Source organism: Pseudomonas sp. BGA-UO-ETr-WB11, from assembly GCF_059567785.1.
On sequence record NZ_JCAQOS010000002.1, the window covers coordinates 1 to 115,343 of the forward strand.

Below are 115,343 nucleotides of genomic sequence, written 5' to 3' on the forward strand. Positions count from 1 at the left end.
CTTCTTTTCAGCTTCTCGTCAGCGGGAGGCGAATTCTACAGCGTTTCAAACCGCTGTCAACATCCTTCTCAACCGCTTCCGATCTACTCGATCGAAGCACCAACAAGATCAAAACACCACCTTGTCAGCCCGGCGCATTCTACACAGCTTTCGCTGCTTTGCAACCCCTCTTTTTAAGCTAACTCTTTGTTTTCAAAAGAGTTTTCCGAGAGATCTGCGCCGGAAGAGGTGCGAATTATAGACACTTAATGGGAGCAGTCAAGGGGTATTTCGTTCCACTAACCACCTTCACGGATTAACAAGCAAAACCGGCGCATTAGGCGCCGGTTTTGCTAAGCGATAAAGCCGTTACAACTCGGGCTCAGAACGACTCACCCTTCGCCGCCTTCTCTACTAGTAGGGCGGGCGGATCAAAGCGTTCACCATACTGCTCAGCCAGATACTGCGCACGCGCGATAAAGTCCGGCAACCCATACTGATTGATGAACTGCAGCGCGCCACCAGTCCATGCCGCAAAGCCAATCCCAAAGATCGACCCGATGTTGGCGTCGGCGGTGGATAGCAATACACCCTCTTCAAGACAGCGCACGGTTTCGATGGCCTGGATAAACAGAATGCGATCGCGCACGTCCTCCTGGGAGATGTGCCCATCTGCTTTCTCGAAGCGCGCCTTCAGTTCAGGCCACAGATGCTTCTTACCGCCAACGGGGTAATCGTAGAAACCGCCGTTAGCGGCCTTGCCTGGACGCTTGTATTCGTTGAGCATCATGTCGATCACGGCAAACGCTGGATGCGCCGGAATCTCTTTGCCCTCAGCCTTGAGGTCTTTAACCGTCTGCTGGCGGATATGGTTCATCAGACTCATCGACACTTCATCAGAGATCGCCAACGGGCCCACCGGCATGCCGGCTTTGCGCGCTTCATTCTCGATCATTGCAGCACTAACACCCTCGCCCAGCATCGCAATGCCTTCATTGGTGAACGTGCCAAAGACCCGTGAAGTAAAGAAGCCACGACTGTCATTGACCACAATCGGGGTTTTCTTGATCTGCATGACGTAGTCAAAGCCGCGAGCCAGGGTCTCATCGCTGGTCAGCTCGCCCTTGATGATTTCCACCAACGGCATCTTGTCGACCGGGCTGAAGAAATGCAGACCGATAAACTTGTCCTGTTTCTGTACAGCGGTGGCCAACCCGGTAATCGGCAAGGTTGAGGTGTTGGAAGCAATCACCGCATCACTCAGTGCGCAGCGCTCGGCTGCCGCCGTGACATTGGCTTTTAGATCACGGTCTTCAAATACCGCCTCAATGATCAGATCGCAGCCAGTGAAATCCGCTTCCTTATCGGTTGCCGTGATACGGGCGAGAATCCCATCGCGTTTTTCTACACTCATGTGGCCACGGGAGACTTTCTTGTCCAGCAGCTTGCTCGAATAGGCCTTGCCCTTCTCGGCAGCGTCTATGGACACATCCTTGAGCACCACGTCGATACCGGCCACTGCCGATACATAGGCAATGCCCGCACCCATCATCCCGGCACCCAGCACGCCAACCTTTTTCGTGACGTAAGGCGCGTAACCTTTTGGCCGTGAACCACCAGCGTTGATTTCATTGAGCTGGAACCAGAAGGTTCCGATCATGTTCTTCGCCACCTGGCCGGTGGTGAGCTCGGTGAAATAGCGCGCCTCGATCAATTGCGCGGTATCGAAGTCAACCTGGGCGCCCTCTACCGCCGCACACATGATTTTCTCCGGCGCGGGGAAGCAGCCCTTGGTCTTGTCACGCAGTACCGATGGAGCGATCGCCAGCATTTGCGCCACGGCAGGAGTGGACGGTGTACCACCGGGAATCTTGTAACCCTTCACATCCCACGGCTGCACGGCTGCAGGGTTAGCGGCAATCCAGGCGCGCGCCTTGGCCAGCATGTCATCACGATCAGAAGCGATGTCCTGAATCAGACCGGCCTTCAACGCCTCCTGCGGGCGCACCTTCTTGCCTTCCAGCAGGTAGGGCAAAGATTTTTCCAGGCCCAGGATGCGCACCATCCGCACCACGCCACCGCCGCCTGGCAGCAAGCCCAGGGTTACTTCCGGCAAGCCGATTTGCACGCTACTGCTGTCCAGCGCAATGCGGTGGTGGCAGGCCAGAGCTATTTCCCAGCCGCCGCCTAGCGCCGCACCATTAATAGCAGCCACTACCGGCTTGCCGAGGCATTCCAGGCGGCGCAATTGGCCTTTGATGTTAAGAATCATCTGGTAGAACTGGGCTGCATCGGCCTTGGTGACCTTGATCAGCTCATTCAGATCGCCACCGGCGAAGAACGTCTTCTTCGCCGATGTAAGGATTACACCGACGATCGAGTCTTTCTCGGCTTCCAGGCGATCAACAATGTTGCCCATGGCCGCGCGGTATTCAGCGTTCATGGTATTGGCGCTTTGGCCAGGCATGTCCATGGTCAGAACGACGATATTGTCCTGGCCCTTTTCGTAACGGATGGCGTCAGTCATCTTCGAGCTCCGGCCTTAAACGCGTTCAATAATGGTTGCAATGCCCATACCGCCGCCCACACACAGGGTAGCGAGGCCGTAACGCAGATTGCGCTTCTCCAACTCATCCAACAGGGTGCCGAGAATCGCGCAACCGGTTGCACCGAGCGGGTGGCCCATGGCGATGGAGCCGCCGTTGACGTTGACCTTGTCTTCGGACACGCCCATGTCCTTCATGAACTTCATTACCACCGAGGCAAACGCCTCGTTGACCTCGAACAGGTCGATGTCATTGACGTTCAGCCCGGCCTTGGCCAGAGCCTTGCGCGTAGCCGGCGCCGGGCCGGTGAGCATGATGGTGGGATCGGTGCTGGTGACTGCCGTGGCGACGATCCGCCCACGGGCCTTCAACCCAAGTTCTTTGCCCTTGGCTTCGGAGCCAATCAGCATCAGCGCTGCCCCGTCGACGATGCCCGAGCTGTTGCCTGGGGTGTGGATATGCTCGATGCGCTCCACATGGGAGTACTTGCGCAGGGCCGAGGCATCGAAGCCCATCTGCCCCATCATCTCGAAGCTAGGCTTGAGCTTACCCAAGCCCTCCAAGGTGGAGTCGGCACGAATGAACTCGTCATGATCGAGAATCAGAATGCCGTTCTGATCGGTCACCGGCACCAGCGATTTGTTGAACGAGCCATCGGCCCGTGCACGCGCGGCTTTCTGCTGCGAACGCAGGGCGAACGCATCAACATCAGTCCGGGAAAAGCCTTCCAGCGTGGCAATCAGGTCGGCACCGATGCCCTGCGGAACGAAATGGGTGTGCATGTTGGTCGCGGGGTCCATGGCCCAAGCGCCACCGTCAGAGCCCATCGGAATGCGCGACATCGACTCGACGCCACCCGCTACGACCAGGTCTTCAAAACCAGAGCGCACTTTCATCGCCGCCAGGTTGACGGCTTCCAGGCCTGAGGCGCAGAAGCGGTTGAGTTGCACGCCCGACACCTGCTCATCCCAATCCGCCACCAACGCGGCTGTTTTGGCGATGTCGGCACCCTGATCACCCACCGGCGTCACGCAACCAAGGACGATATCGTCAACCTGGCTGGTATCCAGCTCATTGCGGGCCTCAAGGGCTTTGAGCAGGCCGGCCACCAGATCAACTGGCTTGACGCTGTACAGCGCGCCGTCCTTTTTGCCTTTACCGCGGGGCGTGCGCACCGCATCGAAAATGAATGCTTCGGTCATGGCGTCCTCTGGCCTCCTTATATAGGAGGGATAGGTAGCGGTGTGGAAGTCCGCTGCCCAGCAGCGGCTACCAACAATTGTTGTTAGGCCGCTCTACCATAGCCGCAACGCGCGCAGGCTCAATGACCGAAATGCTCAGGCCCATTGACCACTCAGCTCAGACCAACGGTAGGACTGCGTGTAACGCTGGAACAATGCCCCATACAGGTGTCTGGCCTGTGGCTTACAGCCCAGACGAAGGGTTGCGTGAATAACCGCCAACTCCTAGACCGTACGCTCTTGCTGCCAAAGCTTCTAAGGCGAGTGTGGCCCGCGCCCTAGAGTTTGTAAGGCAAGGCGCCATCGCCGGGCAATGCCGGGATGGTTTTTGAGTTAACGCCAAGCTGTTACCCCTGAGTGCGATCAAGGCAACGCGCACATGGCGAGTAACGGCAACAAGAATAAAAGGCAGCACACCATGCATATCCACGCGAAAGTCCGCCAAGCGGGCATGATCCTGTTTGCCACCGCCGTGGTTCTGATCCTGCCCAACCTCAGTCGCCTGATTAGTTAGAGTGCAAGCCGCCCGTTGCTGTTACGCCGTCAGCAACGGGCGCAGAGGCGTATCAGGTAAACGCCAGATTCAACCAATGCCGGTAAAAACCCTCAGCCACCTGATTCAGCTGGGCGATGCGCTGCGGCAGGTTTTCCCGCATAAAGGCAATGCTCTGCTGGCTGGGTTGACTGGCATCCAGCAGATAACCCGCCTCGGTTAGCCACAGATCAACCAGCTCAGCGGTCATTTCCGGATGGGACTGCAACGCCAGCACCTTGTCTCCCCAAGTAAACGCCTGGTTCTGGCACCAGCCATTACTCAGCAAGTGCTGCGCTCCGGGCGGCAGATCAAAGGTATCACCGTGCCATTGAAACAACTCAAACTCGCCAGGCACGTGGCGCAGCCAAGGGCTGTTAGCCGCTTGCACTGTGTGCTGAAGACGCTGCCAGCCAACCTCTTGAAAGGCCATGGTGCGCACCTCGGCACCGAGCGCCCTGGCCAATAGCTGACCGCCCAGACAGTGACCGATCATGGGAATGTCACGCTGCAGAAAATGCTGGATGGCTGCTACTTCCGTCGTCAGCCAGGGCAGCGGATCGTTCACGCTCATGGCGCCGCCCATGATTGCCACGGCCTTGGGCCGGTCGAGGTCGACGCCTGCCAGCTCGCCACGGTCAACCCGCAGCACCTGGTAATCAAGCTGCTGAGCACGCAGAACCTGGGCCAGATGGCCAGGGGTGCAGTGATCGGTGTGAGTCAGTATCAGAATATCGCTCATGGTGCCCTCCGCCGCGCAGTGTGCGACAAAGGTCAAGGCAAGGTCGAGAGAGGAACGGGATGTTGTACCGTCAGCTGCCATTGCGGTCAGCTGACGGGATTACGCGACATGCAACCTTAAAGACTACAAACGGGCATGCTCCTGGATCACGCCCCACCCCTCAAGTCGCCCGCCAAGCGGTACCACCAGGGTTTCCAGACCCTGCTCAAAATCATCAATGCCGGCATGGCTGGCGTACATCACCTTGCTCACTTGCAAGTGCCAGACGCCTTCGCAACGCTGATTGATCTGGGTATTCAGCGACTCACCGCGAAAGCTTTGCGCCACCAGTCGGGCCCGTTCCTCATCAGGAAAAATGGCGTAAAACTCAATGGCATGGATACGAGCGAAATCGAAACCGCCCTCCTTCATACGCTGTAGCAGACTGCTGCTGTTGGATTCCGAAGCGCTCATGGACATAGATTGGTACCCCTCATTGAGTAGACATCAATCACCGTGTTGCTCTGCGAGAGTAGCCCTATCGTTAGGGTCTGTCGCCGTTTCATTCGTGGCCGCGCCGGGGCAGGCCCGGCCCTTCGGGTTGCGCGAGAAAGGGGCCCCGCTGCTGTTGCAGGACTTGGTAAGGGAATAACCATTACCGGCGTCCTGCGCCTAACCGGGAGCCCTTTCTCGCGGCAACGCAGCTCATAATGAAACGACAACAGACCCTAAGGCCACGCTGAACATTTAGTCCAGCGCCGGCCACTTGTCACTTTTCGCGGCTTAACCAACCCATGATGGCCCGCGTCATCCAGGCCGGCGACAGCTGGGCCGACCAGTACATCAACTTGAACAGCCCGCTGATCGGCCGATGCACCGCGGCCCCCTGTGACTGCTGCCAAACAGCGTCAGCGATCTGCTCAGCCTGCAAATTGACGCCTAGATGGCGCAGGGCCGGCGGCTCAAAAGCCTGACTGCTGACCATTGGCGTGCGCACAAAGGGCGGCATTAAATCGCCGACGCGAATGCCATGGCGACGCCATTCCAGATCCAAGGCTTCGGTCAGACCGCGTACGGCAAACTTCGACGCCGAGTAGCTGGCCATGTGCGGCGTGCCATACAAGCCCGAGGCCGAGCCCATGTTGATCACCTGGGCGTTGGCGGTAGCCTTGAGGTAGGGGAACGCCGCATGGGTCATTTGCAGCAAACCCAGCACATTGATTTGCAGGATGCGCGCGTGCTCGGCCAACTCGATACTCTCGAAATGGCCGAAGCGCAGTACTCCGGCGCAGTTAAACAACAGCCGCAACTGCCCCGCATGTTCGCCGGCAAAATCCTTGAGTGCCGCCTGCACCGCAGCCGCATCGGCCACATCCAACTCGGCATGCCAGACTCCGCCAAGCTCCTCAGCCAGGCTGGCCAATGCGGCGTGATTGATATCGAGCAAACCTACTTTCCAGCCACGTGCATGAAACAAGCGCGCCGTGGCGGCACCGATGCCCGAGGCCGCGCCGGTGATCAGAATATTGTCCATCTAACCCTCCTGCGCCCGCAAAAAACCGGCGACCCGCGCCATGGCAAAGTCGGCCGCCTTGAGTATCCCGGCATAGGCCTGAAATACATGCCAAAGCCCCGGATACACCTCCAACTGCACCGCCACACCGGCGGCCTTGGCGTGCTCGGCAAAGCGCAGGCTGTCGTTGAGCAGCAACTCATCGGTGCCGACCTGAATCAGCACCGGCGGCAACCCGCGCACATCAGCAAACAGCGGTGACAAGCCAGGCGCTTTGGGGTCCTGGCCTGCCGGGCAGTACAGCGCCAGGGCCTGCTTGATCCAGGCCGGATTGAGCACAGGATCGCGCCCTGCCGGCTCATGCACATGCTCAAAGGTGAAATCCGTCACCGGGGAAAAACACACCAGCGCCGCCGGCAAAGGCAGCCCCAGTTCACGTATGCGCAGCGCCGTGACCAGGGTCAGATTGCCGCCGGCGGAATCACCGCCAATAACAATCTGCTCACTCCGGTAGCCCATGGCCAACAGCTCACGATAGGCCGCCACGGCATCCTCCAGGGCGGCCGGATAGGGATGCTCCGGCGCCAGGCGATAATCCAGGGCACAGACTGCTCGCTGACTGCAGGTGGCCAGAATGCCGCTGATGCCGCGATGGGTCGCCGCCGAGCCGATCAGGTAGGCGCCACCGTGCAAGTACAACAGCACCCGTCCGCCATCCTGCGCCGGGCGCTGCCATTCACAGGGCCGGCCGCCAAGGTGCCCATGGGTCAAGCTCAACCCGTGGGGCGCCCGTGTGGTGGCCGTGAGCATGCGCAACAACCCGCGCTGCAGTGCAATCGGCGTGGGTGGTCGCACCAGGCTGCAAAACAGCAGACGCAAACCGCCGCGCAGCAGGCCGCGCAACAGCGGCTGGCTGAGTGCTGGCGGAGTAAATTCAACGGCTGCAGTCATAGTCAGCAAGCTCCAGGTGACGGGTTTGTTGGCGGTAAGTAAAGGTGAACCCCGGCCAGTTGTTGGTGTTCTTGCCGGCCGCATTCTTGTACCAACTGGTGCAACCCTGCTCCCAGATCGAATGGCGGATCACCTGCTGCAGGTGCTGGTTGAAGCGTTGTTGCACCTGAGGCTTCACATCCATATAGCGCAGGCCTTGCTGCTGCAACGCGTCCAAGCAATTGAGCACGTAAGCAAACTGGCTTTCCAGCATGTACAGGATCGAGTTGTGGCCCAGGTTGGTGTTCGGCCCGTAGAGCAGGAACAGATTGGGAAAGCCATTAACACTGATGCCCTTATACGCTTCGGCGCCGTCGCGCCAGGCTTGGTTCAGCTCCACACCATCCAGACCTTTGATCTGCATCGGCGCAAGAAAATCGGTGGCCGCAAACCCGGTGCCGTAGATCAACGCATCCACTGGATGCTCACGACCATCGGCCGTCACCACACCATGGGGGGTGATGAACTGAATGGCCTGATTGACGATCTCAACATTGCCCTGTGCCAAGGCCGGGAAGTAGTTATTGGAGATCAGAATACGTTTGCAGCCCAGCGGATAGTCCGGCTGCAACTGGCGCTGCCGCTCAGGGTCGACGATGGCAGCGGCCAGATGGCGCTGAAAGCTGAACTGAAACAGCTTCATCAGCACCGGAAAGTGGATAAACGCCAGAGCGCGGACTTCGTGCTGCACATACTTGAGGCCGCGATCGATTTGCTGCAGCCACGGCCAGCGACGCAATAGGGCCAGCTCCCAGCGCTTATAGGCCCGGTCCGGTTTGCTGATCACATAGGCGGCGCTGCGCTGGAACAGGGTCAAGTGCTGCACCTTGGGCACAATCTCCGGCACAAACTGGATCGCACTGGCGCCGGTGCCGATCACCGCCACCCGCTTGCCGGCCAGGTCATAGGCGTGATTCCAGCGCGCCGAGTGGAAGGCTTCGCCGGCAAAGCTCTCCAAGCCAGGAATGCGCGGATAGGCAGGCTGATTCAACTGACCACAAGCGCTGACCAGCGCCTGCGCCTGGTAGTGCTCACCATCCTTGCCGATCACCCGCCACAGGCCGCTGGCCTGCTCGAACTCGGCACTCGCCACCTCCGTGTTGCAGCGGATTTTGCCGGCCAACTGGTGCTTGTCCACACAGTGCTGGATATACGCCACGATCTCCGCTTGCGGGGCGAACTTGCGACTCCAGTCGGTCTTCGGCTCGAACGAATACGAATACAAGTGCGACGGCACATCACAGGCTGCACCCGGATAGTGATTGTCGCGCCAGGTGCCGCCCACCGAGGCCGCTTTTTCCAGCACGAGAAAATCGTCGATACCACGCTTTTGCAGCTGGATAGCAAGGCCGACACCGGCAAAACCGGCACCGATAATCAGCACGCGCAGCGGCGCCGCAGCTGGGGAATTAGTTGTCATTGTTCGTCCCGTAGGTTTTAGGCTGTGCGTTCATACTACGTGGCCGCACGACGATGCGTTATGGCATAGTCGGCCACTAATTGTGAATTGCGGCCAACATGTCGAACACTTTAACCCCCCCGCCCGCTGGTCACTGGCCGGCACGGCGCAGCATCATCAGTGCTCAGTTACAGACCCAGTTCGGCATGGATCAGGGCCTGTCGATTGAGCAGTGCCTGGCCGGCAGCGGCCTGACCCTGAGCCAATTGGGCGATCCCGCCAGTGAAATTGACGCCAGCCAGGAGCTGATTCTGATTGGCAATCTGGTGGCAGCCCTTGGCCATATCCCCGACCTCGGCCTACTGGCGGGCCAGCGCTATCACCTCAGCACCTACGGCATCTGGGGCTTTGCCCTGCTCAGTTGCCCGACCCTGCGCAGCGCCGCCAACATGGGCTTGCGCTACCTCGACCTGACCTACGCGTTCTGTCGCATGCACCTGGAAGATCACGGCGAAGACATGCACCTGCGGCTGGACGACCAAGACCTGCCGCCGGCACTGCGCGACTTTATCCTGCTGCGCGATACCGCCGGCATGCTCAAGATCCAGCGTGACCTGCTCGGTCAGCCTCTACCGTTCAAGCGCGTTGAGTTGCGTATGCCCGCCCCCGCCGATGTCGCCCGCTATACCGAGCATTACGGTGTCGAGCCGCTGTTCGGCCAGGCGCAAAATCGTTTCGTGCTGGCCCAGCAACTCCTCGACCTGCCCTTGCCCGGCGCCAACCCCCAGGTGGCGCACGACTGCGAAATGCAGTGCCATGCCCTGCTTACCCGTCGGCGTGAACGCTCAGGCCTGGCCGGACAAATTCGTACGCGTTTGCTCGGCCGTCCCGGCCGTCTGCCGGACATGAATGAGATTGCCGCGCAGCTGCACACCAGTACCCGCAGCCTGCGCCGGCGCCTGAGCGAGGAAGGCACCAGCTTTCGCCAACTGCTGGAAGAGGTACGTCAGACCCTGGCGGAAGAATTGCTCGCCACCGGTGGCCTGACCCTGGAAGAGATTGCCGAGCGCCTGGGCTATGGCGAAGTGTCGAACTTCACCCACGCCTTCAAACGCTGGAAAGGCCTCGCGCCGCGCCAGTACCGACGCCGGCATGCGACATCCTGAACATTCAGCCGGGTGTGCATCTGTGCTAGCGTGCCAACCTAACTAGGAACAACCCTATCTAGCAAAGGAGCAGCACCCATGGCCATCAGCAAAGAGCAACTGATCAGCGACCTCGCCGAAGCCGTCGACGCACCCAAGGCGCAAGTGCGCGCCCTGCTGGAGCACCTCAGCGAAATCGTCAGCGACGCCCTGGAAAACAGCGATGAAATCACCTTGCCTGGCATCGGCAAGCTGAAAGTAACAGCGCGCCCAGCACGCAGCGGCCGCAACCCACAGACCGGCAAAGCGATCGAAATCGCCGCTAAGAACGTGGTCAAGTTCGTTCCGGCCAAAGCCCTGACCGACGCGCTCAACTAAGTTCTCAGCGCTCGTATTTACGCCTTGCGCCAACGGCTCAGGGCGTAACGCCCAGGGCCTGCAACTGCTCGACAAACCCCGCTTCATCCAGCACTCGCAAGCCAAGCTCACTGGCCTTGGCCAACTTCGAGCCAGCGCCCGGCCCGGCCACCACGCAATGGGTTTTGGCCGACACCGAACCCGCCACCTTGGCGCCCAATGCCTCCAACTTGGCCTTGGCCTGATCACGGCTCATCAGCTCCAGCGTACCGGTCAACACCCAGGTCTGGCCGGCCAGCGGCAGCCCGGCGACGACGCGTTTCTCACTTTCCCAGTGCATGCCGAACTCGCGCAACTGCGCTTCGATTTTCAGCGCCCGCTCGCGGTGTTCAGCCACGCTGAAAAACTCGCGTACGGCATTGGCCGGCTTCTCACTCAGGGTCTGGCGCAGGTCCAGCCAATCGGCTTCGAGGAGTTTGGGCAACGACTCGCCAAACTTGCTGGCCAGGGTTTTTGCGCCGGTAGGACCGAGGGACGGTATGTGCAGTTTGTCGAGCAAGCCGGCCAAGGTGGTGCAGGCGGCAAACTCGGCACCCAACTCGCCCTGCCCCTGAATATCCAGCACCTGACCCAGTTGCTCGATCACGTTCTGGTTGTGCGCGTCACTGAAGAACTCATGAATCTCATGGGCCACTTCCAGCCCTACGTCCGGCAGGTAGGTCAGCACTTCGGGCAACGCGCGCTTGATCCGCTCCAACGAGGCCAGCGAGCGCGCCAACACCTTGGCCGTTTCCTCGCCAACATCGGGAATCCCGAGGGCATAAATAAACCGCGCCAACTCGGGCTTCCTGCTGTTCTCGATGGCGGCCAGCAGGTTATTGCTCGACAGCTCGGCAAAACCCTCCAAGCCTACCAACTGGTCGAACTGCAAGCGGTAGAGGTCGGCTGGCGACTGCACCAGGCCGAGGTCCACCAGTTGCTCGACACTCTTCTCGCCGAGCCCGTCGATGTCCATGGCGCGGCGCGAAACGAAGTGAATGATCGCCTGCTTCAGCTGTGCCTGGCAGGCCAGACGGCCAACGCAACGGTAGATGGAACCCGCGCTGAAGGACTCCTTACCCTTGCTGCGCTTGACCAGCTGGGTGCGCTCAACATGGGAGCCGCACACCGGACAGCTCGCGGGGATTTCTACCGCTCGCGCATCCAGCGGACGTCGCTCCAGCACTACCTGCACCACCTGCGGAATCACGTCGCCGGCGCGGCGGATGATCACCGTGTCGCCGATCATCAGGCCCAAACGTGCCACTTCATCCATGTTGTGCAAGGTGGCATTGGCGACCATCACGCCGGCCACCTTTACCGGCTTCAAGCGCGCCACCGGCGTCACCGCCCCCGTGCGCCCGACCTGAAACTCCACATCCAGCAGCTCGGTCAGCTCTTCCATGGCCGGGAATTTATGGGCGATGGCCCAACGCGGCTCGCGCGCACGAAACCCCAGCTCGCGCTGCCAGGCCAGGTTATTGACCTTGAACACCACGCCATCGATTTCATAAGGCAAGGCTTCGCGCTTGGCACCGATGCGCTGGTAATAGGCCTGACAAGCATCGATGCCGCGGGCCAGATACAACTCAGGGCTAATCGGCACACCCCAGGTCTGCAGCGCCTGGAGAATGCCCAATTGAGTGTCCGGCAACTCGCCCTCAACCTGGCCGATGCCGTAACAGCAGAAGGCCAAGGGACGGCTGGCGGTGATTTTCGAATCAAGCTGACGCAGGCTGCCGGCGGCGGCGTTGCGCGGGTTGGCAAAGGGCTTGGCACCGCTCTCCAGCTGGCGCTGGTTGAGGGCATCGAAACCGGCCTTGGCCATAAACACCTCGCCGCGCACCTCCAGCACCGCGGGCCAGCCACTGCCCTGCAACTTGAGCGGAATGTTGCGCACCGTGCGCACATTGGCGCTGATGTCCTCACCCGTGCTGCCATCACCACGGGTGGCGCCGCGCACCAGTTGCCCCTCGACATACAGCAGGCTCACGGCCAAGCCGTCGAGCTTGGGTTCGCAGACGTACTCGACCTCGGCGCCACCGCCAAACAGATCGCCAGGCGGCAGGTCGTCGGCCAGGCCCTCACGCACGCGGCGGTCGAAATCCAGCATATCGGCTTCGGCGAAGGCGTTGCCGAGGCTGAGCATCGGCACCTCGTGGCGCACTTCGGTAAAGCCGGCACGCGGCGCCCCACCAACCCGCTGAGTCGGCGAATCGACGGTAATCAAGTCCGGATGTGCCGCTTCCAAGGCCTGTAATTCACGAAACAGGCGGTCGTATTCGGCGTCAGGAATACTCGGCTGATCAAGCACGTAATAACGCTGATTGTGCCCGTCCAGTTCGGTGCGCAAATCAAGGATGCGCTGGGCGGCGTGGGAGGTGTCTGTGCTCATGCTTACGGCTCTCAAAAACGCAAAGAGCAGCCGAGGCTGCTCTTTTTAATAATCACGGATTCAGCTCAGGCGCGACTCAGCGCTTGGGCATCATGTGCTTGCGCTCGAACTCGACGATGCGCTGACGGTAATGCTCGATGGTCTGCGCGGTCATGACGCTGCGCTGGTCATCTTTCAGCTCGCCGTTCAGCTCGTGGGCCAGCTTGCGCACCGCAGCCAACATCACATCGAAGGCCTGCTTAGGATGCCGCGGGCCCGGCATACCGAGGAAGAAACTCACCGCACGGGTACTGAACAGGTCGATATCGTCCAGATCGAAGGTGCCAGGCTTAACGCCATTGGCCATGGAGAACAGCACTTCGCCATTGCCGGCCATGCTTTCGTGGCGGTGGAAAATGTCCATTTCGCCAAAACGCAGGCCGCTTTCCAGAATGTTCTGCAGTAGCGCCGGGCCGTTGAAACCGCCTTCGTCGCGAGAGATGACGTTGATCACCAGCACTTCTTCAACAGGCGGCAGGTCTTGTGCATCTTCCTGAGCCTGAACTTTGCGCTTCTTGTCGCCTTCGTCCACAGGGGTCAACAGGGTTGGCACCGGCTCATCCAGTTTCAGGTCACCTTGGCTCGGCTCACCGGAACGGCGGCGATTGAGCTCGCGGGCACTCATGGCCGGCAAGTCTTCTTCATCCACGCGCGGCTCGTTCTGGCGATCAATCACCCGCGCCGGGCCAAGCAATTCAGGGTCGCCACCGACGTCGTCATCCATGCCGGAGAAACTGCGATCCAGCTTGAATTTCAGCTTGCCCTTGCCACCGCGCATACGGCGCCAGCCATCAAAAAGAATACCGGCGATAACAATGATGCCGATGACGATCAGCCACTCGCGCAGACCGATTTCCATGTAATTCCGTGACCCCGACTAAAAAAGTGATGAAAGCAGGCCTTCCAAGCCCTGCTGCAATAATCTCAACGTGGCGCCAAGCCCATGTTCTGGCTGGCGTTTTCCCACGCGTAACAAAAAGTTGGCATTAAGCTAGCACGACAAAAGATAACTTTACACCGTCTGTCGCTTCAGGCTTCAACCATTGCCAGTGCCTGCTCCACATCCACGGCCACCAGACGCGAGCAACCGGGCTCGTGCATGGTCACACCCATCAGCTGATCGGCCATTTCCATGGCGATCTTGTTGTGGGTGATATAGATGAACTGCACGGTCGCCGACATCTCTTTGACCAACCGCGCATAGCGGCCGACGTTGGCGTCGTCGAGCGGCGCATCCACCTCATCAAGCATGCAAAAGGGTGCCGGATTGAGCTGGAAGATGGCAAATACCAGCGCCAGCGCCGTCAGGGCTTTCTCCCCGCCGGACAATAGGTGAATGGTACTGTTTTTCTTGCCGGGCGGCCGCGCCATGATGCTCACACCGGTGTCGAGCAGGTCTTCGCCGGTCAGCTCCAGGTAAGCATTGCCGCCGCCAAAGACTTTTGGGAACAGGGCCTGCAGGCCGCCGTTGATCTGATCGAAGGTTTCCTTGAAGCGGTTACGGGTTTCCTTGTCGATCTTGCGGATCACGTTTTCCAGAGTATCCAGCGCCTCCACCAGATCGGCATTCTGCGCATCCAGGTAGCGCTTGCGCTCGGACTGCTGCTGGTACTCGTCGATGGCAGCCAGGTTGATCGGCCCTAGCCGCTGAATCCGTGCGGCCAGCCGCTCAAGTTCATCACTCCAGGCGCTTTCGCTCGCCTCACTGGGCAAGGTTGCCAGCACGCCGTGCAGCTCGTAGCCGTCTTCCAGCAGCTGATCGAGCAAAGCCTTGCGCCGCACACTCAGGGCCTGCCATTCGAGGCGTTGCTGCTCCAGCTGACCACGCAGCAACTGCCCCTGCTGTTCGGCCTGGGTGCGGCGCTTTTCCGCGTCGCGCAATTGCCGGTCAGCATCTTCCAGGCCCAGGCGCGCCAACTTCAGCTCGTCTTCCACGGCCATGCGCTTATCGAGCAACTCTTCCAGCTTCATGCGCAGCTCTTCCAGCGGCGCCTCGCCCTCTTCAAGGTTGAGATTGAGCTGCTCGCGCTTCTCGTGCAGACGCTCGGCCTGCAGCTGCAAACGCTCCAGAGCCTGACGCGTAGAGTCGTGCTGGGCCTTCAGCGAGCCCAGACGCACGGCCAGTTGATGGGCGTGATCCTTGTGCTGGCGGGCCTCCTGACGCATGCGGTCAAGGCGTTCGCGCAAGCCATCGCGCGCTGCCAGCAGGCGTTCGCGTTGTTCGGTGTCGACGGCCATGGCGTCCAGCGCGTCCTGCAGGTGCAGGCGTGACTCGCCCAGTTGCTCCTGCTCCAGCTCGCGCTGATCAGTCAATTCGTGCAGCTCATGATCCAGGCGCTGACGGCGCAGGGTCAGCTGCTCGGCCTTGGCCTGGCCGGCGGACAGCTGGGCCTTCAACTCGCCCTGCTGGCGGGCCTCGTCCTGCAGTAAACGGCGCTGCTGCTCGCGGGCTTGCTCTTGCACGCGCTGAGCCTCGCGCAGTTGTTGCAACTGTTCATCCAGGTCGGCCAGGCGCGCGCTCAATTCTTCGCGCTCAGCGTGCAGACGCTCCAGCTCCTGGGCACGAGCCAACACGCCGCTCTCGGCAGCCTCGGCGCGGCGTACCCGCAAAAAGTGCCGACCGACCCAGTAGCCATCAGGGCTGATCAGGCTTGCGCCAGGCGCCAACTGATGGCGTTGCTGCAGCGCAGCTTCAAGCGATGGCACCGGTTTGACCTGGGCCAGCCACGGAGCCAGATCGACGCTCGCTTCGACCTTGTCCAGCAGGCTGCCAGGTACGCGCACGCCACCACGGGTCGGCAGCGCCAGGCGCAGGTCTCCCTGGCTGAAGCCCTGCAGATCCAAACTATTGAGCTGTTGTTCGTCGTCCAGTAAGACGGCCTGCAAGTCGGCACCCAGCACGGTTTCCACCGCCAACTCCCAACCCGCCTCAACGCGCAAACCGGCGGCCAACGGCGGACGCTCATTCAATTGCTGTGCCGCCAGCCACTCGGCCGTGCCCTTGCCCGGATTGAGGGCTGCCTGCTGCAACGCCTCAAGCGCAGCCAGGCGCCCCTGCAAGCGTTGCAGTTCGCCCTGGGCCTGCTGCTGGGCCTGACCGGCTTGCAGCAGTTGCCCGCGCAATTGCTCCAGGCCGTCTACCTGTAGCTGTTCGGCAGCCTGCAATTCCTCCAGGCTCAGCTCGCTGAGGGCCAGTTGCTCGGCCAGGGCCAGGATCGCCGCATCCTGTGGGTCAGCCGCCAGTTGCTGACGTTCCTCGGCCAGCCGGCGCTGACGCTCGGCCAGGCGTTCCAGGCTCTGCTCCAGTTGCTGAATCCGCGACTGCTGCACCTCGGCTTGCCGACGTGGCTCGGCGGAGTGCTGGGTAAAACCGTCCCATTGCTCCTGCCAGCCGTGCATGCCGCTCTCCGCCTCTTCCAGCGCAGCGGCGGCTTCCTCGGCGGCAGCAGTGGTCAGTTCTTGCTCAGGCTCAAGCTGGGCCAGTTCTTCCCCCAGGGTCGCCAGCAAGGTGCTGTCGTGGCCCAGGTGTGATTCGGTTTCCTGGCGCGCGCGCTCGGCATCGCGCAGGTCATCCTGTAACTGGCGCAGGCGCTGCTGGCCATGCTGGATGCTTTGTTCGACGCGGGCAATGTCACCACCCACTGAATAAAACCGTCCTTGCACCAGGTTGAAACGCTCCGACAGCTCGTGATGGCCGTCACGCAGACGCTCGATGCTGGCATCGGCATTGCGCTGCTCGGCCACCAGCGCCTCGAAGGACACTTCCTGGTTGCCGATGACCGCTTCACGCTGACCAACCTGTTCATTCAGGCTCTGCCATTTCAACGCCGCCAGTTGGGCTTTCAACTGCCGCTCTTCGGCCTTGTATTCCTGGTACTTCTCGGCGGACTGGGCCTGACGGTGCAGACGCTCCAGCTGACGCTCCAGCTCTTCGCGCAGGTCGGTCAGACGCGCCAGGTTTTCATGGGTACGGCGAATGCGATTCTCGGTCTCGCGACGGCGCTCCTTGTACTTGGAGATGCCAGCAGCTTCCTCGATAAAGTTGCGCAGGTCTTCCGGCTTGGCCTCGATCAGCTTGGAGATCATCCCCTGCTCAATGATCGAGTAGCTGCGCGGGCCCAGGCCGGTGCCGAGGAAGATGTCGGTAATGTCGCGCCGGCGGCACTTCACACCGTTGAGGAAATAGGTGTTCTGACTGTCGCGGGTGACCCGGCGGCGGATGGAGATTTCCGCGTAGCTGGCGTATTCGCCCAGCAACGTACCGTCGCTGTTATCGAACACCAGTTCAATGGACGCCTGACTGACCGGCTTGCGGCTGGTGGAACCGTTGAAGATGACATCGGTCATCGACTCGCCGCGCAGGTTCTTCGCCGAGCTTTCGCCCATCACCCAGCGCACAGCGTCGATGATGTTGGACTTGCCGCAGCCGTTAGGGCCGACCACCGCGGCCATATTGCTGGGGAAGTTGACCGTGGTCGGATCGACGAACGACTTGAACCCGGCCAGCTTGATGCACTTCAGACGCATGCTGGGCTAGCGCTCGGCCAGGGCGGCAAGCACCAGTGCGCGATTGTGCTCGCCATAGGCATTCAGCACGGCGCTGGCTGCCGCTTCGTCGCGGGCGATGATGGCCTGCAACAGGTTGGCGAAAGTGCTGATGAACTGATTCATCTCGCCTTTGCGCCGCTCCAAGGCCAGATGATAGGTGCGACTGATGGCCGGCAGCAGGTTTTCCAGGGTTTCCTGCAGGTACAGGTTGTTGGCAAATGGAAAAGCCGCGCGCATCACATCGAAACTGCTCTCGACGAAACCGTCGATATCTTCGCGCTGCATGCAGGCAAGCATCTGGCGCTGGATGTCGATAAAGCCCTGCAGCTCACTTTCGCGCCGCCAATTGCGGGCCACCGCATGGGCCAACATGATGTACAGGTAGATGACCAGTTCGTAGAGGTTGCTCACGTGCTGGGCAGTCAGCTCGGACACCTGGGCGCCCCGGCGCGGCAAGATGACGATCAGATGGCGGCGCTCAAGAATCAACAAGGCCTCGCGCACCGAGCCACGACTGACATTCAGCGCCTGGGTGACCTTGATTTCCTGAATGCGCTCGCCCTCCTTGAGCTCCCGGCGAATGATGCGCTTGGCCAGGTGCTGGGCAATCTGTTCGGCGAGGCTGTCCGGGGCCTTGAACGTCATGTTTTTCCTTGAGAAATCGTTAAAACGCGCAGGCCGCGAGTGTAACACAGGGGATTGGCCCAACCGACAGGCAGGGGCGGGCTTCACCGTGCAAAAGATGGGTAGGCAGCCCGCCCTAGCATCGCGAATATTGTCGGACAATCCAACAATAAAAGCCATGGAGTCCGCCATGTTCGCCAATCGCTCATCCGACTGGATGCTATCGCTCAAACAAATCGGCTACTGGTTCTGGCTATTGCCAGTCGCCCTGGTGCCCCTCAGCTATCACCTGGCCCAAGGCAGCGCCTATGCCGATGCCTGGGCGTTTCTGCTGCCCATCGTGACCTTTGGCATCATTCCCGTGCTGGATGCCCTGCTCGGCCGCGACCCGGCCAACCCGGAAGAAAGCCAGCAAGTGCCGCAACTTGAAGGGCAACTCTACTATCGCGTACTGACCCTGGCCTGCCTGCCGGTGCTACTCGGCCTGCTCGGCTGGGGCGGCTGGGTTCTGGCCAACAACACGCTCTGGAGCTGGGTTGGCCAAGTGGGTTGGACCCTGTCGGTGGGCGTGGCAATGGGCGCCATCGGCATTACCGTGGCCCACGAACTGGTCCACAAAGACCCAGCCATCGAGCAGGCCGCTGGCGGCATCCTGCTGGCGGCCGTGTGCTACGGCGGCTTCAAGGTCGAGCATGTACGCGGTCACCACGTGCACGTTTCAACCCCCGAATGTGCTTCGTCGTCGCGCTTTGGTCAGAGCCTTTATAGTTTTCTGCCGCACGCTTACAAGCACAACTTCCTCAATGCCTGGAAGCTTGAAGCCGAACGCCTCAAGCGCAAGGGCCTGCCGGCCTTCTCACTGCACAACGAACTGATCTGGTGGTACGCCCTGAGCGGGTTATTTCTCGCAGGGTTCAGCCTGGCCTTTGGCTGGCTTGGCGCGATCTACTTCCTCGCCCAGAGCTTCGTGGCCGTAACCCTGCTGGAGATCGTCAACTACCTGGAGCATTACGGCCTGCACCGGCGCAAACTGGACAACGGCCGCTACGAGCGCACCACCCCGAGTCACTCGTGGAACAGCAATTTCCTACTGACCAACCTGTTTCTCTTCCACCTGCAGCGCCATTCCGACCACCACGCCTACGCCAAACGCCGCTATCAGGTGCTGCGCCACCATGAGAGCAGCCCGCAACTGCCCAATGGCTATGCCGGCATGATCGTCCTGGCGTTGTTCCCACCGCTCTGGCGCGCCGTGATGGACCCGCGGGTACGCGCTTACTATGCCGGCGAAGAGCATCAACTGAGCCAGAGCCAACTGGCACCTTGAGCCCCACCCAGCCCCTCCACGCGAGGGGCTGGATATTTGCCGCTGGCAAGTGCTTGCAGCGCGCACTGGCAACACCCAAGCTAAGGGTCCACCAGCCACGCATTGGCGAGGATCAGCTTTGGATTGGCAAACCCTGCTTAACCGCGAACGACTCGGCAAACCGGTGCACAGCGCCGAGGAACTAGGCCGCAGTCCCTTCCACAAAGACCATGATCGCATCATCTTCTCTGGCGCTTTCCGCCGTCTGGGGCGCAAGACCCAGGTGCATCCGGTGTCCAGCAACGACCACATCCACACGCGCCTGACCCACTCGTTGGAAGTCAGCTGTGTGGGCCGCTCCTTAGGGATGCGCGTGGGTGAAGTGCTGCGTGACGACCTGCCCGCCTGGTGCGATCCGGCCGACCTGGGGATGATCGTACAATCGGCCTGCCTGGCCCATGACATCGGTAACCCGCCGTTCGGCCACTCCGGCGAAGACGCTATCCGCCACTGGTTCCAGCAAGCGGCTGGGCGCGGCTGGCTGGACGCCATGAGCGACGCCGAACGCGGTGACTTTCTCAGTTTCGAGGGCAACGCTCAGGGTTTTCGCGTACTCACCCAGCTGGAATACCACCAGTTCGACGGCGGTACCCGGCTGACCTACGCGACCCTCGGCACCTACCTGAAATACCCCTGGACCGCCCACCACGCCGAAGCCTTGGGCTACAAAAAGCACAAGTTCGGCTGCTACCAGAGCGAGCTGCCGCTGCTCGAACAGATCGCCCGCAAACTCGGTCTGCCACAGCTCGAAGACCAGCGCTGGGGCCGTCATCCGTTGGTGTACCTGATGGAGGCCGCCGATGACATCTGCTATGGCCTTATTGACCTCGAAGATGGCCTGGAAATGGACCTGCTGGAATACAGCGAGGTCGAAGCTCTGCTACTCGACCTGGTGGGTGATGACCTGCCAGAAACCTACCGGCAACTGGGGCCCAACGACTCGCGCCGGCGCAAACTGGCGATTCTGCGTGGCAAGGCCATCGAGCACCTGACCAATGCCGCCGCTGCCGCATTTGTCGGCCAGCAGCAGGCCTTGCTGGCCGGCGCCCTGGAGGGCGACTTGGTGGAGCACATGCACGGCCCCGCCAAGCGCTGTGTGTTGCAGGCCAAGGCATTGGCGCGGGCAAAGATATTCCAGGACAAGCGCAAGACCCTGCACGAGATCGGCGCCTACACCACCCTGGAAATTCTACTCAATGCCTTCTGTGGTGCGGCTCTGGAGCAACATGGCGGACGCACGCCCTCGTTCAAGAACCGGCGCATCCTCGACCTGCTCGGCAACAACGCACCCGATCCGCACTGGCCGCTGTACACCTCATTCCTGCGCATGATCGATTTCATCGCCGGCATGACCGACAGCTACGCCACCGAAATGGCCCGCGAGATGACAGGCCGCTCCAGTCCGGTCTAGGCGGCCGCCGGACTTAACACTGCCCTGCTGTGGCCCAGGCCAACGGACGTCAAGCCCGTCTAACTGAGCCACAGCATGACCGGCAGGTAGACCCAGAAGCATCTATGCTCAAGGCATCCAAGCCTAAACTGGAAGCCTTGCGCGATGAGCAAACGCCACCCCAATGCCATCCGCCGTTTTCCCCTGCACGTCCATATCAGCGCGTTGTTCACGCTGCTGTTACTGGGCACTGGCATCGCCATGGGCGTGTTCAATTACCGCCAGACCAGCCACATCATCCTCTCCAGCAGCGAACAACTGTTTTCCCGTATCCGCCAGGAAGTGCAGCTCGACCTGGACCACACCTACATCCCGATCCGCCACGCCCTCAATCTGCTGGCCCTGGACCCGAAAACACGCCTTATCGACGCTGAGGCCCGGCAGCAAGTGCTGCCTGCGTTTGCCCAGGCCCTGAACGACAACCCCAAGCTGGCCTCGCTGTACCTGGGCTACCCGGATGGCGACTTTATGATGGTGCGGCCGCTGCGCAGCGCTGCCCAACGCCAGCGATTCGACGCCCCGAACGAGGCCGCCTTCCAGCTCTGGTCGATTGATCGCAGTGCCAGCGGCACCAGCTCCAGCTACCAGTTCTTCGATGCGCAACTCAACCTGCTGCGGCGCATCCAGCGTCCCGACGAGCCGTTCGATCCACGCCAACGCCCCTGGTATACCAACGCCCGTAGCCTGCAAGCACAAATCACCACGGCGCCTTACGCATTCTTCTCCACCGACGAAGTCGGCACCACCCTGGCTCGCCAGATCGGCAATGACGTAGTGCTGGCGGCCGACCTGACCCTGGCCAATCTTTGCGCCACCCTGGCCAAACACAAGATCACCGCCAACAGCGAAGTCGTGCTGCTGGACCCCTCGGGCAACGCCATTGCCTACCCTGACTGCCCGCCGCTGGTCGTGGGTAGCCAACTGGTCAAAGCTGTCGACCTCAGCGCCCCACTGGCCGCCCTATTGGCACCTGGCGCCAACACAGCACAGGGGCGCTTGCGCTTTAACCAGCGCGATTGGATCGTCTCGCGCACCCACCTCAATGAAGGGGGGCCCGAAGGCTTGGAGTTGACCATTTTGGTGCCGGAGGACGAACTGCTGGCCGACGCCTACCGAATCCGCTGGCAGGGTGCGCTGATCACCCTGACCACCTTGTTGCTGTGTATTCCTGCCGGCTGGCTGGCCTCGCGCAGCGTGGTCAAACCTCTGCGCGCCCTGATGCTGGATGCCGAAGCCATACAGCGTTTTGACTTCAAGTACCCGGCCAGTGGCCGCTCGCCCTTGCTGGAGGTCGACCGCCTGGCCATGGCCATGAACAGGATGAAAACGACCATCGCCAGCTTCCTCGAAATCGCCGCCAGTTTGTCGGCGGAGAAACGCTTCGATAGCTTGCTGCAACGTGTGCTCGATGAAACCGTGAGCATCGGCAAGGCCACGGGAGGTTTGCTATACCTGCGCGACCCGGATGACGGCCAACTGATCCCGCAAGCCCTGATCCTCAATGGCGTGCAGCAGAGCTTGCAGGAGCAACGCATCGAGGCCTTTGCCCGCAACGCCAGCCACCTGCCGGACTGGCTGGCCGGCCCCGCCAGTGGTGATGCAACCGTGCTGACTTCCCTGGGCTATGACCAGGCCGGCCCGCTGCAACGCATCTTCCTGCACCTCGACAGCCCACGCCTGCATTTGGTCAGCTGCGGCCTGCACAACCGCCAGGGCGCGACCCTCGGGGTATTGGTGTTACTGCATCACGACGAAGAGGCCGGCGAGGACGACCCGGACATGCTGCAACCCGCGCGCGTGGCCTTTGTTGAGGCGGTCTCTGGAGTGGCGGCCCTGTGCATCGACAGCCAGCGCTTGCTGGAACAGCAAAAGAAACTGCTGGAGGCCTTTATCCAGCTGCTGGCCGGCGCCATCGACGCCAAGAGCCCGTACACCGGCGGCCACTGCCAGCGCGTGCCGGAGCTGACCCTGATGCTCGCCCGCGCCGCTGCCGACAGTGAAGAGCCGGCCTTTGCGGCCTATCAACCCAGCGAAGAGCAATGGGAGGAACTGCAGATCGCCGCCTGGCTGCACGACTGCGGCAAGATCACCACCCCCGAGTACGTGGTCGACAAGGCCACCAAATTGGAAACCCTTTACGACCGCATCCATGAAATCCGCATGCGCTTTGAAGTGCTCAAGCGTGACGTCTGGATCAACTACTGGCAGGCCCTCCATGCCGGGGCCGATGCGCACCAGCAGACGCAACAACGGGAGCAGTTGCTGCAGGCACTGGATGAAGAGTTCGCCTTTGTCGCCCGCTGCAACCTGGGCGGTGAAGCCATGGCCAGCGCCGACCAGGAACGCCTGCAACAGATTGCCGCGCGCACCTGGAGCCGCACCCTCGACGACCGTATCGGCGTGTCCTGGGAAGAAAGCCAACGGCAAAGCCGCACGCCGGCGCAGCCACTACCCTGTGCCGAGCCGCTGCTGACGGATCGGCCGGAGCACCTGATTGAGCGCCCCGCGAGCGAACACATGGCGGCCGACAATCCGTGGGGTTTCAAACTCGACGTACCAACCCACAAGTTCAACCGCGGCGAACTGCACAACCTAAGCATCGGCCGCGGCACCCTGACCGCGGAGGATCGTTACATCATCAACAACCACATCGTGCAAACCATCCGCATGCTCGACCGCCTGCCCTTCCCGCCGCACCTGCAGAACGTTGCCGAGATCGCCGGCGGTCACCATGAAAAAATGGACGGCAGCGGCTACCCGAAACGCCTGACGCGCGAAGAGATGAGCCTGCCGGCGAGGATGATGGCGATTGCCGATATTTTTGAAGCACTGACCGCGGTCGACCGCCCCTACAAGAAAGGCAAAACCCTCTCCGAGGCACTCGGCATCATGATCGGCATGTGCAACGGCGCCCACGTCGACAGTCAGCTGTTTGCCTTGTTTGTGCGCAGCGGGATCTACCGCGACTACGGTCAGCGTTTTCTAAAGCCAGAGCAAATTGATGAAGTGGACGAGCAAGGCCTGCTGGCCAAACTCAACGGTGCTTAAACGCCTTGGCGCTCAGGCAACGGCTGTAACGGGGAAGATGACGCGGGGGAGTGACAGGAAATGTGACGCAACTGCCGAGCAGGCCAAAGCCCGCCCGGCAGCTTGGAGTCAGGCCGGATTGATCGGGTTTTCCGGGTACCAGACATCCATCAGCGGGCTGAGGGTGAACTCGGCCAGTTCGCTGCGGCTCTTCAACCAGGCTTCAACGCTGGCGCGCTGCTCTTCGCTGATCGAACCACGCTTGTCCAGGCAGATGAAACCGTAGTCATCACCACCGACATAGCCCAGGCCATTGGCGTTCACGGCATCAGCCACAAAAGCTTCGAGGAAGGCATCAACAGCGGCGTCATCCAGATCCGCCTTGAAGTTCAGGGTCAGTTCGCAGCCCAACTCCTGGAATTCGGCAACGCAGAGTTTTTTACGCAGACGACGGGAACGGTTAGTAGCCATGCAACAATCCTCACAATTCTTCGATTCTAAAAACTAGCCGCGGCACTTTAGCAGCTTAGCCACGCCCCTGCCCGACTGTCTGCGCCGCACGACCGACCAAGGGCGCCTTGGCGACGCAGTTCGGGCATAATGCCCCGCACTTCCCGAACTGCAGTGGGAACATTTCCAACATGTCATCTCTTCTTGTTTCGAGTCCTCTAGTGAAAACACTTCGCCGCCTGGCCCTGGCCACCCTGCTGCTGCCTGTCACCCTGCCGGCCAGCGCCGGGCCGACCAACACCGTGCTGCCAGCCAAAGTCCAGCAAGCCCTTAAAAACAGCAAGATCGAGAGCAGCGCTTTGTCCCTGGTGATGCTGCCGATGAGCGGCACGGACATCCCCACCATCTTCAACGCCGATGTATCGGTTAACCCGGCCTCCACCATGAAGCTGGTGACCACCTATGCAGCCCTCGAACTGTTGGGCCCGACCCACCAGTGGAAAACCGAGTTCTACACCGACGGCCCGCTGCGTAACGGCGTGCTGCAGGGCAACCTGTACCTCAAGGGCGGCGGCGACCCCAAGCTGAACATGGAAAAACTCTGGCTGCTGATGCGCGACCTGCGCGCCAACGGCGTCAAACAAATTACCGGCGACCTGGTACTAGACCGCAGCCACTTCGTGCAGCCGCAGCTGGCGGCCTTCAATGACGACGGCAAGGATGACAGCAAGCCGTTTCTGGTCGGCCCGGATGCCCTGCTGGTCAACCTCAAGTCGGTGCGCATGATTGCCCGCAACGAAGGCGGCAAGGTCAGCATCGCAGCTGAACCACCGATTGCCACTATTCATATCGACAACCGGGTCAAAGCCCTGCCGGCCGCCAAATGCCCAGGCTGGCCGGATGTGCGCTACAGCCCGATGAAACAGGCCGACGGCAGCATCAACCTGGTGGTCAGCGGCAAACTCAACGACGGCTGCAGTGGCCAAACCTACCTGGCTGTGCTGGATCACGCCGCTTACGCTGCCGGCTCGGTGCGCGCCATCTGGCAAGAGCTGGGGGGCAGCATCCAGGGTGGCGACCGCATCGACAACGTGCCGAAGCAGGCGCGCCTGCTGGCCCGCGCGTTCTCGCCGGATCTGGTGGAAGTCATTCGCGACATCAACAAGTACAGCAACAACACCATGGCCCAGCAGTTGTTCCTCAGTATTGGGGCGCAATTTCGCACCGCCGCAGACCGCGACGATGCTCAGGCGGCTTATCGGGTGATTCGCCAGTGGCTGACGCGCAAAGGCATTAATGCCGGACCGCTGGTGATCGAGAACGGCTCGGGGCTGTCGCGCCAGGAACGCACCAGCGCCCGGCAGATGGCTGCGCTGCTGCAAGCCGCCTGGCAGGGGCCGTATGCGGCAGAGTTCATGTCCTCGCTGCCCCTGGTGGGCATGGACGGCACCATGCGTAAACGCCTGCGCCGCACGGCACTGGCTGGCGAAGGCCACATCAAGACCGGTACCCTCAACACCGTGCGAGCGATCTCCGGCTATAGCCGCGATGCCAAGGGCAATACCTGGGTGGTGGTGGCCATCCTCAACCACCCACGGCCGTGGGGTGCCTCGTCGATTCTCGATCAGGTGCTGTTGAGCCTGTACCAGCAAAAACGCTAATCGCCGCGACAGAGTTAACCTGGGCTGGCCCGCAACAACACGCGTCAGCCCCGCGGAACGGCAGCCTGCACGCGGTCACGGCCGGCTTTCTTGGCCGCGTACACGGCATCATCAACCCGCCGCAGCAAGCTGTCGCCGCTCTCGCCCGGCTCCCAGCCTGCCACCCCGAAACTGGCGGTCACCGTACCAACACCGTCTACCGGCTCGCTGCGCAGGGCCTGCCAGAGGGCCGTGGCCACGGCCATGGCCTGCACCTGATCGGTGTCTGGGCAGAGCACAATGAATTCTTCGCCACCCAACCGACAGAGCACATCAATGCGCCGCAAGCGCTGACTGAGGCGCTGGCAAAACAATGTCAGCACCTGATCACCGGCCGCATGACCAAAACGGTCGTTGACCTGTTTGAAATGGTCGATATCGAGCATCACCAAAGCTAGCGCACCGTTACGTCGTTGCACTCGGGCAATTTCGCCCTCCAGCCGCTCCTGGAAATAACGCCGATTAAAGGCGCCGGTCAGCGCATCGGTAATCGACAGCGCTCGCAGCTCCTCTTCCACCAGTTTTAAACCGGTGATATCCGAGCTGTAGCCATGCCAAAGCACCCCGCCATTGCCGAGCCGCTCAGGTGTCGACTCACTGCGCACCCAGCGCATGCCCTGGCGCGGCAAGAGCACGCGATAATCGTCGCGCCACACTTTGAGCAAGGTCGCCGAACGCTGAATGGATGCTTTTACCCGCTCAAGATCGTCAGGGTGCAGGCGTTTGAAGAACGCCTCGGCATCGCCGCGCAAGGTCTCGGCGTCCAGCTCGTAGACATCGCCGACACCGACGCTGAGGTAGGGAAAGCACGAGTGACCGTCCGGGCTCTGCAAAAACTGGAACAAGGCGCCGGGGATATGCCGAGTCAATTTATCCAGCAAGCGGTCGCGGGCTTGCAAGGCTTCCCGGGTTTTCTTGCTTTCGCTGATATCGATGGCAATACCGAGGTAGCCGATGGCCTGCTCAGCATCGTCATACACGCCCGTAACGATCAGGTTGACGCTGATATGGCTGCCATCGCGGCGCACATAGGTCCACTCCCCCTCACTGTGGCGCCCCTTGCTGGTGCTCTCCTGAACAAAGGTGTCAAAGCCGCGCACGGGATGCCCCAGGGTTTTACTCAACTCGGCGGCGCGCTCTTCCAGCTCTTGAGGTAGATGGAGAATTTCCGGGGTGTACTTGCCAACCACCTGATCAGCCGTATAGCCCAACATCCGTTCGGCGCCGGCATTAAAAGTCAGGATCAGGCCGTTGAGATTGGTGGCAATGATCGAAACCTGGGTAGCGGCATCCAGCAGGCCGCGCAACTGACCATTAACCCGCGCCAACTCAAGCTCATTGGCCTTGCGCTCGGCAATGTCTGTATGGGTGCCCAACACGCGCTTAGGGGTGCCGTCGGCTCGCCACTCCATGACCTTGCCGCGCGCCAAAATCCACTGCCAGCCACCGGCTTTGCCGAGCATGCGGAACTCGCAACGAAACATCGGCAAGAGTCCGAGAAAATGCTGCTGCAGTACCTGCATACAACCGCCAAGATCATCCGGATGAACGCGCGACCGCCACTCTTCAAGCTCATTACCGATGTCTTCATCGGCATAGCCGAGCATGTGCTTCCAGGCCGGCGAGTAGTACACCTTGTCCGTCTCGACATCCCAGTCCCAGACCGCATCACCGGTGCTTTCCAGGGCAAAGCTCCAGCGCTGCTCGCTGAACTGCAACTCGCGCTCGCGCTCGCGCAACTCATGAGTGCGCTGACGCACCAGGGTCTGCGCTCGCTGGCGCTGACTGACAATGCTGTAGAGCAACAGCGCCAACATCCCACTGATAAGCACACCCGCCGCCAGAATCACCAGCAGCGCGGAAGAACGATTGGCCTGCACAAACGCGGGCGTAGGTCGAATAGTGAGCTGGTAGTGACGCTCGCCGAGGGTCAACTCACGGACATACAGCAAGTCTGAGTGCTTGGCTGCCCGCGCCTCAGAGCGGTACAGCAGCGCTGGCTGGTCGCCAACCATCTCATGCAGTTCAACGGCCAGGTTTGCCAGAGGATCACTTTTGCCGGCAGGCTCCATCAGCTCGCGCAAGCTCAGCGAAACCATCACATAGCCGCGCAGGTCAGCACAGGCCGGCTGCGCGGGCTGCAACGGGCACACCGCGGCCACCAGCAACAGGCCGCTGCGGTAGGCACTGTCAGGACCAATCAACTGCATCACGGCGGAGGCCACTGGCGTGCCCGTTTCAAAGGCACGCAACAACACCTGCTGTCGATCTGGATGGGACGCCATATCCAGCCCGAATGGCGAATTCACCAGACGGCTTGACTCGATGTACAGCAGCGGGAAATAACGGGGGCGGGAACTTGCCGCAATCAACTTGGCGTGTTCGTCCAGCTGACTGATACGAAAGCGGGTGGCCGTCTCGACGCTGGTCCGCGCCTCGAATGCCTGCCGCTGGGAATCCTCAACCTTGGGCATCCAGGCAACCGCCAAGGCATCCTGGAGTAACGGCTTGGCGTAGGTCGCGAACTCGCTTCGGGTAACCACTTCGCTCAGACTGAAAAAGCGCCGAACACCGTCGAGGTCCTTGCTGCGCTCATCAATTTGCACTTGCAGCAAGGTACCGTGAGCACTGGCAGCCCAACTGAAACGCTGTTGCAGTTGGCGCTCAAAAACCGTCTGCGCCGCGCTGGCAACCACCAGCGTCAGGGCGATGGCGCAGATGGCAGTGAACAACGTACTTAACCAAACAGCGGCCTTGTCACTGACATAGCGTGAGTAGTGCTGCCGAATGGTTGCCACTGAAAACATACGAGGAGCTCTAGTTAGGGCGCCTGCGGACGCCCCCGGAGGTTACAACTTTAACGACTATGCTGGCCCGGTGCCAGTTTGGGCCGTCAGGCGCCAAGCGCGGTGGATCTTGGTATTACGGGCAAAATCGGGATCGAGGGTTTTATCGCTGATCTCCTCCACGCCGTAGCGCGCCGCCAGTCCTTCATCGAGGATGAACTTGCGGAAGTTGTTGGAGAAATACAGCACCCCGCCCGCTGCCAGGCGCGTCATGGCCAGATCGAGCAGTTGCACATGGTCACGCTGAATGTCGAACACCCCTTCCATGCGCTTGGAGTTGGAGAACGTCGGCGGGTCGATAAAGATCAGGTCGTACTCGCCGCGATCGGCCTCCAGCCAGGCCATCACATCGCCCTGCTCCAGACGGTTCTTGTCCGAGTAGCCATTCAGGGACAGGTTGCGTCGCGCCCAGTCCAGGTAAGTTTTCGACAGGTCGACGCTGGTAGTGGTGCGCGCCCCGCCCTTGGCGGCATGCACAGTGGCCGTAGCGGTGTAGCAAAACAGGTTAAGGAAACGCTTGCCCGCTGCCTCGCGCTGGATGCGCAGGCGCAGCGGTCGGTGATCGAGGAACAGGCCGGTGTCGAGGTAGTCGGTGAGGTTGACCAGCAGCTTGACGCCGCCCTCATTGACCTCCATGAACTGCCCTTGTGCCGCCTGGCGACCGTATTGCTTGGTGCCGCTCTGGCGCTCACGACGCTTGACCACCACCTTGCTCTTGTCGATGCCCAGGGCTTGCGGGATCGCCGCCAGCGCATCAAACAGTCGCGACTGGGCTTTCTCCGGGTCAATCGAGCGTGGCGCGGCGTATTCCTGCACATGCACCCAATCGCCATACAAGTCGATGGCCACGGCGTACTCAGGCATATCGGCGTCGTACAGGCGGTAGCATTCCACCCCTTCGCGGCGCGCCCACTTGCCCAGCTGTTTGAGGTTCTTTTGCAGGCGATTGGCGAACATCTGCCCACCCTCGCTCAGGCGTGCCTGCTCCTGCACCACCGGCTCCGCGCGTTCCTCGCCACTGGCGATCTGCTCGCGCTCGACCTGGCGCTGCTCCGGGGTACGGCGCTCGCCAGTGACAAACTGCTCAGGTAATACCTTGATCAGCAACAGCTTGCACGGCAGGGCGCCGTTCCAGAAGGCGTATTGTTTGTGGCTGCGAATGCCCATGCGCTTGCCCAGGTCCGGGGCGCCGGTGAACACCGCTGCTTCCCAGTTCATGCAGGCCTGACGCAGGCGCTCGCCGAGATTCTGGTAGAGGTACAGCAAACTCGCCTCGTCGCCCAAACGCTCACCGTAGGGCGGGTTACAGATCACCAGACCTGTCTGATTCTGATCCGGGCGCGGCTCGAAGGTGGCCAGTTCGCCCTGGTAGATCTTGATCCAGTTCGACAACCCGGCACGCTCGACGTTGTTACGTCCTGGCTGAATCAGACGCGGATCGGCCTCATAGCCACGAATCCACAGCGGCGGCTTGGCCAGGCCTGCAGCCGCACGTTCCTCGGCCTCGGCATGCAGGCGCTGCCAGAGGGCCGGCACGTGGCCGAGCCAGGCAGAGAAACCCCAGCGCTCGCGCTTGAGGTTAGGCGCGATATCGGCGGCGATCATCGCCGCTTCCACCAGGAAGGTGCCGACCCCACACATCGGGTCAGCCAGCGCCCCACCAGCGGCGGCAATCCGTGGCCAGCCAGCGCGAATCAACACCGCGGCGGCGAGGTTTTCCTTCAGCGGCGCGGCGCCCTGCTGCAGGCGATAGCCGCGCTGGTGCAGGCTGTGGCCGGACAGGTCCAGCGACAACACGGCTTCACCACGGTCCAGACGCAGGTGCACGCGCATGTCCGGGTTGAGTTTGTCCACCGACGGCCGATCGCCATTGGCGGCGCGTAGTTTGTCGACGATCGCATCCTTGACCTTCAGCGCGCCGAAGTGGGTGTTGTCGATACCCGAACCCTGACCGCTGAACTCCACCGCCAGGCTGCCAGTTGGCAACAGGTGATCGTGCCAATCAACATTCAGCACGCCGTGATACAGGTCTTCGGCGTCCTTCATCGGGAAGCGCGCCAGCACCAGCAATACGCGGTTGGCCAAACGCGACCACAGGCACAGGCGGTAAGCCGTCTGCAAATCGGCAACGCCACGGATCGCCGAGGTTTGCTCGCGCATTTCCTCCAGCCCGAGCCCGGTGGCCTCTTCTGCAAGCAGCCCTTCCAGCCCTTTGGGGCAAGTGAGAAAAAGTTCGTAACGATCCGACATGTGGGGTTCCAGTGCCTTAGGCAATTCAATCGCGTACGCACGCCGTACGCCCAACAAAATAGTGAAGAAAAGTCGCCACGCGACCCTTCATCGGAATAAGTCCGCCCTAGCGGAGAGCCAACTGCATGCTGGCAGTTTAACCCTTCTGAGCGGCTACGCCCCGCCCTGCAAGGGACCTGCCCTTGCTTAACGACCGGCGAACATTGACCTTATGGTCTCAATCACAAAAACATTACCTGCTTATGACAAAACGGTCATTCACAGGCCATGACGCATTGGTTAGAAATCAACCCAGTTGGCTCCGCAACGGGGCTGGCAGTAAACCCGCGACGCCGGCAGCGGGCTACACCGACAGAAGCATTTCTGTCTGACCCCGGCTAGGGGCCAAAGGGACATTACAGTCAACCAATGAGGGCAGCACCCTATGAGAAGACTTAAGCGTGATCCAATGGAAAAAGCTTTTTTGCGTGGTTATCAATACGGCGTTCATGGCAAATCTCGAGAACTCTGTCCATTCACTGCCCCACTGGTTCGCCAAGCCTGGCTTAACGGCTGGCGAGAGGGTCGCGGCGACAACTGGGCCGGCATGACCGGTACCGCCGGCATCCATCGACTCAACGAACTGCACGCGGTCGGTTAATTCATCCACCGACTTCATTCCGCCAGCACGCCCCGTTCGGGCGTAGCTCACGAAGGGCTCCTCAGGGAGCCCTTTTCAGTTCAGGTCCGCGGCAATGCCGCAATCGCATCCACCGCTTCGCGGATCAGCGCCGGCCCCTTGTAGATAAAGCCAGAGTAGATTTGCACCAGGCTGGCACCGGCAGCGATTTTCTCCGCAGCGTGTTTGCCCTCGGTAATGCCACCCACGGCAATGATCGGCAAACGCCCACCCAGCTCACTGGCCAGCACGTTGACGATATGAGTGCTCTTGTCGCGCACTGGCGCACCGGACAAACCGCCGGCCTCATCACCGTGGTTCAAGCCGGTGACACCCTCGCGGCCCAACGTGGTGTTGGTGGCGATCACCGCATCCATACCGGACTCGATCAGCGCGGCGGCCACTTGCGCGGTTTCCTCATCGCTCATGTCCGGGGCAATCTTGATCGCCAGCGGCACGCGCTTGCCGTGCTCGATTGCCAGGTCTTCCTGGCGTTGCCGCAAGGCTTCGAGCAACTGTTTGAGCGAGTCGCCAAACTGCAGGCTGCGCAGGCCCGGCGTATTGGGCGAGCTGACGTTGACGGTGACGTAGCTGGCGTGGGCATAGACCTTGTCCAGGCACAGCAGGTAATCGTCCACGGCGCGCTCCACCGGGGTGTCGAAGTTCTTGCCGATATTGATACCCAGCACGCCCTTGAACTTGGCAGCCTTGACCCGCGCCAGCAAGTGATCGACGCCATGGTTGTTGAAGCCCATGCGATTAATGATCGCCTCGGCCTCGGGCAGACGGAACAAGCGCGGCTTGGGGTTGCCCGGCTGCGGTCGCGGGGTCACGGTGCCGATCTCGACAAAACCAAAACCCAACTGGGCGAAGCCGTCGATGGCATCACCGTTCTTATCCAAGCCTGCTGCCAACCCAACCGGATTGGGAAAATCCAGGCCCATAACACGCACCGGCAGGCTGGCCGGAGCCTTGCATAGCAAACCATTGAGGCCCAATCGGCCACCGGCACCGATCAGGTCGATGGACAGTTCGTGGGAGGTCTCAGGAGAGAGGGAAAACAACAGCTCGCGGGCCAGGGTATACATGGGCAGGCTTGGCTCAGTGATTGACGCGGAAAGTAAGGCGCCGATTATAGCCGCCCCACCCCCTGCCAGGCGAGGCGGCCGTGGTTATCCGTTGATCTGACGCAGGCTCAACAACTGCCCCTGGTCGTTAAACTCCAGGGCAAAGCAGCCATATACCCCGGCATGGGTCAGAAACGGGCGCAAGTGATGGGCAGGCAGATTGACTCGCTGACCCTCGCGGCTGTTGAGCAAAACCCGGTTGGCCCGGCCCTGATAGACCGCGCGCAAAGATTGTGCAGATAGTGCAATATCCAGCATCAGGATGGGCATGGAGGCGACCTTAAAGATGAGTCAGGTGATTTTGCCACACGCACAGGCTTCGACCAGCGTCGCGAGTTGCCGTGGCCGCGGTTATGCAGCCAGAGCAGGCCTCTGCCAAACTGACAAGCGTGACCCAGGAGCCCGCATCCGCCCATGAGTTACCCCGAGCACCCCACTTCAATGACTGCGCGCCTGGCCACTTTGGCCCAACGTCTGGGTTTTACTGGCCGGGCCAGCCGCCAGATTCTTGACCGCGCCAGCACCCTGCGCTTGCCGTTCCAGGCATTACCCCCAGCGGCAGAGAGCATCTGGTGGCAGGCTGCACCGCCACTGCATCGGTTGGTGGACCTACCGCGTGACGCCCTGTCCGGCCCGGTCCAGGAAGACAAGGCGCAAGCCCATGCGGTGCTGGCCCGTTTGGTGGAGCAGCAGCATGCGTCGCTTGAAGTCTTCGACCTGCGGCAGATCAACGGCTTGTGCTGCAGCGGCGACACACTAGCGCCTTACGCCAGCCTGGAGGAGTTTGCCAGTAGCCCGGCCTGCAAAGGCATTCGCATCATCAGTTACAAGGACTTCCTCAAAACCATCAGCCTGGCTCTGCCGCGCTTTCTCGCCGGTGAGCCGATTAACCTGCGTCAGGCGAGCTGGCAAGGCGAACGCATCTACTGGAATGGCGACCAGCACATAGAAGCCTTTGCCTGCGCCATTGCTTATGCACGCCTGCGCGGCCTGGAAATCAGCCTGCCTGCCGAGCTGACCCGCTACCGCCTCAATCCTGCCGGCATCGCCGATCTGCAACAGCGCTATCACATGCTGGCCATGCCCGTGCAAGCCTGGATTGACCCCGCATTTATGGCCTTGCTGCTGGATAACGGCCTGCCCTATGCGCGCCTGTCCTTGCTGCGCACGCCGGGCTCACCGGAGTTCTTGCTACTGCCCAAGGCCGACAGTGCCGCAATGGCCCTCGGTGAAGGTCTGCGCCTGGCAGGCGCCGCCGATGGTGTGAGCTACTTGCAACAACTGGCGCACTAAGCAGCAATCAATCCCCCGAACTCGACACAATTGCCAGGCCCAGAAAACAACAACCCCCGCTAAAAGCGAGGGCTGTTGGGCTTAACGGCTAGCTAACGATCAGACAGTGCTCACCCCATGCTGGCTGCTTTGCGCCAGGTCGAACAGCTCGCGACCGGCCACTGCATACATGGCGTAGTCAACACTGGTAGCAGCGCGCAACTCGGCCAGCATGGCACGCCAACGGGCCACCAGATGGGCGTGCTGCTCCAGCCAGAGGGCTGTGCGTGCTTCTATATCCTCCGGTGCATCAACCATCTGCAACAGCGATACGGTGATCGCCCGCTGCTGCCAGTCAAGATCATCCCGGAAGGCTTCCCGTGCCAGCCCCTGCCAGTTGTTGTCCACCGGCAGGCTGGTGATCTGCTGCAGGTACCAGGTCAGATCCAGCGCACCGCCGACAGCAAAGTAGGCACTGGCCACCCGCGCAGGGTCCTGGCCGGTCACGTCGGAGGCCTCAATGATCGGCAACAAGGTGTACAGGTGACTGGTACCCGCCACCACCCGCGCCAACGCCTCAGGTGTACCCGCCTCGACATAACCTTGGAAGCGCGCCAGCCATTGCTCGCGCACTGGCCCGTCAAGCAGCTCATCCAGGCGGCCGGCCAGAGCCTCCACCCGTGGCGCAAAATGCGCCACATCACGGGCAGCATCCAGCTCGGTGCGGCGATTGCGCAGGAACCAGCGCGTAGTGCGCCGCCCCAGGCGCATCAATTCGTCCATCAAGGTCAGCTGCAGTTCAGCCGGTACCTGATAGTCGAGCGCCTCGATCTGCTGCCACCAGTGCGGCAGACGGAACACATCACGGACAATCACGTAGGCGCCAGCCACATTGGCCGCGCTCATACCGGTGGACTCCTTCATGCGCTGCACAAAGGTGATGCCCATGTGGTTGACCAGGTCGTTGGCAATCTGGGTGCTGACGATTTCGCGTTTTAGGCGGTGGCGCCCCATGGCCTCGGCGAACTTCTCGCTGAGCAACGGTGGAAATGCCGTGCGCATGTCCCGCGCCAGGTATTCGTCGTCTGGCACCTGGGATTTCAGCAGCGATTCCTTGAGGTCAATCTTGCTGTAGGAAATCAGCACCGCCAGCTCTGCGCGGGTCAGTGCCTGGCCATTGGCAACGCGCTCGGCCAGTTGCTCATCGCTGGGCAAAAATTCCAGCGCCCGGTCCAGCTTGCCGTCGGCTTCCAGTGCCGCCATCAAGCGCTTGTATTCAGCAATCCGCTCCCGCGCCCGACGCTGGGCCAGGGACAGGGCCTGGGTCTGCTTGTAGTTGTTGCCCAGCACCAGGCTGCCTACCGCGTCGGTCATTTCGGCCAACAGCTTGTTGCGTTGCTTGCCGGTCATGTCCCCAGACGCGACGATCTCATTGAGGAGAATCTTGATATTCACCTCGTGGTCGGAACAGTCCACGCCACCGGCGTTGTCGATAAAGTCGGTATTACCAGCACCGCCATTGAGGTTGTACTCGACCCGACCGAGCTGGGTCATACCCAGGTTGCCACCCTCGCCCACCACCTTGGCGCGCAATTCGCGACCATCGACGCGCAAGGCGTCGTTGGCCTTGTCGCCGACATCAACATGGCTTTCCTGACTGGACTTCACATAGGTGCCGATCCCGCCATTCCACAGCAGATCCACCGGCGCCTTGAGCAGTGCATTGAGCAGCTCGGTCGGCGGCAACTTGTCGGCCTGGATATCGAAGCGGGCCTGCATCTCAGGGCTGACAGGGATGCTCTTGGCACTGCGCAGGAACAAGCCACCGCCGGCGGAAATCAGGCTCGCGTCGTAATCGGCCCACGACGAGCGCGGCAGGTCAAACAAGCGCTTGCGCTCGACAAAGCTCTTGGCCGCATCCGGATTGGGGTCGATAAAGATGTGCATATGGTTGAAGGCTGCGACCATCTGCAGCTTGTCCGACAGCAGCAAGCCGTTACCGAACACGTCGCCAGCCATGTCGCCGATGCCGATGACCGTGGTCAGGTCCTGCTGAACATCAATGCCCATCTCGCGGAAGTGACGCTGCACCGAAACCCAGCCGCCTTTGGCGGTAATCCCCATGCCCTTGTGGTCATAGCCCGCCGAGCCACCGGAAGCGAAAGCATCACCCAGCCAGAAGTCGTATTCAGCAGCAATGCCGTTGGCGATGTCGGAGAAGGTCGCCGTGCCCTTGTCAGCGGCCACCACCAGATAAGGGTCGTCCTTGTCGTGGCGCACCACATTCAGCGGCGGTACCACTGCACCCTCTTTAAGGTTGTCGGTGATGTCCAGCAAGCCACTGATAAAGATGCGGTAGCAGGCAATCGCCTCGGCCTGGATCTCGTCACGAGTGCCGCTGCTCGGCAGCCGGCGCGGAATGAAACCACCCTTGGCGCCCATCGGCACGATCACCGCGTTCTTCACCTGCTGCGCCTTGACCAGGCCCAGCACTTCGGTGCGGTAGTCCTCTTCACGATCAGACCAGCGCAGACCGCCACGGGCCACATCGCCAAAGCGCAGGTGCACGCCTTCGACCCGCGGGCAGTAAACAAAGATCTCGAATTTCGGCGTCGGCCGTGGAATTTCCGGAATGGCCCGAGGATTGAGCTTGAAGCTGAAATAGGCTTTGGCCTGGCCGTTGCTGTCCATTTGATAGAAGTTGGTGCGCAGCGTGGCCTTCACCAGGTCCAGGTAGCGGCGCAGGATGCGGTCTTCGTTGAGCACCGCGACATTATCCAGGGCGCTGACAATGGCTTGCTCCAGGCGCTGTTGCTTGTCGGCCAGGTCCTCGGCGGTCATCTTGCGCGACAGGTAGAAACGGGTCTTGAACAGACGCACCAGCTCTTTAGCGATGTCGACATGGTTCACCAGGGTGCTGGCAATGTAGCTCAGATCGAAGCCCAGACGAATCTGCTTGAGGTAGCGGGCATAGGCGCGCAACAGGGCCACTTCACGCCATGGCATGGCTGCGGTCAGTACCAGACGGTTGAAGCCATCGTTCTCCGCTGCCCCCTCGACGATATGCACGAAGGCATCTTGCAAGGTGTCATTGAGCTCCTGGATATCTACATCCAGGCCTTCGGCATAGGTGAAGGCAAAGTCGTGAATCCAGAACTCGCGGCCATTCTGGTGGCGCAGGCGATAGGGGAATTCACCCAGCACCCGCAGGCCAAGGTTCTCCAGTATCGGCAACACGTCCGACAGCGCCAGCGGCGAGTCGGCATGGTAGAGCTTGCAATGCAGTTGCTGCTCGGCCGAAGCCAGCGGCTGGTAGAAGCTCATCACCAGCTTGCGCTCAGGCGACAGGCTGAGCAGGTGCTGCATGTCGACCACGGCCGAGTGGGCGGCAAAGCGCTCGCGATAACCGGCCGGGAAGGCATCGGGGAATTCGCTCAGCACATTGGTGCCCTGCGCTTCGCCAAAGGTCTCAACCATCAGGCTGGCGTAGTCGTCCTTCCACGAACGGCAGGCCTGGATCACTTCACGCTCCAGGCGAGCGACGTCAATCTGCTGATGATTCTTCGGGTCAACCCGCAAAATCAGCTGCACCCGCGCCAGCACTGACTCGGAGAAGTAGGTCCAGAATTCGCAATCACTGGCCTGCAGACGTTCCATAAGAATCTGCTGGATCTTCACCCGAATTTCGGTCGAGTAGACATCCCGCGGCACATACACCAGGCAATAGCAGAAGCGACCGTAGGGGTCTTTGCGCAGGAACAGGCGCAGCTTGTTGCGCTCCTGAATCTGCACAATGGAAATAGCCGTACTGAGCAACTCATCCACAGGGGTCTGGAACAAGTCATCGCGCGGCAACACCTCCAGCACCTGCTCCAACTCTTTACCCAAATGAGCCTTGGGGTCGAAGCCTGAACGCAGGCCGATCTCAGCCACCTTGCGACGAATATAGGGAATGCGGCTGACGCTTTCGGCGTACACACCCGAGGTGTACAGGCCCATAAAGCGGCATTCCTTGACCACCTTGCCTTTGCTGTCGAGCTCACGAATCGAGACAAAATCCGGGTACGCCGGACGATGTACGCGGCTGGTTTGCGCCGCTTTGGCGAACGATAGCAGATGAGGCTCGCGCAGGTATTCGACCGCCTGGGGCTCAATGTGCAGATCGTCCTTACCCAGGCCACGGCGCAGGGACTTCGACAAGCCGAGCAACGAGGCATCGTCGTAGACCAGGCTGCCACCGGAGGCATCCGTCAGCACGGTAAATTCTTCGTAGCCGAGAAAGGTGAAGTGGTTGTCCAGCAACCAGCTCATGAACACTTTGATTTCCGCCAGTTCGGCGGCGTCCACCTTGAGTTTGGCTTTATCCAGCCAAGCCAGCAGCTGCTCAGCACGGGCCTGCATGGCGGGGAAATCCAGTACGGCCAAACGCACCTCGCCCAGCACGTCCAGCAAGGCTTTCTCCAGCGTGCGCATCTCGCCAACATTGGCGCAGCGGTCGATCTCCAGATAAATCAGTGCGTCTTGCTGCACACCCTGGCCATGGGTGGCCTTGGGCAGCACCTCCTGCAACTCGCCACTGGCCGCGCGGCGCACGCTGAACACATTGTTCTGCAGGGTGTGAATGCTATAACCACGGCGGTTCAACTCCATGCGAATGGAGTCCACCAGGAACGGAATATCCTGGTGCAACACGGCCACTGCGGTATGGGTGGACTGCCAGCCGTGTTTTTCGTAATCGGGGTTGAACACCTGAATCTGCGGCACTGCCAACTGGAAGTCCCCCAGCAAACGCCAGGCGCAGAGCGTGCAGCCGACGAGGTCGGAGAGTCGTCGCTGGGTCAGTTCCTCAAGGGCGATGATGCCGAAGAATTGTTCAGCGAACAGACCTACTTGTGGCAGGGCCTGCTCACTGACGTGCTGCGCCAGTGCGGCTTGCAGTTGATGCTGGAAGTCGGCTTTGCTGGCTGCGGTGAAGAACGCCATGGTGCTACTCCGTTGCTTGTTATTCGTAGGCCCTAGGGCCGAAGCGCTGCCATAACAACAGCGCAGAGGTTGTGATCAACGTTAGTTCAAGAACCAAATCACAGCTGAGGTTGTCAGACCTTCGCGTGAATAGGTGCTGGGCCCCGTCTTGCTTTAAAGTGGCGCCTTGCAGAGCTGATGAACTCCTCGACCAACCAGTCACATTTGCCAGAAGAGCTTACCGATGGAACACCGTGAGGCGCTTGTCGCGCTGCGACATTTTCTTTCAACCCAGATCCTCGGCCAGGAAAAACTCATTGAAAGGCTGCTGATTGCCTTGCTGGCCGACGGCCACATGCTGGTCGAGGGGGCTCCGGGCTTGGCCAAGACCAAGGCCATCAAGGAACTGGCCGAAGGCATCGAGGCAGAATTCCACCGTATTCAGTTCACACCGGATTTGTTACCGGCTGATATCACCGGCACGGAAATCTATCGCCCGGAAACCGGCAGCTTCGTGTTCCAGCAGGGGCCGATCTTCCACAACCTGGTGCTGGCCGATGAAATCAACCGCGCGCCGGCCAAGGTGCAATCAGCCCTGCTGGAAGCCATGGCCGAACGTCAGGTCAGCGTCGGGCGCACCACCTACGCGCTATCGCCGCTGTTTCTGGTAATGGCCACGCAGAACCCGATTGAGCAGGAAGGCACCTACCCGCTGCCGGAAGCCCAGCTCGACCGCTTCCTGATGCACGTAAAAATCGGCTTCCCGGACGCCGCAGTGGAACGCAAGATCCTGCAACAGGCCCGCGGTGAAGCGCTGAACGGCGAAACCAAACCCGAACACAAGGTCAGCCAGGCGGCGATCTTTGCCGCCCGCAGCGAGATCCTCGGCCTGTACATGGCTGAGGCCGTGGAGGAATACCTGGTGCAGTTGGTGATGGCCACCCGCACCCCGGCCAAGTTCGACCCGGAGCTGGCCGAATGGCTCACCTACGGTGCCAGCCCGCGCGGTTCCATCGCCCTCGACCGCTGCGCCCGCGCCCATGCCTGGTTAGCCGGACGCGACTTCGTCAGCCCGGAAGATATCCAGGCCGTACTGTTCGACGTGCTGCGTCACCGCATCATCCTGTCGTTCGAGGCGGAAGCCGCCGGCATCGATCAGGACCGGGTAATCCAGCGCATTCTCGACGTGGTGGCGGTCGCTTGATGCCAGCTCGCCGCGTAGCCCGGATTCCATCCGGGAGTCTCTTCACTCGGTTCCCGGATTGCATCCGGGCTGCGCGCTAGCAGCATGCACAACCAGCCTACCCAACCCGGCATCCAGGTCAGCCTCGCCGAGCTGATCGATATGCGTCATCGCGCCCGCGAAGTGCAGCTGTTCTCCACCCAGGCCAAGCGCAGCCCGCTGGCCGGCCTGCACCACTCCAAGCTGCGCGGACGCGGGGTGGATTTCGACCAGGTGCGGGCCTATCAGGCCGGCGACGACGTGCGCACCATTGACTGGCGCGTCACCGCTCGCACCCAGGAGCCGCACACCAAGCTGTTCCACGAGGAGCGCGAACGGCCGATCTTCATCATGGTCGAGCAAAGCCGGCGGCTGTTTTTCGGCAGTGGCCTGATGTTCAAGTCGGTGCTCGCCGCCCAAGCCGCCAGCCTGATCGGCTGGGCCGCCCTGGGCCATAACGACCGCATCGGCGGCCTGGTGTTCGGCGACCTGGAGCACCACGAAATCAAGCCGCGGCGCAGCAAGCAAAGCCTGCTGCAATTGCTCAATCGCCTGGCGCGCGCCAACCAAGCCCTGCATGCCGACCTCAAGGTTGACGCACAAGGTGAGCGCGACGCCTTCGGCCTGGCCCTGCGCCGCGCCCGCGAGGTGCTGCGCCCCGGCAGCCTGGCCGTGGTGCTGTGCGATGAGCGCGCCCTGTCCGACGGTGCCGAACAACAACTCAGCCTGCTGGCCCGGCACACCGACCTACTGTTGCTGCCGGTGGCCGACGCCCTCGACCATGCCTTGCCCGCCGCCGGCCTGTTGCGCTTTGCCGAGCGCGACGCGCAATTGGAGCTGGACACCCACAACCTCGAATTGCTCCAGGCCTATGCCAACCAGGCCGAGGCCCGGCGCGCGCGCTGGCAGCGCCTGGCGCAAAAACTCGGCGTACCGCTAATGCCCCTGCACACCGCAGCCAGCGTGCAGGACCAGCTGCGCGAACACCTGCAAGCACAGCGCCCGAGAAAGACCCGATGAATCCGCTCGACCAGTTGCAGCCGCTGATCGCCCCGCCCGCCATCCACTGGTGGCCGCCGGCCCCTGGCTGGTGGTTGTTGGCGCTCCTTTGCCCGTTGCTGGCCTGGGGCCTCTGGCGCCTGTTACGCAAACTGCCAAAAAAACGCCAGCAGGGCCGCGACAACCTGCCCCTCGACCCGCTGCGCCAAGCCGCTCTGGCTGAGCTGGCGGCCTTGGCCAAACCCTACGACCAACCAGCCGGCCCCTGGCTGCAGCAGCTCAATGCTCTGCTCAAGCGCCTGTGCCGCAGCCATTACCCGGAAAACCACAGCCACACCCTGAACGGCCGTGCCTGGCTGGCGTTCCTCGACAGCCGCTGCCCGGCCGCCGGCCTGACCCGCTGGATGGTGCTGGTCGAAGGGGCTTACCGACCGCTGTGCAAAATGGATGACAAGGCCATCGACGGCCTCAACCAATCCATCGAAATCTGGATTCGCAAGCATGTTTGAGTTCACCTGGCCGTGGGTCTTCCTCGTCGCGCCGCTGCCCTGGCTGCTACGCCAGGTGCTGCCAATTGCCGACAGCGGCGAAGCGGCCCTCAAGGTCAGTTTTCTGCCGGAGTTGGAAGCCCTGGCCGGGCGCCGCGCCCGCGCCAACCTGCCGGCCTGGCGCCAACAACTGCCGTTTGCCGCGATTTGGCTGTTACTGCTACTGGCCGCCACACGCCCGGAATGGGTCGGCGAACCGCTGCCGCTGCAGGCCAGTGGCCGTGACCTGCTGGTGGCGGTGGATGTGTCGGGCTCCATGGAGCACCCCGACATGCAGTGGCAAGGCCAGGATGTCAGCCGCCTGACCCTGGTCAAACGCCTGTTCAGCGACTTTATCGAGCAGCGCCGCGGCGACCGCGTGGGCCTGATCCTGTTTGGCAGCCAGGCCTACCTGCAGGCGCCGCTGACGTTCGACCGTCACACCGTGCGCACCTGGCTGGATGAAGCCGTAATCGGCATTGCCGGCAAGAACACCGCCGTCGGTGACGCCATTGGCCTAGCAGTAAAACGCCTGCGCCTGCGGCCGGCCGACAGTCGGGTACTGATTCTGATCACCGACGGCGCCAATACTGCCGGTCAGATTGACCCGCTAACCGCCGCCCGCCTGGCCGCCGATGCACAGGTAAAAATCTACACCATCGGCATCGGTGCCGACCCGGATGCCGGCGTGCTCGGCATGCTCGGCCTGACACCAGGCCTGGACCTCGACGAACCGAGCCTCAAGGCCATCGCCAGCAGCACGGGCGGCCAGTACTTCCGCGCCCGCGATGCAGAGGAACTGCAGGCTATCCGCGAGGCCCTCGACCAACTGGAGCCGGTCGCCCAGCAACCGACACAGGCCCGCCCGGCGCAAGCCCTGTATTGCTGGCCACTGGCCCTGGCCCTGCTGCTGAGCCTGGCATTGGTGGGCCATGAACTCGGGCCAGACCTGCAACAACAACGCCCCAACTGGCTAAGGAGGCGCCCATGATGGCGCTCTGGCCCCACTGGCTGCGGCCGTTCTGGCTGCTGCTGATGCCATTGCTGGCCTGGCTGATCTGGCACCTGTGGCATCGCCAGCAGCGCGCCGGGCGTTGGCAAAGCCTGCTGCCGCCGGCGTTTCATCAGGTTCTGCTGGGCGGCGTCAGCCGCCGCAACAGTCGTCTGCCCTGGCTGGCCCTGGGGCTGGCCTGGCTGCTCGCGCTGCTGGCCCTGCTCGGCCCCAGCTGGCAGCGAGTGGAGCAGGTCAACCTGAAACGCGCCGACCCCTTGGTGGTGGTGCTGGACCTGAGTACGTCCATGCTCGCCACCGATGTCGCCCCCAATCGTCTGGAACAGGCCAAGCGCAAACTGCTCGACCTGCTGCACAGCCGCCGTGACGCACCCACCGGCATTGTCGTGTTTGCCGGCAGCGCCCACACCCTGGTGCCGCTGTCAGACGACCTGGCCACCACCCGCAACCTGTTGGAAGCCCTCAACCCGGCGATCATGCCTACCCCCGGACAACGTGCCGACTTGGGCGTGCGTCAGGCCTTGGCCCTGCTCGAGCAGGGCGCCCAGGGCAAGGGCAAGATTCTACTGATCGGCAGCAGCCTCAATCAGCAGGAGCAGGACGGCATCATCGAGGCCCTGGGCCAGCAGGGCGAACGCTTGCAGATCCTCGGCATCGGCACCCGTGAAGGTGCCCCCATCGCGCAGGAAGGTGGCGGCTTTATGAAAGACCAGCACGGCGCCATCTTGTTGCCGCGCCTGGACAGTGCCGAGCTCAAGCGCCTGGCCAGTCGCCTGGCCGGGCGTTACAGCAACGCCAGCCTGGACGACAGCGACCTGCGCCGCCTCGACCTGCTCGACCGTCCACAGCAGCTACGCGATGCCGAAGAGCCCACCCAACTGAGCGTCTGGGCTGACCAGGGACATTGGTTGCTGCTGCCGCTGTTGCTGCTGGCCGCCTGTGCCGGACGGCGCGGCTGGTTGCTGTGCCTGCCGCTACTGCTGGTCCTGCCACGACCCAGTTATGCCTTCGAGTTCAATGACCTGTGGCTGCGCCCGGATCAGCAAGGCCAGCGCCTGCTGGAAGCACAAAAACCGGCTGAAGCGGCGCAACACTTCACCGACCCACAATGGCAAGCCCAGGCCTTGTATCAGGCCGGCGACTACAACGCGGCCGCCGAGCGTTTCGCCCAGGGCTACAGCGCCGCCGATCACTACAACCGCGGCACCGCCCTGGCCAAGGCCGGCGAACTGGAAGCGGCCCTCGACGCCTACGACCAGGCCCTGGAGCGCCAACCACAAATGCCTGCAGCCCTGGCTAACAAGGCGCTGGTGGAACAGGCCCTGCAGCAACGCAAAGAGCAAAAACAACAGGAACAAGAACAAAATCAGCAGCAGCAGCAGCAGCAGCAGCAGCAGCAGCAAGACAATGCTGCGGGCTCATCGGCAGCGCCGCAATCACCACAGAACCCTGCAAACCAGGCTACCGCCAGCAAAGACAACGAGGCCAACGCGCAACCCGCGCCACCACCCGGTGAACCAGCGCAAAGCAAGGCCCAGCAGGCGCCCTCGCCAGGCCAAACCGACAAACCGGCAACGCCAGACACGCCCGCCGCCGACAAGCCGGAGCCGAGCGACGCAGACAAGCCGGCCCAAGCGGCCAATAACCCGCCAGGCAACAACTCACCTGGCAACACCGATCCGCACCAACGCGAACCCGCCAGCCCCAGCGACGAAGCACCGAGCGCGCCCCTGGACGAGCTCGGCACCGAACAACGTCAAGCCCTGGAACAATGGCTGCGGCAGATCCCCGACGAACCGGGCGAACTGCTACGGCGCAAATTCTGGTACGAACAGCAACAACGTCAGGAACACAACCGATGACCCGCTTGCGACTCCCGTTTCTCCTGGCCCTGCTCTGCGCCCTGCTCAGCGTGAGCGTCCATGCCACCGAGCTGTCCGCCAGCGTCGACCGGGTGCAATTGAGCGAAGGCGAAAGTGTCGAACTGACCCTGGAGTCCAACGATGCCACCCTGTTTGGCAAACCGGACCTCAGCCCACTGCAGGACCTGTTCGAGTTGTTGGGCACCCGCCAGGTCAATCGCCTGAGCACCTTCAATGGCGAGGCGCGCGCCACCACCAGTTGGATCATCACCCTGCAACCCAAGCGCACCGGCTATGTGGTGATTCCGCCGTTGCAGTTGGGCGACGCCAGCAGCGCACCCATTACCCTGCATGTGCTGGCGGCCAGTGCCAACAACGGGCAAACGCGCCTGGCGCCGGTGTTTATCGAGGCCAGCCTGGATCACGAAAGCGTCTATGTGCAGGCCCAAGCCATCCTGACGCTGCGCATCTACCACTCGGTGTCGCTGTACGACGACAGCAACCTCACCCCGCTGCAGATGGCCAATGCCAATATCGAGCAACTGGGCGAGCCGCAAACCTATGAAAAACTCATCAATGGTGTGCGCCACGGGGTGATCGAGCTGCGCTATGCCATCTTCCCGCAGCAAAGCGGCGAGCTGCAGATTCCCGCCCTCACCTTCAGTGCCACGGTCGTTGCCGCGCGCGCACCCAACGACGCTTTCACCCCCTTCGGCCGGCCGGGCAAGCTGACTCGCGTCACCTCCGCGCAAATCCCCCTGCTGGTCAAAGCCAAGCCGGCCGCCTACCCCGCCGACGCCGTGTGGCTACCGGCGCGGGCGCTGACCCTCAGTGACAGCTGGAGCACGCCACCCGAGCAGAGCAAGGTCGGCGACTCCCTGACCCGCAGCCTGACGGTTCAAGCTGAAGGCCTGTCCAGCGCCCAATTGCCACCCCTGCCAAGCCCACAGATTGCCGGCGTGCGCAGTTACCCGGACCAACCGCAGCTGGCCAATCAAATCAATGCGCAAGGCGTTACCGGCAGTCGTGAGGAACGCATCGCTCTGGTACCCAGCCATAGCGGCCCAGTGCAACTGCCGGCGCTCGAAGTGCTGTGGTGGAATACCCAGACCGATCAGCTGGAACGCACCCGCCTGCCCGGCCGCGAGCTGCAGATCGGTGAAAACCCGCTCTTGCAGGGCGAACCAGGCAACGAGGCCGCGCCGACCAGCCTGGTCGTGGACGGGCCACCCCTGTGGCCCTGGCAGCTGGCCTGCGCCCTGCTCAGCCTGACCACACTGACCGGCTTTGGCCTATGGTGGCGCGCCCGCCGGCAGCCAGCCATCGCCCCCACCAGCCAGACCGGCCCGAGCCCGCGCACCCTGCTGGACGACCTCAAGCGCGCCTGCCTGAGCAACGAGCCACAAAGCACCCGCCAAGCCCTCGACGCCTGGGCGCGGCAACAGCCAGAAACCCTGGCAGACATGGCCGCGCGCTTCCTACCCCTGTCCAGCGCCCTCGACGGCCTGAACGGCGCGCTGTACAGCGAAACCGGCCAGCAGTGGCAAGGCGAAGACCTCTGGCGCGCCATCCGCACCTTGCCCACCGCTCAGGACCAGAGCACTAGCCCACAAGAACCGAGCCCGCTGCCGCCGCTTTACCCGCGCTAGTGTAGCGATGCGTTGCTGATAGTTCGCGGTCGAGACCGCTCCCACAAAGATCGCGCCTGACGCAAACCCTGTGGGAGCGGCCTTGGCCGCGAATCCAGGCGACTCGGTGGCGCAGCCGAGCCAGTGGAGCGCTGCGCTGTTGATGAAACCTATAATCACCACGCAACCCGCATGAGCACTGGCCTTATGCGTCAAACAGCGTGAAACACTGCGCTAGGTCTGTTGCCGTTTCTGCGGGGTCGGCGCGAAGCCTAGAAAGCACAATGCCCTGCACGGTGGGAGCCGTCAGGGCATTGTTGGGGTTGCGTCCAGGCTGGCGAGCAGCCCGAGAGAGATCAGTGCAGGACGTGCGGGCCGTCGTCGTGCTCAGGCTCGCCGGCAGCCAGGCGCCCGGCCATTTGCACACCGGCGCTGAACATGGCCTTGGCCACCTCGATATGCTGGCCTTGCAGAAACGCCTTGGCATCACCGGAGAAATCCAGGATCACCAACGTCTCTTCGTCATCCCCACGCCGCAGGGCAATTCGCCCATCGGGCAACTCAACGATTTCCAGAAAAGATGTAGGCATTGGGTCAGTCTCCACAGTAGCCGGCCAGTGTAACAGCCGGGCGTATTTCACCCCAGCCCGCTAGCAAACCGCTGAAAAACTACCTGCGTTGGCAATACTGCGTTAAAAACGGCCTCAAAATGCTCATTTACAGCTCGTAAACTCCGCTTTTTCGGCCGTTTTTGCCTTGCCTTGCCTGCCTCGCCTACATTTTTCAACGGTCTGCTAATCGGCTCTGCGCCTTTTTCACCACTCGGTGAGGGTCTCGCGAAAGCGCAGGGCCAGCACTTTCAGTTGCTGACGCCAGGCTTCCAGCTCGGCCGACGACAGCTCAGGCGCTGCCTGCTCTTCGTCCAGATTAACCGCATTGATCAACGGCAGCGTTGGGTCGACCTTGGCTGCTTTTGGGGCGTGCGGCGGTACAAATAGCGCAGCATGAGCTGCCAGCAACTGGGCCAGCCAGCTGTCCGACTGCAGTGTCAGCTCCACCAGCTCCGCCAGCTCCGGGCTCGGCGAAGTTGCCAGCACGCTGCTGTTGAGCAGCATCTCCACCCGTGGCGCGTTAGCCGGCGCCACATGGTAGTAACCGGCGATTTCGTGACACAGGCTCAAAGTTCCACCGTATAGGTGAAACAGGCAGGATTCGCGCTCGGCCTGCAGCAAGGCCTGGGCATTCAGCGCCTGGCCAGACTCGGCACGGCGCATGGCCTCGAGGGTCAAACCGGCAAAGTAGATTTTTTGATTGGTACGGGTATAGAGCTCGCGAGCCATAACGGCTGCCTCCTCATTGCGGGAACAGTCAGGCGCTCACCGAACGGTGAGCGCCTGGACATGCTTAGCGCTTGTCTTCGACCTTCCAGGCGCCATTGCTGAAGAATGCGCGCCAGCCGGTCGGCTTGCCGTCCACTTCAGTCTGCACGTACTGCTCACGGGTCTTGCGGCTGAAGCGAATCACCGCCGGACGGCCATCCGGGTCTTTTTGCGGTGCATCGCACAGGTAGTGATGCTTGGGATCGATCTCGTCCTTGTGCGGGACAATTTCCATGACCAAGGGCGCACGGGTCTCACGGTTTTTCGGGAACTGGCTGGCCGCCAGGAACATGCCCGAGGCACCGTCGCGCAATACGTAGGTGTCGTTGACCTTCTCGCACTTCAATTCAGGCATTTTCACCGCATCCATCTTCGGAGGTGCGGCTTCGCCGTTTTTCATCAACTTGCGGGTGTTCTTGCATTCGCTGTTGGTGCAGCCGAAGAACTTGCCGAAACGGCCGGTCTTCAACTGCATCTCGTTGCCACACTTGTCGCACTCCAGGCTCGGACCTTCATAGCCCTTGATCCGGTACTGACCCTGCTCGATTTCGTAGCCAGTGCAATCAGGGTTGTTGCCGCAGATATGCAGTTTGCGCGTTTCATCAAGCAGGTAGGCATCCATGGCGGTGCCGCACTTCTGGCAACGGTGCTTGCCCAACAGTACCCGCGACTCGGACTCACCTTCGTCGTCGGCGGCAATCTCGTCGCCCGGCACCAGGTTGAGCGTCGACTTGCAGCGCTCTTTCGGCGGCAAGGCATACCCCGAGCAACCGAGGAATACACCGGTCGAGGCGGTACGAATCATCATCGGCCGGCCGCATTCACGGCAGGCAATATCGGTCGGCGTCGGCTGGTTGGCACGCATGCCGGCGTCGGGCAGCTCGGCCACTTCAAGCTTCTTCTTGAAGCCCTTGTAGAAGTCATCCAGCACGTTCTTCCAGTCACGCTGACCTTGCGCTACGTCGTCGAGATGCTCTTCCATGCCAGCGGTAAAGCCGTAGTCCATCAGGTCGGAGAAGCTCTCACACAGACGCTCAGTGACGATGTCGCCCATCTTCTCGGCATAGAAACGCCGATTCTGGGTGGTCACATAGCCACGTTCCTGGATGGTGGAAATGATTGCCGCATAGGTGGAGGGACGACCAATGCCGCGCTTTTCCAACTCTTTAACCAGGCTGGCTTCAGAGAAACGCGCTGGCGGCTTGGTGAAGTGCTGGGTTGGATCAAGCTTGAGCAGCTTCAGCGCTTCGCCCTGCTGCATGTCTGGCAACACATCGTCTTCGCCAGGCTTGCTCTGCTGCGGCTGGGCGCGGGTGTAACCGTCGAACTTGAGGATGCGGCCCTTGGCGCGCAGCTCAAAGGTACCGGCAGCGACACTGACGCTGGTCGACAGATATTCGGCCGGCGGCATCTGGCAGGCTACGAACTGGCGCCAGATCAATTCATACAGGCGCTCGGCATCGCGTTCCATGCCAGTGAGCTGGGTCGGCTTGAGGTTGACGTCGGACGGACGGATCGCCTCGTGCGCCTCCTGGGCGCCCTCCTTGCTCGAATACACGATCGGCTTGGCCGGCAGGTACTTCTTGCCGTACTCGCTCTCAATAAAGCCGCGCACCATCTCCACGGCGTCGGCCGAGAGGTTGGTGGAGTCGGTACGCATATAAGTGATGTAGCCGGCTTCATACAGACGCTGGGCCATCATCATGGTCTTCTTCACGCCGAAGCTCAGCCGATTGCTCGCGGCCTGCTGCAGGGTGGAGGTGATGTAAGGCGCCGACGGCTTGCTGCTGGTCGGTTTATCTTCACGCTTGACGATGCTGTAGCTGGACGCCTTGAGCTTCTCCAGCGCGGCCATAGCCTGCTGTTCATTCAGCGGTTTGAAGGCCTCGCCGTTGTCGCGGGCCACTTCAAATTTGACGTTGGCGCCTTTGCTGCTGGCCAGATCCGCATGGATCTCCCAGTACTCTTCCGGGTTGAAGGCGCGGATTTCTTTCTCGCGCTCCACCACCAGCTTCACGGCAACCGACTGCACCCGGCCAGCCGACAGGCCACGGGCGATCTTCTGCCACAGCAGCGGCGAGACCATGTAGCCCACCACGCGATCGAGGAAACGACGCGCTTGCTGGGCGTTGACCCGGTTGATATCCAGCTCACCAGGGGTGGAGAAGGCCTCTTGAATGGCCTTCTTGGTGATTTCGTTGAACACCACGCGCTTGTAGCGGCTGTCATCGCCACCAATGGCTTCGCGCAGGTGCCAGGCAATGGCTTCCCCCTCGCGGTCCAAGTCGGTTGCGAGATAGATGGTGTCAGCATCTTTGGCCAGGCGGCGCAGCTCTTCGACCACCTTCTCTTTGCCAGGGAGGATCTCGTACTTGGCTTTCCAGCCATGTTCGGGGTCAACGCCCATGCGCGCCACCAGCTGGCGCTTGGCTTTTTCCTTGGGCGACAGGGCCGGCGCCTCGCCGGCCGTTGCCTTGCCACGTTTAACCGGCTCTTTGGCCGCACTTGCCGAACCGCTGGTAGGCAGGTCACGGATATGGCCGATGCTCGACTTCACCACGTACTGGTTGCCCAGGTACTTGTTGATGGTCTTGGCCTTGGCCGGGGATTCCACGATGACCAGCGATTTGCCCATGGATCGGAAAGTTCCTGAATTCGAGAGAGGAAAGGCACGAGGTGCCTGACGCGGCACCGCTATATATAGTGGCCCTAGAGGTGAGGTCAAGCGCGCATGTCGCGCAGGCATCACTCAAGGACGCGAAATGATCGGCTCTTGGGCCTCAATCAAGGCAAAACGCGGCACCTGCTGCCCGTCGACCTCGACCGTTTCAGTAAACATGCCGAGCGGCCGCACCCACAAACCATAGTCGCCATACAGCGTCTGATACACCACCAGCCATTCTTCGGTTTCCGAATGCCGTGCCACATCCAGCACGCGGTATTCGGGGCCCTTGTAATGACGATAGCGGCCGGGTTGCAAAAACATCTCGGTACTCCTTGATCGCTGCTGCTACAAAAAACAGCACCTGCAGAAAAACAAAAACCGGGGCACAGGGCCCCGGTTTTACGTCAGCGAACGCTTACAGGCGTTCGAAGACGGTGGTGATGCCTTGGCCGAGACCAATACACATGGTGGACACACCGAAGGTGCCGCCATTTTGCTTCATCACGTTCAACAGGGTGCCGGAAATACGCGCACCGGAGCAACCGAACGGGTGACCTAGGGCGATAGCGCCACCGTGCAGGTTGACCTTTTGCTCCATAACGTCGAGCAGTTTCAGGTCTTTCAGCACCGGCAGGGCCTGGGCAGCAAAGGCTTCGTTGAGTTCAACGAAGTCGATGTCAGCCATGGTCAGGCCAGCACGCTTAAGGGCTTTCTGGGTCGATGGCACTGGGCCGTAACCCATGATCGCCGGGTCAACACCCGCAACAGCCATAGCACGTACAACAGCCATCGGCTGAATGCCGAGGTCTTGGGCGCGCTGAGCCGACATCACGATCATGCAGGAAGCGCCGTCAGTGATCTGCGAGGACGTACCTGCAGTCACGGTGCCGCCTTTCGGGTTGAACGCTGGCTTCAAGGCCGCCAGGCTTTCCAGGGTGGTTTCCGGACGAATGGTTTCGTCGTAGTCAAACACCTTCAGGAAGCCGTTCTCGTCGTAGCCTTGCATCGGGATGATTTCATCCTTGAACTTGCCTTCGACGGTGGCTTTTTGCGCCAGACGGTGCGAACGCTCACCGAATGCATCCTGCTTCTCACGGCTGATGCCATGCATCTTGCCGAGCATTTCAGCAGTCAAACCCATCATGCCCGACGCTTTGGCAGCGTACAGGGACATGTGCGGGTTTGGATCAACGCCGTGCATCATGCTGACGTGGCCCATGTGCTCCACACCGCCGATGACGAACACGTCACCGTTGCCAGTCTGGATCGCCTGCACGGCAGTGTGCAGTGCGCTCATGGACGAACCACACAGACGGCTGACGGTTTGCGCAGCGCTGGTGTGCGGGATCTGGGTCATCAGCGACGCCATGCGCGCGATGTTCCAGCCCTGCTCCAGGGTCTGGTTTACACAGCCCCAGATCACGTCTTCCACTTCAGCCGGATCAAGCTTGGTATTGCGTGCAAGCACGCCGCTGATCAGGTTGGCCGACAGGTTCTCGGCACGGGTGTTGCGGTGCATACCGCCTTTGGAACGACCCATCGGGGTACGGCCAAAGTCAACGATGACCGCGTCTCTTGGATTCAGGCTCATAAATTCTCTCTCGCTCTAATCGTTGCGCGATTAACCGAAAAACTTCTGGCCGTTTTTGGCCATCTCACGGAGTTTTTCAGTCGGGAAGTACAACGCACCCAGGTCGGCATATTTGTCGGCCAGAGCAACGAATTCGGCTACACCGACGCTGTCGATGTAACGCAGTGCACCACCGCGGAAGGGAGGGAAACCAATGCCGTAGATCAAGCCCATATCGGCTTCGGCAGCAGTTTCAACGATACCGTCTTCCAGGCAACGAACAGTTTCCAGGCACAGCGGGATCATCATCCAATTGATGATGTCTTCGTCAGTGACTTCGCGCTGCTCATAGATGACTGGCTTGAGCACTTCGAGAGCAACCGGATCGGCCACTTTCTTCGGCTTGCCGCGCTTGTCCATCTCGTAGGCGTAGAAACCTTTGCCGTTCTTCTGACCCAGACGGTCGGCTTCGTACAGTGCATCGACTGCCGAACGACGATCGTCTTTCATGCGATCAGGGAAGCCATCAGCCATTACGTCGCGACCGTGGTGACCGGTGTCGATGCCGACCACGTCCATCAGGTACGCCGGGCCCATTGGCCAGCCGAATTTTTCCATGACTTTGTCGATACGCACGAAGTCGACGCCAGCGCTGACCAGCTTGGCGAAACCGCCGAAGTACGGGAACAGTACGCGGTTGACCAGGAAGCCTGGGCAATCGTTGACGACAACCGGGGTCTTGCCCATTTTCTTGGCGTAGGCAACGGTGGTGGCAACAGCCACTTCGCTGGACTTCTCGCCGCGAATGACTTCAACCAGCGGCATCATGTGCACCGGGTTGAAGAAGTGCATACCGCAGAAGTTTTCCGGACGCTTAAGGGCCTGAGCCAGCAAGCTGATGGAAATGGTCGAGGTGTTGGAAGTCAGAATGGCATCTTCCTTCACATAACCTTCTACTTCAGCCAGCACGATCTGCTTGACCTTCGGGTTTTCAACCACGGCTTCAACGACGATGTCGACGTTGCCGAAATCACCATACGACATGGTCGGACGAATCGCATTCAGCGCTTCAGCCATCTTCGCAGGGGTCATGCGACCCTTGGAAACACGGCCACCGAGCAGCTTGCTCGCTTCGTTCAAGCCCATCTGGATACCCTCTTCACGGATATCCTTCATCATGATCGGCGTGCCTTTGGAGGCCGACTGGTAGGCGATGCCGCCACCCATGATGCCAGCGCCGAGTACGGCAGCCAGTTTTACGTCTTTGGCGATAGCGTCGTAGTCTTTAGCTTTTTTCTTCAGTTCCTGATCGTTCAGGAACAGACCGATCAAGCTTTCCGCAACCGAAGTCTTGGCCAGTTTGACGAAGCCAGCAGCTTCCACTTCCAGCGCTTTATCGCGACCGAAGTTGGCGGCTTTCTGAATGGTCTTGATCGCTTCAACCGGCGCCGGATAGTTCGGGCCAGCCTGACCTGCCACAAAACCTTTGGCGGTTTCGAAGCACATCATTTGCTCAATGGCGTTGAGCTTGATTTTTTCCAGCTTTGGCTGACGCTTGGCCATGAAGTCCAGCTCGCCAGAAATGGCGCGCTTGACCAGGTCCAGAGCAGCAGCTTGGAGCTTATCGGCGGTAACAACAGCGTCAACAGCACCTACTTTCAGGGCGTCGGCCGCTTTGTTTTCTTTGCCGGAGGCAATCCACTCAACGGCGTTATCGGTACCGATAACACGTGGCAGACGCACGGTACCGCCGAAGCCCGGGTAGATACCCAGTTTGACTTCTGGCAGACCAATTTTGGCGCTGTCGGCCATGACGCGGTAGTCACCGGCCAGGCACATTTCAAAACCGCCACCCAAAGCGATGCCGTTGATGGCAACGACAGTTGGGACAGCCAGGTCTTCAAAGTCACTGAAGATCTTGTTGGCTTCGAGGTTGCCGGCTACCAGCTCTTCGTCCGGCAGCTTGAAGTTGTCGACGAACTCGGTGATGTCGGCACCGACGATAAACACGTCTTTGCCACTGGTGACAATCACGCCCTTGATCGAACCATCTGCCTTGATGGCATCTACCGCCTGACGCAGGTCAGACAGAGTTAGACGGTTGAATTTATTGACGGACTCACCCTTGAGGTCGAAATTCAATTCGACGATGCCGCTCTCAAGAGCCTTAACCGTGATGGCTTTACCTTCGTAAATCATCAACTGATCTCCACGGTATGGAAGCTGAACAGTACACATCGGACGTCAGCCACAGGACCACCCCACAGCCGAGCCGTCGAGGATAGTCCCATTTCGCCTGACATACCCGCCGACGCGATATTCGGACAAATACGAGTGTCGCCTGAGGCGAACACAAAATTCATACGCCCGTTTGATTCGGGTGCGCACACCATCATAGAAAAAGCGTTAATTGTCAATTGCGTCACTGAAATATCGAAATGCGCGCAGATGGCACCAGCGAACGTACCACCGCCCGCATTATAAATAACCCAAATGAGCACCTATTAGCCGAGCTTGTGACGGAAACGCCGGCGAACCTGCGCACACCTAGCCAAATCGAGCCGCGCCGGGTAGAGTCCCGCAACGCGACCGATCTAAACGAGTCGTGACAAATAACAACAAATGAAAACCCTTAGGGGTCACGGAGTTACACCATGTCGAGCCGCAGTCTGCTTGCCATTGCCCTGAAGTTCTTGCTGGTCTTCAGCCTTCCTTCTTACGCCGCCAGCGTCGAACCCACAGACGCCGCCGACAATTTGCTGAAACTGCATCAACTGCGCCTAGCTGCACAGAAAAGCCTCGGCGACTTTTATATGTACAACGGCATGGAAGGCGATCAGCGCTATGCGCGCATGATTGATACCTCGCTGCAAAATGGCCAAGCCCTGCTCGGCAGCCTGACGCAAATGCCCGGCGAAGGCTCCAAAGCCCTGCTGGCACAGCTGGACCAGCACTGGAACAGCTATCAAAGTGAACTCAAGGTATTGGCCGACACCCTGAAGACCCAGGGCTATACCGACCTGCAGCCGGTCGCCGACCTGGCCAGCCATAACCAGCAATTGATGGGGCTGAGCACCGAGCTGTACAACAAGATCCAGCAAGAAAGCGGCCGCAATGTCAGCGCCCTAACCCAACTCAGTCGCGAACAAAGCCTGCTGATGCAAAGCATCGCCGTCGATTACGCCTCGCGCAGCGCCTCGGTAGGCGGCTCGTTTATCAGCAGTGGGGGCGAGAACAGTAAAAGCATCGACGAACTGGCCAATGAGTTTGTTCACGTCATGGACAAACTCGAGCAAGCGCCGCAAAACACTGCAGAAACGCGGCAGTCCTTGGGCGCAGTCAAGACCAAATGGCGCTACATCGAGAAATCGCTGAAGAACTACAACGAGAAGAGCGTACCGTTCCTGGTCAACAAGTATTCCGACCGCATTATTGAAGGCCTGGAAGTCCTCGCCGGCCAATACGCGGCCAACAACATCTAAGTTTCGGCCTGCCTGGCCAAGACCTCGGCTCGCGGCTTACCGCGGGCCGTTTTTTTTGCGCTTACGCCAGCGCCAGCAACACCGCGGCAATGCGTTCCAAGGCCTGCGGTTCGGGCTTCTCACCCCAGCATAGAGCAATCATTTGCGGGCTCGCTTCCACCTTGAAGGTATCCGCCGGCAGGGTTTGTAGCTGGGTCAGTAACCTTGCATCCTCGCAGGGTTCGCGCCAACGATTGAGCCACTGCCCCGGCTCCAGCTGCCAGTAACACCAACTGTCCTGATGCCCCGCACGGCGGCTGCGGTGATATTGCGCACACGGGCTTGGCGGCTCACTGAGCAACCAATGGGGCCACTCTTCCCGACTGAGCTGCATGGCCAGACCTATGCGCCGCGCCTCCAGGCGCAGCTCCATCTGCCGACTTTGCCGCCGCGAGGGCCGTAACCACGCCAGCGGGCTGAGGGCGGCGCCCACCAGCAGTGCCACTATCCAGAACGTCATTGTCTTATCTCAAGCCTAAAAGCCGGCAAAGTAGCCATACTGACAAGCATTCACCGACCCACAAGGAGTCCGTCATGCCCTATACCCATATCCTGGTCGCCGTCGACCTGACCGAAGAGTGCCGCGAGGTGATCCAGCGCGCCCAGGCCCTGGCCAGCAGCAATAACGCCAAGCTGTCCTTGATCAACGTGGTGGAGCCCATGGCCATGGCCTTTGGCGGTGATGTGCCGATGGACCTGTCGATGCTGCAACAGCAGCAGTTCGACCAAGCCCGTGAACGCCTGGACAACTTTGCCAAAGGCTACCCGGAGCTGACTCCAGAGCAGCGTCACCTGGCTTACGGCCAACCGCGCCAGGAAATCCATCGCCTGGCCGAAGAACAGCACTGCGATCTGATTGTGGTCGGTAGCCATGGTCGTCACGGCCTGGCCCTGCTGCTGGGCTCTACCGCCAATGACGTGTTGCACGGCGCGCCTTGCGACGTACTCGCCGTACGCCTGAAACACCCCGCCTAAAGCCGAATGCGCCTGCACCCAAGCAGGCGCACGGCGGGATCAGCCCAAGGCATCTCCGGAGCTCATCACCAGCGGCCGAATCTTCTGCAGCTGGGTTTGCAGCGAGTAGGTCATGCTCGATGACATGGAGAAGAAGGTCAGGAACGCCTTGAGATTGGAGTCACCCTCGCAGGTGTCATGAATCCGCTGCCAGAAGGCCTGATTGACCAGCTGCAACTGCTGGAACTGCGTCACCAGGCCTTTCAGCTCCCAATCGGCCGGACGGCCTTCACGGAAGTTGAAGTACTGCTGGGTCAGGTACAGCGACACCGCGCGCAAAGCGAACTCGTGGCTGCTGGCAAACGGTAGATGGTTATGCGCCATCGGTTTCAATCGCCCCAGCATCGGGCACGCACTGGTGGCCATGATCACCCCCAGCAGCGAGCGCAAACCTTCTTCCAGGCTTACCTGTTTGCTGTACTCGCGCTCTGGCGTTTGCACCCACACCACGACTTTCTTGAACGCCGGCAAACCGTGGAAATCTTCGATCACCCGGTGCAAATCCACTGCCGCTGGACAATGACTGAAGTCATCCTTGCTCAATGGACAGTTGCTGCACTGCTGGTACTCCAGCCGAGTCCACTTCGGCGCCAGGCTGGCCGCCTGCGCGTCGTACTCGCGATCCAGCTCGATCCGATAACTGAACTCGTGGGCATCATCGAGGGTGATGCGGTAATCAATAGCCATGCAGCTCTCCAGCAGACGATCAGGCGTCCAATTCGGCCCAGCGTTCCAACAAGGTATCCAGCTCCAGCTGCAGTGCATCCAGGCGAGCCAGCGCAGCAGCCGTATGCTCTGCGGTGTTTTGATAAAAAGTCGGGGCGGCAATTTCTTCGTGCAACGCGGCCAACTGGGTTTCCAGGCTGTCGATCTGCGCCGGAATCGCCTCAAGCTCGCGCTGCAGTTTGTAGCTCAGTTTCTTTTTGGCCGCCGGCGCTTCAGCCACCACGACTTCCACCACCGGCGCGGCAACCACAGCGGACTCCAGCGCGGCTTTGCCCGACTTGCTCTCGGTCACACCCAGCAGGCGCGGCGAACCGCCCTGACGCAGCCAGTCCTGATAGCCACCGACGTATTCACGCACCTTGCCTTCGCCCTCGAAGACCAGGGTACTGGTGACTACGTTGTCGAGAAATGCCCGGTCATGGCTGACCATCAGCACGGTACCGTTGAAGGTCAGCAAGACCTCCTCCAGCAGTTCAAGGGTTTCCACATCCAGGTCGTTGGTTGGCTCATCCAGCACCAGCAGGTTGGCCGGCTTGCTGAACAGCTTAGCCAGCAACAAGCGCGCACGCTCGCCACCGGACAACGCCTTGACCGGCGTGCGCGCACGTTGCGGGCTGAACAGGAAATCGCCCAGATAGCTCAACACGTGGCGGCTCTGGCCGTCGATATCGATAAAGTCGCGGCCTTCGGCAACGTTATCGATCACGGTTTTTTCCAGGTCCAACTGATGGCGCAGCTGATCGAAGTAGGCCACATCGATGCGAGTGCCCTCTGCCACGGTGCCGCTGGTTGGCTGCAGACCATTGAGCATCAGCTTGAGCAAGGTGGTCTTGCCAGTACCGTTGGCGCCCAGCAGGCCAATCCGGTCGCCACGCTGCAGGACCATTGAGAAGTCCTTGATCAGGAACGGACCCTCCGGGTGATGGAAGCTGACGTTCTCCAGCACCATGACCTGCTTGCCCGACTTATCGGCGGTATCAAGTTGAATATTGGCCTTGCCGGTACGTTCGCGACGCTCGCTACGCTCCACGCGCAGGGCCTTTAGAGCACGCACACGGCCTTCGTTACGGGTGCGACGCGCCTTAATCCCCTGGCGGATCCAGACTTCTTCCTGGGCCAGTTTTTTGTCGAACAGCGCGTTGGCGGTTTCTTCGGCCGCCAGAGCCGCTTCCTTGTGCACCAGGAAGCTGGCGTAGTCGCCGTTCCAGTCAATCAGGCCGCCACGATCCAACTCAAGAATGCGCGTGGCCAGGTTCTGCAGGAAGGCACGGTCGTGGGTAATAAACAGCACAGCCCCCTGGAAATCCTTGAGGGCTTCTTCCAGCCAGGCGATGGCGCCGATGTCCAGGTGGTTAGTCGGCTCATCCAGCAGCAGCAGGTCCGGCTCGGACACCAGCGCCTGTGCCAGCAGCACGCGTCGACGCCAGCCGCCAGACAGTTCGGCGAGGGTCTTGTCCGCTGGCAGCTGCAAGCGACTCAGGGTGCTGTCGACCAATTGTTGCAGACGCCAGCCGTCACGGGCTTCAAGGTCTTGCTGGACGTGCATGAGCTTGTCCAGGTCAGCATCGGTAACGCAGTTCTGCGCCAGATGATGATATTCGGCCAGCAAGGCACCGACACCGTCCAGGCCTTCGGCGACCACGTCGAACACCGTCCGCCCGTCGGCCACCGGCAATTCTTGCGGCAACTCACCAATCTTGAGACCCGGCGCACGCCATACAGAGCCGTCATCGGGCTTCTGGTCGCCTTTTACCAGCTTCATCATGCTGGACTTGCCAGTCCCGTTGCGGCCGATGATGCAGACCCGCTCGCCCCTGGCAATTTGCCAGGAAACCTTATCCAGCAACGGCATGGCGCCAAAGGCCAGGGACACATCGGTGAATTTGAGCAGGGTCATGGGCATCTCCAAAAACAGGGCGCGCATTCTAACTGACTTGCCGGCTGCCCTGCTGACGTATCTTCGCGCCGACGGCCGCACCGTTGGGCCAGTTGTCATGCTGACGCTTTCGCCGCTCGACCGCAAAAGGCTAAGCTAGACCGGTTTGCTGACGGCCAGTCCGTCAGCCTTGGCTTTTTTGCTTCGGAAGTCTCATGCGCGGTCGCCTTTTCAGTCTGTTTGCTTGCCTGCTTACTCTCTCCCTCAGCCTCAATAGTGCCTACGGAGCCAACCTGGCCCAGCAGCGGCAATATTACGATGAGGCCAAGCGCGCCCTGGCCAAGGGGGACGACGGCCCTTATCAACGCTATGCGACCGCCCTGCAGGACTATCCATTGCAGCCATACCTGGCCTATGACGAGCTGACCGCCCGCCTAAAAAGCGCCAGTAACAGCGAAATAGAGAAGTTCCTCGCCGAACATGGCGACCTGCCCCAGGCCAGTTGGATGAAGTTGCGCTGGCTGCGTTGGTTGGCCGAACGTGGCGAGTGGCAAACCTTCCTCAACTACTACGACCCAAAACTCAATTTCACCGAGCTCGATTGCCTGTACGGCCAGTACTTGCTTAACCACGGCCCGGCAGCCGAGGCTAATGCGGCCGCGGAAAAGCTCTGGCTGGTGGGCAAATCCCAACCGCAAGCCTGCGACGTGCTGTTCGAACGCTGGGCCGCCAGCGGTCAACTAAGCGAAAGCCTGCGCTGGCAACGCGCCAAGCTGGCCGCCGAGGCGCGCAACTACGGCCTGGTCAGCCACCTGGTGAAGAATCTGCCAAGCCGCGCCCAACAGGGCGCACTGCTGGTTGAGGTGGCGCAGAATCCAGCACTGCTCAGCCAGACCGCGCGCTTCAGCCAGACGGATCCGGCCATGTCCGATGTGGTGGGGCTAGGCCTGCGCCGCCTGGCGCGCCAAGATCCGGAAAAAGCCCTTAAATTGCTCGAGCTGTATGCGCCGCGCCAGGCGTTCTCCAAAGAGGAGAAAGTGGCGATTGCCCGCGAAATCGGCCTGACCTTTGCCAAGCGTTTCGACAGCCGCGCCCTGCCGGTCATGAGCCAGTACGACCCGGAGCTGCGCGACAACAATGTCTCCGAATGGCGCGCCCGCCTGCTGCTGCGCCTCGGCCGCTGGGACGATGCCTACCAGTTGACCCGCCAGTTGCCCGCAAGCCTGGCCGACAGCAATCGCTGGCGCTACTGGCAGGCCCGCAGCCTGCAACTGGCGCAGCCACAGAGTCAGCAGCCGCTAACCCTCTATCAGCCGGTGGCCCGTGAGCGCGACTTCTACGGCTTTCTCTCTGCTGACCGCATCCAAGTGCCCTACCAGCTGAAGAACCAACCCCTGGCGTTGGACGCTCGCACCATCCAGAAAGTCCGTAACACCGCCGGCATCCGCCGCGCTCTGGAGTTTCATGCCCGCGGCCAGATCGTCGATGGACGCCGCGAGTGGTATCACGTCAGCCGCCTGTTCAGCCGCGATGAAATGGTCGCCCAGGCGCGCATGGCCTACGACATGCAGTGGTACTTCCCAGCCATCCGCACCATCAGCCAGGCGCAGTACTGGGACGATCTGGATGTGCGCTTCCCGATGGCCTACAAGGACAGCCTGACCCGCGCAGCCAAAAGCCGCAGCCTGCACTCCAGCTGGGTGTTCGCCATCACCCGCCAGGAAAGCGCCTTTATGAACGACGCCCGATCAGGCGTCGGCGCCAGCGGCTTGATGCAGCTGATGCCGGCCACCGCCAAGGAAACCGCCAAACGCTTTGGCATCCCCCTCAGCTCGCCGCAACAGGTGCTTAACCCGGAAACCAATATCCAGTTGGGCGCCGCCTACCTGAGCCAAATTCACGGCCAGTTCAATGGCAATCGGGTCCTGGCCACAGCCGCCTATAACGCCGGCCCCGGCCGCGTGCGCCAATGGCTGAAAGGCGCCAACCACCTGCCGTTCGACGTCTGGGTGGAAACCATCCCGTTCGACGAAACCCGCCAGTACGTGCAGAACGTGCTGTCCTATTCGGTGATCTACGGCCAGAAGCTCAACGCGCCACAACCCATGGTGGACTGGCACGAGCGCTTTTTCGACGACCAATAAGGCGTCACTGCCAGGCATAAAAAGGGCGACTTCGAGTCGCCCTTTTTATGCCTGCCTGCGCTTACTCCAGCACTTCCACCGCCATGCCCAGCTGCAATTCGCCGGGGCCGCTGTGCAGCAGGTTCTGCCCGAAATAGACCTCGCCTTCACGCTCGCGGTAGGTCTTTAGGGTCGCCAGCGGCTCGCGGTCGCTGCTGCGCTCGCCCGTCTGCGGGTCCAGGGTGGTCATGATGCAGCGCGAACAGCCCTTGACCAGGCGAAACTCCAGGACGCCGATACGAATGCGCCGCCACTGGTCTTCTGCGTAGGGTTCACTGCCGCTGATCACCAGGTTGGGGCGAAAGCGCAGCATCTCCAAGGGCCGACCTACCCGCGCCGACAAGTCATCCAGCGAGGCTTGCCCAATCAGCAGCAATGGGAAACCATCGGCAAAACCTACCTTCTCGCCCACCTCGGCGTAGCCGGTATCGACCTGCCGCGCACGCTCTGCCGGCACCTGCACCAGCCGACACGGCCGCTGCAGCCACTCACTCAACCACAGGGCGGCAGCATCACCGGCATCCGGCACCTGCAAGCTGTCGCTCCACACCGTCACACCGCGCAGCTCAGCCGCAGCATCAGGCACGGCCACTACCAGCTCCGGTCGACCTGCAACGCTCAAGCGCAACGCCTGGGCGCCTTGCCACTCAGCCCTGAGCTGGGTCAACTGCGGTAACAGGCGCTGAGTCAGGAACCGCCCACTGACCGCATCGACTATCATCCAGCGACGATCACCGACCAGCCCCAAGGCGTCCAGGGTCGCTTGCGACAGGCATTCACCAGCCGCCGACTTGAGTGGATAACGGTACAACCCGGAGAGACGCAACATGTTCAATCGCCCTGCCCTGAAGAAAACACCCGCCCACGTTACCCGAAGCATCGCGCTGTTTACATGCGCCGCCGTGCTCAGCGCGTGCAGCGGCACGGCACCTGGCAACCTTGGCGTACAGGATGGTCATCTGACTGACTGCCCGCCCAGCCCTAACTGCGTTAGCAGCCAGGCCAGCGACAGCGAGCACCGGATTGCTCCACTGCCCCTGCAGGGCGACCCAACCGCCACCCGCACTCGCCTGCTCAGCCTGCTGGCACAGACTCCGCGCGTGACAGTGGTCGCGCAGGAGGCGCATTACCTGCGAGCCGAGTTCACCAGCCAGTTGATGCGCTTCGTCGATGACGTGGAGTTTCTGATCGGCCAGGAGGCCGTGGAAGTGCGCTCGGCCTCACGCCTCGGCCACTCGGACCTGGGCGTCAACCGCGAGCGTATTGAAGGCTTGCGCCAGCAGCTCAGCCAGCCCTGAGCGTTTGCCAGGGCGATGTGCTGAGCTGGATCAGGACTCTTGCGGCTCGTCCAGCGCCAGGCGCTGGCGCACCATATCGACCAATTTGTCGGGCTGGAACTTGGAGAGGAAGTTGTCGCAACCGACCTTCTTCACCATGGCTTCGTTGAAACTGCCGGACAATGAGGTGTGCAGTACAACGTACAGGTCTTTCAGGCGTGGATCGCTACGGATTTCTGTGGTCAGGCGATAGCCGTCCATTTCTGGCATTTCCGCATCGGTGATGACCATCAGCAGCTTTTCCTGCATGTTCACCCCAGAGTCGGCCCACAACTGCAACAACTTGAGAGCCTTGAGCCCATCACTGGCGACGTGGGTGCGAATCTGCAACTGCGCCATGGTTTCCTTCAGCTGGGTCAAGGCAACGTTGGAGTCGTCCACCAGCAGCACTTCGCGGCCCCTGGCCTTTTCCAGCAGCGGATCACCGAGCTTTTCAGCAGAGACCTTGCTGCTCATCGGCGAGATTTCCGCCAGAACCTTTTCCACGTCGATCACTTCGACGATCTGGTCATCAACCTTGGTAATCGCCGTCAGGTAATGCTGACGCCCGGCCCCACCGGGCGGCGGCAGGATCGATTCCCAGTTGAGGTTGAGAATGCGGTCCACGCCGCCGACCAAAAACGCCTGCACCGAACGGTTGTACTCGGTAACGATAATGGTGCTGTTCTCGCCCGGCACGATCGGACGCATACCGATGGCCTGAGACAGATCGATCACGGGCAGAGTTTGCCCGCGCAAATTGACCACGCCGCAAACATACGGGTGCCGCTGCGGGATCAGGGTCAGCTTGGGCAACTGCAGCACTTCCTGCACTTTGAACACGTTGATGGCAAACAGCTGGCGCCCAGCCAGGCGGAACATCAGAATTTCCAGGCGATTTTCGCCCACCAGCTGGGTGCGTTGATTTACTGAGTCGAGAATGCCGGCCATAGCGCGCTCCTGTGAGATTTACCGAGTCTAGCAGCCCGTCGAACTTAGGTCTGTGCTACTGCGGAAAAGTCAGACCTGGTCATTTTTTGCACTCTTACTGCGTTAGACAGGGCGACGACTCGCCTTAAAAGAGCGCAAACGGCTGACCCTGTTCAGTCTTCCCTTCGCGATAAACGCCTGAGCCAAACAGGCTGCCAGCCTGGCTTGCTGGCAAATGTATCGACCAAATAGCCGAGAGCTGAACCCCCAACGTGCAGTTCCACTATTTAGGAAGGGTAACCCGTGATCTCGCGAATGCTCTGGTACAGCGGCTTGAGCTGCTTGTACATGCGCTGGTAAACCTCCTGATACAGGCGCTCGTAGGTCTGCTGAGCCGCCGCCTGCGGCATAAACACCTCGCCCACACGGGTCATGGCGGCAATCGCCGTGGTGAAGTCCGGATGCAGACCCAGGCCCACAGCGCAATCGATGGCCGCGCCCAGACCGGAGGTTTCATAGGTGTGCGGTCGCTCGGCCGGCAAGCCGAAGATATCCGCCGTCAGCTGCATGGCCGCATCGCTTTGCGAGCCGCCACCTGACACGCGCAGGCGCACAATTTTGGTCCCCGAGCGCTTCTCGATCTTCTCCTTGCCCTGGCGCAGGGCATAGGCCAGACCTTCGAGAATCGCCCGGTATAAATGGGCGCGAGTGTGCACATCGCCAAAACCAATGATCGAACCCTTGGCTTCCAGCCCTGGCTCGCGAATTCCCGGCGACCAGTACGGCTGCAGCATCAGTCCCATGGAGCCGGCCGGCACGCTGTTGACCAGCTCATCAAACAGTGTCTCAGGCGCCACGCCCAGCTCTTTGGCACGCTGCATTTCGCGCAGGCCGAACTGCTGCTTGAACCAACTGACCATCCAGAAACCACGAAAGATCATCACCTCAGTATTGAAGTGATCGGGAATCGCCGAGGGGTACGGCGGGATCAGCGGAATGGTTTCCAGGTATTGGCTGCGCGTGGTGTTGATGGTGGCCGTGGTGCCATAAGACAGGCAGGCGGTACTCGGGTCGACACCACCGGCGCCGATCACCTCGCAGGCCTTGTCGGCACCTGCAGCAATCAGCGGTAAACCCTCGGGTATGCCGGTATGGCGACTGGCCTCGGCGCTGATTTGGCCGAGCCGCTCGCCAGGCTTGCGCAGCTCGGGCAATTGCTCGCGGCGGATCGGCATCGCCTGCCACTTCCAGTCCCGCGGTGCCGCCCACTTCAACCGCTTGTAGTCGAATGGCAGATAAGCCACGCAGCAGGCCACCGAGTCGACAAACTGACCGGTCAGGCGATGGGTGAGAAAGCCCGAAAGCAGCAGCATCTTGTCGGTTTTGGCCCAGATCTCCGGCTGTTCCTGGGCGATCCAGTTGACCTCGGCCTGGGCGCGAAAGTAATCCACCGTCGCCTCTTCGCCGATCAGCTTGAACAGCCAACCCCAGGGCCCCTTGATCTTGCCGCGCACGGCGGCACGACGCTGATCCAGCCAGAGCATGGCCGGGCGCAGCGGCTGGCCATGGGCGTCGACATTGATCAGGGTGCCGCGCTGAGTAGTCAGCGACACGCCCTTGATCAGGCGCTTATCGATTGTCACCTGTTCCCAGAGCAAGCGGCAGGCCTCGCCGAGGCTGGCCCAGTAATACTCAGGGTCCTGCTCGGCCCAGCCGGGCTGCTTGGAGTAGTAGGCTTCCAGCTCGACCTTGCCCTTACCGAGCAGATTGCCTTCGAGGTCGAACAGCAGCGCGCGCACGCTCTGGGTGCCATTATCGATGGCCAACACATAGCTTTTATCGCTCACGCGGGCGTCCTCATAGCAGTGTCCACCGGCAGGCTGTAACAACGCTGCCAGAGGTCCAGGTAGTTTTGCTGCTCACGGAGCCAACGCAGGTCATCCCACCCCAGGCGGGCCTGACACAGCTCACGGATACGCGGCAGTTCAGCCGCAGCGCCGTGCGCCAACAGCAGGCCCAGGCGGGTGCGGCGCAGCAGCAGGTCATCCAGATGCAGCACCAGTTCGTGCTCGGCGGCAAACGCCAGCTCGGCCCACAGGGTTTCTGTCGCGCCCACTGTTTCCTGACCCAGCTGAGTGAGCAGCTCGGCCACCTGCGGCAAGGCGCGACCGTAACGCCCAGCCAGACGCCGTTGCTGAGCAGTACTCAGGCCGGGCAACGGCAGCGCCGGCATGGCGGCAAACACGGCGCTGCCGGCATCTTCCACAGGCCGACCGACGACCCCGGCACAGGCCTGCAACACCTCCAGCGCCAGCAGGCGGAAGGTGGTCAGCTTGCCCCCGGCCAGGGTCACGCAACCGGGTTCAACCCACAGCGCATGTTCGCGTTTTTCATCCGACGGTTTCTTGCCCGCCGTGGCCGGCTGACCGTCAGCCACCACCGGGCGCACCCCGGCCCAACTGGACAACACATCGGCACGACCAATCTGCGCCGCCGGAAACTGCTGGGCACAGGCGGCCAACAGGTAGTCGACCTCGGCCGCAGTGATGCGCGCATCCTGATTCAGCGACTCGGCATGATCGAGGTCGGTGGTACCAATCACCGTCGCGCCTTCCCAAGGAAAGACGAATACCGGGCGCTTATCTTCACCGTGCATAAAGCTCAGGGCATGGGCCAAGGGCAGCCGCCAGGCGGGCAGCAGCAGATGGCTGCCACGCAACGGACGGATATATTCAAGGCCGCTCTTGCGTCGCAACTGGTCGGCCCAGGCGCCGGTGGCCTGGGCCACGGCCCGGCTGCGCAGGTTGAATGACTGACCGCTTTCGCCGTCCTCAACCCGCACGCCGATGACCCGCTCGCCCTCGCGCAACAACTCGACCACCCGCAGGCCATTGAGCGCCTCACCACCGTCGGCGCGCGCCTCGCCGAGCACACGCAGCACCAGCCGCGCATCATCGGTGACCGCATCGTAAAACTGCGTAGCGCCTTGCAGGCCCGGTTCACGCAGCCCCGGCGTCAGGTAACGCAGTTGCTGCAACGGGTAGTACAGATGGTTGCGTTTGCCGGCCAGGGCGTCGTACAGAGCCAGCAAACCACCAAACACCCTGGGGCCTGGAAACGCGCCCTGATAATGGGGAAACAAGAAACTCAGCGGATCGACCAAGCCCGGCGCCTCACTAAGCAAACGCTGGCGCTCACGCACCGAATCGCGGGTCAGGCCGAGCTGGCCCTTGGCGATGTAACGCAGGCCGCCATGCACCATCTTCGATGAACGACTGGACGTGCCCCAGGCAAAATCGCGCTGTTCGATCAGCAGACACTTCCAGCCGCGCCGCGCCGCTTCACGAAGGATGCCGGCACCACTGATGCCGCCGCCGACCACAATCAGGTCCCAGTCGCGCGCCGCCAACTCGGGCAGCACGCGCTCACGCCAGGCGGCGTTCCAGCCAGGCAAATCGACAGTACTCATGGTCAATCCTGCAGCAACACGCCAGGGTTCAAACGGCCGTCAGGGTCAAAATGCCCAGCCATGGCCTTGAGTGCCGCCATGCCCAGTTCGCCCTTCTCCACCGCCAGGTACGGTGCATGGTCGCGGCCAACACCGTGCTGGTGGCTGATGGTGCCGCGGTTGTTGGCAATGGCGCTGCATGCCGCATGCTTGAGCTTCTGCCAGCGCTCGAACGTGCCGGCGTAGGTGCTCGCTGGGCGGAACACATAGCTGGTGTAGATGCTCGACCCCTCGCCATACACATGGGACAGATGGGTAAACACATGCACCCGCTCACCCTCGGCGCTCAGGCCGTCACGCAGACTGGCTTCGACCTTGTTCAGCAAATTGTCGACATTCGACCAGTCGGTGGCGGTTTCCAGGGTATCCACGGCATAACCGGCTTCCCACAGGCCATGGCGCAAGTACGGGAAACGGAAGCGCCCTTCGGCCCACTTGCTGCCCAGCAAGGTGCCGGTAAACACCCCGGCAAAGCCCTTGAGCAGTTTCTTCGCCTGTTTCAGCGAAGCAGCGTTTTGCGCACGATTGCCGGTGACGCCAAACGTCATCATGCATTTGCCGACGCCCGCGCCACGTAGGGCTACATATTTCTCCAGCAGGCTGATCTGTCCCGGATGGCCGGCCAGGGCCAGCTGAGTCTGGGTCTCGATGGCATTCGACAGGCGCAACATCGACAGCGGCACGCGCGCTTGAGTCAGCTCGCGAATGGCCAGCAGGGCCAACTGCCAGGAAGGGAAAAACACCGCATAAAAACGTTCCTGCTCAGCCAGGCGGGTCACACGCACCTTGACCTCGGAGACGATGCCAAAGCGCCCTTCCGAGCCCATTACCAGCTCGCGCAGGTCAGGCCCCGCCGCTGACGCCGGAAAGGTCGGAATCTCCAGGGTGCCGGCAAAGGTTTCCAACTTGCCGCCAGCAAACACCTGCTCGATGCGCCCGTAGCGCAAGGATTGCTGACCGCTGGAGCGGGTTACCACCCAACCGCCAAGTGTCGACAGCTCCCAGGACTGCGGGAAGTGCCCCAGGGTGTATCCACGGGCACGCAGTTGGCTTTCCACCTGCGGACCATTGGCACCGGGACCGAAGGTGGCGATCTGGCTCTGCTCGTCCAGGTCGAGCAAGCGGCTCATGCGCTCCAGCGACAGGCACAGCACCGGCTTGTCACCGGCTTGCGGGTTGATATGCCCGGCCACCGAGGTGCCACCACCGTAAGGAATCAATAGCACGTTGTGCTCGACGGCCCAGTTCATCAACTCGCGGATCTGCGCCGCGGTCTCCGGGTAGGCCACGCCATCGGGGAACACGCCGAAATCGCCGGAGCGCATCGCCAACCAGTCCGGCAGGCTCTGGCCACGGGCATGGCGCACGCGATCTTCGGCGTCAGTGATCACCAGCGGATGGGCCGGCAGGCGCGAGGCCGGCACCTTGGCCAGCACCTCGGCCAGGGTCGCGTCGGCGAGCTTTTGTCCGCTGCCAATCAGCTCAGCGAGAAACGCCTCGCCATGGGCTGGCAGATCCACCACTGTCGCCTCGTCACCCCAACCATTCCAACGCCGCATGCCACTCTCCTCGCTAACATCAATGCCTGTTTCGAACCTGCTTGCTCAGACTGTGTAAAAACTACTGCGCTCGGTTATGCGGCGTTAAAAACAGGCTAAAAATGCTCATTTACAGCACGTAAACTGCGCTTTTTCGCCTGTTTTTGCCTTGCCTAACCTTCGCTCGCTACGTTTTTACACAGCCTGTGCAGGCTGCCTATACTAGCCGCCTGCTGCGCGCCGTCACTGTCGAAACGAGCCAGCCGCAGTTGCCAATCAAGCCACCGCAAAATAAGAACAAGACCATGCCCAGCCTTGGCTATACCTCAGTCCCCGCCCTGCTCAAATACCTGCGCTACGCCGAACATATGGGCTTGAGCACGGAGGCCGCCCTGCAAGCCGCGCAGATCAGCAGCGATGAGCTGCGCGACAACAGCCAGCGCATCCCCAGCGAAGTGCACGAACGGCTGATCGACCACCTGATGCAGGTCTCCGCCGACCCGCTGTTCGGCCTACACGCGGCGCGTTTCGTGCAGCCCGGTTCGTGGAGCGTACTGGGTTACATCACCATGAACTGCGCCACCCTCGGCGAAGCCATGAGCCGTATCGTGCCGTTTGAAAAACTGGTCGGCGACATGGGCGTCAGCCGCATCGAAGCCGCCGACGAGCAGGTACGACTGATCTGGAGTTGCCGCCACCAAGGCGCAGAGATCCGCCGCCACATGGTGGAAAACGTCCTCGCCTCCTGGCTCTTGTATGCGCGCTGGATCGCCGACATGAATCGCTCGCCGGCCGAAGTCTGGTTCGAGCATGCACAGCCGGCCGGCACCCAACTCAGCGACTACAGCGAGGTATTCGGCTGCCCAATCAAGTTCGAGCAACCCTGCAACGCCCTGCTGGTGCCGGTGGAATACCTCGCGGTGCCGCTGCGCCAAGCCGACGCCAACCTGCTGCGCACCCTAGAGGAACACGCCCTGACCCTGATGGCTGGGCTGGATGATGACGAGCCGTTGCCATTACGGGTGAAAAACGCCCTGCGCCTGCTGCTCAAGGACGGCCTGCCGCGCAAGGAAAGGGTCGCAGAAAAATTCAACATGACCGTGCGCACCCTGCAGCGTCACCTGCAACTGGCCGGCAGCAGCTATCAAGAAATTCTCGACCAGTTGCGCCAGGAACTCGCCGAGCACTATCTTCTGCGCAGCGACCTGCCGATCCAGGACATCGCCAGCTATCTGGGCTTCACTGAATCGCGCTCATTTCACCGAAGCTTCAAAACCTGGACAGGCATGACGCCAGGGGAATACCGGCAGCGCGCCAAGCAGTAATTGCGAAACAGTTCACACCCATGTTTCAATTGACAAAATTATGGCGCAGCTGCGTTCGTCAAAATAATAGCGCCAATAAAACAACTAAAACCAACACCCATCTGCCCTAAATCTTTGCTGACAACTCCGTCATCAAGAGAGCACCCCTTGCACGCTCATTCTAAAGACACGCTTAAAATCACCAAGCCAGGGGTCGCTCAATACCTGATTGCGTGCGTGCGCGTTGTGCACGGCCTAACCGCCATGGCCCCCGGCCTGTTCCTGTTGCTGATCTCAGAAAGTAGCGACTTAAAGGCGAACAACTACTGGGACGATAACGACCCGGCATTGCTGCTCTTCTTCGGGCTGCTCAGCACCCTGGTTTTTCATGCTTTTCGTATTTACGACGATGAGCTGTTCAGCAACCTGCTGCGCTTTCGGCGAATGCTGTTTTGCTGGCTGACTGCCTTTTCCATGCTGTTTTTCCTGCATTGGCAACTCGGCTTGTTTGATTTGATCAGCGAACAACAAATGCTTGCCTGGTTCTTTATCAGCCTGGTGCTGTTTGGCGCTGAACGCCTGCTGCTGCTGGCCGTTTTCAAGCGTCTGATGCGCCGCGGCTACTACCTGCAACGGGCAGTGATTCTCGGGGCCACAGACAACGGCGCCAGGCTCGCCAACCACTTCAAACATAACGGCGACATTCGCTGCGGCCTACTGGGCTTTGTGGATGATCGCGCCGAGCGAGTCGGCCCGGAACTCGCCGGTCTGCCAATTATTGGCGACACCAACAAGCTTGAACGGCTGATTCGTGAAGAACAGGTCAGTCAAGTCCTGGTCGCCTTGCCCTGGTCTGCCGAAAGTCGTATCGGCGCTCTGATTGGCCGCCTGCGCCGCCTGCCGGTAACCGTGCTGCTGGCCCCTGACCTGGTGGCCTTTCATTACACCCATAACCGGGTCAGTGCTGTGGCAGGCATGCCGATGTTCAACGCGTCGGAATTGCCGATGCGCGGCTGGTCCCCTCTGCTCAAACGCCTGGAAGACCTGATCCTCGCCACACTCGCAATATTGCTGCTGAGTCCGCTGATGCTGTTGACCGCATTGGCTATCCGCCTGGACTCAAAGGGTCCGATTCTGTTTCGACAAAAGCGCTACGGCTATAACAACCGCCTGATTGAGGTGCTCAAATTCCGCTCAATGCACCAGCACGCCTGCGATGCCAATGCCGAGCAACAAACCACGCGGGGCGATGCACGGATCACTCGAGTGGGTCGCTTCATCAGAAAGACCAGCATTGATGAACTGCCACAACTGTTTAACGTGCTAGCCGGTAACATGTCGATGGTCGGCCCACGGCCCCACGCCACGGCCACCAAAGCCGCTGGCATCTTGTTTGAAGATGCCGTTGAAGAATATGCAGCACGTCACCGGGTCAAGCCAGGCATCACCGGCTGGGCCCAAATCAATGGTTACCGCGGCGAAACCGACACCCTCGAGAAGATCGAACGGCGCGTGGAACTGGACCTTGAGTACATCGAGAACTGGTCAATCTGGCTTGATCTGTACATTTTGTTCCGCACCCTGCCGGCGATAGCATTGACCAAGGAAGTGTACTAATGAGCGAATTAATCCCTTGCATTCTCGCGGGCGGTGCCGGCACGCGCTTGTGGCCAGTGTCTCGCGAGGCGCGCCCCAAACCGTTTATGCGCATGGCTGACCAACAAAGCCTGCTGCAAAAGACCTTTCTACGTGCCAGCCAGCTGCCTGAAGTCAAACGCCTGCTGACGGTGACCAATCGCGAGCTGCTATTCAGCACCCAGGATGACTATCGCGACGTCAATCAAGCCGCCCTGCACCTGGAATTCATCCTTGAGCCTTGCGGGCGCAACACGGCGGTCGCCATCGCCGCCGCCGCGCTGTATGTCCAGCAAGAGCACGGCGATCAAGCCCAACTGCTGGTGCTGCCCGCGGACCACCTGATCCATGACCAAGAGGCCTTTGCGGCCGCAGTGAGCAATGCCCGCAGCCTGGCCAGCGCTGGCTATCTGGTCACGTTTGGCATCCAACCAGATCGTGCCGAAACCGGCTTCGGCTACATCGAGCTCGGCAAGCCACTCGAGCACAAAGGCTACCAGGCCGCCCGCTTCGTGGAAAAACCCGATGCAGTCACTGCTCAGGGCTATCTGGACGGCGGTTGCCACCTGTGGAACGCAGGAATGTTTTGCCTGCAGGTCGACCATTTGCTGAACGAGCTGCACCTGCATGCCCCGGCAGTGCTCGACAGCGCGCGCGACAGCCTGGCCGCCAGCCGGCGTTTGCGCGGTAAAGACAGCCAGCAATGTGAGTTGCCGAGCGAGATCTTCGCCAACGCCCCCGACATTTCCATCGACCACGCCTTGTTCGAACTGTCACACAAGGTCGCCGTCATCCCCTGCACCTTGGGCTGGAGTGACATTGGCTCTTGGCAGGCCTTGCGCGAACTGGAGCCCAGCGACAGCCAGGGCAATCAGGTCCGCGGCGAAAGCGTGCTGCACGACACCCACAATTGTTTTGTTGATGCCCCCACGCGACTGGTGGGCCTGGTCGGCGTGCACGACCTGATCGTGGTCGATACGCCAGACGCACTCTTGATTGCCGATGCGGCGCGCAGCCAGGAGGTCAAATACATCGCCCAGGAACTCAAGCGCCGCGGCCACGACGCCTACCGCCTGCACAGCACTGTCAGCCGACCCTGGGGCACCTACAGCGTGATCGAAAATGGTCCGCGCTACAAAATCAAACGCATTGTCGTGCGCCCAGGCGCCTCACTCTCCCTGCAGATGCACCACCACCGCAGTGAACACTGGATAGTGGTTAGCGGCATGGCTCGGGTTACCAACGGCGAGCGCGACTTCCTACTCGACACCAACCAGTCGACCTTCATCCCCTCCGGGCACAACCATCGCCTGAGCAATCCTGGCGTGATTGATCTGGTGATGATCGAAGTCCAAAGCGGCGAATACCTGGGTGAAGACGACATCGTGCGTTTCGATGACGTGTATGGCCGGGTTCCCCAGGCTGAGGCTCAAGCCTGATGCGCACGGCGCTGATCATTCCCACCCGTAACGCGGCGCCCTATCTGGACCGTCTGTTACCCGCACTGGCCCAGCAGACGCTGCAGCCAGACGAGTTTTTCGTGGTCGACAGTCAATCCAGCGACGACAGCGTGGCACGCCTGCGTGCTGCGGGTGCGCGCGTCGAAGTGATTGCCGCCACCAGCTTCAATCATGGCGGCACACGTCAGTGGGCAAGCCAACAGGTAGACGCCGAGGTACTGATCTTCCTGACTCAGGACGCGACCCCCTGCAACCCCGACAGCCTGGCCAAGCTCAAAGCTGGGCTGCTGAGCGAAGACGATATCGGTGTTGCATATGGACGGCAGTTGCCACATCCACACGCAGGCCTTCTCGCCCGCCAGGCAAGGCAATTCAACTACCCCGCCCACAGCCGTACCAAGCGCTTGGCAGATGCCGCTGAGTTTGGGATTAAAACTTGCTTTAGTTCAGACTCGTTTGCTGCCTACCGGCGCAGCGCCCTGCAAGCAGTCGGCGGATTCCCTCTGGACGTCATCGGCAGCGAAGACGCCTATGTCGCCGGTCGGCTGCTACAGGCCGGCTATGCCGTGCGTTACGCCGCAGACGCCTGTGTTGAGCACTCGCATGACTACAGCATGCTGGATGAATTTCGCCGTTACTTTGATATCGGTACGTTTTATGGCCGTGAATCCTGGATTGCCGACACTTTTGGCCACGCGAGCGGGGAAGGCACGCGCTATGTCCGGGCAGAAATCGCCGCGTTGCACAACGCTGGGGCTCTGCACCGACTGCCGGAAGTATTTTTACGCAGCGCACTGAAGCTGATTGGCTACAAGCTGGGCTACAACGAGCGGTATCTGCCCCGCGCACTCAAACAAAAAATCAGCATGTTTGCTGCTTACTGGAACTGAATAATGTCGATCATCGCAAGGGAAGCAACTATGTCCAGACTGATAATCAGCATCTTGCTCATGGCAACCTTGAGCGCCTGCAGTACACCTGCACGCGTGCACTTGCCGGAAGACGACGTCGTCGAAGCGCGCCACAAGGACATCTATCAACTGGCGCAACTGCCACCGCCTGTGGTGCGCATTCAGAGTGGCGACACCCTGCGGATTGTGCGAGACGCCCAAGAGCCTACCGAAAAGGACGACATGACCCTGTTTGTCGTGCGGCCTGACGGCTACTTTTCCATGCCGTTCGTGGGCCTGATCAAGGCCGATGGACGCACCGCCGAAGACGTTGCGCGCGAAGTCACCCACAAACTCAGCAGTATCTATCGCCGCCCCAATGCCACGGTAAACATCGCCATCGCACCGAGCAACAAGGTGTTCATTGGTGGCGCCGTACCTAACGCCGCGTTTTTTGACCTCGTAGGCCACGCCACCCTGGAGCAGGTGTTGCTGGCCAGCGGCGGTGTACTGCCATCGGCCGACAGCGACAACATTGCCCTGCTGCGTGCCGGCAGTGATGGCAAGTACAAGCGCTATTTCTTCAGCCTGGCCACCCTTTTGCAGGACAAAGACCGCCCCATGATCGCCATGCAACGCGGCGACCTGATCTATGTGCCGCAATCGGGTATCGGCAGCGCGGTTGAAGCCATGGACATGTACTTCACCCGCCTGATTCCGATCAATAAAGCGGTTGGCCTTGGCTTCAACTACGACCTGAATCAGCAAGATCAAGTAGAAGTGATCCCAGCCGGTGGTTTTTAAGTCGCTGGATGTGTTGACCCACTGAACATCAGCAAGACCACATTGAATGATCATCTCTAAACAACTGCGATCCTCTGCGGAGCAAAACGTCACATGCTAGAAATCCGCTCTGTCCGCGACCTGCTACGGCTGTTCTTTATCTTCCGCCGGGAGTTCCAGTGGGCGGTGATAACGACGATCGTGGTCGCGATTCTTGGCGCTTTTCTGCTGCCTGCCAAGTACGAGTCCAACGCCCGCCTGCTGGTCAAGCCCGGGCGTGACAGCACCACCATGCCCATTGAGGTGGCCAACCGTCAGGCCCTGATTGCCCCCAGCACCCAGCGCGACCCCATTGTCGACGAAGAAAAAATGCTCACCGGGCGCCCCATCGTGCGCCAGGTCGCTGAGCGTTATCTGGAGGAAATGGCCAACTACAAGCCACAAGGCTTCTGGAAAACCATCAAGTTCTATGTCGGCATGGCCATCGGCAACGTCCTGGACGTTGTGCGCAGTGGTTTGCAACTGCTCGGCATCGTTGAGCAACAAAGCGAGGTAGACCGCCTGGCTGCCAAGCTAGAAAAGAATTTCGTCGTCGCCCATGACCCAGGCTCCGCGGTGATGCAAATCAGCTTCACCTGGAGTGATCCGAGCGTCGCACAAAAGGTCGTCGACACCTGGATCAAGGCATTTCTTGAAGAGCGTACCCAGGCCTTGGGGCGTAAAAGTCTGTACACCTTCTATGACGCTGAAATGCTCAAGGTTGCCGATCAGGTTACGTTTCTGAAAAAACAACTGCATCAGCAACTGACTGGCATCAAGTCCGTCAGTGTGGAAGAGCGCCTGGACAACCTCACCAATCAGATCAATCGCCTGAGCGATGCCCAGGCTGAAAAGCTCAATGAGCAAGCCGGTATTCGCAGCTTCCTCAACGACGCACGCGTGCAGATCAAGCGCCAGCCGTACGAGGTCATCACGGCCCGTGAAGTAAGCCTCAACCCAACCGACCTTGACCTCAAGCGGCGCATTAACACCCTTGAGCAAGAACGCACCGCCCTGCTGCGCACGTACCTACCTGATGCACCGCCCGTACGCGAAATCGAACAAAACCTGCAGCAGATGCGTGACCTCGACGCCAAGCATGCTGAACGCCTGGAGCGCTCACAAAATCTTGCGCCCAACGGCATTGTGGTCAATCTGAAGCAACAGATCATCGACGCCGAATTACGCGCCACGCAACTGTCTGGGCAACTCAAAGACTACAACCAGCAACTGCAATTCTTGCGCACCGAACGCGAGCGCGTTCTGCGTGCCGAGCCGGACATCACTCGCCTGAATCTACAGCTGGTGAGCGCCGAAAAAAGCTACGCCCTGTATGCCGAAAACCTGGAGAAGGCCCGCATCGACCGCGAACTGGACAAGAGCCAGATCAGCAACATTGCGATCATCGAACAGGCCACCTTCAACCCCAGCCGCGTGTTCCCCAAAAGTTTGATGATCCTGCTGCTGGCGGTTCCGGCCGGACTGGCAGTGGGCTTACTGACCCTCTACCTCTGCTACCTGCTTGATCAACGCATTCATGATGGCGAGCGGATCGAAGCCACCTTTGGCGCGCCCCTGTGGTCGACCCTGCAAGATCTTGGCGAGCGTCCATGGCAACCGCAGAATGCCTTTATCGCCAGTATTTATCGGCTATATAGCCTGCTGCCCTTCGAACGCATCGAGCAACAGGGCCTGGCACTGGCGCTGACCTCGGCACGCTCGGGTGAAGGGGTGAGCTTTGTCATTGAGCAACTGCGCAGCCTGCTCGTTGAGCGCGGTCACCGTGTGCGCGTCGATGGCCACGCCACCGCCGAGCCCGGCGAGATTGTGTTACTGCGCGCCTCTGCCCTGCTCAGTAATCAACAAGCCTTTATCACCCTGCGCCAGGCCGACATGATCGCCCTGGTGATCGAAGCCAAAGCCAGCACCATACCGATGGTTCAGCATGCTCTGGCCACCCTCAACACGGCGTTTGGCAAGGTCGACGGGATCATTCTCAACCGTCGCCAATTTGAAATTCCCGCCAGTCTGTTGGAGCTGTTCAACCGTTGGCGTGGGCAGCTAACCCAGGGCACAACAAAACAGCCCGCGGTGAAGGTGCGAATGGAGCCAGTGCCACCGACCATCGGCCTCTCTGCACTGGAGACCACTCGCCCTGACAGTGCTCAGGCGTTTATCAGCACCCCATTCCTGAACCCGGCACCGGCACTGGCCCCAGCACCAGAACTAGCACCAGGCGCGCCTGACCAAGCGCACACAACGCCTGCAACCAGCACCGCGGAAAGCTTTACCTGGGGCTCACGCGTGCTCCTTGAGCAAAGCCCTCGGCACCGCTTGCTGCGCCTTTGTATCGCACCGGGCGCTAGCTTACCGATGCATTACCACCTGCACCGCAGCAAGCACTGGGTTGTGCTTTCTGGCCTGGCGCTTTGGGAGAGTAATGGCGAACAACAGCGTTTACGCGCAGGGGATCGCGTCGAGATCGTGATGGAGCAGGCACACAGTATTCGCAACCTTGGCGTGATCGATGTACAGCTCTACGAAATGCAATTTGGTGAGTACTTCGGTGATGACGACATCACCGTTGTCGAGTCCGCTCGCGCGTGAATATGACCTTACCCAGTCTCCAACTGCCGCTGCAAACTTATGCCATCACGGCCTGGCCTTTAGTTCTCACAGGATGTGCTTCAGATGATTGATATTCGCTCCTTCCGCGATTTGCTCCGGCTGTTTTTTATCTTTCGCCGGGAATTCCAGTGGGCAGTCATTGCAACGATTGTCATCGCCATCCTCGGTGCGTTCCTGCTCCCCGCCAAGTACGAGTCCAATGCTCGCCTGCTGGTCAAACCGGGCCGGGAAAGCACCACACTGCCGATCGAAGTCGCCAACCGTCAGGCCCTGATTGCGCCAAGCACGCAGCGCGACCCGATTGTCGACGAAGAAAAAATGCTTACCGGCCGCCCCATCGTCTACCTGGTGGCTGAGCGCTACCTGGCGGAAATGTCCAACTATCAGCCCCAGGGCTTCTGGAAAACCATCAAGTTCTACATCGGCAAAGCCGTCAATGAGGTCATTGAGGCACTGCGCGGAGCCCTGCAACTGCTGGGCGTGGTTGAAGAGCAAAGCGATGTCGAGCGACTGGCCAAAAAGCTGGAAAAGAACTTTGTAGTGGGTCACGAGCCAGGCTCTGCGGTAATGGAAGTCAGCTTTACCTGGAATGACCCGGCCATCGCGCAGAAAGTCGTCGATACCTGGGTTAAAACCTACCTTGAAGAACGCACCCGCGCACTCGGTCGCAACAGCCTGTATGCCTTTTATGAGGGCGAAATGCAGAAAGTTGCCAATCAAGTCACCGACCTGAAAAAGCTGCTACAAGAGCGCCTGCAAAGCATTCAGTCAATCAGTGTGGCGGAGCGTCTCGACAACCTGACTAATCAAATCAACCGTCTGAGCGACGCGCAAGCAGAAAAACTCAATGAACAAGCCGGTACCCGCAGCTTCCTGCTGGATGCCAAGCAGCAAATCAAACGGCAACCACAGGAAGTCATCACTGCGCGCGAGATCAGCCTCAACCCTACACAGCTGGACCTCAAGCGCCGCGTCAACGCCCTGGATCAGGAACGCACTGCCCTGCTGCGCACCTACTTGCCCGATGCGCCTCCAGTGCGCGAAGCCGAAGAAAATCTGCGGCTGATGCGTGAGCTGGCGGACAAAGAGCAAGAGCGTCTTGAACGCTCGCAGAATCGCGCGCCAAACAGCATCGTGGTCAACCTCAAGCAGCAAGTTATTGATGCTGAATTGCGCATGCAGCAACTCAGCGGCCAGCTCAAAGACTATGACAACCAGCTCAAGTTACTGCGCAGCGAACGTCAGCGGGTGCTCGGCAGCGAACCCGAAATCAGCCGTCTCGACCTGCAACTGGCCAGCGCAGAAAAAAGCTACGCACTGTATGCCGAGAACCTGGAAAAAGCCCGTATCGACCGCGAGCTCGATTTCAGCCAGATCAGCAACATTGCGGTTATTGAACAAGCCACCCTCAACCCCAGCCGCGTCTTCCCCAAGAGCCTCATGATGATCGCTCTGGCGCTGCCCGCCGGCCTCGCCGTCGGCTTGCTGTGTCTGTACATCTGCTACCTGCTGGATCAGCGTGTGCATGATGGCGAACGCATCGAAGAAACCTTCAAGGTGCCGCTGTGGACAACTCTGCAAGACCTGGGCGCCAAACCTTGGAAGCCTAATAGTGCCTTTATTGCAAGCATCTACAGGCTCTACAGCCAGCTGCCACTGGATCGTGCCGAGCAACAAGGGCTGGCCATTGCCTTCAGTTCGGCACGCGCAGGTGAAGGGGTCAGTTTTGTTATCGAGCAATTGCGCCAACTGCTTGAAGAGCGCGGCCATCGGGTCCTCGTCGACTCGCAAGCCGCGCCACAACCGGGTGAAATCAACCTGCTCGACGCCTCAGCGTTGCTCAACAACCAGCAAGCCTTCATCACCCTGCGTCGCGCTGACATGATCGCCCTGGTAATTGAAGCCAAGAGCAGCACCGTGCCGATGATTCAGCATGCCCTCGGCACCCTGAACACGGCCTTCGGCAAGGTGGATGGCATCATCCTCAACCGCCGCCAGTTTGAAGTGCCTAGCCATATCCTCGACAAAATCAGACGCTTGCGGGGCGAAATCTGATGCACATCGCCCTGCTGGCACCGTTACCGCCAGAGCAAACCGGGATTGCCGACTACGCCGCTCACTTTCGCGCGGCGCTGGAGCAACGCGGCGTCACCGTGCATACACCGTTACAGGGCGCTACCCCCGCCAACCTGCAGCAGCGCCTGCAAAGCTTTGATTGGCGGCAAGTGCAACTGGTGCATGCCGAGCTCGGCGGCGGGCGCCTGGGCGAATTCCAGGCACTTGATTACCTGCGCCAGCAACACCCGCAACTGCCACTGACCGCAACCGTGCATGACCCTGAACGCCTGGTGTGGCGGCGGGCCCAGTTGCCCTGGCCACTGTCGCTGCTCGAACGACTGCCCCGCCCTCTGCCACAAGCCGCCGCCCTGCTGGCTGACCCCCTGACCCTGCATGAAGAGCGGCGTCTGGCACGGCACATGAGTAAGCTGATTACCCTGACCGCCCTGGGCGGCCAGTGCCTGGCCAAGCGTATGGGCCTTGGCGAACAGCAACGCAGCGTGATTGCCCACGGCAATATCATCATTCCCGCGGCCCCCCTGCCGCCGCTGCAACCACTGAAGTTGTTGTATTTCGGCTTTATCTACAGAGGCAAAGGCATTGAAGACCTGCTCGACGCCTTTGCTCTGACCTTCGAGCGCCATCCCCAACTCCGCGGCCACCTGCGCTTGACCCTGGCCGGTGGCACCGCACCCGACATGGCCTTTGGCCCGGCCGGTAACTACCTGGATGAGTTGCGCCAACGCGCCCAGCAGCTCTGCCTTGATGACTGCCTGGACTGGCAATTGGACCTGCCAGCCGCACAGATTCCGACCACTATTCAGGCTCACCACGTGATGGTGTTGCCTTACCGGGAATCCAAAAAATTGGGATTGCTTGGAGAGATGCGCGGCACCAGCGGTGCCTTGTCCTGGGCCAATGCCTGCGGCCGTGGCGCAATCACCTCAAATGCCCGCGCCTTCGCTGAAGAAGTCAGCAGCGGCAACGGCGCCACTTACCCACAGGGTGATATTCAGGCTCTGGCAACGTGCATCAGCGACCTCGCGTTGCAACCGCAGCAAGCCGTGCAATGGGCTGAACGAGCCAACCAAATCGGCCAGCAGCGCCAGTGGCCGGCAACCGCCGAGCGCTTCCAGCAATTATTTGCAGCCGTCTGCGGAGAATCCTGATGTCAGCACGCCACAAGTTCTTCCTTGGCCTGCCCGTCGCAGCGCTGGCCGTGTTCCTACTGGTCAACCTGAGCCAGCCGGCCGAAGCCGAAACCACCCAATTGAAAGCCCCCCGCGCGGTGGTCTGGAAAGACTTCCTCGGCGTCAATGCGCACTTCCTGTGGTTTACCCCAGAGCAGTACAAGCAACAAATGCAGCGCTTCCATGCGCTGGGCCTGGAATGGGTACGGGTTGACCTGCACTGGGATCGTCACGAGCCAAGCGAAGGCCGCTATCGCTTGGGCGAGCTCGACGGGGTGGTCGACAGCCTCAAGCAAGAGCAACTGAAATCCGTCTTTTACTTGGTCGGCTCGGCCCCCCATGCCACCAGCGCACCGAGCGGCTCGCCAACCCCAGATCAGTTTCCGCCGAAGCAAGCGCAGGTCTTCGCCGAACGCATGGCCATGCTGGCCAGGCGCTACCCCAGCATTGATGCCTGGCAAGTCTGGAACGAACCAAATTTGCCGTCCTTCTGGCGCCCCCACGAAGATGCCGAAGCCTACGGCCGCCTGCTGCAGCAAAGCACCCAAGCCTTGCGCCAGGTCGATCCCAACAAACCCGTGGTCATGGGCGGTATGGCTTACTACAGCCAGATGCCGGTAAAAGGCGGGCTGATGCTGGAAAGCCTGGGCAAACTGGGTGTTCAGCAACTCGGCACCATCATTGCCTATCACCCTTACTCACAAACCCCGGAAACCGACGAACCGGGCAAGCGCGACTTCATTTTGCGCAGCCAGCAACTCAACCAGATGCTGCGCGGCGTGCAAGTGCCTGCCATCTGGGCCACCGAGTGGGGCTGGTCCAGCTATGCCGGGCCGATAGAACTGCAAGAGTTGATTGGCGAACAAGGCCAAGCCGATTACGTATTGCGCCGCCTGGCCTTAATGAGCGCGCTGGACTACGACAAACTCTTCCTGTTTGCTCTCTCCGACCTCGACAGCCGCGCCAGTGCCCGTGACCAGCACTATGGCCTGCTCGATCTGCAGGGCAAGCCCAAGCCGGTGTACCTGGCACTGCAACGCTTCCTGCAGATCAGCGGACCACGCCTGCTACCGGCCGACGCCCCCCAACTCAGCGCCCTGCCGAACGACCTCTACGCCATCAGCTGGACCCGTGAAGACGGCAAAAACCTGTGGCTGTTCTGGAGCGCCAGCGGTGCCGAAGTACACCTGCCAAATGTCACCAAAGCCGTCGTGCATGACCCGCTAAGCGGCGCCCAGAAAGACGTGCAAAGCGACCAGGGCATCCGCGTCAAAGCCAGCCCAACCCTGCAAATGCTGGTCTGGTAGGCCTATGCGTATTCTCTGGATTCTGCCGTACCTGCCCTGGCCGACCACCAGTGGCGGCAAAACCCGCCAGTATCATTTGCTGCGTAGCCTGGCCGAGCGTGGTCACGCCATTACGCTGCTGGTGCAATCCAAGACACCACTGGATGAAGAAGCACGCGCGCAGCTCGAACCACTGCTCGAACGCCTGATCGTCCTCCCCCGCCGTGCGTTGAAACACCCACTCTCGCTGGCGGCCGCACTCTTCGCCCCGTGGCCACTGATGACCACCGTCAATGGCCTGTCAGGCGCACTGAAAAAGCAATTTGCCGAGTTGATGCAAGAGTCTTGGGACGTGATTCAGGTGGAGCACAGCTACACCTTCGAGCCCTATGCCGCCTGCCTCAAACAACAGCAACGCGCCTTTGTGTTGACCGAACACAACCTTGAATCAGCCCTCGGCGCCGCTACGTATGACCGCTTTCCGGCCTGGCTCAATCTCTTCGTACGCTACGACCAATGGCGCGCGCGGCGCTGGGAACAAAAGGTGTTCAACCAGGCCAGCCGCGTGATCGCCGTAACCCCGGCCGACGCCCAGGCCATTGGCGCCATCACCCGCAGCCCGGTGGACATCGTGGTGAATGGTGTGGATTGCCGTGCCTTTAGCCAGGTGCAGGCGGACTCCAGCAGTCAGCGACTGCTATTTGTCGGTAACTACGAGTACGCGCCGAATGTGGACGCCGTGCAGTGGGCACTCGATGAGGTCATGCCGCTGCTGTGGCAACGCTGCCCTGAAGCGCGTTTTGCCGTTGCCGGCTATGCCTTGCCTGCGATCTGGGCGCAGCGTTGGCCTGATCCGCGCATCGAATGGCTCGGTTTTGTCCCCGACTTGCAGGCCCTGCAAGCACGCAGCGCCGTCTTTTTTGCGCCCCTGCGCCACGGTGGCGGCTCCAAGCTCAAGGTCCTTGAAGCGCTCGCCGCTGGCCTGCCTCTGGTGAGTACCGCACAAGGTGTGTCCGGCTTGCAGGTGAGCGCAGGTCACGACTACCTGGCTGGGGAAAGTAGCCGCGAGCTGGCCGATGCCCTCGCTACCTTGCTGACGGACCCCACGCTGGCCGCCCAACTGGCCGCCAATGGACGTCGCTACGTCAATCAACATCACGACTGGCAAGCCGCTGCCAGCCAATTGGAAGCGGTTTATCGGCAATTGCCGCATAAGGACAACCTAGCATGCGCGTAGGTCTGGATTATCGCCCCGCCACCGTCGCGCCCTTGTCTGGTATTGGCCGGCAGGTGCGGGCCATGGAGCAGGTGTTACTGGCCCGCAGCGACACCCAACTGGTGCGTTTCAGCGAGGCCCCGCTGGCCCATGCGCAGCGGCAAACCGCCAGCTGCCCACCCTGGCCGGGACCACTCGACGGCTTACAACGGCCCCAGGTGCGCCTGCGCTTTGAGGCGCGCTTCCTGCCCGCTGCACTGCAACGCGAACAGATTGATGTGTATATCGCCACCGCCAACATGGGCCTGCCGCTGGGTCGCAAGCCCAAGGGTCGGCGCTATGCCCTGCTGTTGCACGATCTGTTTCAACTGACCGAACGCAACCACCATCGCTCGCAGCTCAAGGCCCTGGCTTACCGGCTGATCGACACGCTGTCGATTGCCTGGTCGGTGTGGATTGCCGACCGGGTATGGTGCCCATCACAGTTTTCCGCCAACGAAACGGCGCGTCTGCTGCCTTTTGCCAAGCACAAGCTGCGCGTACTGCCCAACCTGGTGCCCGGCTTCAGCGGTGTACCCGCGCCGCTGCCCGTCGCTCTACCGGCGCGCTACTGGCTGGCCGTCGGCACCCGTGAGCCGCGCAAGAATATGCCGTGGTTTGTTGAAGGCTGGCGCCAGGCCCGCGCTCAATCGCACTCCGTGCCTGACCTTGCCCTGGTTGGCCATGCGGATGACCTGCCGACCGAACTGAGCGGATTGCCTGGCCTGCACTGGCTAAGCGGCCTAACAGATGCGCAACTGCATGGGTTATACGCCGGGGCAGAGTGCCTATGGCAACCCTCGTATGCGGAAGGTTTCGGCTTGCCCGTCGTCGAAGCCCTCAGCGTCGGCACCCCGGTGGCCCTTGCCAGCGGTTCAGCGCTGGATGAAGTAGCACCGCCCAGCAGCCCACGCTTTGCTCCGCAGAATCCGGATGAACTGCTTGCCTGCCTGCTGCGCCTGGCGGCCCAGCCCCTGCCTCGCGACACCCGTGAGCTACTGAATTGGGCGGCCCGCTACAGCCTGCCGGCCTACAGCCAGCACATGAACAACCTGCTGCAGGAGTTGGCCGCGTAATGCCTATCGGACTTCCTATCGCGCTGCTCTTAGGCACTCTGTTTGGCGGCCTACTCTGGGTTTTGCCCGTGAGCAAAATGGTCATCTTGCTGGCCGGCTTCGCCATCACCCTGACCTTGCTGCGCAAACCACTCTGGGGGCTGCTGATCTTTGCCGTACTGGCCACCAGCATTCCCTACACCACCGTCCAAGTTGGTATCCGTACCACGATCAGCGAAGCCGTCCTGGCGCTGACCTGGGTTGCGGTGTTTTGGCAGGCCTTTATTGGCCGCACCCGCGGTCTGCTGGTCTGGCATCCGGTGGAGCGGACCCTGGCCTGGCTGATGCTATTCAGCACCCTGCCCTTTGTAGTCGGCATGCTGATCATTCATGCCGAGGGCAATGGCCCCGTGAACTGGGTGCGCTGGCTGATGAACCTGTCGCTGCTGTTCTTGGTGCCGTTGCTGCTGCGCAGCGATAAAGACCGCGATCAGTTGATCGTGGCCCTACTGCTAGGCAACCTGGCGATGCTATGCCTGTCGATCTTCATGTTCCTCAAGGACCGGGATGCCAACACCATGATCCCGATCCTCACCGACCTGAAATATGCGCACCCGGAAGCGATCAAGGACATCTTCTCCGCCAACTTCCAGCGCATGGCTTCGCCCTGGGTTCACCCCAACCTGACCGGTGGCATCCTGGCGCTATTTATTCCCCTTGCGCTGCTGTATGGCTGGACCCGCCGTGGCTGGCGGCAGGCCCTTGGCCTGTCCGTAGCAGTGCTCGGTTGCGCCGGTTTGCTGTTCAGTATTTCCCGCGGCGCGATCGTAGCGATCGTCCTCGTGCTGTTCTGGCTCAGTTATAAGCGCGTGCCTTACAGCGGCCGGATCATCGGCCTGGGTGCCGCCTTCGGGGTGGCGTTGGTGATGTTCTATCCGCCCCTGCAGGAGCGCCTGTTAAGCATGTTCTCCGCCTCGAACGCGAGTACCGAGATCCGCTTCGAGGAATACGCCATGTTCCCGTCGGCCATGGCCAAGTACCCACTGGGTATCGGCTTCAAGGTTGATCCGCCAGTGCCCGGCAGCGGCCTGCTGGGCATCTCCAACCTATGGCTCAACTTCATCTACAAAATCGGTGTGCCCGGCATGCTGCTGTTTGTGGCAGTGACCGTACTCTGGTGGCGCGAGGTCAAACCACGCGGCGCGGTGGCCCACATCACCGAACAAAACGCCATCTGGCTGGGCAGCATCGCCGGCGTAATGGCCGCCCTGCTGACCGGCATTTTTGACCATTACTACAGTTTTACCTTCGTTATCATCGCCTTGTTCTGGCTACTGATGGGCTTGAGCCTGCAGCAAGCACGCTTGTACCCCGAACAAACCAATGGCGCCGCCATCAAGGACTCCCACCCATGAAACATCGCGTCATGCTCACCTCGCACCTGCGTAATCGCCTGCCCGAGTACGCCAGCACTTTGCAGGTTGAAACTAAACTGCTTGAACAGGCCCTGGAGTGGATGCTGGCCAACGATGTGGCCTTCGAAGAAGGCGAGCGCTACAGCATCAGCTCGGTCGATGTCGAAAGCCGCATCGAGCATCACCTGGCTCGGCGCTTCTACGCCCTGCTGAAAAAAGAAATTCCTGCTGTTTTCGTCCCGCAGTACGGCAAAAACTGGCCAACCCTCAAAGACCGCTGGCTGCGCGCCTGGGAACAGGCCTACAACATCCTGATCAACAAAATCCCCAGCCATAACCTGCGTATCTGGTGGCTGCGGGCCGGTGGCGCAAAGATCGGCAAGGGCTCGTCCATCTGGCGCAACACAGAAGTGCTCGGGGTAGAAAACCTGGTGATTGGTGACGACAGCGTGATCGCCTGGCACTGTCAGGTGGACGCCCGCGCAGGGCTGATCATCGGCAACCATGTGGCGATTGCCTCACACGTGTTGATCATCGCCGGCAGCCATGACCTGATGGCACCCGAGTTCTGGTCCATTTCCGCGCCTATTTATATCGACGACTATGCCTGGATCGCCAGCCGCGCCCTCATCGGCCATGGCGCGCACATCTGCCAAGGTGCTGTGGTTACCGCCAACACCATCGTCGCCAAGGAAATCGCCCCCTACAAGATCGTTGGCGGCAGCGGTGCCAAGCCGATGGGCGAACGTCCACACAACCTTAATTACAAGGTTGGTGGTAAAGGTTTGTTCACCCTCTTTCACTGACGGTAAAGCATGTTCAACAGCACCCTCTGGCTCACCCTGGCCACCCTTGCCGGCCTGGTTGCCGGTTTTGCCCGCGAGTGGCTGCTGGTCGCGGCCTGGGGAGCCAGTGGGCGCAGCGATGGTTTCCTGGTTGCCTTGTTCCTGCCCGAAGCGTTGCGCATGACCCTCGCCGCCGGCCTGCTTAGTGCCGCCGCCTTACCGCTGTACCAGCAGCGCGACAGCGCCGCCCGCCAGCGCTGGCTGAATACCCTGACCCCATGGTTGCTGTTGTTTGGCCTACTGCTGGCCTTGCTGTTTGCGCTCGGTGCACCGCTCTGGGTGCAGCTGATCGGCCCCGGCCTCGCCAGCAGCGCACAGGCGCAAGCCCAGGCCAGCTTGCAGCTATTGGCCTTTTGCGCACCGGGCTTACTCCTGCATGCCCTGCTGAGCATTGCCCTGCAGGCCCGTGAGCGCTTTGTGCTCGCGGGCCTCGGCTCCCTGCTGTTCAACTTGCCGCCGGTGCTGCTGCTGGCCAGTCAGGGCGCCGACAGCACCCCACAACAACTGGCCATGAGTTGCCTGCTGGGTAGTCTGCTGATGCCCCTGGTGTTGCTGCCAAGCCTGGCCAAGCTAGGCTGGCGCCCATGGCAATGGCGCGGCGAAGCCGGTGCCGGCCGCGAGCTGCTGGGCAAAATCGGCCCCCTGCTGGCCAGTAACTTGGCCAGCCAGGGTCTGGCACTGCTGGAGCGACTGGTGGCGAGCTTTCTCGGCGAAGGCGCAGTGACCTGGGTCAACCTGGCCCGCAAACTGATCAACCTACCCCTGATCGCACTGATGGCGCTCAACCAGGTGCTCCTGGGCATGCTCAGCGCACGCCATCAGGATGACCGCCTGCCCTTACTGCGCCAGGGCCTGGCCGCCGCGACCCTGCTCAGCCTGCCCGCCTCCCTCGGTTTGATTGGCGCAAGCCCAGCACTGATCAGCCTGCTGCTGCCTGAGCAAGCGGCCAACAGCCCACTGCCCAGCCTGCTGGCCTGGTTTGCCGTGCCCCTGGTGTTCGGTGCCTGGAATGCCATGCTCGCGCGCTTTGCCTACGCCGCCGGTGACACCCGTCTACCGTTGCATTGCGAGTTGGCCGGCAGCCTGTTGAATGCCGCCTTGCTGGCCCTGCTGCCGATGTTCTTCGGCCTACCTGGCATCGCCCTGGCAGCGTTGGGCGGCGTGTTGCTGACCAGCCTGTTGCTGCTTAAACAGCAAGGCCTGCTGCGCCAGTTGAGCTGGCCAACACAATGGCTGGTGAGCCTGTTGCTGCTGGCGGCCAGTGCCTGGCTGTTGCACCCGATCAGCAATATCTACTGGCAACTGGGCCTGAGCATCCTCGCCGGCGCCCTCAGCCTGGCGGGCTTGGCGCTCTGGCTAAAACCATGGCGCCAGCCCCAACCGCCCGTCAGCCCAACAGCTCGCTAAAGGCAATAAAGCGCACCGCGTCGCCTTCGTTCAAGGTGCTGTTTTCCAGCACCTCCACCAGGCCATCGGCCCAGGCTGCGCTGCGCAGTACACCGGAGCTTTGATTCGGATAGAGCACCGCACGGCCCTGCTCGATGCGGGCGCGCAGGTATTCTCGGCGTTTTCCGGGTTTGCTCCAGGTAAACGCTGCTGGTACCTGAAAGCCCAGCGGTTCGACCTCGGCCACGCCCAGGCGGCGCAGCAAATACGGCCGCGCCAGCAGGCCGAAGGTCACCAGGGTCGAAGCCGGATTGCCCGGCAGGCCGATCACCGGCACGTCACGAAACTGCCCGCAGGTCAGCGGCTTGCCGGGTTTCAGCGCCAGCTTCCAGGGGGTCAGCTCACCTTCGGCGCGCAGCGCTTCGCCAAGAAAGTCCGCCTCGCCCACCGACACACCACCGGTGGACAGTATCAGGTCGACGTCCTGTAACGCCCCCAGGGCTGCACGGGTCAGCGCCAGGTCATCGGCCAGAATGCCGCCATCCACCACGCTGCAACCCAGACGCTGCAACCAGCCGATCAGCAGTTGTCGATTGCTGTTGTAGATCTGCCCAGGCCCAAGGGCCTTGCCCGGCTCGACCAACTCGTCGCCAGTGGACAACACCGCCACCCGTGGCCGGCGGCGCACCCACAGTTCGGCCGCGCCCAGAGACGCCGCCAGACCGAGCTCAATCGGCGTCAGTCGCGTGCCCGCCTCCAACACCAACTCACCCGCGCGGGTTTCCTGGCCTTGAGGGCGGACGTTTTGGCGCAGCTTGAGCGGTTGTTTGAACAGAACGCGGCCATCGGCCAGCAGTTCAACGTTTTCCTGCATCTCGACACAATCGGCGCCCGCCGGCATGGGCGCGCCGGTGAAGATGCGCGCGCAGGTGCCGGGTTGCAGCGCGGCAGGCGCCGCACCGGCAAAAATTCGCTGACTGACGGCCAGTGGCTCGCCCTGCCAGTCGCCCAGGCACAGGGCATAACCGTCCATGGCGCTGTTGTCCCACGGCGGTAAGTCCAGCCCGGCCAGCAGCGGCTCGGCCAGCACGCGGCTGTCGGCCTCAGCCAGCGCCACACGCTCAACCTCGCTGATCGGCGTACTGGCGGCCAACTCCAGTAGGCGCTGCAGCGCCTCTTCAAGGGGTAGTAGGCCCGGTTGGGCGCAACAATCACTCATGCCGATTACCCCCGGCTCGGGCAGGCCGCAGCCGCCTTCAGATGGGGGACGAAATTGCACGGTCGATGGCGGGCATCCAGTTGTTCGGCGAGGATGCCGTCCCAAGCGGTGCGACAGGCATTAGTCGAGCCCGGCAGGCAGCACACCAGGGTACCGTTGGCCAAGCCGGCCAGGGCGCGCGATTGAATGGTCGAGGTGCCGATATCGGGCACGGATATTTGCCGAAACAGCTCGCCGAAACCGTCCACCTGCTTATCCAGCAAACAGGTGACGGCTTCCGGCGTGCTGTCGCGGCCGGTAAAGCCGGTACCGCCAGTGATCAGCACCACCTGCACCTGATCCTCGGCGATCCAGTGGGCCACCTGGGCGCGGATCTTGTACAGGTCATCCTTGAGCAACACCCGCTCGGCCAGGTTATGACCCGCCACAGTGAGGCGATCGACGAACAACTGGCCCGAGGTATCGGTGGCCAGCGAACGGGTGTCACTGACGGTCAGCACAGCAATGTTCAGCGGCACAAAAACCGCTTCGGCGTTATGGCTCATGACGCAATCCGGTTGAGATGAAAACAGGCCGGTGTTATACCACAGGCCCCAGCCAGAGCACCGCCATGCAGCCACCAAGCCCACAACCCAGCGCCTCTCCCACCAGTTCCGTGTTGCTGTTGGCAGGTGGTCGTGGCCAACGCATGGGCGGCCAGGACAAAGGCCTTCTGGACTGGCACGGCCAACCATTGATCGCCCATCTGCACGCCTTGACCCGGCCGCTGAGTGACGACCTGATCATCTCCTGCAACCGCAACGCCGAGCGCTACAGCGCCTATGCCGACCGCGTGGTGCACGACCATGAAGGCGACTTCCCCGGCCCCCTGGCCGGCATCCGTGCCGGCCTCGCCGTAGCGCGCCACCCTCATGTGTTGATTTTGCCGTGCGATGCGCCGTGCCTGGACAGCACCCTGCTGCACAGCCTGCTGAGTGCGGCCGGCGACACCCCGGTGATGCTGCGCCAGGGCGAACATTGGCAGCCGTTGTTCTGCCTGCTGCCGCGCCAGTTGCTCAGCGCCCTCGACGCCGCCTGGGCAAACGGTGAGCGCAGTCCGCAACGCCTGCTGCGCCAACTCGGCGCCCGCGCCCTGGACTGCGCCAGCGACGACCCGCGCCTGGCCAACCTCAACACCCCGGAGCTACTCCAGGCCGCGCAAAGTTTGAACGGGTGAATAAAACCCACCTCCAGAGCGCCCGAACAGGCTCAAGAATTTTACGCTAAGCCCTTGTCAAATAACCTTTTCTGAGTAGAATTGAACGCATTCGGAGTGTAGCGCAGCTTGGTAGCGCGTCTCGTTCGGGACGAGAAGGTCGCAGGTTCGAATCCTGTCTCTCCGACCAAATCCCAATAAAAAACCCGCCTTCATCGGCGGGTTTTTTATTGCCTGCGATTTGTTCAAGGCAACGCGGACAATTCGTTGACCACGCTTCAGCCACGCAAGAAACTGGCAATCTGCTCGGCCTCGAACGGCCAGTTGAGTTCGGTGCCGTTGTCGGTGCGGCGCAGCACGGGGATGCGCAGAGCGTAGTGGTCGACCCACTCTTCGCGCTCGACGATGTCGAGTAGCTCAACCAGCAGACCATGTTCAACGAAGGGCAGCAGCACCGACTCGGCCACCTCGCACAGGTGGCAGCCGAGGGTGCCGAACAGTTGGCATTCAGGAATCATGATGGCGCCTCCAAACTCTCTCAGAGGCGCAGTTTAGCGCGCTTACTCGGCGCTGGCAGGGCTGTCGACGCTCGGCGACACAAGGTTCTGCAGGCCGTCGAGCAGGCTTTGGTTGAAGCTCTCTGCCTTGTCCAGACGCTTGGCGTCGAAACGCTCGTCGAGACTGAATACACCACGGAGCATTTGCTCCAGGGTGCCACGGCCATTGTCGCTGGCCTCGGCGCTGCTGCGCAGGGCTTCCAGTAAGCCTTGGGCATAGTCGATCAGGCTGGCATTGACGGCACTGGCCGCCTGGCCACCCTCCTCTGCCACGGCGCTGTAGGCATCGGTGGCCTGGCGCACGCGGGTCTGGGTCAGTTGCAGGGACATGGAGGCCAGTTGTTCGCCATCCAGTTGCAGCTTCATGGCCTGGTCGAAGGCGCCACCGATATCTCCGGCGTAGAACTTGTCGGACAGCTCAGCCACCTGGCCAAACAGTTTGTCCAGGGCCGCGCGCTCCTCATCATCCAGCTCGCCCTCGATGCTGACCTGAAAGCCGGCCATTTGCAGGCTGCTGGACTGCTGGTTGATTTGCACCGCGCTGCCACTGCCATTGCTGGCGGCGGCCACGCTGGTTTGCGAGTAGCTGGCGGAGGCCTGAGCGACGGCGATACGCAGTTTGTCGCCATCGCGGGTGGTGATGTTCAGTTCGAAGGTTTGCGCCTGGGCGGCAAAACGCTCGCTGTAGGCCGCGACGGCGGTGCTGCCTGCCGTTGTCGTGGCGGGCGGCGTGGCGTAGGCCTGATCGAGACCGGCAAAACCGTCCTGAATGCGCTTGTAGGTGTCGTCGATATTGGCCGCCACCTGGCCACCGAGCACACCAAGACCATCGAGAATCTTGCGCGCTTCAGCAAAGCCCTGCTCGACGCCATCCCGGGCCTGGCTGAGGACTTTTTGCAGTTGCGCCGAGTCTGCGCCGTTGGCGGCCTCGCTGCGCAAGCGCTGGTCGATAAAGCCGAGGACTCGCTCGGCGACTTTTGCCGGGCTGTAATCGCTGGCCTTGCCGGCCAGGGCGCCCGCTTGCAGGCCCAAACGTTCGGCCAGGCGATTAGCCAGGGTTTGTTGGGCGTCGACACCGCCACGGGCGGTAGACTGAGTGCTAGACAGCGGTGCGCGGGCGGCACCGGGGGAAAGCGAAGCCAAAGTAGTCATGGCGGTGTACCGGGTTAAAGAAACATGCCTTGTTGGCGGCCCCGGCACGGCAAACTTGAACTTAACCCGCTGCCAGCCGACCAATGGCCAGCAGCACAGGCAACATGCCGCGACGAACACGCCAGCCTTGGCGGTCGCGGCAGTCGCTATACTCGCCCCACTTTGACCCAGGAGCATGCCATGACTATTTCCCTATACGCCGCCTCAATCCCCGTGTTCAAGCAGATGCTCGGCAGTCTCAGCGACCTGCTGCACAAGGCCGAAGCCCATGCCAGCAGCAAGAGCATCGAGCCCAACGCTCTGCTGCAGGCGCGTCTGTTCCCGGACATGTTTGCTCTGAGCCGTCAGGTGCAGATTGCTGCCGACTTCGCCCGTGGCGTGTCGGCCCGTCTGGCCGGTGCCGAAGTGCCCAAGTACGCCGACGACGAACAGAGCTTTGCCGACCTGCAAGCCTTGCTGAGCAAGAGCCTGGCGTTTATTGACAGCTTCAGCGCGGAGCAGATTGACGGCCACGAAAACCGCGAAATCGTCACCCGCCCCGGCACGCCGAAAGAAAAACGCTTTACCGCTCAGGACTACCTGCTCAGCTATGGCCTGCCACAGTTCTTCTTCCACGTAACCACCGCCTATGCGTTGTTGCGCCACAACGGCGTGGAAGTCGGCAAGCGCGACTATATGGGCACCTACTAAACCCGGATGGCGGCTACGCCACCTGCATGCGTAACACCCGCGTACCGCTCAAGGAGGATTGGTATGAAAAGATTGCTAGCAGCGCTGGCACTGACGCTGAGCAGTAGCGTCAGTGCCGCCGAACTTCTCACCTACCCGCGCCACTCTCAAGGCGCCAACCCTGAAGCCTATGTGGTCGATCTGCTGCAATTGGCGATTGACCACTTACCCAACAAGTACCTGTTGCAAGCGTCGCCCAACCCCATGAGTCAGTCGCGAGCCCAGCTCAACCTGGAAAATGCCGACCCGCAGCTGCAGGTCATGTGGGCGATGACCACCCGCGAGCGTGAAGCCAAGCTGCTACCCATCCGCATCCCGATCTATAAAGGATTGATCGGCTGGCGAGTGATCATGCTCCGAGCAGGCAGTGAGCAGTGGCTCAGACAGGTCAAAACCCTGGATGATCTCAAACCGATGCGCTTCGGCCAGCGCCATGACTGGCCAGATACCGCCGTGCTGCGCGCCAACGGCCTGCAGGTGGTCACCAGTCCCAGTTACGACAGCCTGTTCAGCATGCTCAGCGCCAAGCGCTTTGATGCCTTCCCGCGCGAGGTCGTAACCGCCTGGCAGGAACAAGCACGCGCTGAGGCCAGTGGCCAGGCGTTAGTGGTTGATGAGCATGTGGTGCTGCATTACCCCACCGCCTTGTATTTTTTTACCTCGCAGAAGCGCCCGGAGTTGGCCGAAGACATTCGCCTGGGACTGGAGGCGTCTATTGCTGACGGTAGTTTCGAGACGCTCTTCCAGCGTCACCATGGCGCCACCCTGCGTCGGGCGCGCCTTGACCAACGCCAGGTGATTGAACTGAACAACCCGGACTTGCCCAGCGAGACCCCGTTTGACCGCGCGGAGTTGTGGTTTCGGCCCTGAGCACACACAGGCGGACTGACTCACATCAAGTACGGCGTCGTCAGGTCAATCAGTTCTAGACCGCAACGCCGGGCTTGGGCATGCTCGCTGGCAGCTGCCGGAGAAGCCTTTTGTTCGCCAACCTATTGATTATCCTCACTGCCTCGCTGGTGGTCATCGCACTGTTCCGTCGCCTGCGCCTGCCGGCGGTGCTGGGTTATTTGTGCGTCGGCCTGCTGATAGGCCCGAATGCCTTCAACTGGGTGAACAACTCGGCGGACCTGCCACACCTGGCAGAACTCGGCGTGGTATTTCTGCTGTTTACCCTGGGCCTGGAGTTCTCCCTGCCGCGCATGCTGGCGCTGCGGCATGTGGTGTTTACCCTGGGTGGTTTGCAGGTACTGGCCAGTACCGCATTACTGGGCGGCACTCTGATTGTGCTGGATGTACCGCTGGCCGTGGCCCTGGTGCTGGGCGCAGGCCTGGCGCTGTCATCAACGGCCATCGTCAGTCGGGAGCTGAGCAGCCTCGGGGAAATTTTCAGCCGCCACGGCCAGAACGCCATCGGTGTCTTGCTGTTTCAGGACTTGGTGGCCGTATTGCTGTTGACCCTGTTGCCGGCCCTGACCTCCGACAGCAGCGGTGTCTGGTATGTGGAGCTGGGCTTGACCCTGGGTAAAGCCGTGCTGCTGTTTATTGGTTTGCTGCTGGCCAGCCGCTGGGTGCTGCCGCGCCTGTTCCATGAAGTGGCCGCGGCCCGCTCACCGGAGCTGTTTGTTACCCTGGCCCTGGTGATTGTGCTGCTGACGGCCTGGCTGACCCATGTGCTGGGGCTATCAATGGCGCTGGGCGCATTTCTTGCTGGCATGCTGCTGGGCGAAAGCCATTATCGCCACCAGATCGAGGCAGATATCCGCCCGTTCCGCGACATTCTCCTCGGCCTGTTCTTTGTCAGCGTCGGCATGCTTATCGATCTGCAGCAGTTTGCCACTGAGGGTTGGCTGATTCTGGCGGTGACATTGGGCCTGATGCTGATCAAAGGCAGCGTGGTGGCCCTGCTGGTCAAGCTGCGTGGCGAGGACAACCAAACCGCCTGGCGCAGTGGCCTGGCATTGGCCCAAGGGGGCGAATTCTGTTTTGCCCTGATGGCGCAGATCGAACAGGCGCAGCTGCTGCCCGGTCCCCAGGCAAAATTGCTACTGGCCGCTACCTTCTGCTCGATGGCCCTGACGCCCCTGCTACTGCGCATGGCGCCGGCCGTGGCCGCGCGCCTGCAACGCGCGCCCAACCGTGAGCTACAGCTGGACGCCATTAGCCAGGCCACGGCCCAGGTACAAGGCCATGTGGTGATTTGCGGCTACGGCCGGGTTGGCCAGTCCATCGGTCGCTTCCTGCGCCTGGAGCAGCAGGAATTTATCGCTCTCGATGACGATCCGATCCGCGTGCAGGAAGCCGCCGCCGGCGAAGACCATGTGCACTATGGCGACTCCAGCCGCACCGACCTGCTGCTGGCCGTGGGCATGCTGCGTGCGCGCCTGCTGGTGGTGGCCGTGGACAACGCCGACATCGCCCTGCGCATCGTCCAGCGGGCACGCAGCCTGCACAGTCACGTGCCGATTCTGGTCCGCACCCGCGACGACAGCCAGCAAGCCGAACTGCTGGCCGCTGGCGCCAACGAGGTGGTGCCCGAGTTGCTGGAGTCCAGCCTGATGCTGGCTTCCCATGCCCTGGTCATGCTCGGCGTGCCGGAGCCACGGGTACAAGGGCATATCGATCGGGTACGACGTAGCCGCTACAAACTGTTGCACGGTTATTACCACGGCGCCCACAACAACCTGCTGGATGCCCAGGGCCGGCCAAGGCTGTTGATGCACGCCGTGACCCTGAGCGCTGACGCCCACGCGTGCGGGCAGAACCTGCCGGCCCTAGCACTGGAGCAGTTGGGGCTGGAAGTTCAAGGGGTGCGCCGAGACGGCATCGAGTTGGCGCTGGATGCGAGCACCTATCTGTGCGCCGGCGATGCAGTGCTATTGGCCGGCCCATTGGAGGCCATAGAAGCCGGTGAAGCGCGGCTACTGGGCGGTTTGCGCTAAATCGCCACGACAGGCAATCACAGAACTGACCAGTCGCCAACCGACTAAGGTCTAAAAGCCAACCCGCGGTCTCCGTGGTTAAGTCACGCAGCTGTAACGGAAATTTCACATTCCACTCAGCCTGCCGACCTCACCAGGAGCCAACAATAATGAAAGCCACTCCCCTAGCCCAAGCCATTGCCCTCGCTGGCGTGGGCGCTTGCCTCACCCTGCCAAACCTGGCGCACGCTGATTTTATCGCCGACAGCAAAGCCAGCCTGGAGCTGCGCAACTTCTACATGAACCGCGATTTTCGTCAGGATGGCTCTCCAGCCCTGCCGACCGTCACCGGCAAAACACCAACCGAAACACGCAGTAAGTCCGAGGAGTGGGCGCAAGGCTTTCTGATGCGCTACGAATCAGGCTTTACCGAAGGCACTGTGGGCGTCGGCGTAGATGCCATCGGCACCCTGGGCGTCAAGCTCGACTCCGGCCGCGGCACCAGCGGCACTGGCCTGCTGCAAGTCGATCGGGATACCGGTGAAGCACAGGACAGCTACGGCGATCTGGGCGTAACCGCGAAACTGCGCGTATCCAAAAGCATCCTCAAGGCCGGCACCCTGATGCCCAAACTGCCGGTGCTTCTGTCCAACGACTCACGCCTGCTGCCGCAGAGCTTCCAAGGCGGCCAGCTGAACTCCATGGAAATCGACGGTCTGACCTTCGATGGCGGTCAACTGAGCCGCGTCAACCAGCGTGATTCCTCGGACCACGAGGTGATGACCCTCACCAGCAGCAGTAATGCCGCCCGTGGTTTCACCGGCCTTCCCGGCACAGGTCAGGGCAGCGACGAGTTCAACTTCGCCGGTGCCGGCTACAAGTGGAACGACCAACTGACCACCAGCTACCACTACGGCAACCTCGACCAGTACTACAAGCAGCACTACCTCAACGCCGTGCATGTGCTGCCAATTGCCGACAAGCAAAGCCTGAAGACCGACCTGCGCTTTGCCCGCTCGACCGACGACGGCCAAACCAACGTCGACAACAAGGCCATGGGCGCCATGTTCACCTACGCCCTGGGCTTCCAGAGCTTCGGCCTGGGCTATCAGAAAATGAGCGGCGACACCGGTTTTGCCTACGTCAATGGCACCGACGCTTACCTGGTTAACTTCGTGCAGATCGGCGACTTCGCCTTCAAGGACGAGAAATCCTGGCAGGCGCGCTACGACTACAACTTCGCGGGCATGGGCATTCCCGGCCTGACCTTTATGACCCGCTACATCAACGGCAGCGATGTTGACCGTGGCGCCGGCCTGGGCGAAGGCAAGGAATGGGAACGCGACATGGACATCGCCTATGTCGTGCAGGAAGGCGACTTCAAAGGCGTGGGCGTAAAATGGCGTAACGCCACCACCCGCTCCAACTTCGGCAACAACCTGGACGAAAACCGCCTGATCCTCAGCTACACCCTGGCACTCTGGTAACAGTCCCGGCAATGCAAAAGCCCGCTCAGTTGAGCGGGCTTTTTTATGCTGTTTCTCGCAGCACCAGCGTCACCCCGTAGGAGCGGCTTTAGCCGCGATGCTTTCAAGGCAAACGGCATCGCGGATAAATCCGCTCCTACATAAGCGTAATCGCACCTTCAACGCATCATGCCGGACAGCGTCTTGATGGCGGCAAACGCCGTTTGCCGGTCAGTGCAGAATCTGGCTAAGGAACAGCTTGGTCCGTTCGTTTTGCGGGTTGCTGAAGAAGCTGTTCGGCTCGCCCTGTTCGACGATCTCGCCCTTGTCCATAAAGATCACCCGATTCGCCACGGTGCGCGCGAAGCCCATTTCGTGGGTCACGCAGAGCATGGTCATGCCGTCTTCGGCCAGACTGACCATGGTGTCGAGCACTTCCTTGACCATCTCCGGGTCGAGGGCCGAGGTAGGCTCATCGAACAGCATGATCTTCGGTTTCATGCACAGCGCGCGTGCGATCGCCACCCGTTGCTGCTGGCCGCCGGAGAGCTGACCGGGAAACTTGTGCGCCTGCTCGGGGATGCGCACGCGCTCAAGAAAGTGCATGGCAATTTCCTCGGCCTGACGCTTGGGCAGCTTGCGCACCCACATCGGCGCCAGGGTGCAGTTTTGCAACACCGTCAGGTGCGGGAACAGGTTGAAATGCTGGAACACCATGCCCACTTCGCGGCGGATCGCCTCGATGTGTTTGAGGTCACTGGTCAGTTCGGTGCCATCAACGACGATGCGCCCTTGCTGGTGTTCCTCCAGGCGGTTGATGCAGCGAATGGTGGTCGACTTGCCCGAACCGGACGGCCCGCACAGGACGATGCGCTCGCCCGGTTGCACGCTGAGGTTGATGTCTTTCAGCACATGGAACTGGCCGTACCACTTGTTCACGTCCTGCAGCAGAATCATCGGCTCGGCGTTGGTTTTTTTGTTGGCTTCACTCATCATTAACTCCTCAGAGGCGCTGATTCAGGATTTAGCGAGCTAGAGCCAGGCAAGGCGAAAACAGTCGAGGAAGCGGAATGTACGTTTGTACATGAGCATTCCGAGAGTGTTTTCAACGCCGCCTGGCCGACGCGCAGCAAATACTGAACAGCTCCTAACGCTTGTGGCCGGTGTCCAACCTACGCTCCAAATGCATGGAGTAGCGGGACATGCCGAAACAGAAAATCCAGAACACCAAGGCGGCAAACACGTAGCCCTCGGTGGCCATCCCCAGCCAGGCCGGGTCGGTGGTGGCTTGCTTGATGCTGTTGAGCAGGTCGAACAGGCCGATGATGATCACCAGACTGGTGTCCTTGAACAGGGCGATAAAGGTGTTAACGATGCCCGGAATCACCAGCTTCAGCGCCTGCGGCAGGATCACCAGGCCCATCATTCGCCAGTAGCCCAGGCCCATGGCCGCAGCAGCCTCGTACTGGCCCTTGGGGATGGCCTGCAAACCGCCGCGCACCACCTCGGCAACATAGGCCGACTGAAACAGGATCACGCCGATCAGTGCCCGCACCAGCTTGTCGAAACTCAAGCCTTCAGGCAGGAACAGCGGCAGCATCACCGAGGACATAAACAACACGGTGATCAACGGCACGCCGCGCCAAAACTCGATAAAGGTCACGCACAGCACGCGAATCGCCGGCATGTCCGAGCGCCGCCCAAGGGCCAGCATGATGCCCAGCGGCAAGGCACCACTGATGCCCACCGCGGCAATCACCAGGGTCAGCATCAAACCGCCCCACTGACTGGTCGCCACTTCGCTCAAGCCAAAAAAACCACCGTGCAACAGCCAGTAAGCGAGCAGCGGCAACGCCAGCAGATAGCCCAGGGCATACAGCGCCTTGCGGGGCATACGCGCGATAAACAGCGGCGCCGCACCGAACAGCGTCAGCAGCACGGTAAGGTCGACGCGCCAGCGCAGCTCTGCCGGATAGAAGCCGTACATAAATTGGCCGAAACGCTGCTGCACAAACACCCAACACGCGCCCTCGCCGGTGCAATCGGCGCGGCTGCTACCCAGCCAGTCGGCATCGAACACCGCCCACTGCAACAGGGGCGGCAACACCAGCCAGATCAGGTAGCAGGCGAACAGGGTCAGCAGGGTATTGAAGGCACTGGAGAACAGGTTGTTCCGCAACCAGGCCAGCACCCCGACGCTCAAGGGCGGTGGCGGCAGATCAGGTTTGAAGATATGGCTCTGCATGGCTGCTCCTTACCGCTCGACCAGCGCGATGCGCTTGTTATAGAGATTCATCAGCATGGAAATGCTGATGCTGATGGCCAGGTACACACTCATGGTGATGGCGATGGCCTCAATGGCCTGGCCGGTCTGGTTGAGCACCGTGCCGGCGAACAGCGAGACCATGTCCGGGTAACCGATACCGGCCGCCAGGGAGGAGTTTTTCACCAGGTTGAGGTACTGGCTGGTGAGCGGCGGAATGATCACCCGCAGCGCCTGGGGAATGATCACCTTGCGCAGGGTTACGCCAGGGCGCAGGCCCAGGGAACGCGCTGCCTCGGTCTGGCCGTGACTGACGGCCTGGATGCCGGAGCGCACGATCTCGGCGATAAAGGCAGCGGTGTAGATGGTCAAGGCCAGGGTCAGTGCCATCAGCTCGGGGATCATCACCAAGCCGCCGCGGAAGTTGAAGCCCTGCAACTGCGGCAGGCTCCACACCAGCGGATTGCCGGCCAGCAACACACTCAGGCCCGGCAGTACCAGCAACACGGCGAGCACGGCCGGCAACAGGGCAAATGGCTGCCCGGTGGCTTCGAAGCGTGCCCGACTCCAGCGCACCAGCCCGACAATCACCGCAGCAGCCACTAACAGGCTGAACAGGAACGGCACAAAGGCATCGCTGGCCGCCGGTGCCGGCAGATACAGGCCACGGTTATTGAGGAAAAACGCCCCGGCAAATTCATGGCTCTGCCGCGGGCTGGGCATGGCCAGCATCACGGCGAAGTACCAGAAGAAGATTTGCAGCAACGGCGGGATATTGCGGAAGGTTTCAATATAAACGGTGGCCAGTTTGCTGAGGATCCAGTTCGGCGATAACCGCGCCACGCCGAGCAAAAAGCCCAGCACAGTGGCAAACAGGATGCCGATGACCGAAACCAGCAAGGTATTCAACAGGCCAACGACAAACACCCGGCCGTAGGAGTTGCTTTCGTTGTAGTCGATCAGGTGCTGGGCAATGCCAAAGCCGGCATTGTTGTCGAGAAAGCCGAAGCCAGAAATGATCCCGCGCTGGGCCAGGTTTTGCTGGGTATTGTCGAACAGGTACCAGCCAAACGCGATCACGCTGGCAACGGCAAGAATCTGGAATAGCCACGCGCGAAGCTGCGGATCGGTCCATACCGAACTACGCGGTCGCGGGGCATTGGCAGTGGTGTGCATGGCAGCCCTCATAGAAGCCCTGCCCCGCCTGGGCGGGAACAGGGTTCACTGGATCAGAACGACGCCAGGCAGCCCAATGGCAGCCCAGCGCGAAGAGGGTCAGCGCACCGGCGGTGCGTACTGCAACCCACCCTTGTTCCACAGGGCATTAAGGCCTCGGTCGATCTTCAGCTCACTACCAGCACCGACGTTGCGATTGAACACTTCGGCGTAGTTACCCACTTGTTTAACGATCTGTACGGCCCAGTCTTTAGGCAGTTTCAGGTCTTTGCCGAACTCACCTTCAGTGCCGAGCAAACGGGCAATGTCGGGGTTCTTGGTGGTTTTGGCCATGTCCACCACTGTCTGCGAATCAACCCCCAGTTCCTCGGCGTTGAGCATGGCGAACAGGGTCCAGCGCACGATCTTGAACCACTCGTCATCGCCCTGGCGCACGGCCGGGCCCAGTGGCTCTTTGGAGATGACTTCCGGCAACACCACGTACTCACTGGGCGCAGCCAGCTTGATGCGCTGAGCGTAGAGCTGCGACTGGTCAGAGGTCAGCACGTCGCAACGGCCCGCTTCCACCGACTTGGCGCTTTCGTCCGAGGTGTCATAGGTAATGGGCGTGTACTTCAGGCCATTGGCGCGGAAGTAGTCGGAGAGGTTGAGCTCGGTGGTAGTACCGGCCTGGATGCACACGGTAGCCCCGTCGAGTTCCTTGGCGCTGGTGACACCAAGCTTCTTGTTCACCAGAAAGCCCTGACCGTCGTAATAAGTCACGCCGGTAAAGCTGATGCCCATGGCCGCATCGCGGGAGCTGGTCCAGGTGCTGTTGCGCGAGAGAATATCGACCTCACCGGACTGCAGCGCGGTGAAGCGCTCCTTGGCGGTCAACGGACTGAACTTGACCTTGCTGGCATCGCCAAACACGGCCGCTGCCACAGCGCGACAGACATCCACATCAATACCGAGATAGTTGCCCTTGGCATCTGCATAGGAAAAGCCCGGCAAGCCATCGCTAATACCGCACTGCACAAAGCCTTTCTTCTGCACCGCATCCAGGGTCGAGCCGGCCTGAGCGAAACCGCTCACACCCAAAACGGCTGCCGTGGTCAGTACTGCCAGCGTAGATTTCACCATCTTCATCGATAATCTCCAGTTGCTGTTGTTGTGTTGGAGTCTCGGCCCAAGCACCCTATGGGAAGTGCCGAGCGCTTGCAGGAGTCTAGACACTGCTGTCAAAAGCCCACGCCTGGCCCCGCACTTAAAGGGAGTGAAGACAGGGCGTACGCGCCGCATGCCAGCCCGCAGCCCAGTGCCGCGAACACGATTGCCAGAGCAAGGCCTATGCCAGGGCGCGAAAAAAGCCGCGACACGCGCAGGTCAAGAGGCAAACTTGCGGCCTGGCGACATCTTATTAACGGATCAGCCCACCCGTGGCTGACAGGCTCGCCTCTTACTGGGGCGGGCGCACCGCACAGGAGCCACCGATGCACGAGAACCTGATACTTGAGCCCACACAACGTGCCGACGCCTGCGTCATCTGGCTACACGGCCTGGGCGCCGACCGTTACGATTTCCTGCCGGTGGCCGAAGCGCTGCAGCAAGTACTGCACAGCACCCGCTTCGTCCTGCCCCAGGCGCCAACCCGCGCAGTCACCATCAATGGTGGCTACGCCATGCCCAGTTGGTACGACATCCTGGCCATGAGCCCGGCGCGGGCAATCAACCGCGAACAACTGGAGGCCTCGGCCCAGCAGGTGATCGACCTTATCGAGGCGCAGCGCGACAGCGGCATCGACCCGGCGCGAATCATCCTCGCCGGTTTCTCCCAGGGCGGCGCCGTGGTTCTGCACACCGCATTCCTGCGCTGGCACGGCCCCCTGGGTGGCGTCCTAGCGCTGTCCACCTACGCGCCCACATTCAGCGACGACGTGCAGTTGCCCGCCAGCCAACAACACATACCCGTGCTCTGCCTGCACGGACGTAACGATGACGTGGTGCTGCCCGCCATGGGCCGCGCCGCCCACGATCACCTGCAGGCCCAAGGCGTGTCGGTAACCTGGAAGGACTACCCCATGAGCCATGAAGTGCTCACTGAAGAGATCCGCGATATCGCTCTGTGGCTGCAGTCCACCCTGGCCTGATTGCTTAGCGGCACGCCAACCAACGACCAAGGTGACTCACCAGTCCCGTTGCGACCACTGGTCAGATGAATCAGGCCAGTGGATTGCCACACGAATAAGGCGGGAATAGTGTTGCCAGCGGCATATGCCAAAAACGACAGGGAGCTTGCGCTATGCCCGCCACGGTTAACCACCGGCAGCGTGCGTTCTGGCGATGAAAACCAGCCAGCGGCAGGCCGACCTGCAACACATCATGCATATGCGACTGTTCCAGAACGTCGCCGCCAGCAACCTCTGCCAGTTGCTCAAAGGCTTCCGTACGTGCGAACTGGAAGCTGGCGAAATCCTCCTGTCGCCCTTCAAGCGCAATCAATACCTGTACCTGCTGCTGGAAGGCCAACTGAAGGTCTACCTCGGCTCCCTCGACAATCAAGCGGCCAGCACCCTCGAAGTGGGCGAATGCGCCGGCGAAGTCAGCTTTATCGATAACCAGCCGCCATCGGCCTATGTGGTCGCTACAACGGCCTCGGTGGTGCTGCGCCTGCACCGCAAAGCCCTGCTCACCCTCTTCAGCCAGTCACCGCAATTGATGCAGAACTTGCTGGAGCTGCTCTGCCAGCGCGTACGGCAAAGTAACCAGGGCATTCTCGACAGCGAACAGCACGCCAACATCGACACCCTGACCGGCTGCTTCAACCGCCGCTGGCTGGAGCATGTGTACCAGCGCGAAAGCACTCGCTGTGCCTATAACGCACAACCCCTGTGCATGCTGATGCTGGATGTCGACCACTTCAAACCCTACAACGATCAGCACGGCCACCTAGCCGGTGACTATGCCCTGTGCCTGGTGGCGCACACCCTGCGCCAGCAGCTACGCCTCAAGGACAGTCTCGCCCGCTATGGCGGCGAAGAGTTCGTGATCTTGTTGCCCGGCATCGACGACCAGGAGGGCCGCCGTATCGGTCAGCGCCTGCGCGAAAGCCTGGAGCAGGTGCCGTCGTTCTACTCGCCCATCGGCATCCTGCCAGGGGTCACGGTGTCCATCGGCCTGGCACAGATGCAGTCACGGGACAGCCTGGAAGGTCTGATCGCCCGCGCCGACAAAGCCCTCTATCAAGCCAAACAGCAGGGCCGCAACTGCCTGTGCGGCTGAGTGTCGACGCGTCATTGAGACCCTTCAGCTTGCGATGCAACGACAACAGCCCCTAGAGTGCCGGGCATAACAATAAGCCCGGACCTTTATCATGCGTAAATGCCTGCTCGCCCTGACTGCCTTGCCCGTGATCGGCCTGGCTGTGTTCTTCAGCCTGCCGTCCCTGCTCGACCGCAAGATGAACAGCGTGGCCACCCCCGCGCCCTACCCGGCCAGCGCCGCCGCCCAGGCGCTGCACAACAGCCTGTTTGTTGCCGACCTGCACGACGACCAACTGCTCTGGCAGCGCGACCTGCTCAAGCCCGTCACCTATGGCCACTCCGACCTGCCGCGCCAGTTACAGGCCCATGTTGCCCTGCAAGTATTTTCCACCGTGACCAAAACCCCGCGCGGGCTCAACTACGAACGTAACAGCGCCAAGAGCGACAACATCACCCTGCTGGTGATGGCCCAGCGCTGGCCGCGCCGAACCTGGAACAGCCTGCTGCAACGCGCCCTGTACCAAAGCGAGAAACTGCAACAAGCGGTGGCCGACAGCAACGGCAAGCTGCTGCTGATCCGCAGCAAAGGCGACCTGGAAAGCTTTATCCTCGAACGACCGCAGCAGCCCGAGCGCATGGCCGCAATCCTCGCCACCGAAGGCCTGCATCCGCTGGAAGGCCAACTGGACAACGTCGACCGCCTGTACGACGCCGGCTTTCGTATCACCGGCCTGACCCATTTCTTCGACAATGAAGTCGGTGGCTCAGCCCATGGCTTAGCCAAAGGCGGGCTCACCCCGTTCGGCCGGCAGGTGCTACAGCGCCTGGAAGCCAAGGGCATGCTGGTGGACCTGGCCCATGCTTCACGGCCACTGATCGACGACGTACTGGCACAGGCAAAACGGCCGTTACTGGTTTCCCACACCGGCGTTGAAGGCACCTGCCCGGGCACCCGTAACCTCAGCGACGCCCACCTGCAACGGATTGCCGCCACCGGAGGCGTAATCGGCATCGGTTATTGGGACACCGCCGTGTGCGCAACCTCGGTGGCCGCCATCGTCAAGGCCATCCGCTACACCGCGGACAAAGTCGGCGTCGAGCACGTTGCCCTGGGCTCCGACTTCAACGGCACCATTGAGGCGCCCTTCGATGTCACCGGCCTGCCGCAACTGACCGAAGGCCTGCTCGCCGCGGGTTTCGACCAGCAGGAAATTGCGGCGATTATGGGCGGCAACGTGCTGCGGCTGTTACTCGCCAACTTGCCCGACAGCGCGGCCAACACCCGCCAGTAAGGCGCCAACGCCTGCACCTGCGGGCTGGCGCGACGCCTGGCGTGGCACTTCGCCGCGCCGGCATCTTGCTTTACACTGGCCCACGTTCTTTCCTTAACCAATTAATGAGATCACCGTGCTCAAAGCGCTCAAGAAATTCCTTGGCAAAGACGCCGGCGAGCAGCCCGCAGCGGCCCCAGCAGCACCCGTCACCGTCGCCACTCCGACCGCCCCACGCGAACCCGCGCGTCGTGAGGAACCACCACTGGCTGCTGCAACTGTCAGCAACGAAACGGCTCAGCCCATCGCCGAGCCGGCCAAAGCCGCCAAGCCACGCCGTGAACGCCCAGTAAAAGTCATCGACACCTGGAAGCTGGAAGACTTCGCCGTGGAGCCCGCCGAAGGCAAAACCCGCTTCCACGACTTCGCTCTGGCGCCCTCGTTGATGCACGCCATCCACGACCTTGGCTTCCCCTACTGCACACCGATCCAGGCGCAGGTGCTGGGCTACACCCTGGCGGGCAAAGACGCCATCGGCCGCGCCCAGACCGGCACTGGCAAGACCGCGGCGTTCCTGATTTCGATCATCACCCAGTTGCTCAACACCCCAGCGCCGAAAGAGCGCTACATGGGCGAGCCACGGGCGCTGATCATCGCGCCGACCCGTGAGCTGGTGGTGCAGATTGCCAGCGACGCTGCCAACCTGACCAAGTACACCGGCCTCAACGTTATGCAGTTTGTTGGCGGGATGGATTTCGACAAGCAACTCAAGCAGCTGGAGTCGCGCTTCTGCGACATCCTGGTGGCCACACCGGGGCGCCTGCTGGACTTCAACCAGCGCGGCGAAGTGCACCTGGACATGGTCGAGGTGATGGTTCTCGACGAAGCCGACCGCATGCTCGACATGGGCTTTATCCCGCAGGTGCGGCAGATCATTCGCCAGACGCCACCGAAGGTCGAGCGCCAGACCCTGCTGTTCTCGGCCACCTTCACCGAAGACGTGATGAACCTGGCCAAGCAGTGGACCACCGACCCGGCGATCGTCGAGATCGAACCGGAAAGCGTGGCCAGCGACACCGTCGAGCAGCATGTTTATGCCGTTGCCGGCAGCGACAAGTACAAGCTGCTGTACAACCTGATCAAGCAAAACGACTGGACGCGGGTGATGGTCTTCGCCAACCGTAAGGATGAAGTGCGGCGCATCGAAGAGCGCCTGACCCGCGACGGCATCAGCGCCGTGCAAATGTCCGGCGACGTGCCGCAGCACAAACGCATCAAGGCCCTGGAAGGTTTCCGTGAAGGCAAGATTCGCGTGATGGTGGCCACCGATGTGGCCGGCCGCGGCATCCACGTCGACGGCATCAGCCACGTGATCAACTTCACCCTGCCAGAGACCCCGGACGACTACGTGCACCGCATCGGCCGTACCGGTCGGGCAGGCGCCACAGGCACCTCGATCAGCTTTGCCGGCGAGGACGACGCCTACGCCCTGCCACCGATCGAAGCCCTGCTGGGGCGCAAGATCCATTGCGAGCAACCACCGACCGAATTGCTCGTCGCGGTACCGCGCTCGCACTAAGAACGCAGACGGTAGAAACAACACAGGCGCCCATGGGCGCCTGTGTTGTTTTCAGCATCAGGGTTAGCAGGCCGTTGAAAAATGTAGGCGAGGCAGGCAAGACAAGGCAAGAACGGCCGCAACGTAGCGAAGCGCAGTAACAGCCACAGGCTGGCCCGCAGGGCGAGCGTAGCGAGTCAAAAGCGGAGTTTACGAGTTGTAAATGAGCATTTGATTCGCTTCGCTCACCCCTTTGGGGCCGTGCTAAAGCACGTTCAGCCTTCGGCTGTGAGGCCGTTCTTAACGCAGTATTGCCAACGCAGGTAGTTTTTCAACGGTCTGTTAGTCGTGGCTGGTGGCGCCGATCTTGTGGATCGACAGGTCGGCACCGTAGTACTCCTCTTCCTGGCTCAGGCGAATGCCTATAATGGCCTTCAGCGCGCCGTACACCAAGAAGCCGCCCAGCAACGCGATAGTGATGCCCAGACCTGTACCAATCAACTGACTGATCAGGCTGACGCCACCCAGGCCACCCAGCGCCTCCTGGCCAAAAATGCCGCAGGCAATGCCGCCCCATACGCCGCACAGGCCATGCAGCGGCCAAACGCCGAGCACGTCATCAATCTTCCATTTAACCTGAGTCGCGGTGAACGCCCAGACAAACAGGCCGCCAGCAATTGCCCCGGTAATCAACGCACCGATCGGGTGCATCAGATCAGAGCCTGCGCACACTGCCACCAGCCCGGCCAGCGGGCCGTTGTGAAGAAAGCCCGGGTCATTGCGTCCGACCAGCAACGCCGCCATGGTGCCGCCGACCATGGCCATCAACGAGTTGACCGCAACCAAGCCACTCACAGCCTCCAGCGTCTGGGCGCTCATCACGTTGAAACCGAACCAGCCGACAATCAACACCCATGAGCCCAGGGCGAGAAAGGGAATATTCGATGGCGCAAAGGCCATCAGACGTCCCTCGCGATAACGACCGTTGCGCTGTCCCAGCAACAGCACCGCAGCCAACGCCAACCAACCGCCCACCGCATGCACCACCACCGAACCGGCAAAGTCGTGGAAACTGGCACCAAAGCGCTCGGCCAACCAGGCCTGCAGGCCAAAGTTGCCGTTCCAGATGATGCCCTCGAAGAATGGGTAGATGAACGCAACGATCAGCAGAGTGGCGCACAATTGCGGGCCAAACTTGGCGCGCTCGGCAATACCACCGGAAATAATCGCCGGGATCGCTGCCGCGAAGGTCAGCAGGAAGAAGAATTTAACCAATGCGTAACCGTGATCCGTGGTCAACTCCGCGGCGGGGGCCATAAAGGTCACCCCGTAGGCAATCCAGTAGCCAACGAAGAAATAGGCCAGGGTCGACACAGCGAAGTCAGAGATGATCTTCGACAGCGCATTGACTTGGTTCTTCTGCCGCACGGTGCCAACTTCAAGGAAGGCAAAGCCGGCGTGCATGGCCAGCACCATCACCGCACCGAGCAGAATGAACAGCGTATTGGAGCCATGAACCAGACTGTTCACGGCGTTTTGCAGGTTATCCATGGGATGACAGCCCTAGCAGAGTGGGAAAAAGCACCAAAGCAGTTCAGGTCGACCCAAGCATGCACCATCCTGATGCCTCAAAGCCCTGGCACGACCGACAACCGCGCTTTAAATGGGGGCAAAGCCTGCTAGGCCAACCCTCGATAAAGAGTGCTTTTACCTTGTTAATCAAAAGGTTAAGGTGATTTAAAGTGGCTAATCCCGCAGCCAGCAACGCCCACTAACAGGGCGCATCACCCTTATTGCGCACCAGCACAATGCAAAGCCTGTACCAGCCATGGGCAGGAACCTTCTGCCCCGCACGGGACTCAAACAGTCTCAGCCCTACTGATAAGGAGATCTGCCATGCCCAAATCCACCGACACCACCCAGCAAGACCCGTTGCAAGCTGAATTCAAGGCGTTGATCGAAGACGCTGAAAAGCTCTTGCAACACGCCGCCAGCTTGGCCGGCGAACAGGCTGACGAACTGCGTCAGCAAATTCAGCTCAACCTGCAACGCGCGCGCAGCACTCTCGCCGAGAGCGGCGAGGCGGTACGCCAGCGCGGTGATGCCGTGCGCCAGGCCGGCGAAACCTATGTTCAGCAAAACCCCTGGCAAGCCCTGGGCATCGTTGCAGGTCTCGGCCTGTTGCTGGGCCTGCTGCTCGGGCGCCGCTGAACATGAGCGACGCCAGTACCCCTGCAACACCACCAGCCCCGTCCCTGCAGCGCCTGGGGGCTGCGGCCCTGGGGCTGCTGCATGGCCATGTGGAACTGTTTGGCATCGAACTACAGGAGCAGAAAGAGCGCAGCCTGCAGGCACTGGTACTGGCCGGCGTAGCGCTGATCGCCGGGCTGCTGTTGCTGCTGGGCCTATCGGCCTTGCTGCTGATTGTTGCCGGCGAGGCCTACCGGCTGCATGCCATCCTCACCCTGTGCCTGGTCTACTGCCTGGCGTTGCTGGTCTGCGTCTGGCGCTTGCGCCGCCTGCTGTGCAACCCCTTACCTCCATTCAGCGCCACCCTTGCCGAACTGGCGCGCGACCGCGAGCGCCTGTTGCCATGAGCCTGCCTGAATTGCCAGCCAATGCTTCGCGCCATGATTTGCGCAAGGCCCTGATCCAGATGCGCCTGGAACTGCACCGTCAGGAACTGCGCCAGGAAGCCCTGCAGGCCCTGCAACCATTGCAGGAAGCACGGGACTTTGGTCGCCGTTGTAAATCAGCCCTAGGCCATAGCAGCGCACCAATTGCAGGCATTGCGGCTTTGGCCGTCACGGGCTTACTGATCAGCAAACGCAGCCAATGGCCGCGCTGGATCAGCCTGGGCAGTGCCTTGGCCCCTCTCCTGTTAGCACTCTGGCGACAACCCGCGGCGCAGCCCAAGGCCGAGCAACCCTGAAGCTGGCCACATTCTTGCTTAGTCGGTCAGCAACCGAAGCCGCACAGCGTTAATCGCACGGCCTCGGTTAGCTCAACCCACTGCCCGTTCCGGCAGCCCAGTTACCCGCCACCTAAGGAAGTCCCCGTGATCGTCGGGCAACCGCTCGCCTGTTTCCAACCCTTTATCGACACCGCCACCGGCCGTATCGCCGGCGTCGAAGCCCTCGGGCGTCTGCGCCAGAACGACGGCCAGTTGCTGTCGGTCGGCCCGTTGTTTGCCGATCCTAAAACCCCGGCAGCCACCTTGCGCCAACTGGATCGGGAGATCCGCGGCGACGCCCTGCAGCGACTGAGCGAGGCACCTGACGATTGGTTTTTGAGCCTGAATATTTCCCCACGCTGGGTCAATCGCCTGCGCCCGCAACAGCCCTTACCCAGCCTCAAGCAACTGCAGCAGCATGGTGTGCCTGCCGAACGCATCGTGTTTGAAATCACTGAGCTGAACGGTAATACCCAGCGCCTGACCGATGTGGTGGCGCGCTACCGGGAGGCCGGGGCACGGGTGGCGATCGACGACTTCGGCGCCGGCCACTCCCAGCTCGACCGGGTGCTGGCCCTGCAGCCAGACATCCTCAAGCTCGACATGCGCCTGTTCAAAGACGCCGCCAAGGGTGGCCCCAGCGGCGACGTGGTCAAAGCTCTGGCGCAGATGGCCGAACGCACGGGCTGCTGGATCATTGCCGAGGGGGTGGAAACCGCCGCCGAACTGGAGTTCGCCCTGGAGTGCGGCGCCCGCTACGTGCAGGGGTTTCTGTTTGCCCGTGGCGAGGTGGAGTTTTTTGCCAGCGACGCCTTCGTGCCGCAGTTTGCTCAGTTGCGCGATCAGTATGTGCAACACAAGCTGGCCGAGCGCACGCGCCTGATGCGTCTGCGCGACCAGTTAGCAACCCTGATGGCAATTCTCAAACCCTGGGCCGAGGCCGGCTCACAACCGCACCTGCTGCCCACCTTGAGCGCCTTCCCGTGGTTGCGCCGGTTGTATCAATGCGATCGCCAGGGCACCCAGCTGACCGCCAACCTCAACTGGCAGGGTAATCGCTGGCACGAGGATCCCAGCTACCTGGGCCACAACTGGTCGTGGCGGCCGTATTTCTATCAGTTGTTGGCCGAAGGGCAGGAACAAAAGCGCCTGACCCTTTCAGCCACCTACCGTGACGCCACGACCAACCAGTACTGCCTGACCGCCGGCCAGTTCATCGCCAATGGCCAGCGTCTGCTGTTGCTCGATATCGACGCCGCTGGCCTCTGAATCGGGGCCAGTTACAGCAGCGTCAGCGCCCACACCCCTGCAGCCACCACGACCAGCGCCAGCACGCCATACAGCCACTTACCCTGGCGCTGCGCAGGGGCAGGCGCCTGACTCGGCGTGACGCTGGCGCGAGGCGCAGGAGCACTGGCGGCGGCAACCTTGCTCGTCTTAGGTAACGCCGCCATCGGCATAAACACCGTGGCATCTTCCACTGCAGCCTGCTCGACCTCTTCAACCTTCGGCCCGATCACCAGCAGGATCACGCTGCCCATCTGCATCTGGTCGCCGGCCTGCAAAGTGGCAGTCGTGACCTTCTGCCGATTGACCTGCAGGCCATTGGCCGAACCCAGGTCCTTGACCTCCAGCACGCCGTCCTTGAGGAAGAACTCGCAGTGCCGGCGCGACAGTTCGGGGTCGTTGAAGCACAGCTCGCACTTAACCGAACGACCGAAGGTCATCGAGCCCGCCAGCGGATACTTGTTGCCTTCGTTCTCGCCCTGCAGCACCTGCAAGAACCACTTCTTGGCGGTATCGACTTTGGCCTGCACTTTCATCGGATCAATAAACTGCAGCTCCACGCCAGCCACCTGCAGCAGGTCATCGGCGCGGATCTGATAGCGACTGCTGATGCGTTCGCCATTAACCAAGGTGCCGGCTTCGCTGGCGCAATCGCTGAGGTAGTAATGGCCCTCTTCGCGGCGAATCTCAGCATGAAAAAGGCTGACCCCAGCATCCGGCAAAACCAGGGTATTACGGTGATCCTGACCGAGGGTGATGCGCTCATCGGCCAACCACACCGGTGCCTGGCGACAATCTTTGAACTGCAGTTTCAACATGGTGTTTGCGCTCGCTTAACACAAAAAATCTGGCCGTTTGGGCGCAGGCGACTACTCGTCGATACCGTTATTAAGAATATGGTTCCACAACCGTGACAGCGGATTACCCTCATCCCCGGCCGACTTTTGAGCCGCGCCCTGATCGCTGTTCTGAGTGCGCGCAGCGGATTTGCTGGCCACGGCACGGGGCTTTGCCCGCTGGGTCGCGCGCTTGACATAAGCGGCATGGGCGGCGCGCAACTTAAGCAATTCGGCATGCTCAGGCACGGCCAGCAAACCAAGCTCGATCTGTTCCAGAGCTTTGCTGAACTGACGCTGGCGATAGGCATCGTGCACCGCCTGCAGATGCCAGTCGGCCACCCGCGCAATACCGGCCAGGGCTGTCGGGTCCTCGGGGGCCAGGATTAAAGCCTGACGAAAGTACCAGAGGGCGCTGTCTTCGGTCGGCAGGCTGACCTGAGCACTGGCAAAACGCTGTTCGGCCAGCCCGTTGAAACGCGCGACCCGGGCCGCCAGAACACGCTGCAAGCCCAGCTGGGCCTCAGTATTGGCGGCATCCAGCAACAGCACCTGCCGGAAGAAATATTCGGCATTGTCGGCCTGCGGTTCTTGCAGCTTGTCCTCAAGCAGGCGCTGCTCGGCTGAGGCCAGCAAGTCCGCCACCTGCATGCGCAGGTTCAAGGTGTAACCACCGTACCCCAGGCCGGCGAACAGCAGCACGCCAAGCAGCAACATCACCAGCGAGCGCGCCCGCGGCTTGGGAGCAGGCGCTTTGGCCAGCTTGAGCGCCGGACTGAACTGAGTGGCGCCTAGATCGTCATCTTGCAGTGCCGCCAAGGCCTGCAGCAGCTCACGGCAACTGGCAAAGCGCGCGTCCGGGGTTTTCGCCAACATACGTTCGAGCAATGGCTGATAACCCTGCAAAGCCGCCGGCAACGACGGGACCGCCATCTGTACATGGTTCATTACTGTCTGGGTGTAGCTGGCACCACGGAACTGGTTGGCGCCGGTAAGCATTTCCAGCAGGACGATACCCAGACTGTAGACATCGCTGCGTTGGTCCAGGGCTTCGCACTGGGCCTGCTCCGGGCTGCTGTAGGCTGGGCTGCCGACGGCCACACCGAAATGGGTCAGGTCATTGTCGATGGCCAGGTCCTTGGCCACGCCAAAGTCGGTGATCACCACCGAACCATCGCCGCGAAAGAGAATATTCGCCGGCTTGATATCGCGATGCACCAGGCCGCGCTCATGGACCACGCTCAGACCTTCAGCCACCTGCCGGATGATGTCCAAGGCCCGCGCCGGAGCAAGCACCTGGCCCTGGTACTGGCTGAGGTCGCCACCGGCGATAAATTCCATGGCCAGGTAGTAACGGCCGTCTTCGAGCTTGTCGATGTCGTAAATGGTGATGATGGCCGGATGATTCAGCGAGGCAACGATGTGCCCTTCATTGATAAAGCGCTGGATAAAGTCGTGCTCGGCAGCGCTCGACAGCACCTTGATCGCCACCTTGCGTTGCAGCGAATTCTGGGTGGCCAGGTACACCTCGGCCATACCGCCTTTGCCCAGCTGGCCGTGGATGGTGTAACCGGGAATCTCGATCAATGGGTCGCTCATAGCCAATCCGATAGGTACCAACTTTTATAAATGGGTCACTTTGCCTTTGCGCAGTCCAGCCAGGAAGCGGCCAATCCGCGACTCGCACGCCAGCGCCACGGCCGGTTCCAGCGCCAGCAGCACACAGGAAATATTGTCCTTGCCGCCTGCACCGTTGGCGGCGGCAATCAACTCATCGACCACCTCTTCCAGCCCGGCGCCACGACCAAGTTGCAGCAAGCGTGAGTCGCTGACTTCGCCATGCAGGCCGTCGCTGCACAGCAGCAGGCGTTCCGCGCCCTGCAGCCGGCCCCGCCGCAGGCCCACCTCCAGCTCCAGGCCCACCTGGCCCAAGCACTGGGTGATGACATTCTTGCGTGGGTGATTTTTGGCCTCGGCGGCGCTTAACTGCCCGGCGTCCTGCATCACCTGTACCCAGCTGTGATCCTTGCTCAAGGGGCGGATCACCTCCGGGCTGAGCAGATAGGCACGGCTGTCACCCACCCAGGCCAGCTCGTAATCGGCGCCGACAACACGCACCGCCACCACCGTACTGCCCATGCCCTGGCTGGCAGGATCCAGGCTGGCGGCCGCGATGATCGCCTGATTGGCCGCCAGCACAGCCTGCTCCAGGCTATCGCCCTGGCGGATCGCCGCGAGCATGCTGTCGATCACAATGGCACTGGCCACTTCGCCACGCTGATGGCCGCCCATGCCGTCAGCGATCACCCACAGGCCCAACTCCGGACTGCTGAGCACGCTGTCTTCATTGTGAGCGCGGACCAGGCCCGGCACACTGCGGCTGGCATACTGCATGTTGATGGCATTCCATTCGAGGACTGGGGACAATCCAGCGGCGCCGCAGAGTGTATACGCTGGCTTTGGCAGGTCATATAACCCGAGCAAAGACAGATACTTGCGACAGACCGATGGACCGCCAGCATGCCGCCTGAGGTGGCCTGCGGCCATGCCGAGCGTGCAGTTTTTCACCAAAACGTTAACCGGTCGTGGCTTTACCCAGACCCGCACAAGGAGCAAGCCTATGAGCAGCGTGCAGAGCTGGCGAGAACGCCTGTACATCATCATCTTCCAGACCGACACCCGCGCCGGCCGGCGCTTCGACACGGCCCTGCTACTGGTGATTCTGGCCAGTCTTGCAGTGGTGATGCTCGACAGCATCGACGGTATTCACCGCCAGCATGCCGGCCTGCTGGCTGGCATTGAATGGGCCTTCACCCTGGTGTTTGCCATCGAGTACGGCCTGCGCCTGTACTGCTCGCCACGCCCGCTGCGCTATGCCTTCAGCTTCTTTGGCCTGATCGACCTGCTGGCGATCCTGCCAGGCATCCTCGCCCTGCTCTATCCGGACGCCCAGTACCTGCTGATCATCCGCGTGATGCGCATGCTGCGGGTATTTCGCGTACTTAAACTCAGCCCTTACCTGCGCCAGGCCAACTTCCTGCTCACCGCCCTGCGCGGCAGCCGGCAAAAAATCATCGTGTTCTTTGCCTGCATCAGCACCATGGTGATTGTCTTTGGCACCCTGATGTATGTGATCGAAGGCCCCAGCCACGGCTTCACCAGCATTCCCACCGGGATCTATTGGGCAGTGGTAACGCTGACCACCGTCGGCTTTGGCGACATCACCCCGAAAACCCCACTGGGCCAGGCGGTTGCGACGCTGGTAATGATCACCGGTTACTCGATCATCGCCGTACCGACCGGGATATTTACTGCCGAACTGGCCAGCGCCATGCGCGAAGAAACCCTGCAGCACGCTTGCCCGGTCTGCCATAAAGCCAATCATGAGCCGCAGGCCGCCTTTTGCAGCCGCTGTGGCAACCCGTTGTTCACGCGGGAAACGCCGCCCCAGGCATGAATAACGGCGACCGAGGTCGCCGTTATTGCTTAGGGTCTGTTGCCGTTTCATTCGTGGCCGCGCCGGAGCCGGTTTTTGCGCGAGGCAAGGCGCGAGGAGCGTGATTGGGTTATTCCAAATAAGCGACGAGTAACGCGGCCTCGCACAAAAACCGGCCCGGCCCTTCGGGTTGCGCGAGAA

At 61.2% G+C, this 115,343-nt stretch carries 90 protein-coding genes, 1 tRNA gene and 1 pseudogene; 49 read left to right on the top strand and 43 right to left on the bottom strand.

Annotation, left to right across the window (positions count from 1 at the left end):
* On the top strand, nt 1–182 hold a 182-nt coding region (locus AC56DI_RS00490), incomplete at its 5' end, for a hypothetical protein (protein ID WP_496344449.1).
* 179 nt (nt 183–361) lie between these two features.
* Here AC56DI_RS00490 and AC56DI_RS00495 read toward each other — a convergent pair.
* From AC56DI_RS00495 to AC56DI_RS00525, 7 genes are all read right to left on the bottom strand, one after another.
* Complete coding sequence (locus tag AC56DI_RS00495) at nt 362–2,506, bottom strand: 3-hydroxyacyl-CoA dehydrogenase NAD-binding domain-containing protein (protein ID WP_496344450.1); 2,145 nt, start codon at nt 2,504–2,506, stop codon at nt 362–364.
* Between the two features lie 15 nt (nt 2,507–2,521).
* Nucleotides 2,522–3,727 (bottom strand): acetyl-CoA C-acetyltransferase, encoded by a 1,206-nt coding sequence (locus AC56DI_RS00500; protein WP_496344451.1) that lies wholly within the window; start codon nt 3,725–3,727, stop codon nt 2,522–2,524.
* A gap of 605 nt (nt 3,728–4,332) precedes the next feature.
* Nucleotides 4,333–5,040: a type 1 glutamine amidotransferase gene (locus AC56DI_RS00505; RefSeq protein WP_496344452.1), complete on the bottom strand. Its 708-nt coding sequence runs from the start codon at nt 5,038–5,040 to the stop codon at nt 4,333–4,335.
* A gap of 123 nt (nt 5,041–5,163) precedes the next feature.
* On the bottom strand, nt 5,164–5,499 hold the full coding sequence (locus AC56DI_RS00510) for a ribonuclease E inhibitor RraB (RefSeq protein WP_324520209.1): 336 nt from the start codon (nt 5,497–5,499) through the stop codon (nt 5,164–5,166).
* A gap of 289 nt (nt 5,500–5,788) precedes the next feature.
* Nucleotides 5,789–6,553, bottom strand: coding sequence for an SDR family oxidoreductase (locus AC56DI_RS00515; RefSeq protein ID WP_496344453.1), 765 nt, complete (start codon nt 6,551–6,553; stop codon nt 5,789–5,791).
* Nucleotides 6,554–7,483: an alpha/beta hydrolase gene (locus AC56DI_RS00520; protein WP_496344454.1), complete on the bottom strand. Its 930-nt coding sequence runs from the start codon at nt 7,481–7,483 to the stop codon at nt 6,554–6,556.
* Complete coding sequence (locus AC56DI_RS00525; RefSeq protein ID WP_496344455.1) at nt 7,467–8,942, bottom strand: flavin-containing monooxygenase; 1,476 nt, start codon at nt 8,940–8,942, stop codon at nt 7,467–7,469. The genes AC56DI_RS00520 and AC56DI_RS00525 overlap by 17 nt, the downstream gene beginning before the upstream one ends.
* A gap of 98 nt (nt 8,943–9,040) precedes the next feature.
* Here AC56DI_RS00525 and AC56DI_RS00530 point away from each other — a divergent pair, with 98 nt between their 5' ends.
* Both AC56DI_RS00530 and AC56DI_RS00535 read left to right on the top strand, forming a co-directional pair.
* Nucleotides 9,041–10,087, top strand: coding sequence for an AraC family transcriptional regulator (locus AC56DI_RS00530; protein ID WP_496344456.1), 1,047 nt, complete (start codon nt 9,041–9,043; stop codon nt 10,085–10,087).
* 78 nt (nt 10,088–10,165) lie between these two features.
* On the top strand, nt 10,166–10,444 hold the full coding sequence (locus tag AC56DI_RS00535) for an HU family DNA-binding protein (RefSeq protein WP_422589297.1): 279 nt from the start codon (nt 10,166–10,168) through the stop codon (nt 10,442–10,444).
* A gap of 37 nt (nt 10,445–10,481) precedes the next feature.
* Here the strand turns inward: AC56DI_RS00535 and ligA are convergent, their stop codons facing one another.
* The 4 genes from ligA to AC56DI_RS00555 form a co-directional block, all read right to left on the bottom strand.
* On the bottom strand, nt 10,482–12,857 hold the full coding sequence (gene ligA / locus AC56DI_RS00540; RefSeq protein ID WP_496344457.1) for an NAD-dependent DNA ligase LigA: 2,376 nt from the start codon (nt 12,855–12,857) through the stop codon (nt 10,482–10,484).
* Nucleotides 12,858–12,933: 76 nt separating this feature from the next.
* Nucleotides 12,934–13,755: a cell division protein ZipA gene (zipA, locus tag AC56DI_RS00545; protein WP_496344458.1), complete on the bottom strand. Its 822-nt coding sequence runs from the start codon at nt 13,753–13,755 to the stop codon at nt 12,934–12,936.
* A gap of 170 nt (nt 13,756–13,925) precedes the next feature.
* Nucleotides 13,926–17,423, bottom strand: a complete 3,498-nt coding sequence (smc, locus tag AC56DI_RS00550) for a chromosome segregation protein SMC (RefSeq protein ID WP_496344459.1) — start codon at nt 17,421–17,423, stop codon at nt 13,926–13,928.
* A 6-nt stretch (nt 17,424–17,429) separates the two neighbouring features.
* Nucleotides 17,430–18,089: a GntR family transcriptional regulator gene (locus tag AC56DI_RS00555; protein ID WP_496344460.1), complete on the bottom strand. Its 660-nt coding sequence runs from the start codon at nt 18,087–18,089 to the stop codon at nt 17,430–17,432.
* A 169-nt stretch (nt 18,090–18,258) separates the two neighbouring features.
* Here AC56DI_RS00555 and AC56DI_RS00560 point away from each other — a divergent pair, with 169 nt between their 5' ends.
* From AC56DI_RS00560 to AC56DI_RS00570, 3 genes are all read left to right on the top strand, one after another.
* Nucleotides 18,259–19,395, top strand: coding sequence for an alkane 1-monooxygenase (locus AC56DI_RS00560; protein ID WP_496344461.1), 1,137 nt, complete (start codon nt 18,259–18,261; stop codon nt 19,393–19,395).
* A 118-nt stretch (nt 19,396–19,513) separates the two neighbouring features.
* Entirely contained in the window at nt 19,514–20,845 is a 1,332-nt protein-coding gene (locus AC56DI_RS00565; RefSeq protein ID WP_496344462.1) for a deoxyguanosinetriphosphate triphosphohydrolase, read from the top strand.
* A 144-nt stretch (nt 20,846–20,989) separates the two neighbouring features.
* Nucleotides 20,990–23,932, top strand: coding sequence for an HD domain-containing phosphohydrolase (locus tag AC56DI_RS00570; protein ID WP_496344463.1), 2,943 nt, complete (start codon nt 20,990–20,992; stop codon nt 23,930–23,932).
* A gap of 108 nt (nt 23,933–24,040) precedes the next feature.
* Here the strand turns inward: AC56DI_RS00570 and AC56DI_RS00575 are convergent, their stop codons facing one another.
* Nucleotides 24,041–24,382 carry a YggL 50S ribosome-binding family protein gene (locus AC56DI_RS00575; protein WP_324520194.1) on the bottom strand — a complete coding sequence of 114 codons (342 nt, stop codon included), beginning with the start codon at nt 24,380–24,382 and terminating at the stop codon, nt 24,041–24,043.
* Nucleotides 24,383–24,552: 170 nt separating this feature from the next.
* Here AC56DI_RS00575 and dacB point away from each other — a divergent pair, with 170 nt between their 5' ends.
* Complete coding sequence (gene dacB, locus AC56DI_RS00580) at nt 24,553–26,022, top strand: D-alanyl-D-alanine carboxypeptidase/D-alanyl-D-alanine endopeptidase (RefSeq protein WP_496344464.1); 1,470 nt, start codon at nt 24,553–24,555, stop codon at nt 26,020–26,022.
* A 44-nt stretch (nt 26,023–26,066) separates the two neighbouring features.
* Here dacB and AC56DI_RS00585 read toward each other — a convergent pair whose 3' ends face one another.
* A complete protein-coding gene (locus tag AC56DI_RS00585) occupies nt 26,067–28,868 on the bottom strand; it encodes a sensor domain-containing diguanylate cyclase (protein WP_496344465.1) in 2,802 nt (933 codons plus the stop codon).
* A gap of 57 nt (nt 28,869–28,925) precedes the next feature.
* Complete coding sequence (rlmKL, locus tag AC56DI_RS00590; RefSeq protein WP_496344466.1) at nt 28,926–31,157, bottom strand: bifunctional 23S rRNA (guanine(2069)-N(7))-methyltransferase RlmK/23S rRNA (guanine(2445)-N(2))-methyltransferase RlmL; 2,232 nt, start codon at nt 31,155–31,157, stop codon at nt 28,926–28,928.
* A gap of 424 nt (nt 31,158–31,581) precedes the next feature.
* Here rlmKL and rmf point away from each other — a divergent pair, with 424 nt between their 5' ends.
* Complete coding sequence (rmf, locus tag AC56DI_RS00595) at nt 31,582–31,797, top strand: ribosome modulation factor (RefSeq protein WP_324520189.1); 216 nt, start codon at nt 31,582–31,584, stop codon at nt 31,795–31,797.
* Nucleotides 31,798–31,877: 80 nt separating this feature from the next.
* Here rmf and AC56DI_RS00600 read toward each other — a convergent pair whose 3' ends face one another.
* Both AC56DI_RS00600 and AC56DI_RS00605 read right to left on the bottom strand, forming a co-directional pair.
* Nucleotides 31,878–32,903, bottom strand: a complete 1,026-nt coding sequence (locus tag AC56DI_RS00600) for a quinone-dependent dihydroorotate dehydrogenase (RefSeq protein WP_496344467.1) — start codon at nt 32,901–32,903, stop codon at nt 31,878–31,880.
* Between the two features lie 84 nt (nt 32,904–32,987).
* Entirely contained in the window at nt 32,988–33,212 is a 225-nt protein-coding gene (locus AC56DI_RS00605) for a DUF2835 domain-containing protein (protein ID WP_496344468.1), read from the bottom strand.
* A gap of 144 nt (nt 33,213–33,356) precedes the next feature.
* Between AC56DI_RS00605 and AC56DI_RS00610 the strand changes: the two genes are divergently transcribed.
* Entirely contained in the window at nt 33,357–34,235 is an 879-nt protein-coding gene (locus AC56DI_RS00610; RefSeq protein WP_496344469.1) for a DUF6685 family protein, read from the top strand.
* 99 nt (nt 34,236–34,334) lie between these two features.
* On the opposite strand, the gene AC56DI_RS00615 is transcribed toward AC56DI_RS00610, so the two are convergent.
* Nucleotides 34,335–39,197 carry an NAD-glutamate dehydrogenase gene (locus AC56DI_RS00615; protein WP_496344470.1) on the bottom strand — a complete coding sequence of 1,621 codons (4,863 nt, stop codon included), beginning with the start codon at nt 39,195–39,197 and terminating at the stop codon, nt 34,335–34,337.
* A gap of 223 nt (nt 39,198–39,420) precedes the next feature.
* Between AC56DI_RS00615 and AC56DI_RS00620 the strand changes: the two genes are divergently transcribed.
* From AC56DI_RS00620 to AC56DI_RS00645, 6 genes are all read left to right on the top strand, one after another.
* Complete coding sequence (locus tag AC56DI_RS00620; RefSeq protein ID WP_324520183.1) at nt 39,421–40,380, top strand: AAA family ATPase; 960 nt, start codon at nt 39,421–39,423, stop codon at nt 40,378–40,380.
* 84 nt (nt 40,381–40,464) lie between these two features.
* A complete protein-coding gene (locus tag AC56DI_RS00625) occupies nt 40,465–41,418 on the top strand; it encodes a DUF58 domain-containing protein (RefSeq protein WP_496344471.1) in 954 nt (317 codons plus the stop codon).
* Complete coding sequence (locus AC56DI_RS00630) at nt 41,415–41,906, top strand: DUF4381 domain-containing protein (RefSeq protein WP_496344472.1); 492 nt, start codon at nt 41,415–41,417, stop codon at nt 41,904–41,906. Before AC56DI_RS00625 ends, AC56DI_RS00630 begins: the two co-directional genes overlap by 4 nt.
* The gene (locus AC56DI_RS00635) at nt 41,899–42,915 is read left to right on the top strand and encodes a vWA domain-containing protein (protein WP_496344473.1); all 1,017 of its coding nucleotides are present in this window, start codon (nt 41,899–41,901) and stop codon (nt 42,913–42,915) included. Before AC56DI_RS00630 ends, AC56DI_RS00635 begins: the two co-directional genes overlap by 8 nt.
* The gene (locus tag AC56DI_RS00640; protein ID WP_496344474.1) at nt 42,912–44,798 is read left to right on the top strand and encodes a vWA domain-containing protein; all 1,887 of its coding nucleotides are present in this window, start codon (nt 42,912–42,914) and stop codon (nt 44,796–44,798) included. The genes AC56DI_RS00635 and AC56DI_RS00640 overlap by 4 nt, the downstream gene beginning before the upstream one ends.
* The gene (locus tag AC56DI_RS00645; protein ID WP_496344475.1) at nt 44,795–46,447 is read left to right on the top strand and encodes a BatD family protein; all 1,653 of its coding nucleotides are present in this window, start codon (nt 44,795–44,797) and stop codon (nt 46,445–46,447) included. The genes AC56DI_RS00640 and AC56DI_RS00645 overlap by 4 nt, the downstream gene beginning before the upstream one ends.
* 335 nt (nt 46,448–46,782) lie before the next feature.
* Here the strand turns inward: AC56DI_RS00645 and AC56DI_RS00650 are convergent, their stop codons facing one another.
* The 6 genes from AC56DI_RS00650 to fadB all read right to left on the bottom strand — a co-directional run bounded on the left by AC56DI_RS00650 (nt 46,783) and on the right by fadB (nt 54,239).
* Nucleotides 46,783–47,016, bottom strand: coding sequence for a hypothetical protein (locus tag AC56DI_RS00650; protein WP_496344476.1), 234 nt, complete (start codon nt 47,014–47,016; stop codon nt 46,783–46,785).
* 225 nt (nt 47,017–47,241) lie between these two features.
* The gene (locus AC56DI_RS00655; protein ID WP_496344477.1) at nt 47,242–47,766 is read right to left on the bottom strand and encodes a DUF6586 family protein; all 525 of its coding nucleotides are present in this window, start codon (nt 47,764–47,766) and stop codon (nt 47,242–47,244) included.
* Nucleotides 47,767–47,830: 64 nt separating this feature from the next.
* Complete coding sequence (gene topA / locus AC56DI_RS00660) at nt 47,831–50,440, bottom strand: type I DNA topoisomerase (protein ID WP_496344478.1); 2,610 nt, start codon at nt 50,438–50,440, stop codon at nt 47,831–47,833.
* A gap of 114 nt (nt 50,441–50,554) precedes the next feature.
* Complete coding sequence (locus AC56DI_RS00665; protein WP_324520171.1) at nt 50,555–50,791, bottom strand: DUF1653 domain-containing protein; 237 nt, start codon at nt 50,789–50,791, stop codon at nt 50,555–50,557.
* 94 nt (nt 50,792–50,885) lie between these two features.
* The gene (gene fadA, locus AC56DI_RS00670) at nt 50,886–52,061 is read right to left on the bottom strand and encodes an acetyl-CoA C-acyltransferase FadA (protein ID WP_324520169.1); all 1,176 of its coding nucleotides are present in this window, start codon (nt 52,059–52,061) and stop codon (nt 50,886–50,888) included.
* A gap of 30 nt (nt 52,062–52,091) precedes the next feature.
* Nucleotides 52,092–54,239: a fatty acid oxidation complex subunit alpha FadB gene (gene fadB, locus AC56DI_RS00675; protein ID WP_496344479.1), complete on the bottom strand. Its 2,148-nt coding sequence runs from the start codon at nt 54,237–54,239 to the stop codon at nt 52,092–52,094.
* A gap of 455 nt (nt 54,240–54,694) precedes the next feature.
* On the opposite strand from fadB, the gene AC56DI_RS00680 reads away from it, so the two are divergent.
* Nucleotides 54,695–55,522 carry a hypothetical protein gene (locus AC56DI_RS00680; RefSeq protein ID WP_496344480.1) on the top strand — a complete coding sequence of 276 codons (828 nt, stop codon included), beginning with the start codon at nt 54,695–54,697 and terminating at the stop codon, nt 55,520–55,522.
* Nucleotides 55,523–55,583: 61 nt separating this feature from the next.
* Here the strand turns inward: AC56DI_RS00680 and AC56DI_RS00685 are convergent, their stop codons facing one another.
* A complete protein-coding gene (locus AC56DI_RS00685; RefSeq protein ID WP_496344481.1) occupies nt 55,584–56,021 on the bottom strand; it encodes a hypothetical protein in 438 nt (145 codons plus the stop codon).
* Between the two features lie 74 nt (nt 56,022–56,095).
* Between AC56DI_RS00685 and AC56DI_RS00690 the strand changes: the two genes are divergently transcribed.
* Nucleotides 56,096–56,536, top strand: a complete 441-nt coding sequence (locus AC56DI_RS00690; RefSeq protein ID WP_496344482.1) for a universal stress protein — start codon at nt 56,096–56,098, stop codon at nt 56,534–56,536.
* Between the two features lie 39 nt (nt 56,537–56,575).
* On the opposite strand, the gene AC56DI_RS00695 is transcribed toward AC56DI_RS00690, so the two are convergent.
* Together AC56DI_RS00695 and AC56DI_RS00700 are read right to left on the bottom strand one after the other, a co-directional pair.
* Nucleotides 56,576–57,262 (bottom strand): DUF6901 family protein, encoded by a 687-nt coding sequence (locus AC56DI_RS00695; protein WP_496344483.1) that lies wholly within the window; start codon nt 57,260–57,262, stop codon nt 56,576–56,578.
* Between the two features lie 19 nt (nt 57,263–57,281).
* Nucleotides 57,282–59,198 carry an ATP-binding cassette domain-containing protein gene (locus tag AC56DI_RS00700; protein ID WP_496344484.1) on the bottom strand — a complete coding sequence of 639 codons (1,917 nt, stop codon included), beginning with the start codon at nt 59,196–59,198 and terminating at the stop codon, nt 57,282–57,284.
* 194 nt (nt 59,199–59,392) lie between these two features.
* On the opposite strand from AC56DI_RS00700, the gene AC56DI_RS00705 reads away from it, so the two are divergent.
* The gene (locus tag AC56DI_RS00705; protein ID WP_496344485.1) at nt 59,393–61,321 is read left to right on the top strand and encodes a transglycosylase SLT domain-containing protein; all 1,929 of its coding nucleotides are present in this window, start codon (nt 59,393–59,395) and stop codon (nt 61,319–61,321) included.
* A 61-nt stretch (nt 61,322–61,382) separates the two neighbouring features.
* On the opposite strand, the gene AC56DI_RS00710 is transcribed toward AC56DI_RS00705, so the two are convergent.
* Nucleotides 61,383–62,189 (bottom strand): MOSC domain-containing protein, encoded by an 807-nt coding sequence (locus tag AC56DI_RS00710; RefSeq protein WP_496344486.1) that lies wholly within the window; start codon nt 62,187–62,189, stop codon nt 61,383–61,385.
* On the opposite strand from AC56DI_RS00710, the gene AC56DI_RS00715 reads away from it, so the two are divergent.
* Entirely contained in the window at nt 62,188–62,658 is a 471-nt protein-coding gene (locus tag AC56DI_RS00715) for a DUF1499 domain-containing protein (RefSeq protein ID WP_496344487.1), read from the top strand. The genes AC56DI_RS00710 and AC56DI_RS00715 overlap by 2 nt on opposite strands.
* Before the next feature lie 30 nt (nt 62,659–62,688).
* Here AC56DI_RS00715 and AC56DI_RS00720 read toward each other — a convergent pair whose 3' ends face one another.
* The 4 genes from AC56DI_RS00720 to AC56DI_RS00735 all read right to left on the bottom strand — a co-directional run bounded on the left by AC56DI_RS00720 (nt 62,689) and on the right by AC56DI_RS00735 (nt 68,673).
* Nucleotides 62,689–63,627 (bottom strand): chemotaxis protein, encoded by a 939-nt coding sequence (locus AC56DI_RS00720; protein ID WP_496344488.1) that lies wholly within the window; start codon nt 63,625–63,627, stop codon nt 62,689–62,691.
* A 266-nt stretch (nt 63,628–63,893) separates the two neighbouring features.
* Nucleotides 63,894–65,453: an FGGY-family carbohydrate kinase gene (locus tag AC56DI_RS00725; RefSeq protein WP_496344489.1), complete on the bottom strand. Its 1,560-nt coding sequence runs from the start codon at nt 65,451–65,453 to the stop codon at nt 63,894–63,896.
* The gene (locus AC56DI_RS00730; protein WP_496344490.1) at nt 65,450–67,075 is read right to left on the bottom strand and encodes a glycerol-3-phosphate dehydrogenase/oxidase; all 1,626 of its coding nucleotides are present in this window, start codon (nt 67,073–67,075) and stop codon (nt 65,450–65,452) included. The genes AC56DI_RS00725 and AC56DI_RS00730 overlap by 4 nt, the downstream gene beginning before the upstream one ends.
* Before the next feature lie 2 nt (nt 67,076–67,077).
* Complete coding sequence (locus tag AC56DI_RS00735; RefSeq protein WP_496344491.1) at nt 67,078–68,673, bottom strand: FAD-binding oxidoreductase; 1,596 nt, start codon at nt 68,671–68,673, stop codon at nt 67,078–67,080.
* Between the two features lie 284 nt (nt 68,674–68,957).
* Here AC56DI_RS00735 and gliR point away from each other — a divergent pair, with 284 nt between their 5' ends.
* The 15 genes and pseudogenes from gliR to AC56DI_RS00810 all read left to right on the top strand — a co-directional run bounded on the left by gliR (nt 68,958) and on the right by AC56DI_RS00810 (nt 87,902).
* Nucleotides 68,958–69,977, top strand: coding sequence for an AraC family transcriptional regulator GliR (gene gliR / locus AC56DI_RS00740; protein ID WP_496344492.1), 1,020 nt, complete (start codon nt 68,958–68,960; stop codon nt 69,975–69,977).
* A 147-nt stretch (nt 69,978–70,124) separates the two neighbouring features.
* On the top strand, nt 70,125–71,573 hold the full coding sequence (locus AC56DI_RS00745; protein WP_496344493.1) for an undecaprenyl-phosphate glucose phosphotransferase: 1,449 nt from the start codon (nt 70,125–70,127) through the stop codon (nt 71,571–71,573).
* Nucleotides 71,573–73,030 (top strand): mannose-1-phosphate guanylyltransferase/mannose-6-phosphate isomerase, encoded by a 1,458-nt coding sequence (locus tag AC56DI_RS00750; protein WP_496344494.1) that lies wholly within the window; start codon nt 71,573–71,575, stop codon nt 73,028–73,030. The genes AC56DI_RS00745 and AC56DI_RS00750 overlap by 1 nt, the downstream gene beginning before the upstream one ends.
* Nucleotides 73,030–73,941: a glycosyltransferase family 2 protein gene (locus tag AC56DI_RS00755; RefSeq protein ID WP_496344495.1), complete on the top strand. Its 912-nt coding sequence runs from the start codon at nt 73,030–73,032 to the stop codon at nt 73,939–73,941. The genes AC56DI_RS00750 and AC56DI_RS00755 overlap by 1 nt, the downstream gene beginning before the upstream one ends.
* A 30-nt stretch (nt 73,942–73,971) precedes the next feature.
* Complete coding sequence (locus AC56DI_RS00760) at nt 73,972–74,745, top strand: polysaccharide biosynthesis/export family protein (RefSeq protein ID WP_496344496.1); 774 nt, start codon at nt 73,972–73,974, stop codon at nt 74,743–74,745.
* A 93-nt stretch (nt 74,746–74,838) separates the two neighbouring features.
* A pseudogene (locus AC56DI_RS00765) lies at nt 74,839–76,827 on the top strand (GumC family protein); the annotation flags it as partial.
* Between the two features lie 39 nt (nt 76,828–76,866).
* Nucleotides 76,867–77,370: a phosphomannose isomerase type II C-terminal cupin domain gene (locus AC56DI_RS00770; RefSeq protein WP_496344616.1), complete on the top strand. Its 504-nt coding sequence runs from the start codon at nt 76,867–76,869 to the stop codon at nt 77,368–77,370.
* An 84-nt stretch (nt 77,371–77,454) separates the two neighbouring features.
* Entirely contained in the window at nt 77,455–79,446 is a 1,992-nt protein-coding gene (locus AC56DI_RS00775) for an exopolysaccharide transport family protein (RefSeq protein ID WP_496344497.1), read from the top strand.
* The gene (locus tag AC56DI_RS00780; RefSeq protein ID WP_496344498.1) at nt 79,446–80,618 is read left to right on the top strand and encodes a glycosyltransferase; all 1,173 of its coding nucleotides are present in this window, start codon (nt 79,446–79,448) and stop codon (nt 80,616–80,618) included. The genes AC56DI_RS00775 and AC56DI_RS00780 overlap by 1 nt, the downstream gene beginning before the upstream one ends.
* Nucleotides 80,618–81,946 (top strand): cellulase family glycosylhydrolase, encoded by a 1,329-nt coding sequence (locus tag AC56DI_RS00785; RefSeq protein WP_496344499.1) that lies wholly within the window; start codon nt 80,618–80,620, stop codon nt 81,944–81,946. Before AC56DI_RS00780 ends, AC56DI_RS00785 begins: the two co-directional genes overlap by 1 nt.
* A gap of 4 nt (nt 81,947–81,950) precedes the next feature.
* A complete protein-coding gene (locus AC56DI_RS00790; protein ID WP_496344500.1) occupies nt 81,951–83,162 on the top strand; it encodes a glycosyltransferase family 4 protein in 1,212 nt (403 codons plus the stop codon).
* Nucleotides 83,153–84,256 carry a glycosyltransferase family 4 protein gene (locus AC56DI_RS00795; protein ID WP_496344501.1) on the top strand — a complete coding sequence of 368 codons (1,104 nt, stop codon included), beginning with the start codon at nt 83,153–83,155 and terminating at the stop codon, nt 84,254–84,256. Before AC56DI_RS00790 ends, AC56DI_RS00795 begins: the two co-directional genes overlap by 10 nt.
* Nucleotides 84,256–85,650, top strand: coding sequence for an O-antigen ligase family protein (locus tag AC56DI_RS00800; RefSeq protein WP_496344502.1), 1,395 nt, complete (start codon nt 84,256–84,258; stop codon nt 85,648–85,650). The genes AC56DI_RS00795 and AC56DI_RS00800 overlap by 1 nt, the downstream gene beginning before the upstream one ends.
* The gene (locus AC56DI_RS00805) at nt 85,647–86,456 is read left to right on the top strand and encodes an acyltransferase (protein ID WP_496344503.1); all 810 of its coding nucleotides are present in this window, start codon (nt 85,647–85,649) and stop codon (nt 86,454–86,456) included. The genes AC56DI_RS00800 and AC56DI_RS00805 overlap by 4 nt, the downstream gene beginning before the upstream one ends.
* 9 nt (nt 86,457–86,465) lie before the next feature.
* Nucleotides 86,466–87,902, top strand: coding sequence for a lipid II flippase MurJ (locus AC56DI_RS00810; protein ID WP_496344504.1), 1,437 nt, complete (start codon nt 86,466–86,468; stop codon nt 87,900–87,902).
* On the opposite strand, the gene AC56DI_RS00815 is transcribed toward AC56DI_RS00810, so the two are convergent.
* Both AC56DI_RS00815 and moaB read right to left on the bottom strand, forming a co-directional pair.
* Nucleotides 87,883–89,100, bottom strand: coding sequence for a molybdopterin molybdotransferase MoeA (locus AC56DI_RS00815; protein WP_496344505.1), 1,218 nt, complete (start codon nt 89,098–89,100; stop codon nt 87,883–87,885). The two genes, AC56DI_RS00810 and AC56DI_RS00815, sit on opposite strands and share 20 nt — an antisense overlap.
* A gap of 5 nt (nt 89,101–89,105) precedes the next feature.
* Nucleotides 89,106–89,645 carry a molybdenum cofactor biosynthesis protein B gene (moaB, locus tag AC56DI_RS00820; RefSeq protein WP_496344506.1) on the bottom strand — a complete coding sequence of 180 codons (540 nt, stop codon included), beginning with the start codon at nt 89,643–89,645 and terminating at the stop codon, nt 89,106–89,108.
* Between the two features lie 65 nt (nt 89,646–89,710).
* Here moaB and mobA point away from each other — a divergent pair, with 65 nt between their 5' ends.
* Nucleotides 89,711–90,316 (top strand): molybdenum cofactor guanylyltransferase MobA, encoded by a 606-nt coding sequence (gene mobA, locus AC56DI_RS00825; RefSeq protein ID WP_496344507.1) that lies wholly within the window; start codon nt 89,711–89,713, stop codon nt 90,314–90,316.
* 92 nt (nt 90,317–90,408) lie between these two features.
* A tRNA-Pro gene (locus AC56DI_RS00830) sits at nt 90,409–90,485 on the top strand.
* Nucleotides 90,486–90,573: 88 nt separating this feature from the next.
* On the opposite strand, the gene AC56DI_RS00835 is transcribed toward AC56DI_RS00830, so the two are convergent.
* Together AC56DI_RS00835 and AC56DI_RS00840 are read right to left on the bottom strand one after the other, a co-directional pair.
* Nucleotides 90,574–90,813, bottom strand: a complete 240-nt coding sequence (locus AC56DI_RS00835; protein ID WP_496344508.1) for a glutaredoxin family protein — start codon at nt 90,811–90,813, stop codon at nt 90,574–90,576.
* Nucleotides 90,814–90,855: 42 nt separating this feature from the next.
* A complete protein-coding gene (locus AC56DI_RS00840) occupies nt 90,856–92,004 on the bottom strand; it encodes a DUF5610 domain-containing protein (RefSeq protein ID WP_496344509.1) in 1,149 nt (382 codons plus the stop codon).
* A 180-nt stretch (nt 92,005–92,184) separates the two neighbouring features.
* Here AC56DI_RS00840 and AC56DI_RS00845 point away from each other — a divergent pair, with 180 nt between their 5' ends.
* From AC56DI_RS00845 to AC56DI_RS00860, 4 genes are all read left to right on the top strand, one after another.
* The gene (locus tag AC56DI_RS00845) at nt 92,185–92,694 is read left to right on the top strand and encodes a DUF1993 domain-containing protein (RefSeq protein ID WP_496344510.1); all 510 of its coding nucleotides are present in this window, start codon (nt 92,185–92,187) and stop codon (nt 92,692–92,694) included.
* Nucleotides 92,695–92,757: 63 nt separating this feature from the next.
* Complete coding sequence (locus tag AC56DI_RS00850; protein WP_496344511.1) at nt 92,758–93,603, top strand: substrate-binding periplasmic protein; 846 nt, start codon at nt 92,758–92,760, stop codon at nt 93,601–93,603.
* Between the two features lie 110 nt (nt 93,604–93,713).
* Nucleotides 93,714–95,675, top strand: coding sequence for a cation:proton antiporter (locus AC56DI_RS00855; protein WP_496344512.1), 1,962 nt, complete (start codon nt 93,714–93,716; stop codon nt 95,673–95,675).
* Nucleotides 95,676–95,824: 149 nt separating this feature from the next.
* Entirely contained in the window at nt 95,825–97,141 is a 1,317-nt protein-coding gene (locus AC56DI_RS00860) for an OprD family porin (RefSeq protein WP_496344513.1), read from the top strand.
* Nucleotides 97,142–97,351: 210 nt separating this feature from the next.
* Here AC56DI_RS00860 and AC56DI_RS00865 read toward each other — a convergent pair whose 3' ends face one another.
* The 4 genes from AC56DI_RS00865 to AC56DI_RS00880 form a co-directional block, all read right to left on the bottom strand.
* Nucleotides 97,352–98,113 (bottom strand): amino acid ABC transporter ATP-binding protein, encoded by a 762-nt coding sequence (locus AC56DI_RS00865; RefSeq protein ID WP_496344514.1) that lies wholly within the window; start codon nt 98,111–98,113, stop codon nt 97,352–97,354.
* A gap of 154 nt (nt 98,114–98,267) precedes the next feature.
* Nucleotides 98,268–99,365, bottom strand: a complete 1,098-nt coding sequence (locus AC56DI_RS00870) for an amino acid ABC transporter permease (protein ID WP_496344515.1) — start codon at nt 99,363–99,365, stop codon at nt 98,268–98,270.
* Between the two features lie 9 nt (nt 99,366–99,374).
* Nucleotides 99,375–100,559, bottom strand: coding sequence for an amino acid ABC transporter permease (locus AC56DI_RS00875; RefSeq protein ID WP_324519112.1), 1,185 nt, complete (start codon nt 100,557–100,559; stop codon nt 99,375–99,377).
* 99 nt (nt 100,560–100,658) lie between these two features.
* A complete protein-coding gene (locus AC56DI_RS00880; RefSeq protein WP_324519111.1) occupies nt 100,659–101,687 on the bottom strand; it encodes an amino acid ABC transporter substrate-binding protein in 1,029 nt (342 codons plus the stop codon).
* A gap of 344 nt (nt 101,688–102,031) precedes the next feature.
* On the opposite strand from AC56DI_RS00880, the gene AC56DI_RS00885 reads away from it, so the two are divergent.
* From AC56DI_RS00885 to rhlB, 4 genes are all read left to right on the top strand, one after another.
* Nucleotides 102,032–102,688, top strand: a complete 657-nt coding sequence (locus AC56DI_RS00885) for an alpha/beta hydrolase (protein WP_496344516.1) — start codon at nt 102,032–102,034, stop codon at nt 102,686–102,688.
* 193 nt (nt 102,689–102,881) lie between these two features.
* Entirely contained in the window at nt 102,882–103,820 is a 939-nt protein-coding gene (locus AC56DI_RS00890; protein ID WP_496344517.1) for a GGDEF domain-containing protein, read from the top strand.
* A gap of 91 nt (nt 103,821–103,911) precedes the next feature.
* Nucleotides 103,912–105,093, top strand: coding sequence for a dipeptidase (locus AC56DI_RS00895; protein WP_496344518.1), 1,182 nt, complete (start codon nt 103,912–103,914; stop codon nt 105,091–105,093).
* A 115-nt stretch (nt 105,094–105,208) separates the two neighbouring features.
* A complete protein-coding gene (gene rhlB, locus AC56DI_RS00900) occupies nt 105,209–106,651 on the top strand; it encodes an ATP-dependent RNA helicase RhlB (protein ID WP_496344519.1) in 1,443 nt (480 codons plus the stop codon).
* A 321-nt stretch (nt 106,652–106,972) separates the two neighbouring features.
* Here rhlB and AC56DI_RS00905 read toward each other — a convergent pair whose 3' ends face one another.
* Nucleotides 106,973–108,181 carry an ammonium transporter gene (locus AC56DI_RS00905; RefSeq protein ID WP_496344520.1) on the bottom strand — a complete coding sequence of 403 codons (1,209 nt, stop codon included), beginning with the start codon at nt 108,179–108,181 and terminating at the stop codon, nt 106,973–106,975.
* A gap of 345 nt (nt 108,182–108,526) precedes the next feature.
* Between AC56DI_RS00905 and AC56DI_RS00910 the strand changes: the two genes are divergently transcribed.
* The 4 genes from AC56DI_RS00910 (at nt 108,527) to AC56DI_RS00925 (ending at nt 110,852) form a co-directional block, all read left to right on the top strand.
* Complete coding sequence (locus tag AC56DI_RS00910) at nt 108,527–108,841, top strand: ElaB/YgaM/YqjD family protein (protein WP_496344521.1); 315 nt, start codon at nt 108,527–108,529, stop codon at nt 108,839–108,841.
* A gap of 2 nt (nt 108,842–108,843) precedes the next feature.
* On the top strand, nt 108,844–109,227 hold the full coding sequence (locus AC56DI_RS00915) for a phage holin family protein (RefSeq protein ID WP_496344522.1): 384 nt from the start codon (nt 108,844–108,846) through the stop codon (nt 109,225–109,227).
* On the top strand, nt 109,224–109,562 hold the full coding sequence (locus tag AC56DI_RS00920) for a hypothetical protein (RefSeq protein ID WP_496344523.1): 339 nt from the start codon (nt 109,224–109,226) through the stop codon (nt 109,560–109,562). The genes AC56DI_RS00915 and AC56DI_RS00920 overlap by 4 nt, the downstream gene beginning before the upstream one ends.
* Nucleotides 109,563–109,688: 126 nt before the next feature.
* Nucleotides 109,689–110,852, top strand: a complete 1,164-nt coding sequence (locus AC56DI_RS00925; RefSeq protein ID WP_496344524.1) for an EAL domain-containing protein — start codon at nt 109,689–109,691, stop codon at nt 110,850–110,852.
* Between the two features lie 11 nt (nt 110,853–110,863).
* Here AC56DI_RS00925 and AC56DI_RS00930 read toward each other — a convergent pair whose 3' ends face one another.
* The 3 genes from AC56DI_RS00930 to AC56DI_RS00940 are packed head-to-tail and all read right to left on the bottom strand — an operon-like array spanning nt 110,864 to nt 114,133.
* Complete coding sequence (locus tag AC56DI_RS00930; protein WP_496344525.1) at nt 110,864–111,688, bottom strand: FHA domain-containing protein; 825 nt, start codon at nt 111,686–111,688, stop codon at nt 110,864–110,866.
* A 51-nt stretch (nt 111,689–111,739) separates the two neighbouring features.
* Nucleotides 111,740–113,305 carry a serine/threonine-protein kinase gene (locus AC56DI_RS00935; protein ID WP_496344526.1) on the bottom strand — a complete coding sequence of 522 codons (1,566 nt, stop codon included), beginning with the start codon at nt 113,303–113,305 and terminating at the stop codon, nt 111,740–111,742.
* 24 nt (nt 113,306–113,329) lie between these two features.
* Nucleotides 113,330–114,133, bottom strand: a complete 804-nt coding sequence (locus AC56DI_RS00940; RefSeq protein WP_496344527.1) for a PP2C family protein-serine/threonine phosphatase — start codon at nt 114,131–114,133, stop codon at nt 113,330–113,332.
* A gap of 193 nt (nt 114,134–114,326) precedes the next feature.
* Between AC56DI_RS00940 and AC56DI_RS00945 the strand changes: the two genes are divergently transcribed.
* On the top strand, nt 114,327–115,163 hold the full coding sequence (locus tag AC56DI_RS00945; RefSeq protein ID WP_496344528.1) for an ion transporter: 837 nt from the start codon (nt 114,327–114,329) through the stop codon (nt 115,161–115,163).
* Nucleotides 115,164–115,343 lie beyond the last annotated feature (180 nt).

Bases quoted from the DNA above. Each gene is read 5' to 3' on its own strand.
- fadB (WP_496344479.1), bottom strand. From the start codon at position 54,239: ATGATTTACGAAGGTAAAGCCATCACGGTTAAGGCTCTTGAGAGCGGC.
- AC56DI_RS00850 (WP_496344511.1), top strand. From the start codon at position 92,758: ATGAAAAGATTGCTAGCAGCGCTGGCACTGACGCTGAGCAGTAGCGTC.
- AC56DI_RS00785 (WP_496344499.1), top strand. From the start codon at position 80,618: ATGTCAGCACGCCACAAGTTCTTCCTTGGCCTGCCCGTCGCAGCGCTG.
- AC56DI_RS00510 (WP_324520209.1), bottom strand. From the start codon at position 5,499: ATGTCCATGAGCGCTTCGGAATCCAACAGCAGCAGTCTGCTACAGCGT.
- AC56DI_RS00585 (WP_496344465.1), bottom strand. From the start codon at position 28,868: ATGTTTTCAGTGGCAACCATTCGGCAGCACTACTCACGCTATGTCAGT.
- AC56DI_RS00560 (WP_496344461.1), top strand. From the start codon at position 18,259: ATGTTCGCCAATCGCTCATCCGACTGGATGCTATCGCTCAAACAAATC.
- AC56DI_RS00655 (WP_496344477.1), bottom strand. From the start codon at position 47,766: ATGGCTCGCGAGCTCTATACCCGTACCAATCAAAAAATCTACTTTGCC.
- AC56DI_RS00915 (WP_496344522.1), top strand. From the start codon at position 108,844: ATGAGCGACGCCAGTACCCCTGCAACACCACCAGCCCCGTCCCTGCAG.
- AC56DI_RS00885 (WP_496344516.1), top strand. From the start codon at position 102,032: ATGCACGAGAACCTGATACTTGAGCCCACACAACGTGCCGACGCCTGC.
- AC56DI_RS00945 (WP_496344528.1), top strand. From the start codon at position 114,327: ATGAGCAGCGTGCAGAGCTGGCGAGAACGCCTGTACATCATCATCTTC.
- AC56DI_RS00865 (WP_496344514.1), bottom strand. From the start codon at position 98,113: ATGAGTGAAGCCAACAAAAAAACCAACGCCGAGCCGATGATTCTGCTG.
- AC56DI_RS00520 (WP_496344454.1), bottom strand. From the start codon at position 7,483: ATGACTGCAGCCGTTGAATTTACTCCGCCAGCACTCAGCCAGCCGCTG.
- AC56DI_RS00680 (WP_496344480.1), top strand. From the start codon at position 54,695: ATGTCGAGCCGCAGTCTGCTTGCCATTGCCCTGAAGTTCTTGCTGGTC.
- AC56DI_RS00775 (WP_496344497.1), top strand. From the start codon at position 77,455: ATGATTGATATTCGCTCCTTCCGCGATTTGCTCCGGCTGTTTTTTATC.
- AC56DI_RS00875 (WP_324519112.1), bottom strand. From the start codon at position 100,559: ATGCACACCACTGCCAATGCCCCGCGACCGCGTAGTTCGGTATGGACC.
- rmf (WP_324520189.1), top strand. From the start codon at position 31,582: ATGAGAAGACTTAAGCGTGATCCAATGGAAAAAGCTTTTTTGCGTGGT.
- AC56DI_RS00695 (WP_496344483.1), bottom strand. From the start codon at position 57,262: ATGGCTATTGATTACCGCATCACCCTCGATGATGCCCACGAGTTCAGT.
- AC56DI_RS00605 (WP_496344468.1), bottom strand. From the start codon at position 33,212: ATGCCCATCCTGATGCTGGATATTGCACTATCTGCACAATCTTTGCGC.
- AC56DI_RS00635 (WP_496344473.1), top strand. From the start codon at position 41,899: ATGTTTGAGTTCACCTGGCCGTGGGTCTTCCTCGTCGCGCCGCTGCCC.
- zipA (WP_496344458.1), bottom strand. From the start codon at position 13,755: ATGGAAATCGGTCTGCGCGAGTGGCTGATCGTCATCGGCATCATTGTT.
- AC56DI_RS00570 (WP_496344463.1), top strand. From the start codon at position 20,990: ATGAGCAAACGCCACCCCAATGCCATCCGCCGTTTTCCCCTGCACGTC.
- AC56DI_RS00780 (WP_496344498.1), top strand. From the start codon at position 79,446: ATGCACATCGCCCTGCTGGCACCGTTACCGCCAGAGCAAACCGGGATT.
- mobA (WP_496344507.1), top strand. From the start codon at position 89,711: ATGCAGCCACCAAGCCCACAACCCAGCGCCTCTCCCACCAGTTCCGTG.
- AC56DI_RS00935 (WP_496344526.1), bottom strand. From the start codon at position 113,305: ATGAGCGACCCATTGATCGAGATTCCCGGTTACACCATCCACGGCCAG.
- AC56DI_RS00615 (WP_496344470.1), bottom strand. From the start codon at position 39,197: ATGGCGTTCTTCACCGCAGCCAGCAAAGCCGACTTCCAGCATCAACTG.
- AC56DI_RS00625 (WP_496344471.1), top strand. From the start codon at position 40,465: ATGCACAACCAGCCTACCCAACCCGGCATCCAGGTCAGCCTCGCCGAG.
- AC56DI_RS00895 (WP_496344518.1), top strand. From the start codon at position 103,912: ATGCGTAAATGCCTGCTCGCCCTGACTGCCTTGCCCGTGATCGGCCTG.
- AC56DI_RS00815 (WP_496344505.1), bottom strand. From the start codon at position 89,100: ATGAGTGATTGTTGCGCCCAACCGGGCCTACTACCCCTTGAAGAGGCG.
- AC56DI_RS00530 (WP_496344456.1), top strand. From the start codon at position 9,041: ATGTCGAACACTTTAACCCCCCCGCCCGCTGGTCACTGGCCGGCACGG.
- AC56DI_RS00735 (WP_496344491.1), bottom strand. From the start codon at position 68,673: ATGCGGCGTTGGAATGGTTGGGGTGACGAGGCGACAGTGGTGGATCTG.
- AC56DI_RS00575 (WP_324520194.1), bottom strand. From the start codon at position 24,382: ATGGCTACTAACCGTTCCCGTCGTCTGCGTAAAAAACTCTGCGTTGCC.
- AC56DI_RS00750 (WP_496344494.1), top strand. From the start codon at position 71,573: ATGAGCGAATTAATCCCTTGCATTCTCGCGGGCGGTGCCGGCACGCGC.
- AC56DI_RS00795 (WP_496344501.1), top strand. From the start codon at position 83,153: ATGCGCGTAGGTCTGGATTATCGCCCCGCCACCGTCGCGCCCTTGTCT.
- AC56DI_RS00760 (WP_496344496.1), top strand. From the start codon at position 73,972: ATGTCCAGACTGATAATCAGCATCTTGCTCATGGCAACCTTGAGCGCC.
- AC56DI_RS00630 (WP_496344472.1), top strand. From the start codon at position 41,415: ATGAATCCGCTCGACCAGTTGCAGCCGCTGATCGCCCCGCCCGCCATC.
- AC56DI_RS00640 (WP_496344474.1), top strand. From the start codon at position 42,912: ATGATGGCGCTCTGGCCCCACTGGCTGCGGCCGTTCTGGCTGCTGCTG.
- AC56DI_RS00715 (WP_496344487.1), top strand. From the start codon at position 62,188: ATGTTCAATCGCCCTGCCCTGAAGAAAACACCCGCCCACGTTACCCGA.
- AC56DI_RS00600 (WP_496344467.1), bottom strand. From the start codon at position 32,903: ATGTATACCCTGGCCCGCGAGCTGTTGTTTTCCCTCTCTCCTGAGACC.
- AC56DI_RS00685 (WP_496344481.1), bottom strand. From the start codon at position 56,021: ATGACGTTCTGGATAGTGGCACTGCTGGTGGGCGCCGCCCTCAGCCCG.
- topA (WP_496344478.1), bottom strand. From the start codon at position 50,440: ATGGGCAAATCGCTGGTCATCGTGGAATCCCCGGCCAAGGCCAAGACC.
- AC56DI_RS00905 (WP_496344520.1), bottom strand. From the start codon at position 108,181: ATGGATAACCTGCAAAACGCCGTGAACAGTCTGGTTCATGGCTCCAAT.
- AC56DI_RS00770 (WP_496344616.1), top strand. From the start codon at position 76,867: ATGGAGCCAGTGCCACCGACCATCGGCCTCTCTGCACTGGAGACCACT.
- AC56DI_RS00800 (WP_496344502.1), top strand. From the start codon at position 84,256: ATGCCTATCGGACTTCCTATCGCGCTGCTCTTAGGCACTCTGTTTGGC.
- smc (WP_496344459.1), bottom strand. From the start codon at position 17,423: ATGCGTCTGAAGTGCATCAAGCTGGCCGGGTTCAAGTCGTTCGTCGAT.
- AC56DI_RS00845 (WP_496344510.1), top strand. From the start codon at position 92,185: ATGACTATTTCCCTATACGCCGCCTCAATCCCCGTGTTCAAGCAGATG.
- AC56DI_RS00515 (WP_496344453.1), bottom strand. From the start codon at position 6,553: ATGGACAATATTCTGATCACCGGCGCGGCCTCGGGCATCGGTGCCGCC.
- rlmKL (WP_496344466.1), bottom strand. From the start codon at position 31,157: ATGTCGGATCGTTACGAACTTTTTCTCACTTGCCCCAAAGGGCTGGAA.
- AC56DI_RS00720 (WP_496344488.1), bottom strand. From the start codon at position 63,627: ATGGCCGGCATTCTCGACTCAGTAAATCAACGCACCCAGCTGGTGGGC.
- AC56DI_RS00860 (WP_496344513.1), top strand. From the start codon at position 95,825: ATGAAAGCCACTCCCCTAGCCCAAGCCATTGCCCTCGCTGGCGTGGGC.
- AC56DI_RS00555 (WP_496344460.1), bottom strand. From the start codon at position 18,089: ATGACGTTCAAGGCCCCGGACAGCCTCGCCGAACAGATTGCCCAGCAC.
- AC56DI_RS00650 (WP_496344476.1), bottom strand. From the start codon at position 47,016: ATGCCTACATCTTTTCTGGAAATCGTTGAGTTGCCCGATGGGCGAATT.
- AC56DI_RS00500 (WP_496344451.1), bottom strand. From the start codon at position 3,727: ATGACCGAAGCATTCATTTTCGATGCGGTGCGCACGCCCCGCGGTAAA.
- AC56DI_RS00835 (WP_496344508.1), bottom strand. From the start codon at position 90,813: ATGATTCCTGAATGCCAACTGTTCGGCACCCTCGGCTGCCACCTGTGC.
- AC56DI_RS00730 (WP_496344490.1), bottom strand. From the start codon at position 67,075: ATGAGTACTGTCGATTTGCCTGGCTGGAACGCCGCCTGGCGTGAGCGC.
- AC56DI_RS00525 (WP_496344455.1), bottom strand. From the start codon at position 8,942: ATGACAACTAATTCCCCAGCTGCGGCGCCGCTGCGCGTGCTGATTATC.
- AC56DI_RS00920 (WP_496344523.1), top strand. From the start codon at position 109,224: ATGAGCCTGCCTGAATTGCCAGCCAATGCTTCGCGCCATGATTTGCGC.
- AC56DI_RS00705 (WP_496344485.1), top strand. From the start codon at position 59,393: ATGCGCGGTCGCCTTTTCAGTCTGTTTGCTTGCCTGCTTACTCTCTCC.
- AC56DI_RS00700 (WP_496344484.1), bottom strand. From the start codon at position 59,198: ATGACCCTGCTCAAATTCACCGATGTGTCCCTGGCCTTTGGCGCCATG.
- AC56DI_RS00805 (WP_496344503.1), top strand. From the start codon at position 85,647: ATGAAACATCGCGTCATGCTCACCTCGCACCTGCGTAATCGCCTGCCC.
- AC56DI_RS00810 (WP_496344504.1), top strand. From the start codon at position 86,466: ATGTTCAACAGCACCCTCTGGCTCACCCTGGCCACCCTTGCCGGCCTG.
- AC56DI_RS00880 (WP_324519111.1), bottom strand. From the start codon at position 101,687: ATGAAGATGGTGAAATCTACGCTGGCAGTACTGACCACGGCAGCCGTT.
- AC56DI_RS00930 (WP_496344525.1), bottom strand. From the start codon at position 111,688: ATGTTGAAACTGCAGTTCAAAGATTGTCGCCAGGCACCGGTGTGGTTG.
- AC56DI_RS00790 (WP_496344500.1), top strand. From the start codon at position 81,951: ATGCGTATTCTCTGGATTCTGCCGTACCTGCCCTGGCCGACCACCAGT.
- AC56DI_RS00870 (WP_496344515.1), bottom strand. From the start codon at position 99,365: ATGCAGAGCCATATCTTCAAACCTGATCTGCCGCCACCGCCCTTGAGC.
- AC56DI_RS00535 (WP_422589297.1), top strand. From the start codon at position 10,166: ATGGCCATCAGCAAAGAGCAACTGATCAGCGACCTCGCCGAAGCCGTC.
- AC56DI_RS00890 (WP_496344517.1), top strand. From the start codon at position 102,882: ATGAAAACCAGCCAGCGGCAGGCCGACCTGCAACACATCATGCATATG.
- AC56DI_RS00665 (WP_324520171.1), bottom strand. From the start codon at position 50,791: ATGTTTTTGCAACCCGGCCGCTATCGTCATTACAAGGGCCCCGAATAC.
- AC56DI_RS00610 (WP_496344469.1), top strand. From the start codon at position 33,357: ATGAGTTACCCCGAGCACCCCACTTCAATGACTGCGCGCCTGGCCACT.
- AC56DI_RS00710 (WP_496344486.1), bottom strand. From the start codon at position 62,189: ATGTTGCGTCTCTCCGGGTTGTACCGTTATCCACTCAAGTCGGCGGCT.
- gliR (WP_496344492.1), top strand. From the start codon at position 68,958: ATGCCCAGCCTTGGCTATACCTCAGTCCCCGCCCTGCTCAAATACCTG.
- AC56DI_RS00755 (WP_496344495.1), top strand. From the start codon at position 73,030: ATGCGCACGGCGCTGATCATTCCCACCCGTAACGCGGCGCCCTATCTG.
- AC56DI_RS00690 (WP_496344482.1), top strand. From the start codon at position 56,096: ATGCCCTATACCCATATCCTGGTCGCCGTCGACCTGACCGAAGAGTGC.
- fadA (WP_324520169.1), bottom strand. From the start codon at position 52,061: ATGAGCCTGAATCCAAGAGACGCGGTCATCGTTGACTTTGGCCGTACC.
- moaB (WP_496344506.1), bottom strand. From the start codon at position 89,645: ATGAGCCATAACGCCGAAGCGGTTTTTGTGCCGCTGAACATTGCTGTG.
- AC56DI_RS00505 (WP_496344452.1), bottom strand. From the start codon at position 5,040: ATGAGCGATATTCTGATACTGACTCACACCGATCACTGCACCCCTGGC.
- AC56DI_RS00495 (WP_496344450.1), bottom strand. From the start codon at position 2,506: ATGACTGACGCCATCCGTTACGAAAAGGGCCAGGACAATATCGTCGTT.
- AC56DI_RS00840 (WP_496344509.1), bottom strand. From the start codon at position 92,004: ATGACTACTTTGGCTTCGCTTTCCCCCGGTGCCGCCCGCGCACCGCTG.
- ligA (WP_496344457.1), bottom strand. From the start codon at position 12,857: ATGAGCACAGACACCTCCCACGCCGCCCAGCGCATCCTTGATTTGCGC.
- AC56DI_RS00645 (WP_496344475.1), top strand. From the start codon at position 44,795: ATGACCCGCTTGCGACTCCCGTTTCTCCTGGCCCTGCTCTGCGCCCTG.
- AC56DI_RS00620 (WP_324520183.1), top strand. From the start codon at position 39,421: ATGGAACACCGTGAGGCGCTTGTCGCGCTGCGACATTTTCTTTCAACC.
- dacB (WP_496344464.1), top strand. From the start codon at position 24,553: ATGTCATCTCTTCTTGTTTCGAGTCCTCTAGTGAAAACACTTCGCCGC.
- AC56DI_RS00910 (WP_496344521.1), top strand. From the start codon at position 108,527: ATGCCCAAATCCACCGACACCACCCAGCAAGACCCGTTGCAAGCTGAA.